This window comes from Citrobacter sp. R56 (assembly GCF_016811995.1).
Taxonomy (GTDB): Bacteria; Pseudomonadota; Gammaproteobacteria; order Enterobacterales; family Enterobacteriaceae; genus Citrobacter_D; species Citrobacter_D enshiensis.
Map to the genome: position 1 here is coordinate 2,009,051 of NZ_CP069159.1, position 115,343 is coordinate 2,124,393.

The 115,343-nt window shown below is 51.0% G+C and carries 101 protein-coding genes, 2 tRNA genes, 2 other RNA genes, 7 pseudogenes and 1 other annotated feature (1 of these 113 cut by a window edge); of the genes and pseudogenes, 65 read left to right on the forward strand and 47 right to left on the reverse strand.

All coding sequences use genetic code 11. From position 1 onward, the window contains the following. Nucleotides 1-67: 67 nt before the first annotated feature. Complete coding sequence (locus JM656_RS09630) at nucleotides 68-694, reverse strand: LexA family transcriptional regulator (protein ID WP_203360953.1); 627 nt, start codon at nucleotides 692-694, stop codon at nucleotides 68-70. Nucleotides 695-794: 100 nt separating this feature from the next. Between JM656_RS09630 and JM656_RS09635 the strand changes: the two genes are divergently transcribed. The 5 genes and pseudogenes from JM656_RS09635 to JM656_RS09655 all read left to right on the forward strand — a co-directional run bounded on the left by JM656_RS09635 (nucleotide 795) and on the right by JM656_RS09655 (nucleotide 3,248). After that, on the forward strand, nucleotides 795-1,004 hold the full coding sequence (locus JM656_RS09635; protein ID WP_203360954.1) for a Cro/CI family transcriptional regulator: 210 nt from the start codon (nucleotides 795-797) through the stop codon (nucleotides 1,002-1,004). 28 nt (nucleotides 1,005-1,032) lie between these two features. Next, a pseudogene (locus tag JM656_RS09640) lies at nucleotides 1,033-1,329 on the forward strand (YmfL family putative regulatory protein); the annotation flags it as partial. Beyond that, on the forward strand, nucleotides 1,310-1,894 hold the full coding sequence (locus JM656_RS09645; protein WP_238929216.1) for a phage antirepressor KilAC domain-containing protein: 585 nt from the start codon (nucleotides 1,310-1,312) through the stop codon (nucleotides 1,892-1,894). The pseudogene JM656_RS09640 and the gene JM656_RS09645, both read left to right, overlap by 20 nt. Then, nucleotides 1,891-2,880 (forward strand): DUF968 domain-containing protein, encoded by a 990-nt coding sequence (locus tag JM656_RS09650; RefSeq protein ID WP_203360955.1) that lies wholly within the window; start codon nucleotides 1,891-1,893, stop codon nucleotides 2,878-2,880. Before JM656_RS09645 ends, JM656_RS09650 begins: the two co-directional genes overlap by 4 nt. 17 nt (nucleotides 2,881-2,897) lie before the next feature. After that, nucleotides 2,898-3,248: an antiterminator Q family protein gene (locus JM656_RS09655; RefSeq protein ID WP_203360956.1), complete on the forward strand. Its 351-nt coding sequence runs from the start codon at nucleotides 2,898-2,900 to the stop codon at nucleotides 3,246-3,248. On the opposite strand, the gene JM656_RS09660 is transcribed toward JM656_RS09655, so the two are convergent. Further along, on the reverse strand, nucleotides 3,243-4,349 hold the full coding sequence (locus JM656_RS09660) for a hypothetical protein (RefSeq protein ID WP_203360957.1): 1,107 nt from the start codon (nucleotides 4,347-4,349) through the stop codon (nucleotides 3,243-3,245). The genes JM656_RS09655 and JM656_RS09660 overlap by 6 nt on opposite strands. 1 nt (nucleotide 4,350) lies before the next feature. Continuing rightward, on the reverse strand, nucleotides 4,351-5,961 hold the full coding sequence (locus tag JM656_RS09665; protein ID WP_203360958.1) for an AAA family ATPase: 1,611 nt from the start codon (nucleotides 5,959-5,961) through the stop codon (nucleotides 4,351-4,353). A 439-nt stretch (nucleotides 5,962-6,400) separates the two neighbouring features. Here JM656_RS09665 and JM656_RS09670 point away from each other — a divergent pair, with 439 nt between their 5' ends. From JM656_RS09670 to JM656_RS09705, 8 genes and pseudogenes are all read left to right on the forward strand, one after another. After that, nucleotides 6,401-6,787: a phage holin family protein gene (locus JM656_RS09670; RefSeq protein WP_203360959.1), complete on the forward strand. Its 387-nt coding sequence runs from the start codon at nucleotides 6,401-6,403 to the stop codon at nucleotides 6,785-6,787. Next, complete coding sequence (locus JM656_RS09675) at nucleotides 6,774-7,055, forward strand: phage holin family protein (RefSeq protein ID WP_203360960.1); 282 nt, start codon at nucleotides 6,774-6,776, stop codon at nucleotides 7,053-7,055. Before JM656_RS09670 ends, JM656_RS09675 begins: the two co-directional genes overlap by 14 nt. Then, nucleotides 7,055-7,486, forward strand: a pseudogene (locus tag JM656_RS09680) (glycoside hydrolase family 19 protein); the annotation flags it as partial. The gene JM656_RS09675 and the pseudogene JM656_RS09680, both read left to right, overlap by 1 nt. Nucleotides 7,487-7,493: 7 nt before the next feature. Continuing rightward, nucleotides 7,494-8,024, forward strand: a complete 531-nt coding sequence (locus tag JM656_RS09685) for a phage baseplate assembly protein V (protein WP_203360961.1) — start codon at nucleotides 7,494-7,496, stop codon at nucleotides 8,022-8,024. Next, nucleotides 8,024-8,332 (forward strand): annotated as a pseudogene (locus tag JM656_RS09690) (phage GP46 family protein); the annotation flags it as partial. The gene JM656_RS09685 and the pseudogene JM656_RS09690, both read left to right, overlap by 1 nt. Beyond that, nucleotides 8,333-8,545: pseudogene (locus JM656_RS09695) on the forward strand (hypothetical protein); the annotation flags it as partial. Nucleotides 8,546-8,548: 3 nt separating this feature from the next. Further along, complete coding sequence (locus JM656_RS22505; protein ID WP_203360962.1) at nucleotides 8,549-9,187, forward strand: hypothetical protein; 639 nt, start codon at nucleotides 8,549-8,551, stop codon at nucleotides 9,185-9,187. A gap of 18 nt (nucleotides 9,188-9,205) precedes the next feature. Continuing rightward, the gene (locus tag JM656_RS09705; RefSeq protein WP_203360963.1) at nucleotides 9,206-9,403 is read left to right on the forward strand and encodes a hypothetical protein; all 198 of its coding nucleotides are present in this window, start codon (nucleotides 9,206-9,208) and stop codon (nucleotides 9,401-9,403) included. On the opposite strand, the gene JM656_RS09710 is transcribed toward JM656_RS09705, so the two are convergent. Continuing rightward, nucleotides 9,372-9,563 carry a tail fiber assembly protein gene (locus JM656_RS09710; protein WP_203360964.1) on the reverse strand — a complete coding sequence of 64 codons (192 nt, stop codon included), beginning with the start codon at nucleotides 9,561-9,563 and terminating at the stop codon, nucleotides 9,372-9,374. The two genes, JM656_RS09705 and JM656_RS09710, sit on opposite strands and share 32 nt — an antisense overlap. A 74-nt stretch (nucleotides 9,564-9,637) precedes the next feature. Between JM656_RS09710 and JM656_RS09715 the strand changes: the two are divergent. The 3 genes and pseudogenes from JM656_RS09715 to JM656_RS09725 form a co-directional block, all read left to right on the forward strand. Then, nucleotides 9,638-10,036 (forward strand): annotated as a pseudogene (locus tag JM656_RS09715) (recombinase family protein); the annotation flags it as partial. Between the two features lie 107 nt (nucleotides 10,037-10,143). After that, complete coding sequence (locus JM656_RS09720) at nucleotides 10,144-10,563, forward strand: translesion error-prone DNA polymerase V autoproteolytic subunit (protein ID WP_203361265.1); 420 nt, start codon at nucleotides 10,144-10,146, stop codon at nucleotides 10,561-10,563. Between the two features lie 2 nt (nucleotides 10,564-10,565). After that, a complete protein-coding gene (locus JM656_RS09725) occupies nucleotides 10,566-11,834 on the forward strand; it encodes a Y-family DNA polymerase (RefSeq protein ID WP_203360965.1) in 1,269 nt (422 codons plus the stop codon). 447 nt (nucleotides 11,835-12,281) lie between these two features. On the opposite strand, the gene JM656_RS09730 is transcribed toward JM656_RS09725, so the two are convergent. From JM656_RS09730 to JM656_RS09740, 3 genes are all read right to left on the reverse strand, one after another. Continuing rightward, complete coding sequence (locus JM656_RS09730; protein WP_203360966.1) at nucleotides 12,282-12,902, reverse strand: hypothetical protein; 621 nt, start codon at nucleotides 12,900-12,902, stop codon at nucleotides 12,282-12,284. A 268-nt stretch (nucleotides 12,903-13,170) separates the two neighbouring features. Next, entirely contained in the window at nucleotides 13,171-13,845 is a 675-nt protein-coding gene (locus JM656_RS09735; RefSeq protein WP_203360967.1) for an SOS response-associated peptidase, read from the reverse strand. Between the two features lie 471 nt (nucleotides 13,846-14,316). Next, on the reverse strand, nucleotides 14,317-15,666 hold the full coding sequence (locus JM656_RS09740) for a protein kinase (protein WP_203360968.1): 1,350 nt from the start codon (nucleotides 15,664-15,666) through the stop codon (nucleotides 14,317-14,319). A gap of 330 nt (nucleotides 15,667-15,996) precedes the next feature. Here JM656_RS09740 and JM656_RS09745 point away from each other — a divergent pair. Continuing rightward, nucleotides 15,997-16,164: pseudogene (locus JM656_RS09745) on the forward strand (NADP-dependent isocitrate dehydrogenase); the annotation flags it as partial. A 237-nt stretch (nucleotides 16,165-16,401) separates the two neighbouring features. Here the strand turns inward: JM656_RS09745 and JM656_RS09750 are convergent. Continuing rightward, entirely contained in the window at nucleotides 16,402-16,680 is a 279-nt protein-coding gene (locus JM656_RS09750; RefSeq protein WP_203360970.1) for a DUF1471 domain-containing protein, read from the reverse strand. A 509-nt stretch (nucleotides 16,681-17,189) separates the two neighbouring features. Between JM656_RS09750 and JM656_RS09755 the strand changes: the two genes are divergently transcribed. The 5 genes and pseudogenes from JM656_RS09755 to JM656_RS22510 form a co-directional block, all read left to right on the forward strand. Then, nucleotides 17,190-18,197: a capsular biosynthesis protein gene (locus tag JM656_RS09755; RefSeq protein ID WP_203360971.1), complete on the forward strand. Its 1,008-nt coding sequence runs from the start codon at nucleotides 17,190-17,192 to the stop codon at nucleotides 18,195-18,197. A 595-nt stretch (nucleotides 18,198-18,792) separates the two neighbouring features. After that, nucleotides 18,793-19,038: a YmjA family protein gene (locus JM656_RS09760; protein ID WP_203360972.1), complete on the forward strand. Its 246-nt coding sequence runs from the start codon at nucleotides 18,793-18,795 to the stop codon at nucleotides 19,036-19,038. Between the two features lie 155 nt (nucleotides 19,039-19,193). Continuing rightward, nucleotides 19,194-19,538 carry a glycine zipper family protein gene (locus tag JM656_RS09765; RefSeq protein WP_203360973.1) on the forward strand — a complete coding sequence of 115 codons (345 nt, stop codon included), beginning with the start codon at nucleotides 19,194-19,196 and terminating at the stop codon, nucleotides 19,536-19,538. A gap of 440 nt (nucleotides 19,539-19,978) precedes the next feature. After that, a complete protein-coding gene (locus JM656_RS09770; protein WP_203361266.1) occupies nucleotides 19,979-21,436 on the forward strand; it encodes a TrkH family potassium uptake protein in 1,458 nt (485 codons plus the stop codon). Nucleotides 21,437-21,474: 38 nt separating this feature from the next. Next, nucleotides 21,475-21,574: pseudogene (locus JM656_RS22510) on the forward strand (toxin SymE, type I toxin-antitoxin system family protein); the annotation flags it as partial. Between the two features lie 119 nt (nucleotides 21,575-21,693). On the opposite strand, the gene JM656_RS09775 reads toward JM656_RS22510, so the two are convergent. From JM656_RS09775 to JM656_RS09785, 3 genes are read right to left on the reverse strand one after another with little or no spacing between them, the layout of a single operon-like run. Beyond that, nucleotides 21,694-22,140 (reverse strand): type IV secretion protein Rhs, encoded by a 447-nt coding sequence (locus JM656_RS09775; RefSeq protein WP_203360974.1) that lies wholly within the window; start codon nucleotides 22,138-22,140, stop codon nucleotides 21,694-21,696. Then, nucleotides 22,137-26,279 carry an RHS repeat-associated core domain-containing protein gene (locus tag JM656_RS09780; protein WP_238929219.1) on the reverse strand — a complete coding sequence of 1,381 codons (4,143 nt, stop codon included), beginning with the start codon at nucleotides 26,277-26,279 and terminating at the stop codon, nucleotides 22,137-22,139. Before JM656_RS09780 ends, JM656_RS09775 begins: the two co-directional genes overlap by 4 nt. Nucleotides 26,280-26,296: 17 nt before the next feature. Further along, a complete protein-coding gene (locus JM656_RS09785; RefSeq protein WP_203360975.1) occupies nucleotides 26,297-26,734 on the reverse strand; it encodes a DcrB-related protein in 438 nt (145 codons plus the stop codon). 739 nt (nucleotides 26,735-27,473) lie between these two features. Here JM656_RS09785 and sinH point away from each other — a divergent pair. From sinH to JM656_RS09800, 3 genes are all read left to right on the forward strand, one after another. After that, nucleotides 27,474-29,684, forward strand: a complete 2,211-nt coding sequence (sinH, locus tag JM656_RS09790) for an intimin-like inverse autotransporter SinH (protein WP_203360976.1) — start codon at nucleotides 27,474-27,476, stop codon at nucleotides 29,682-29,684. 63 nt (nucleotides 29,685-29,747) lie between these two features. Next, nucleotides 29,748-30,725, forward strand: a complete 978-nt coding sequence (locus JM656_RS09795; RefSeq protein ID WP_203360977.1) for a SinI family autotransporter-associated protein — start codon at nucleotides 29,748-29,750, stop codon at nucleotides 30,723-30,725. Between the two features lie 125 nt (nucleotides 30,726-30,850). Then, a complete protein-coding gene (locus JM656_RS09800) occupies nucleotides 30,851-36,397 on the forward strand; it encodes an adhesion domain-containing protein (RefSeq protein ID WP_203360978.1) in 5,547 nt (1,848 codons plus the stop codon). A 613-nt stretch (nucleotides 36,398-37,010) separates the two neighbouring features. Here the strand turns inward: JM656_RS09800 and JM656_RS09805 are convergent. The 3 genes from JM656_RS09805 to pth all read right to left on the reverse strand — a co-directional run bounded on the left by JM656_RS09805 (nucleotide 37,011) and on the right by pth (nucleotide 39,824). Continuing rightward, nucleotides 37,011-37,781 (reverse strand): hypothetical protein, encoded by a 771-nt coding sequence (locus JM656_RS09805; protein ID WP_203360979.1) that lies wholly within the window; start codon nucleotides 37,779-37,781, stop codon nucleotides 37,011-37,013. Between the two features lie 247 nt (nucleotides 37,782-38,028). Beyond that, a complete protein-coding gene (gene ychF, locus JM656_RS09810; RefSeq protein ID WP_203360980.1) occupies nucleotides 38,029-39,123 on the reverse strand; it encodes a redox-regulated ATPase YchF in 1,095 nt (364 codons plus the stop codon). A gap of 116 nt (nucleotides 39,124-39,239) precedes the next feature. Continuing rightward, nucleotides 39,240-39,824, reverse strand: coding sequence for an aminoacyl-tRNA hydrolase (gene pth / locus JM656_RS09815; RefSeq protein WP_192612443.1), 585 nt, complete (start codon nucleotides 39,822-39,824; stop codon nucleotides 39,240-39,242). A 275-nt stretch (nucleotides 39,825-40,099) separates the two neighbouring features. Here pth and ychH point away from each other — a divergent pair, with 275 nt between their 5' ends. Then, nucleotides 40,100-40,378, forward strand: a complete 279-nt coding sequence (ychH, locus tag JM656_RS09820) for a stress-induced protein YchH (protein WP_192612442.1) — start codon at nucleotides 40,100-40,102, stop codon at nucleotides 40,376-40,378. A 65-nt stretch (nucleotides 40,379-40,443) separates the two neighbouring features. Here the strand turns inward: ychH and dauA are convergent, their stop codons facing one another. From dauA to lolB, 4 genes are all read right to left on the reverse strand, one after another. Next, nucleotides 40,444-42,123 (reverse strand): C4-dicarboxylic acid transporter DauA, encoded by a 1,680-nt coding sequence (gene dauA / locus JM656_RS09825; protein ID WP_203360981.1) that lies wholly within the window; start codon nucleotides 42,121-42,123, stop codon nucleotides 40,444-40,446. 124 nt (nucleotides 42,124-42,247) lie between these two features. After that, nucleotides 42,248-43,195, reverse strand: coding sequence for a ribose-phosphate diphosphokinase (gene prs, locus JM656_RS09830; RefSeq protein WP_001298109.1), 948 nt, complete (start codon nucleotides 43,193-43,195; stop codon nucleotides 42,248-42,250). A gap of 266 nt (nucleotides 43,196-43,461) precedes the next feature. Next, the gene (ispE, locus tag JM656_RS09835; protein WP_203360982.1) at nucleotides 43,462-44,313 is read right to left on the reverse strand and encodes a 4-(cytidine 5'-diphospho)-2-C-methyl-D-erythritol kinase; all 852 of its coding nucleotides are present in this window, start codon (nucleotides 44,311-44,313) and stop codon (nucleotides 43,462-43,464) included. Next, nucleotides 44,310-44,933: a lipoprotein insertase outer membrane protein LolB gene (gene lolB / locus JM656_RS09840; RefSeq protein WP_203360983.1), complete on the reverse strand. Its 624-nt coding sequence runs from the start codon at nucleotides 44,931-44,933 to the stop codon at nucleotides 44,310-44,312. The genes ispE and lolB overlap by 4 nt, the downstream gene beginning before the upstream one ends. 306 nt (nucleotides 44,934-45,239) lie before the next feature. Between lolB and hemA the strand changes: the two genes are divergently transcribed. Genes hemA through kdsA form a run of 6 tightly spaced genes read left to right on the forward strand, consistent with a single transcriptional unit; the run spans nucleotide 45,240 to nucleotide 50,545 of the window. After that, a complete protein-coding gene (gene hemA, locus JM656_RS09845) occupies nucleotides 45,240-46,496 on the forward strand; it encodes a glutamyl-tRNA reductase (protein ID WP_203360984.1) in 1,257 nt (418 codons plus the stop codon). Nucleotides 46,497-46,536: 40 nt separating this feature from the next. Next, nucleotides 46,537-47,619: a peptide chain release factor 1 gene (gene prfA / locus JM656_RS09850; RefSeq protein WP_203360985.1), complete on the forward strand. Its 1,083-nt coding sequence runs from the start codon at nucleotides 46,537-46,539 to the stop codon at nucleotides 47,617-47,619. Next, on the forward strand, nucleotides 47,619-48,452 hold the full coding sequence (gene prmC, locus JM656_RS09855) for a peptide chain release factor N(5)-glutamine methyltransferase (protein ID WP_203360986.1): 834 nt from the start codon (nucleotides 47,619-47,621) through the stop codon (nucleotides 48,450-48,452). The genes prfA and prmC overlap by 1 nt, the downstream gene beginning before the upstream one ends. Beyond that, nucleotides 48,449-48,841 carry an invasion regulator SirB2 gene (gene sirB2, locus JM656_RS09860; RefSeq protein WP_203360987.1) on the forward strand — a complete coding sequence of 131 codons (393 nt, stop codon included), beginning with the start codon at nucleotides 48,449-48,451 and terminating at the stop codon, nucleotides 48,839-48,841. The genes prmC and sirB2 overlap by 4 nt, the downstream gene beginning before the upstream one ends. Before the next feature lie 3 nt (nucleotides 48,842-48,844). Further along, the gene (gene sirB1, locus JM656_RS09865) at nucleotides 48,845-49,654 is read left to right on the forward strand and encodes an invasion regulator SirB1 (RefSeq protein WP_203360988.1); all 810 of its coding nucleotides are present in this window, start codon (nucleotides 48,845-48,847) and stop codon (nucleotides 49,652-49,654) included. Between the two features lie 36 nt (nucleotides 49,655-49,690). Further along, nucleotides 49,691-50,545 (forward strand): 3-deoxy-8-phosphooctulonate synthase, encoded by an 855-nt coding sequence (gene kdsA, locus JM656_RS09870; protein ID WP_003020772.1) that lies wholly within the window; start codon nucleotides 49,691-49,693, stop codon nucleotides 50,543-50,545. 91 nt (nucleotides 50,546-50,636) lie between these two features. Here the strand turns inward: kdsA and chaA are convergent, their stop codons facing one another. Continuing rightward, entirely contained in the window at nucleotides 50,637-51,737 is a 1,101-nt protein-coding gene (chaA, locus tag JM656_RS09875) for a sodium-potassium/proton antiporter ChaA (protein ID WP_203360989.1), read from the reverse strand. Nucleotides 51,738-52,268: 531 nt separating this feature from the next. Between chaA and JM656_RS09880 the strand changes: the two genes are divergently transcribed. After that, on the forward strand, nucleotides 52,269-52,964 hold the full coding sequence (locus tag JM656_RS09880) for a gamma-glutamylcyclotransferase (RefSeq protein WP_203360990.1): 696 nt from the start codon (nucleotides 52,269-52,271) through the stop codon (nucleotides 52,962-52,964). Nucleotides 52,965-52,994: 30 nt separating this feature from the next. Here the strand turns inward: JM656_RS09880 and JM656_RS09885 are convergent, their stop codons facing one another. Continuing rightward, a complete protein-coding gene (locus JM656_RS09885) occupies nucleotides 52,995-53,240 on the reverse strand; it encodes a DUF1883 domain-containing protein (RefSeq protein ID WP_203360991.1) in 246 nt (81 codons plus the stop codon). 324 nt (nucleotides 53,241-53,564) lie between these two features. Further along, a complete protein-coding gene (locus JM656_RS09890) occupies nucleotides 53,565-53,918 on the reverse strand; it encodes a DsrE/DsrF/TusD sulfur relay family protein (protein WP_203360992.1) in 354 nt (117 codons plus the stop codon). A 213-nt stretch (nucleotides 53,919-54,131) separates the two neighbouring features. Between JM656_RS09890 and JM656_RS09895 the strand changes: the two genes are divergently transcribed. Next, nucleotides 54,132-55,538: a YchO/YchP family invasin gene (locus JM656_RS09895; protein WP_203360993.1), complete on the forward strand. Its 1,407-nt coding sequence runs from the start codon at nucleotides 54,132-54,134 to the stop codon at nucleotides 55,536-55,538. Here JM656_RS09895 and narL read toward each other — a convergent pair whose 3' ends face one another. Both narL and narX read right to left on the reverse strand, forming a co-directional pair. Then, nucleotides 55,539-56,189, reverse strand: coding sequence for a two-component system response regulator NarL (gene narL, locus JM656_RS09900; RefSeq protein ID WP_203360994.1), 651 nt, complete (start codon nucleotides 56,187-56,189; stop codon nucleotides 55,539-55,541). Continuing rightward, the gene (gene narX / locus JM656_RS09905; protein WP_203360995.1) at nucleotides 56,182-57,978 is read right to left on the reverse strand and encodes a nitrate/nitrite two-component system sensor histidine kinase NarX; all 1,797 of its coding nucleotides are present in this window, start codon (nucleotides 57,976-57,978) and stop codon (nucleotides 56,182-56,184) included. Before narX ends, narL begins: the two co-directional genes overlap by 8 nt. 353 nt (nucleotides 57,979-58,331) lie before the next feature. Between narX and JM656_RS09910 the strand changes: the two genes are divergently transcribed. The 5 genes from JM656_RS09910 to narI all read left to right on the forward strand — a co-directional run bounded on the left by JM656_RS09910 (nucleotide 58,332) and on the right by narI (nucleotide 66,774). Continuing rightward, on the forward strand, nucleotides 58,332-59,723 hold the full coding sequence (locus JM656_RS09910) for a NarK family nitrate/nitrite MFS transporter (RefSeq protein WP_203360996.1): 1,392 nt from the start codon (nucleotides 58,332-58,334) through the stop codon (nucleotides 59,721-59,723). Between the two features lie 391 nt (nucleotides 59,724-60,114). Further along, complete coding sequence (locus tag JM656_RS09915; protein WP_203360997.1) at nucleotides 60,115-63,858, forward strand: nitrate reductase subunit alpha; 3,744 nt, start codon at nucleotides 60,115-60,117, stop codon at nucleotides 63,856-63,858. Next, nucleotides 63,855-65,390 (forward strand): nitrate reductase subunit beta, encoded by a 1,536-nt coding sequence (gene narH, locus JM656_RS09920; RefSeq protein WP_192612424.1) that lies wholly within the window; start codon nucleotides 63,855-63,857, stop codon nucleotides 65,388-65,390. Before JM656_RS09915 ends, narH begins: the two co-directional genes overlap by 4 nt. After that, a complete protein-coding gene (narJ, locus tag JM656_RS09925; RefSeq protein ID WP_203360998.1) occupies nucleotides 65,387-66,097 on the forward strand; it encodes a nitrate reductase molybdenum cofactor assembly chaperone in 711 nt (236 codons plus the stop codon). Before narH ends, narJ begins: the two co-directional genes overlap by 4 nt. Beyond that, the gene (narI, locus tag JM656_RS09930) at nucleotides 66,097-66,774 is read left to right on the forward strand and encodes a respiratory nitrate reductase subunit gamma (RefSeq protein ID WP_203360999.1); all 678 of its coding nucleotides are present in this window, start codon (nucleotides 66,097-66,099) and stop codon (nucleotides 66,772-66,774) included. Before narJ ends, narI begins: the two co-directional genes overlap by 1 nt. A gap of 181 nt (nucleotides 66,775-66,955) precedes the next feature. On the opposite strand, the gene JM656_RS09935 is transcribed toward narI, so the two are convergent. From JM656_RS09935 to JM656_RS09960, 6 genes are all read right to left on the reverse strand, one after another. Continuing rightward, nucleotides 66,956-67,086: non-coding RNA, RtT sRNA (locus JM656_RS09935), on the reverse strand. 41 nt (nucleotides 67,087-67,127) lie between these two features. Continuing rightward, nucleotides 67,128-67,258: non-coding RNA, RtT sRNA (locus JM656_RS09940), on the reverse strand. Nucleotides 67,259-67,299: 41 nt separating this feature from the next. After that, nucleotides 67,300-67,384 (reverse strand) — tRNA-Tyr (locus JM656_RS09945). Between the two features lie 26 nt (nucleotides 67,385-67,410). Next, nucleotides 67,411-67,495: transfer RNA gene (locus tag JM656_RS09950), tRNA-Tyr, on the reverse strand. Nucleotides 67,496-67,652: 157 nt separating this feature from the next. After that, nucleotides 67,653-68,495 carry a formyltetrahydrofolate deformylase gene (gene purU / locus JM656_RS09955; protein ID WP_203361000.1) on the reverse strand — a complete coding sequence of 281 codons (843 nt, stop codon included), beginning with the start codon at nucleotides 68,493-68,495 and terminating at the stop codon, nucleotides 67,653-67,655. 53 nt (nucleotides 68,496-68,548) lie between these two features. Continuing rightward, nucleotides 68,549-69,004, reverse strand: coding sequence for a YchJ family protein (locus tag JM656_RS09960; RefSeq protein ID WP_203361267.1), 456 nt, complete (start codon nucleotides 69,002-69,004; stop codon nucleotides 68,549-68,551). A gap of 112 nt (nucleotides 69,005-69,116) precedes the next feature. Here JM656_RS09960 and rssA point away from each other — a divergent pair, with 112 nt between their 5' ends. From rssA to galU, 3 genes are all read left to right on the forward strand, one after another. After that, nucleotides 69,117-70,022, forward strand: coding sequence for a patatin-like phospholipase RssA (rssA, locus tag JM656_RS09965; protein WP_203361268.1), 906 nt, complete (start codon nucleotides 69,117-69,119; stop codon nucleotides 70,020-70,022). A gap of 90 nt (nucleotides 70,023-70,112) precedes the next feature. Next, nucleotides 70,113-71,126: a two-component system response regulator RssB gene (rssB, locus tag JM656_RS09970; protein WP_203361001.1), complete on the forward strand. Its 1,014-nt coding sequence runs from the start codon at nucleotides 70,113-70,115 to the stop codon at nucleotides 71,124-71,126. 201 nt (nucleotides 71,127-71,327) lie between these two features. Next, nucleotides 71,328-72,236 (forward strand): UTP--glucose-1-phosphate uridylyltransferase GalU, encoded by a 909-nt coding sequence (gene galU, locus JM656_RS09975; RefSeq protein WP_203361002.1) that lies wholly within the window; start codon nucleotides 71,328-71,330, stop codon nucleotides 72,234-72,236. A 136-nt stretch (nucleotides 72,237-72,372) separates the two neighbouring features. On the opposite strand, the gene hns is transcribed toward galU, so the two are convergent. Then, nucleotides 72,373-72,786, reverse strand: a complete 414-nt coding sequence (gene hns, locus JM656_RS09980) for a histone-like nucleoid-structuring protein H-NS (RefSeq protein WP_192612418.1) — start codon at nucleotides 72,784-72,786, stop codon at nucleotides 72,373-72,375. Between the two features lie 860 nt (nucleotides 72,787-73,646). Here hns and tdk point away from each other — a divergent pair. Then, complete coding sequence (tdk, locus tag JM656_RS09985; RefSeq protein ID WP_203361003.1) at nucleotides 73,647-74,264, forward strand: thymidine kinase; 618 nt, start codon at nucleotides 73,647-73,649, stop codon at nucleotides 74,262-74,264. 243 nt (nucleotides 74,265-74,507) lie between these two features. Here tdk and adhE read toward each other — a convergent pair whose 3' ends face one another. Next, on the reverse strand, nucleotides 74,508-77,186 hold the full coding sequence (adhE, locus tag JM656_RS09990) for a bifunctional acetaldehyde-CoA/alcohol dehydrogenase (RefSeq protein WP_203361004.1): 2,679 nt from the start codon (nucleotides 77,184-77,186) through the stop codon (nucleotides 74,508-74,510). 477 nt (nucleotides 77,187-77,663) lie between these two features. Between adhE and JM656_RS09995 the strand changes: the two genes are divergently transcribed. The 7 genes from JM656_RS09995 (at nucleotide 77,664) to JM656_RS10025 (ending at nucleotide 85,580) form a co-directional block, all read left to right on the forward strand. Beyond that, nucleotides 77,664-78,311, forward strand: coding sequence for a YchE family NAAT transporter (locus JM656_RS09995; protein ID WP_203361005.1), 648 nt, complete (start codon nucleotides 77,664-77,666; stop codon nucleotides 78,309-78,311). Nucleotides 78,312-79,074: 763 nt separating this feature from the next. Beyond that, entirely contained in the window at nucleotides 79,075-80,706 is a 1,632-nt protein-coding gene (oppA, locus tag JM656_RS10000) for an oligopeptide ABC transporter substrate-binding protein OppA (protein WP_203361006.1), read from the forward strand. Between the two features lie 121 nt (nucleotides 80,707-80,827). Then, entirely contained in the window at nucleotides 80,828-81,748 is a 921-nt protein-coding gene (gene oppB / locus JM656_RS10005; protein WP_203361007.1) for an oligopeptide ABC transporter permease OppB, read from the forward strand. A 14-nt stretch (nucleotides 81,749-81,762) separates the two neighbouring features. Then, a complete protein-coding gene (oppC, locus tag JM656_RS10010; RefSeq protein WP_203361008.1) occupies nucleotides 81,763-82,671 on the forward strand; it encodes an oligopeptide ABC transporter permease OppC in 909 nt (302 codons plus the stop codon). 11 nt (nucleotides 82,672-82,682) lie between these two features. After that, the gene (gene oppD, locus JM656_RS10015) at nucleotides 82,683-83,696 is read left to right on the forward strand and encodes a murein tripeptide/oligopeptide ABC transporter ATP-binding protein OppD (protein WP_192612412.1); all 1,014 of its coding nucleotides are present in this window, start codon (nucleotides 82,683-82,685) and stop codon (nucleotides 83,694-83,696) included. After that, entirely contained in the window at nucleotides 83,693-84,697 is a 1,005-nt protein-coding gene (oppF, locus tag JM656_RS10020; protein WP_203361009.1) for a murein tripeptide/oligopeptide ABC transporter ATP-binding protein OppF, read from the forward strand. Before oppD ends, oppF begins: the two co-directional genes overlap by 4 nt. Before the next feature lie 46 nt (nucleotides 84,698-84,743). Beyond that, the gene (locus tag JM656_RS10025) at nucleotides 84,744-85,580 is read left to right on the forward strand and encodes an ion transporter (RefSeq protein WP_203361010.1); all 837 of its coding nucleotides are present in this window, start codon (nucleotides 84,744-84,746) and stop codon (nucleotides 85,578-85,580) included. A 32-nt stretch (nucleotides 85,581-85,612) separates the two neighbouring features. Here JM656_RS10025 and JM656_RS10030 read toward each other — a convergent pair whose 3' ends face one another. Both JM656_RS10030 and cls read right to left on the reverse strand, forming a co-directional pair. Further along, entirely contained in the window at nucleotides 85,613-85,942 is a 330-nt protein-coding gene (locus tag JM656_RS10030; protein ID WP_162383145.1) for an HI1450 family dsDNA-mimic protein, read from the reverse strand. Between the two features lie 34 nt (nucleotides 85,943-85,976). Then, nucleotides 85,977-87,437 carry a cardiolipin synthase gene (gene cls, locus JM656_RS10035; protein ID WP_203361011.1) on the reverse strand — a complete coding sequence of 487 codons (1,461 nt, stop codon included), beginning with the start codon at nucleotides 87,435-87,437 and terminating at the stop codon, nucleotides 85,977-85,979. Between the two features lie 143 nt (nucleotides 87,438-87,580). On the opposite strand from cls, the gene JM656_RS10040 reads away from it, so the two are divergent. Further along, nucleotides 87,581-87,754, forward strand: coding sequence for a YciY family protein (locus tag JM656_RS10040; protein WP_192612408.1), 174 nt, complete (start codon nucleotides 87,581-87,583; stop codon nucleotides 87,752-87,754). 56 nt (nucleotides 87,755-87,810) lie between these two features. On the opposite strand, the gene JM656_RS10045 is transcribed toward JM656_RS10040, so the two are convergent. After that, nucleotides 87,811-88,107, reverse strand: a complete 297-nt coding sequence (locus tag JM656_RS10045) for a YciI family protein (protein ID WP_192612407.1) — start codon at nucleotides 88,105-88,107, stop codon at nucleotides 87,811-87,813. A gap of 214 nt (nucleotides 88,108-88,321) precedes the next feature. Between JM656_RS10045 and tonB the strand changes: the two genes are divergently transcribed. Further along, complete coding sequence (tonB, locus tag JM656_RS10050) at nucleotides 88,322-89,041, forward strand: TonB system transport protein TonB (protein WP_203361012.1); 720 nt, start codon at nucleotides 88,322-88,324, stop codon at nucleotides 89,039-89,041. A gap of 44 nt (nucleotides 89,042-89,085) precedes the next feature. Here the strand turns inward: tonB and yciA are convergent, their stop codons facing one another. The 4 genes from yciA to JM656_RS10070 all read right to left on the reverse strand — a co-directional run bounded on the left by yciA (nucleotide 89,086) and on the right by JM656_RS10070 (nucleotide 91,475). Continuing rightward, complete coding sequence (yciA, locus tag JM656_RS10055; RefSeq protein ID WP_203361013.1) at nucleotides 89,086-89,487, reverse strand: acyl-CoA thioester hydrolase YciA; 402 nt, start codon at nucleotides 89,485-89,487, stop codon at nucleotides 89,086-89,088. A gap of 220 nt (nucleotides 89,488-89,707) precedes the next feature. Then, a complete protein-coding gene (locus tag JM656_RS10060) occupies nucleotides 89,708-90,247 on the reverse strand; it encodes a septation protein A (protein ID WP_192612404.1) in 540 nt (179 codons plus the stop codon). A 54-nt stretch (nucleotides 90,248-90,301) separates the two neighbouring features. Beyond that, nucleotides 90,302-91,045, reverse strand: a complete 744-nt coding sequence (locus JM656_RS10065; RefSeq protein ID WP_203361014.1) for a YciC family protein — start codon at nucleotides 91,043-91,045, stop codon at nucleotides 90,302-90,304. Nucleotides 91,046-91,070: 25 nt separating this feature from the next. After that, complete coding sequence (locus tag JM656_RS10070; RefSeq protein WP_203361015.1) at nucleotides 91,071-91,475, reverse strand: YkgJ family cysteine cluster protein; 405 nt, start codon at nucleotides 91,473-91,475, stop codon at nucleotides 91,071-91,073. Between the two features lie 282 nt (nucleotides 91,476-91,757). Here JM656_RS10070 and ompW point away from each other — a divergent pair, with 282 nt between their 5' ends. Then, nucleotides 91,758-92,396, forward strand: coding sequence for an outer membrane protein OmpW (gene ompW, locus JM656_RS10075; RefSeq protein ID WP_192612401.1), 639 nt, complete (start codon nucleotides 91,758-91,760; stop codon nucleotides 92,394-92,396). A 215-nt stretch (nucleotides 92,397-92,611) separates the two neighbouring features. Continuing rightward, the gene (locus tag JM656_RS10080; RefSeq protein WP_203361016.1) at nucleotides 92,612-94,081 is read left to right on the forward strand and encodes a GGDEF domain-containing protein; all 1,470 of its coding nucleotides are present in this window, start codon (nucleotides 92,612-92,614) and stop codon (nucleotides 94,079-94,081) included. Between the two features lie 32 nt (nucleotides 94,082-94,113). Here the strand turns inward: JM656_RS10080 and trpA are convergent, their stop codons facing one another. The 5 genes from trpA to JM656_RS10105 are packed head-to-tail and all read right to left on the reverse strand — an operon-like array spanning nucleotide 94,114 to nucleotide 100,644. Continuing rightward, nucleotides 94,114-94,920 carry a tryptophan synthase subunit alpha gene (gene trpA, locus JM656_RS10085; RefSeq protein WP_203361017.1) on the reverse strand — a complete coding sequence of 269 codons (807 nt, stop codon included), beginning with the start codon at nucleotides 94,918-94,920 and terminating at the stop codon, nucleotides 94,114-94,116. Continuing rightward, nucleotides 94,920-96,113, reverse strand: a complete 1,194-nt coding sequence (gene trpB, locus JM656_RS10090; protein WP_192612398.1) for a tryptophan synthase subunit beta — start codon at nucleotides 96,111-96,113, stop codon at nucleotides 94,920-94,922. The genes trpA and trpB overlap by 1 nt, the downstream gene beginning before the upstream one ends. Nucleotides 96,114-96,124: 11 nt before the next feature. Continuing rightward, nucleotides 96,125-97,483, reverse strand: coding sequence for a bifunctional indole-3-glycerol-phosphate synthase TrpC/phosphoribosylanthranilate isomerase TrpF (gene trpCF, locus JM656_RS10095; RefSeq protein ID WP_203361018.1), 1,359 nt, complete (start codon nucleotides 97,481-97,483; stop codon nucleotides 96,125-96,127). 3 nt (nucleotides 97,484-97,486) lie between these two features. Continuing rightward, nucleotides 97,487-99,082, reverse strand: coding sequence for a bifunctional anthranilate synthase glutamate amidotransferase component TrpG/anthranilate phosphoribosyltransferase TrpD (trpD, locus tag JM656_RS10100; protein WP_203361019.1), 1,596 nt, complete (start codon nucleotides 99,080-99,082; stop codon nucleotides 97,487-97,489). Then, on the reverse strand, nucleotides 99,082-100,644 hold the full coding sequence (locus JM656_RS10105; RefSeq protein WP_203361020.1) for an anthranilate synthase component 1: 1,563 nt from the start codon (nucleotides 100,642-100,644) through the stop codon (nucleotides 99,082-99,084). The genes trpD and JM656_RS10105 overlap by 1 nt, the downstream gene beginning before the upstream one ends. A 23-nt stretch (nucleotides 100,645-100,667) precedes the next feature. Beyond that, nucleotides 100,668-100,761: a sequence feature (Trp leader region), on the reverse strand. A gap of 157 nt (nucleotides 100,762-100,918) precedes the next feature. Between JM656_RS10105 and rnm the strand changes: the two genes are divergently transcribed. The 3 genes from rnm (at nucleotide 100,919) to rluB (ending at nucleotide 103,393) form a co-directional block, all read left to right on the forward strand. Continuing rightward, entirely contained in the window at nucleotides 100,919-101,800 is an 882-nt protein-coding gene (gene rnm, locus JM656_RS10110; protein WP_203361021.1) for an RNase AM, read from the forward strand. After that, complete coding sequence (locus tag JM656_RS10115) at nucleotides 101,797-102,417, forward strand: L-threonylcarbamoyladenylate synthase (RefSeq protein ID WP_203361022.1); 621 nt, start codon at nucleotides 101,797-101,799, stop codon at nucleotides 102,415-102,417. Before rnm ends, JM656_RS10115 begins: the two co-directional genes overlap by 4 nt. 100 nt (nucleotides 102,418-102,517) lie before the next feature. Continuing rightward, nucleotides 102,518-103,393: a 23S rRNA pseudouridine(2605) synthase RluB gene (gene rluB, locus JM656_RS10120; RefSeq protein ID WP_192612393.1), complete on the forward strand. Its 876-nt coding sequence runs from the start codon at nucleotides 102,518-102,520 to the stop codon at nucleotides 103,391-103,393. Nucleotides 103,394-103,478: 85 nt separating this feature from the next. Here rluB and cobO read toward each other — a convergent pair whose 3' ends face one another. Both cobO and JM656_RS10130 read right to left on the reverse strand, forming a co-directional pair. Further along, nucleotides 103,479-104,069 (reverse strand): cob(I)yrinic acid a,c-diamide adenosyltransferase, encoded by a 591-nt coding sequence (gene cobO / locus JM656_RS10125; RefSeq protein ID WP_203361023.1) that lies wholly within the window; start codon nucleotides 104,067-104,069, stop codon nucleotides 103,479-103,481. After that, nucleotides 104,066-104,827 (reverse strand): YciK family oxidoreductase, encoded by a 762-nt coding sequence (locus JM656_RS10130; RefSeq protein WP_203361024.1) that lies wholly within the window; start codon nucleotides 104,825-104,827, stop codon nucleotides 104,066-104,068. The genes cobO and JM656_RS10130 overlap by 4 nt, the downstream gene beginning before the upstream one ends. A gap of 236 nt (nucleotides 104,828-105,063) precedes the next feature. Here JM656_RS10130 and sohB point away from each other — a divergent pair, with 236 nt between their 5' ends. Beyond that, nucleotides 105,064-106,110 (forward strand): protease SohB, encoded by a 1,047-nt coding sequence (sohB, locus tag JM656_RS10135; protein ID WP_203361025.1) that lies wholly within the window; start codon nucleotides 105,064-105,066, stop codon nucleotides 106,108-106,110. A gap of 35 nt (nucleotides 106,111-106,145) precedes the next feature. On the opposite strand, the gene JM656_RS10140 is transcribed toward sohB, so the two are convergent. Beyond that, a complete protein-coding gene (locus tag JM656_RS10140; RefSeq protein ID WP_162383544.1) occupies nucleotides 106,146-106,397 on the reverse strand; it encodes a YciN family protein in 252 nt (83 codons plus the stop codon). Between the two features lie 394 nt (nucleotides 106,398-106,791). Between JM656_RS10140 and topA the strand changes: the two genes are divergently transcribed. From topA to acnA, 6 genes are all read left to right on the forward strand, one after another. Continuing rightward, nucleotides 106,792-109,389, forward strand: a complete 2,598-nt coding sequence (topA, locus tag JM656_RS10145) for a type I DNA topoisomerase (protein WP_203361026.1) — start codon at nucleotides 106,792-106,794, stop codon at nucleotides 109,387-109,389. A gap of 209 nt (nucleotides 109,390-109,598) precedes the next feature. Then, nucleotides 109,599-110,573: an HTH-type transcriptional regulator CysB gene (gene cysB / locus JM656_RS10150; RefSeq protein WP_192612388.1), complete on the forward strand. Its 975-nt coding sequence runs from the start codon at nucleotides 109,599-109,601 to the stop codon at nucleotides 110,571-110,573. A gap of 325 nt (nucleotides 110,574-110,898) precedes the next feature. Beyond that, nucleotides 110,899-111,039 carry a YmiA family putative membrane protein gene (locus JM656_RS10155; protein ID WP_203361027.1) on the forward strand — a complete coding sequence of 47 codons (141 nt, stop codon included), beginning with the start codon at nucleotides 110,899-110,901 and terminating at the stop codon, nucleotides 111,037-111,039. Then, nucleotides 111,040-111,213 carry a hypothetical protein gene (locus JM656_RS10160; protein ID WP_203361358.1) on the forward strand — a complete coding sequence of 58 codons (174 nt, stop codon included), beginning with the start codon at nucleotides 111,040-111,042 and terminating at the stop codon, nucleotides 111,211-111,213. A 255-nt stretch (nucleotides 111,214-111,468) separates the two neighbouring features. Further along, the gene (locus JM656_RS22290; RefSeq protein ID WP_238929220.1) at nucleotides 111,469-111,564 is read left to right on the forward strand and encodes a hypothetical protein; all 96 of its coding nucleotides are present in this window, start codon (nucleotides 111,469-111,471) and stop codon (nucleotides 111,562-111,564) included. A gap of 189 nt (nucleotides 111,565-111,753) precedes the next feature. Then, nucleotides 111,754-114,429 (forward strand): aconitate hydratase AcnA, encoded by a 2,676-nt coding sequence (gene acnA, locus JM656_RS10165; protein ID WP_203361028.1) that lies wholly within the window; start codon nucleotides 111,754-111,756, stop codon nucleotides 114,427-114,429. An 80-nt stretch (nucleotides 114,430-114,509) separates the two neighbouring features. Here the strand turns inward: acnA and ribA are convergent, their stop codons facing one another. Further along, nucleotides 114,510-115,100, reverse strand: coding sequence for a GTP cyclohydrolase II (gene ribA / locus JM656_RS10170; RefSeq protein ID WP_203361029.1), 591 nt, complete (start codon nucleotides 115,098-115,100; stop codon nucleotides 114,510-114,512). A gap of 195 nt (nucleotides 115,101-115,295) precedes the next feature. Between ribA and pgpB the strand changes: the two genes are divergently transcribed. After that, nucleotides 115,296-115,343: the start of a phosphatidylglycerophosphatase B gene (gene pgpB, locus JM656_RS10175; RefSeq protein WP_203361030.1), read on the forward strand. The gene runs 717 nt beyond the window's last position; only the first 48 of its 765 coding nucleotides appear in the window; it begins with the start codon at nucleotides 115,296-115,298; the stop codon falls past the right edge of the window.

Consider the following 115,343-nt stretch of genomic DNA (forward strand, 5'->3'; position numbering starts at 1 on the left):
GTTTTATGGTCAAGTGAAAACACCAAGCTAAACTTAGCTTGGTGTGGGGGAATGGAAGATAGGTTACTTAGAGTTCGTACTGAACGCCTTTAACGACACCGATGATCAGGCAGTTCCCGTTAATAGGGATGTTGGGGTAACGAGGATTTAGAGGGACTAGAAATTTCTGCGGGCCGTCGATAACAAGTTTTTTTACGGTTGCTTCGTTCGTACCATCAATTCTGGCCACGACAATCTTACCGTGCATGGGCTCAGCATCAGGATCAACAATGACTGTGGCCCCTTCTGGAATGGTTGGCAGGCCATTAGGGTTTGTCATGGAGTCGCCTTTAACATCCAGAGCAAACGAACTATCTCCAATTCTAAGCGACGTCTCGACCCACCTTTCTGCATCGGTCAGGATGTCGGCGGGTTTTGATTCAGTAAACAGACCGGCCTGAACCCATGAAAGGACAGGGATTCTGCGCATTTTTGTAATGAGATTTCCTTCGAATTCAGTTCCATAAAGAATGTAATCGATGGAGGTATTGAAGAACCTGGCCAGTTTTGACAACGCTTCTCCACCAGGTACATTCACATCTTTTTCCCAATACCCGACAGCAACATCGCTGACACCACAAAACTTCCCGAGCTCTTTCTGGGAGGTTTTTGTGATTCTTCTGAGGGATTTTATCCGCTGACCAACTGTTTCCATTGCTGCTCCAACGTTAAACAAAGCTAAGTAATCTTAGTTTTTGTTGATCAAAATTAGATTTGAATTTAATATCTAATAAAACTTAGCTTTGGAGCTGGATATGACAACTGAGGAAATAGAGAACTACTTCGGCAGCGCAGAAAAAGTGGCTGCATTTTTTGGCATCACGAGCGAGGCCGTTTATCAGTGGAGAAACCGACCAGGTCGCCTGATTCCAAAAGGTCGAGCAGCAGAAGCTGCATACCGTACCGATGGAAAATTGTCATTCCGACCAGCGCTTTATGAAAAGCCTAGTGAATCATTGAACTAATTCCAACCACAGAGACTAGGGGTTAGCCGTGGGTAAAGAACCTATTTGGAAAGTCGAACGTCAGCCAGCCTGGCTGGTGGCCGCGATTAAAAAGACGATTACCGATCTGCCTGGTGGTTATGCCGAGGCAGCGGAATGGTTAGGAGTAACAGAGAACGCGATGTTTAACCGCCTCCGTGTCGACGGGGATCAGATCTTCCCTATGGGCTGGGCGATGGTTCTACAGCGTGCTGGTGGTTCAACTCATATCGCTGATGCTGTTGCACGTCATTCTCAGGGCGTATTTGTACCACTGGCAGATGTTGATGATTTGGATAACGCCGATAACCGCGCCGTTGGCGCAGTTCGATTTTGAGCATAACGGCAATGTGTATCAGGAGTACCGTTTTAACAAACGCGATTCTCTGGTGATAGTTGCCAGACTGTCGCCCGAATTCACTGCTGCGGTTGTCGACCGCTGGCAGGAACTGGAGGAAGGGCAGAGTGTCAGTGTTCCCCGCTCATTGCCGGAAGCACTGCGCCTGGCTGCTGATTTAGCCGAACAGAAAGAGCAACTGACCATCCAGCTGGCGGCCGCCGCACCAAAGGTTGAGTTTGTTGATCGTTATTGTTCAGCAAAAGGCTCGATGTCATTTCGCCAGGTCGCAAAGTTGCTTAACGCGAAGGAAACCGAATTCCGCCTGTTTCTTATTGAACGCGACATCCTGTACCGCCTCGGCGGCACGCTTACCCCCATGGCACAACACATCTCAGCGGGGCGATTCGAGGTTAAGACGGGAACCTCAATGACATCAAATCACGCATTCAGTCAGACGCGTTTCACTGCCAAAGGCGTGCGCTGGATCGGTGGATTATGGGCGGAACATATCGCTCAGGGGCAGGCAGCGTGAGGGCCTTGTTAACCCCTGAAATCGCCCATCGTATGGGGGTCGTATTATTCCGTCCTGGCGCGAAGCTGATGCCACTCTTCATGCGCGGGCGTGTTTTACTCGAGCCTGAACCTGAAGAAATGGCGTCATTCAATACCGGGGCTGTGCCAGCAGCCATTCAGCCGCTGGCTGATGATCCGGTGATGCGACCGGTGTTTGAACATGAGCGGGTCATTCAGCGCGCCGGTGGGCTTCCTTCCCTCGAACACTGGCTAAGTTCCCGCTTCGAATGTCAGTGGCCACACGCAACGTGGCACGACAAGAACTTCACGACAATGCGGCACCAGCCGGGAAGTATTCGCCTTTGCTGGCATTGTGATCACATTCTGTCTGGTCAGAGTACCGAACAGCTTGCAGGTATAGCGGCAGGAAACCTGGTATCCTGGATTTTATCAGTCATTAGCCGCGATTCTGGTTTTTCAGAGGCGCATGTCCTGACTCTACCGGAACTGTGCTGGTGGATGGTCAGGAACGACCTGGCTGATGTTATCCCGGAAAGCGTTGCGCACAAGGGGCTACGCCTTCCTGATGAGAAAACCCAGTCAGTCATGAGAGAAAGTGACATCGTGCCTTCCGTTTCAGCCACCAGCATTGTGCAGGAAAGGGCGAAGAAGGTTCTCACGCTCAAGGTTGATCCGGAGTCACCTGAATCCTTCATGCTCAGGCCAAAGCGCCGCCGTTGGGTAAATGAGACATACACCCGCTGGGTTAAAACGCAGCCATGTGAATGTTGCCGGCGACCAGCAGATGATCCACACCATATCGTAGGGCACGGTATGGGCGGTACAGCAACAAAAGCCCACGACCTCTTCGTGTTTCCTCTATGCAGAGAGTGCCACGACGAGTTGCACGCCGATGTACCGGCATTCGAACAGAAGCATGGCTCACAACTGGAGCTGCTGTTTCGTTTTATCGATCGCGCGCTAGCAGTTGGTGTTTTGGGTTAAATTTGTGGAGAAAACTGATGAGTGAAATGTATGAAGTTTTAGAACGCTGGGGAGCATGGGCTGCAGCGGAGAATAGCGGCGTGGACTGGCAACCAATTGCAGCTGGTTTTAAAGGACTCTTACCACATGGTAAAAAATCACGCTTCCAGTGTGATGATGATGAAGGTATTATGATCGATGGTTGCGTGGCAAAGCTACGGAAGTATAAACCTGATGAGTATGAACTTTTGATAGCTCACTTTGTGATTGGTTTATCATTACGGAAAATAGCTAAAATAAAAAAGTGCTCAGAGGGGTTTATTAGAACCAAATTAAAAGTAGCAGTAGCGTTTGTTGAGGCTACTGCTTGGTCTTTAGTAAAACTATGATGTTCTAGGACGGTTGGGGGATGAACAACCCCAGCTTGTCAATTTTAAACCTATTTTATTCCACTCAGCTAAAAGTATGGGGGGCATAATTTCTGTTAATTTAATATGACTCATTTTGTCAATAATGTTTGTGCTCGCTTCTAAAATTCCGGTTCCGAACCCAGGGATTGCTATGCATGGTGGGGTGCATTCGCACTGTAATTTTTCTAAACACCCCTTTTTTCTTAGTGTTTGTGCATTTTTGAAGATATCTTGCCAATAATTATCATTATATTTACCATCCATTTCAATAGCCCCTGAAACAGTTAGTCCCTCTTTATGATCAAAGTAAAGCTTGGCATTGGGTTTGTATTTGGTTGCAGCAAATATCTGTTCGTAAGAATGTAAGTATGAGTTTTGAATTGATTTATCTAATAAACCAATTTCTATGACACCAAGAGGAATTAGAGACTCGATCTCATGAGGTTCCATTATATAATGTTTGCAAGTTGCGCTATCGCTTTGAACATTAAATTTTGATGCAGTAGAACCCACTCCTGATTTTGGGTGTTTCTTGTCACTATCTAACAGGCAAAGGCATAATTTACTTGATTGTTTTATCATCTCAAAATTATATTTTGTGTTAGCTCCACCACCATTACAGGTTTCAAACTTTACGTCAATGCCGCGAAAACCATTCCCTAAGCGATAATATTTAGATATTAGATTATATAATTTAGAATCATTCAAATCTTCACAAAGGAGTTTGGGGATCTGTATGTTTGCAGAATCATTGAAATATTTATAGCCCACAGTGAAAAACTTATCCTGTTGGTTATTTTGCGTTGCCTGTGTAGATGCGAAAGACATGTCAACTTTACAATAATAATTTAACTTTTCTTTCAGTTGCATGTACTCAATGATTTTCGAGGAAAGAAATTTTGCTGTATTACAAGTTAAATTGCCCAATTCAGCATGATCGGCAACTTTATTTAAAAAAACCTCGTCTGACAGTAAAAGATGTTTCCCTTCTCTGAATGCACAAAAGAGATTAATTAGCGATGGATGCAAGGTTTCATCATTTAAATTTATTGCATCTGTATTTATAATTTCTATTAACATATTATTCCCCAGAGAAAAATCCCACAGGCCAATTAGTAAAGTATCCCTCATCGTCAAAGTTGGCTGTAAAAGCAGTACTACCTTTCTCTTTGCATTTTTCGAAAATCATTATGTTAACATCTTCTTTGTCAATGATTTTATCTTGAATACAATTACCTATCGCATCAATCATTGATTGACTGTGTGTTTCAAATATAAATTTGACATTTTTGTCGGATTCTTTTGCTGCATTTATGACTTTAGCGAATAAATATGCAACTTTGGACTGATACGCAGGATGAAGGTGCAACTCTGGTTGTTCAATGACAAATATAACCTCATCACTTCTATTATCTTCGCTCATAATTTCAAGCCAGATAGACATTATGATTGGTAATACTTGTGAGTAGCCATAGCCCATATCACTGATATTGTGTTCTTCATTATCATTTTCAGTTTTTATTTTTATGGCATAATGAGAACCATCTGTAGTTACAAATGAAACAAAACCAAAGTTTTCGTTTGTCCATTTTTGGAATTTTGCTGTTTCAGATTCACTGAAAGAATTTAAAATCATTGCTAGATTTGAACCTGTATGGTCCATTTCTTCAACTTGCAAATCTTGAAATCTGTAGAAACGCTCTGTATTAGCTCGGATGGGAGCTAGATATTTTACAGAAAGAAGTGATCTCGTTAAACTGCTATTAATCAAATCAGCAATAGAGTTGTAGTTTTTTAATAAAATTAAAGGGTGAAGTATGTCGAGAAATTCTTGTCGAATTTCTGGGTTTTGCATTTGTTTTGTAAAGTAATTATGTCCCTTAAAAAGAGATAATACTCCGTGTTCAAGCCTGTCTTTGGAGTAAGCTCTAACATCAAATAGTTCATCTGAAATGGTTTCTGGTTTGGTATTATGATGAAAAAACTTTTTTAATTGCTTGGCTGCGAATCTGCAGATTATTTTATTGTGTGCATTCTCTTTTTCACGGAATAGATTGCGAGACATGTAGGCTGTGTATTCTGCACGCAAAGATTTATTAACTTCAGGTATTTCTTTTATGCTGCTTTTCTTTCCTGTGTCAGTGATCCATGAAAGTATAGGCAAAAATTTATAATCTTTTTTAGAAGTAGCTTCTGTTTTGAGGAAACATCCTGAAACTAATCCTCGAGCATGAATAGTTGTTGATTCATTTTCGAAGTCTGGTACGACTTCTATTGTTGAACCATCAATTTCAAATGAAATAGACTTGGCATATGTTTTTTGGTTTTGTTCTGATAGGTGGATTTTTAATCTAAAATCAAGTTGTGGGAACCTATTTGGGTCATTTAATTTGTACCAAACGTTATGTGGTGTTGTGTCTAATGTGAGATCGAATTGAAGTTTAATAATTTCTTCTGATTCGCTACTTTTGTGAATTGCTTCATTAAAATTTCCATAGTCTACATATCTGCCATACCATAAAATTGGTCCAGTAGTGGTTTCTTCTACTGATTGACGCAATAAAGGAAATAATCTTATAAGAGAACTTTTCCCGCTGCTATTGCGGCCCAAATAAACAGTTAATGGCTTAAGTTCACTGTGTGCGTACTGCGAAAAACTTCGCAAATTTTGAATTCCAATACCATTGAGCATAAAAATCCCTTAAATGTCGGTGTATCAGGATGTTGATATCATATTAAAAAGCTAACGCGTACGCAAAAACTATCGTACCCTGTTAAGGGTTGCCACTTGGCCGAACAACTTAATCATTAAAACCTCGCATCGTCGGGGTCTTGTTGTTTTTAGGTAGCAGAACAGATGAGGCTTAACCATACTCAGCAGCATGCTGGGTGCTGGGTGCTGGGTGCTGGGTGCTTAGCCTGAACTCGAGCGATTTATTCTAACGGTCGGCGAAATAGAAAGTCTAAACAATTCTTAACTGACACCATGGCTTCGTAGCTGTGGTGACCATCCAATTCAGGCTCCGGGAATCACTCCTTACTTTCACTTTGACATAAGAGCCCGCGGCCTGATCTCAATTCCCCTCATTTCTATTTCTGAGAGGATTCACAGTAATAAGAGAGGGGGCTAAATGTCCGATCCGATTTCCGGCACTGGGTTAGCTGGTGGAGCCCTGACGGGTGCCAGTGTCTATGGACTGCTGACCGGAACTGATTACGGTGTGGTATTTGGCGCATTTGCGGGGGCTGTGTTCTACATAGCAACAGCCTCAGACATGAGCGCAACCCGCCGGCTGGCGTATTTCGTTGTTTCGTATATCGCCGGGATTATTTGTTCTGGGCTGGTGGGTTCAAAGCTGGCAGCCCTGACTGGTTACAGCGATAAACCTCTGGATGCCATTGGTGCCGTAATCATTTCCGCATTAGCCGTCAAAATCCTGACGTTCCTGAATAACCAGGATATCGGCTCGCTGGTGGCGCTTATAACGCGCCGGGGAGGTTCTGGTGGTGCTAAATGATCCGACAGCGACTGTTAACGCGCTGCTCTGCGTCGGGGTAGTGATAACCCTGATGTTTTACCGCCGGGGAGATTCCCGGCATCGTCCGTGGGTTTCGCGGCTGGCATGGCTAATCACAGTCATCTACAGTGCGGTGCCATTAGCCTATCTTTGTGGAATTTACCCTCATTCATCGTGGGCCACTATCGGGGCCAATATCATCTTTCTTTCTGTGCTGGTGGCCGTCAGAGGCAACGTAGCGCGTCTGGTTGATCAACTGAGGTATTAATGAACCAATCACAATTTCAGCAGGCGGCTGGTATCAGCGCCGGGCTCGCTGCGCGCTGGTTTCAGTATATTGACACGGCGATGAAAGAATTTGGCATTACAGCCACGAACGACCAGGCGATGTTTATCGCGCAGGTGGGCCATGAATCGAATGGCTTCTCATCCCTGAAGGAAAGCTTTAATTACTCCGTTGATGGACTGAAGAAAACGTTCGGCGCACGACTGACGGTGTACCAGTGCGAAATGCTCGGTCGTATTGATGAACGACAGGTTGCGCACCAGCCGCAAATTGCCAACCTAGTATACGGTGGCCGCATGGGAAATAACTCACCGGGCGATGGCTGGAAATATCGCGGACGTGGTCTGATTCAGATTACCGGTCGTGAGAATTACACCCAGTGTGGTACCGCATTAAAGCTAGACCTGGTCAGTACCCGGTTTGCAGCGACAGCTCCTCAGCCTGATTGGTCGGGCAGTCGTGAAAAGCATTAATGCTGCGGCGAAATGTCAGATGGTGGATGTTTCACTGATCGCGGGTGAATCCAAAGGCGGCATCGAGCATCTCGAACCCTATGGATTTACTGCGCGGGCAACACCTGGAGCAGAGGCGATTGTGCTCTTTCCCGATGGCGATCGTTCTCACGGTGTCGCTATCGTGGTTGCCGACCGCCGGTACCGGCTGAAAGGTCTGAAAGGTGGAGAGGCGGCACTGTATGACGATCTCGGACAGAAGGTTCACCTCACCCGAAATGGCATTGTCGTTGATGGTGCGGGAAAGACCATCAGATTCATCAACGCACCAAAGGCCCGTTTTGAAATGGATATTGAGGCAACAGGTCAGATTAAGGATCTCTGTGATTCTTCTGGCCTGACGATGGCCGCCATGCGTGTGGCCTATAACGGCCACCGACACCGGGAAAACGGGCAGGGCAGTAACACCAACACACCGGATAAACCGATGGAGGCGTAATGGAACTCTGGCTGACAGTGAACGGGCTGCGGGTGAGTGCGAATGCGCCTCTGGATCCCCTGACCCGATCGGTGGTGATTTCCCTTTTTACCTGGCGCCGAGCCGACCCGGATGACCAGGCTGATGTGCCGATGGGGTGGTGGGGGGACACCTGGCCTGCGGTACAGAATGATCGTATCGGTTCAAAACTCTGGCTTTACCAGCGCAGCAAGCTGACCAATCAGCTGGTGAATAACATCAGAACCTGTATTCGCGATGCGCTGCAGTGGATGCTGGATGACGGCGTGGTTTCCCGAATCGATCTGGATACCTGTACCTCGGTCTGTACTGATGGCGTGTATTCGCCGGACTGGCGTTATTACTGGCAGGTGAACATGCCATCTTCCACCAGTACCGCCTGGATGACCTGCATTGATCCCTGCAACTCTGCGTTGCGGATCTGGGGGGACACGGTTGTCGAGTGCGTTCTGAACAAACTTTGCCCTTCCCATACTTACGTTATTTTTAAATATCCGGAGTAACTCATGCATCGCATAGATACTGCAACCGCGCAGAAAGATAAATTCGGCGCGGGCAAGAACGGCTTTACCCGTGGAAACCCTCAGACCGGTACACCTGCTACCGATCTGGATGACGATTATTTTGACATGCTGCAGGAAGAGCTGGTGGGGGTGGTTGAGGCATCTGGCGTCACCCCGGACAAGGAAAAACGCGACCAGTTGCTGACGGCATTAAAGAAACTACTTCTGAGCCGTTCAAATCCCTTTGGGGATATTAAAGCTGACGGCGCGGCGGCTATCGCCACTGCTCTCGCAAACCTTGGGTTAGGAGATGCGAAGTATGTAACCAGTCGGGGAAGTAATGTTAATGGCGTATGGACGGTATGGTCTGATGGTGCGATTGAAATGCACGGCCATGCGCCATCTATCGTTGATGGTCTGGCTACAATTGTTTTTCCTATCACCATACCAAAGGTGGTTCGTTATATTTCTATGGCTGAGCGGCTTTCTGGTGATAGCGGTTCTTCGGTTAATCAGGGCCATACTTCAATGATTATTGATAGCACAGTAAACACAAGCGGTTTTAAGGCTCGCTGTCAGATGTATAACGGAAGTCCATCAAGTAATGGATTTTCATGGCGCGTATATTGCCCGCCAAATTAAACTGAAGGTAAATAAACTATGCGATATTTCAACCCTGAAACAATGACTGAGGTACTGCCGGGGATGCACGATATGATCGGCGCGGTGGGGCTACCTGATGACTATTGGTTTTTCACGCAAACTGAAATGCCAGAAGGAAAGATGCTCGCCGTGAATGAGCACGGCGAGCCAATTTTAGTTGAGGTTAGTTTTTCTGAGGGGGAATTGGCAGGTTGAGATTCGGAGCTAAGTTGGTATCTACTGCCTGAAGCTGCTTTAAATAGGTCAGCCAACCGACAAGGCTGGCCTTATCCTCTTCACTGATAATTCCTAATTGCAATTCTGTCTGCCAAAGGCCGATGGTCTTTTGTGCTTCTGACAATAGTTCCGATTTCAACTTCTCTGCCGCTGCGTTTCAGTATCCAACCGTACCATGTACTGTATAGCGTGGCAGGTACCAGCGTGGTGGTGCTATCTGAAGGCGATACACAGGTGGTCTGGAAACTGGATCGCCTCGGGCGCAGCATGCGGCATCTTGTCGTTTCGGTGGAGGAGCTTCGGGAAAAGGGGATTAACTTTCGCAGCCTGACCGACAGCATTGACACGTCTTCGCCTATGGGGCGTTTTTTCTTTCACGTCATGGGCGCACTGGCCGAAATGGAAAGGGAGCTGATAGTCGAACGTACCAGGGCGGGACTGGCTGCGGCTCGTGAAGAAGGGCGAATAGGTGGGCGTCGACCAAAGCTAACTGGTGAACAGTGGGCGCAGGCAGGAAGGTTGATTGCAGCAGGTGAATCACGACAGCGTGTGGCATTAATTTACGATGTTGGGATATCGACGCTATATAAAAAATTTCCGGTAACTAGGTAAATCATTGAGTTATGCGACGATGATGATCGATAGTGGCTAATGGCATTGATCTCCGTTTAAATAAAAACTACTGTATATAATAACAGTATTAATTGACGGTGATTATGATGCAGTTTTTCACTCCCTCCGGGTTGCGTGCAGTGCAACCGCTCCCACTTTATGGCGACCTTGTACCCTGCGGTTTCCCAAGCCCAGCACAGGACTACGTCGAGCAGCGTATTGATCTTAACGAGTTACTGGTACAGCACCCCAGTGCCACGTACTTCGTTAAGGCATCCGGTGACTCGATGATTGATGCCGGGATCGGTGAGGGCGATTTACTGGTAGTGGACAGTTCACGCAAGGTAGAGCACGGCGATATCGTTATTGCTGCGGTGGACGGGGAATTTACAGTCAAGCGCCTGCAGTTACGGCCTACAGTCCAGCTTAACCCTGAAAACCGCGCTTATTCGCCAATCATCATCGGGAGCGAAGAAACGCTCGATGTATTTGGTGTGGTGACGTTCATCGTGAAATCGACGGGCTGATCATGTACGCGCTGTGTGATGTGAACTCGTTCTATGCCTCCTGTGAAACCGTATTTCGCCCGGATCTCAAAGGTCGCCCGGTAGTGGTGCTTTCCAACAATGACGGTTGTGTTATTGCCCGCAGTGCAGAGGCAAAGAAACTGGGTATCAAAATGGGTGAGCCGTACTTCAGGCAGAAGGCGCTTTTCCGCCGCCACGGGGTACTCTGCTTCAGTAGCAACTATGAGCTGTACGCAGATATGTCTAACCGGGTGATGACCACGCTGGAAGAAATGGCACCGCGTTGTGAAATCTACTCGATAGACGAGGCATTCTGTGATCTCACTGGTGTACGGAACTGTCGGGAACTGACCGATTTTGGCCGTGAAATCAGGGCTACCGTTTTGCAGCGCACGCACCTCACAGTGGGAGTTGGCATTGCCCAGACCAAGACGCTGGCCAAGCTGGCAAACCACGCAGCCAAACAATGGCAGCGGCAGACGGGCGGGGTGGTTGATCTGTCCAATGTCGATCGCCAGCGCAAATTGATGGCCGCGCTGCCGGTTGATGAAGTCTGGGGCATCGGTCGGCGTATTTCGAAAAAACTGGAGGCGATGGGGATCAAGACCGTGCTGCAACTCGCTGATACCGACATCCGTTTTATCCGGAAACATTTTAACGTCGTGCTTGAGCGTACAGTGCGTGAGTTACGCGGAGAACCTTGCCTGGCACTGGAAGAATTCGCGCCAGCGAAACAGGAAATTATCTGTTCCCGCTCCTTTAGCGGTCGTATTACGGAGTATGAAGAAATGCGCCAGGCGATCTGTAGCTATGCCTCACGGGCGGCAGAGAAGCTGCGTGGCGAGCACCAGTATTGCCGTTTTATCTCTGCCTTTATGAAGACCAGCCCGTTCGCACTGAACGAGTCCTATTACGGCAATAATGCCTCCATGAAGCTGCTGACGCCCACGCAGGACAGCCGGGACATCATCAGTGCCGCCATCCGTTGTCTGGACGCTATATGGAAAGACGGTTATCGATATCAGAAAGCGGGGGTGATGCTGGGCGATTTTTTCAGCCAGGGCGTTGCCCAGCTTAACCTTTTCGATGATAACGCTCCGCGCCCGGGCAGTGAGAAACTGATGGAGGTGCTGGATCAGCTCAACGCGAAAGATGGCAGAGGAACACTGTACTTTGCCGGGCAGGGCATACAGCCGCAGTGGCAGATGAAGAGGGAAATGCTGTCTCCACGTTATACCACCCGGTACTCGGATTTGCTGGTGGTGAGGTAACCTGCATTAACAGCGATTTGTCTAACGACGTCCTATGTTTGGGGTCGCTCATAACTGAAAGTCGGCTATGAGCGAGAAGCAGACGTTCGGAATGCATACTTACATCGAGGTGTCTTAAGCAATGGGGTGCAGGTCACAAGCGCCATAAACCAGAAGTAGTTCTCCAGTACCTAAAGCGGTTTGCTGTTTGAGCGAAAGCTAGGGCAATCTGCGGGATCTGACCTGATCCATGGAACTATGCCAAATGGATATGATGCTAAAATTCATGCTTTATCAGTAGGCTGAACTGCCTGTACCACAGGACATCCTCCATAGCTGGCCTGAAAAGTGGATTACTGAGCAAGAAAAATACTGTGTGGATAGTACCTTTTCAGCATGTTTTCCGTGGCGATTAAGTCGGGAAGAAACCCATTTGCCCACCCTGGGCATATGAGTTTATTTACACTGTTAGTCTTTTCTCATAGCCATAAATAGGGTCGCCATTGCTCTCGCATCACGACCATTGGAATATTCGTTATTTTTATTGCTAAACATCAGGTCGAATACATCTTTTTTCTGACCTTGAATCACTCTTATGAACCCTTCAGGGCGATGTATGTCAACACCAGATTTACCGTCCTTCCATTTGTATCTATATGCGTAAAGATATGGTCGCGGTTTAGACCCGTTGGGAGGGAGAAAATATAGGTTTAGTTGAATGGAATCAAGATTGGTTATGAGGTTTGTTGTTGCTTTATCTTTTTCTGCTGTAGATTTCTCTGGATTCTTTGCAATATTGTCAAGCATAAGACTTTTGAGTTTTCCCGCATAATCATTAACATTATCAACATCACAAGTTACTCTGACTACGTCTCTCCCCTCATACATTCTTGTGACGTCTTCTTTCATTTTCTCCCATTTCACTGAACCGCAAACACTCCAATTGTCAAAACCCTCCTTGTAAGAGTCACCCATAAAAAATACTGGCTTTGTATCTTGTATCGTCTTTACGTCAGGATCGCTTTCGCCACAAGCGGTCAAAGAAAATACACTTGAAATTAATAGCAGTGCAGTACGAAATTTAGACATGGGTTCCCTTTGAATATTTTGATTTAACTATTGATAGTCGGCAACTACGCCGAAAAGTTTAGGACTGATTGAAACGAATCTGAAGCGACTTGAGGATGTGTTACAAGTTGGTAATGTGTATGGTTAAGTGACTTTGTAAGTATCCCCGCAAAACGAACCATTAATTTTTTAAGAGTCTCTAGGCCGCCAACTTCCGCTCCTGGCACGAAGCTGGCGATCAGAGCCGGTTTACTCAGAACAACCTCAGTTTCAGCACTGATGAACTTACTCAATTATTAACAGAGTCAATCAATTCAGAACCTTGATTTTTTACGTTCCCTACGGCGCGGGATACTGCATGCCAGGTAAAGTGTCCGCCAGATACAGCTCCATCTCCTACAATACGCTCCGCTTCTTTTCCTCCAACATCCTGCTGCATCCACTCACGAGCTGCTTCCGGTGACAGCACCAGCGGCTGGCGATCATGAATATCTACCAGCCCTTTATCCGCTGCAGTAGTGACAATCAGGAACCCCTCAGCCTCATCACCACGTTCAAATGGTGTACTGCCAATGGCGGCCATAAATAGTGGCTGACCGTCGATACGATGAATGAAGTAGGGTTGTTTTTTGCCGCCTTCGGTCTTCCATTCAAACCAGCCATCAGCAAATACAATTGCCCGGCCATGCAGCCACAGCGGCTTAAACATCCGGCTGGTGGCCGCAGTTTCAACACGGGCATTAATCAGCGGTGGTTTATCCCACCATCCTGGCGCATACCCCCAGAACACGGGATCAAGATGCAACTGTTCGTCACGTTCGCTCAGCAACAGGACTTTGGTGCCTGGCGCGACGTTGAATCGTCTAATAGGTTCTGGATCGTATGGGATGTCGCGTTCGGCTTCTTCTGAGAGTAAGGTGAGATAGTCTTCACGCGTCATTGACTGTGAAAAGCGTCCACACATAGAAACCTCCAGCCAGATGTCAGACTGAAAGTATAGGGCAGGGAGAAAAAGTGGTGCGCACCGGTAATGATTTAAAAAGGAGCTTGTAAGGTAAACCGGAATGATGGCTTTGTGAATTGATGAATTCCTAAACTGGGGTTATTCGCAAATCATAGCGTTCGATAACGACTCGGTTGCAAGATTTGACGGCATTATTCCCCAGTAACTCCCCAAAGCTTCCCCGTTCAGAAAACAGGCATAAAAAAACCAGCCGTAAAAGGCTGGTTTTCTTGGGGAATTTTGGTCGGCACGAGAGGATTTGAACCTCCGACCCCCGACACCCCATAACGGCGCACTACTATCTCGAGTATCTCGAGGGCAGATATGTGCCAGAAGCGAACCCTACAAACCTCACTATGTGTTAATAAATAAGATGATAATCATCATATTTCACTAAAGCATTAAGGAAAAATTAATATCAATGGCCCCAAGCTATTGACTAAAAATTTCGTTCAAGCCAGCAACAAATATCTCTCTGATCTTACTGCGGAATACATCGCCAAAATCAGAGTTTGTAACATGAGTGCGCCAGATAATTTGAGCAACGCCTTCCCGGTTTTCTGAAAAAACACTAATGATGAGTTCATCAGCAATGATTTTAAGGTCAAACGTAGGTCGGAAACGAGGATACGAAGTACCCGGGGTATCAAATCCTATATTTAACCAAGAGTGACGGGGTTCAGATTTATAGTATCCAGTTTCAACGCCAGACAGATGGCCTCCAATCTCTTCTGCGATGTTATTCCGAACAATAATTATTTTGCTTACAGCTTCACTTATTTTTCTGATATAAGTCTTATTTATCTCAGCACCTTGCGCCTCCAACCTCTTTTTGATTTCTGAAAGAATCTCACCATCCACCAATGTAGGTTTATTTCCACTCATTCTCTTCAACTCCTGTCTCAACTCTTGTGCCGTCTGAAATCTGCTATTCAATAGCGGTGAGAATCCGCGGTCAAACAATGCAAGCATTGAAAGTGCCCAACCATTAGTAGCGGCATGAATACTTTCAGAAGCTCCATCACGTTGGTGAGGTCGACGTCCAGACTCAGATTCTTCTAAAACGTTCGGATTTTTTCCTGTTAATACGTAAAATAAAATGCCTACTACAAAGGTAATATCGCTTCGAGGATCTCGTTTATTAGGACTGTCTGGCGCAAGCTCATTAAGCCGCAAGAAACGATTACCTAGCTCTTGGCCATCATAAGTAGCATGAGCGTTCTCATCTTGAGGTTGCCAAGCGAGACCGAAATCTACCAATACAGCATCTGCCGGATTACTACAACGCAGTATAATATTATCTGGTTTTATATCTCTGTGGATGCCATCGCGGGAATGATAGTATTCGACTATATCCAACAGGCGATCTATCATATCAACCGCATCTTGAAATGACATAGACCCATTTTCCTCTATGTACTCACGTAATGTTGGACCTTGAACCAATTCTGTAACCAGATAAAGCTTGTAATCCATTTGTTCATAACGATGGCAATTACTTTCTATAAGTGATGGTATTCCTGGGTGTTCATAGGTATAGAGAGCAACTGCTTCCCGATACATACGAGCTCGTCGCTCAGAGTCCTTCTGACTTTTCAATACTTTTAAAAATGCTCTAATGCCAGAACGAACAGCTGGCCACGCCTCGCCTTGGCCACCACTTTTCTTGTCACCATCCGCTACCCAGCCAGCATTTTTCGCATCAAATTTGTCATTCCACACACTTCTAACCATTATTTGCCCCATAGTGTTGTAAATGAAGTTTCTTTCGCTGTGCATCATTATCCCACACATTATCAAATTGTTAGGATACGAATGTATGGCTGATTGAATCGACATTCCTTCGGTAGACATTTTTTAATAGGTTATGTGGAATCAATAACAGCTGCCAACTTCCGCTTCTCGCTCATGGCGGACTTTTACGATTGTAAAAGCTTCACCATGGAAGATTATCAGCTAGCTATAAGCCCTCTATCCAAGTTAGTCTTCCCCAAAACAAAAATTAACTTTATTAAAATCATTGGGTTAAAAAAGGTGGCTTTGGGTTAATAAATTGGTGGGGAAATATAATATTTTCGTGATATATCAATGCTATAGATGAAGTTCAGTTATATACTGTTGCGCCACATGCAGTGGTTCGAAGCTGCAGACCTGATTGTTAAAGGGATGGAAGGCGCGATCGCCGCGAAGACCGTAACCTATGACTTCGAACGTCTGATGGACGGCGCTAAACTGCTGAAATGTTCAGAGTTTGGTGACGCGATCATCGAAAACATGTAATCAGATTATTTGATTGTGTGTCGACGGGAGCCAAGTGCTCCCGTTTTTTTGTTTTTTGTCTCGCGGTTATCAAAATTTTATCAATACAAGATGAGTAGGGGGCAAGATGGTGGCCTTTGAACAGGCCTCGTCGTGAGGACAGGAAATTTCTATGGGGCAGTCCACATCACTCGTTAACGACCCCCCTCAGAGGAAGCCGTTAACGTATAAGGGTTAGTTCTACCTTGTAGATGAATACTATTTGTAGAGGATTGCGGTTCCGTATATCTGATCCCCAAAGGTTTTCTCAGAAATTATTTTATAACTTGTCGCACCTTTATGAGTGGCTTCTTTGCTAATGAAAGCCTCTACATCATTAGAGGAATCTCCCCAGACAGAGATAGTACCTATCTGTTGCTGATGAGTCGTTCCAGGTGCTAATTCTTTGGCTGGCGTAACTGTGGCTGCAGCCATGGTCACTATCGGAAGTGCCATAAGAGCCGCTACTACAGAGAAACACAGTAGTCTTTTCATCATTGCATCCTCGTAAGCCACAAGCTGCTGAGAGCTCGGAATCAATCGGCACTTTAAAGTGTAGTTGCTAAGAGAAGGTAGTGAAGAAACTATGGATTTGTGCTCACTCAATTTGCTGAAATATTTAGAGTTTGGTGACGAGATCATAGAAAACATGTGATCCAGTTTCTGGGTTAAACAAGAACGGGAGTTGATTGGTTCCTATTTTTATTATTAGCCTTCGAATGGTTATCAAAACCACCCGGTAAGGGGTAATAAGAACGAAGTCAGTCCAGGTGGACAGTCAAATACACGCAGGCGATTCACTCAGACTGCATCTGAAACACTCAAATATCGGGTATGTCTTTGGCGTGACTTTTATAATATTTAATTTTTTATAATTATTAAATTTTTTGTGGCTATTGAGTGATTAAATAAAAAGATTAGCGTCGCTAATTTGCCAATATTAGTTCAAAAAAGGGTTCTGCAGTTTGTTATTATCGCGCGAAAAGTAACTATCCAGGGTAGTGCAAATGAGCGATATTGATTTTGTTGTTTTGTGGGTTGATTCCTGTGATCCATCCTGGCAAAAAAATTTTCTTAAATTTAAAGGGAAGGGTAAACATCAAGAGAGCGCTATCAATCCCTCTCGATTCAGAGATATGGGGATTTTCAACTATTGGTTCAGATGTGTGGAAAAATATGCACCATGGGTAAGAAAAGTACATTTGGTTACTTGTGGACAAATTCCGTCATGGATTAATACAAAGCATGAAAAGCTAAACATTGTTTTTCATCATGATTTTATTCCGAATGAATATTTGCCAACATTCAATTCTAATACTATAGAATTAAATATCCATAGAATAAAAGGATTAAGTGATAAGTTTGTATTATTTAATGATGATACGTTTATTACATCACCGTTGGCAGAAAATTTTTACTTTGAAAACGATTATCCTAATGATTTCTTGATTATAAAAAAATACCCACCGAAAAATAAAGGTGAGATCATAATGAGTTCATCCGATTTTCTCAATGTGAGTGTTATAAATAGTCATTTCGATAAAAAAATAAAAATGCGTGAGCATAAAAATAAATACTATAGCCCGAATTATGGGCGATTTATGATGAAGAATTTTCTTAACAGAAAAGAAAGGCTTTTCGAAGGGTTTTATAGCAAGCATGTCCCACAACCATTTTTAAAAAGTACTTTCGATGAAATATGGCAGCATGAAGAAGAATTATTAAATGAATCATCAGGTGAAAAATTCAGAGCTCCGTTACGGTTAACGCAATATTTATTCAGATATTGGCAATTGGCCAATGGTAAATTTAACCCTACGCATCCAAAGGATAGAGGGATATGCTTTACGTTGTCTACCGAAAATATAAATGCTGCCATCAAGACATTGTCAGATGGTACAACACAAGTATGTTTGAATGATACATTAGGGATGAATGATTTCGAAGGGATAACGAATGCACTAAAACACGCCTTTGAAATAAAATTAAATCATAAATCAAGTTTCGAGATTTAGTTTTGCTAGCTGGCTGAGACATCACATGGATACAACTCTTTTGCGTGGTTGCAATTCTGTCAAAAGAGGTATGCAGACTGGCGATTAATCTGCGACCGTTTGGTATGTAGTAATCCAGTGCGAATGAGTTATTACATTGATAAGCATGCTCAGACGAGAGTGTATCGTGCGCCGACGTCCAGGCTTTGCTGATAAAACAAGCGCTACGACGGGTGATAGCAAGATGAGTTGGTATAACGAATACCCTAGGGTGAACAGGTAAAAATCACCGAGTGATACACTGCACATGATGCGCACTCTCAGGAAATCAACCTTTTGGTTCGAGTGCTAATTTTAACATTGGTGTACCAGGGCGGATTTTCAGAATAAGTAGTAGAAAATGACGGTTAAAAGACAGATTATTGACGGGGTGATATTGGATGGCATTTAACCCTGCCATACGCGAGATGTCGATATAACCAACGCTATGGCGCTTGAGCTGTTCACTAGTCCTCACATAAGAAATTGAGGTGTGTCCAGCCCTTGAGCATGACATCATCTAAGTCAGGCAACGTAGACAGCCACTGACATAAACGTAAACCCCCAGGATCAATTTATGAACAATGAAATACCGCTTAAATATTATGACATCGTGGATGAGTATTCGACGGAATGCGCAAAGCCGGTGAGCGAGTCAGAACGTGACGCCCTGGCACGCTATTTCCAGTTGCTGATTACACGTTTAATGAATAATGAAGAAATCAGTGAGGAGGCGCAGCAAGAGATGGCCAGCGAAGCGGGTATCGACGGGCAGCGTATTGATGAGATAGCCACGTTTCTGAACCAATGGGGTAACGAGTAGCCCTGTGGCGACCACCAACCCGGCGGCAATTGATAGTGAATATTCTGATACTGGCGGCACTGTTGTAGGTTGTTAACGCTTTTAACTTGAGGTTTGCTTTCGGGCAAGTAAAATTCACTGGGAAGATTAATTGCTCTAAAAAATGAGATGTACACATGAAAAATTTTGTTAAAGGCACATTGCTGGTTGTTTGTGCTCTATCAATGGTTCCAGTTTTTTCAGCCCAGGCAATGGATAAAACTTCAGGTGGCGCAGTCGCGGGTGCCGCAGTTGGCGCGTTGACAGGCAAAAGTGTTAGCTCCACCGTTAAAGGCGCCGTCGTCGGCGGCGGCGTTGGCGCCATGACTGAACACGGTAAAGAGGGGAAGTCTGCGCGTAAGGGCGGCGCTGTCGGTGCTGCTGTCGGCGCTGGGGCTGCTGCAATGACGGGTCGTAGCATGGTTCAGGGTGCCGCAGTGGGTGCCGGTGCTGGCGCTATGATTGGCAAAGCAACCAACTAATTCACCTTTTACCCTTTTGCGGTGATTCCCCCTGGTGACAGGGGCAAACCAGCAACAAGCATGTAGTCGTCCTGCAAGGCGCTACACTCCTCCTTAAAGTCCCGGTAGTCGCTGGGACTTTTACAATCTTCCTGTTTATACACTATCTCGCCAATATCCAGATATCGGCAGTCAAAATCCTGTTGACCAGAACATTGCCGTTACGGCATTTATGTGCGGTATTGACTCAAAAACGATGAGCCAGTGACAACGACACTTGCCGACTGCAGCGGAATAAAAGCTTGCAACGTCGGGAAGGGAAGCTGGTTGCAAAGTAAGCACAGAGTATGAGTGGGATTGTCGCAGACAGGTGATTCATCGCGAGAAGAGATATACTAACGCGATAAAAATGACGAATTTTCGCTTTAAGCCCGGGGTGTTGTTTGAAAACCTACTATTCCCTGAATACATCTCAGCTTCGAGTTGTTACTCATATGTGCGGTTTTTTGGTATGGCTTTACAGTTTTTCTATGTTGCCGCCGATGATAATCGCAATAGTTAACAAGGAAAGGAGCTTTTTTGTTTTTCTGGAAACGTTCATCGCATGTTTTATCCTCGGTGGTGCTGCGTGGATGGCAACAAAAAGAACAGGTATTCAACTGCGCACGCGCGATGGATTTATCATTATCGTGTTATTTTGGCTCTTGTTTTCGACGATCAGCGCGTTTCCTTTATGGCTGGATGACGTGCTTCATTTAACCTTCGCCGATGCGTTATTCGAAGGTGTTTCTGGCATCACAACCACCGGCGCGACCGTGATCGGTGATGTTAATGCGTTACCACGATCCTACCTTTACTATCGCGCTCAACTTAATTTCATTGGTGGATTAGGGGTTATCGTGCTGGCAGTCGCCGTACTGCCGCTGTTGGGGATTGGTGGTTCAAAACTGTATCAATCAGAAATGCCCGGCCCATTTAAAGAAGAGAAACTGACACCGCGGCTTGCTGATACCTCTCGCACGCTTTGGCTAACCTATCTGTTGCTAGGGGTCGTATGTAGTCTCGCGTACGTCATTGCAGGAATGCCGGTTTTTGATGCCATTTGTCACGGGTTGTCGACGGTATCGTTGGGGGGATTCTCAACGCATACGGAGAGCATAGGGTTCTATGACAGCCACGCTATTGAATTTGTTGCGGGGTTGTTCTCTCTATTATCAGCGTTCAACTTTACGCTGTGGTACGTGGTCATTCTCAGGCGTACCCTCAAACCTCTGCTTCGCAACGCAGAGTTGCATTTCTTTCTGTTGACCGCGTTAATTGTCATCCTGATTACGGCATGGCAGGTTTGGCATGCAGGAATGTACAACATCCCGGAAAGCCTTGTGCATTCGTTCTTTCTGGCAAGTTCAATGATGACGGATAATGGTCTGGCGCCTTTGGATTATGCGGACTGGCCGACGCATACAATCATCTTTTTGCTGTTAGTGAGCTTTTTTGGCGGTTGTGTTGGTTCGACGTGCGGTGGTATTAAGGCGCTCAGATTTCTTATCCTCTTCAAGCAAAGCCGACATGAATTACATCAGTTAGCCCATCCAAGAGCCTTGATAAGTATTAAGATTGGCGGAAGTGTCGTCACTGACCGTGTGATGCGCTCGGTCTGGAGTTTCTTTTTCCTCTATATTCTCTTTACCGTTTTTTTCATCTGGCTGCTTAATATGATGGGTTATGATTTATTAACCTCATTTGCAACCGTTGCGGCCTGTATTAACAATATGGGACTGGGATTTGGTGAAACCGTTTCTACATTCGGCACACTGAACGAGGGAGCAAAGTACCTGATGTGCGTCGCGATGATACTGGGACGCCTTGAAATATATCCTGTGCTCATTCTCTTCTCTCGTTTCTTCTGGCGGGTGTAGGTTGGGGTGATTTTGCAGGAGGCGGGACAATATTCAATTTTGATATTGGGACAGGTTACCGTAAAAATCTCAGAAGGCAGTCTAATCCTGCTCGCAGATTGTAACGAAGTACAGGAGTTGCGAAAAGAACTTTATTAGGTTAAACAGGCTGTTAAGGGAATTCGTGACGGGATGTTTAATGTGCTGAATGAATGTTAAATAATAAAATAGTCGGGAAGAATGTGGGGATCTTTCCGACTATTTTTACGACTAGAATATTAAGTGGAATGTTTTTTAGATAAGCCGAAATCTATATAGCCTTCAGAACTAATTACAAGACACCATCTTTTCATTTCATCAAAAAAATAATGATGTTGCGGTATGTTCTCTATTGCCAATACTATAAAACCTTCAAGCTGTTTCGGCGTTAAATGCACAGCAAAATCCAATGATGAATCATTTATATAAAATATATTAGTGCTGCTATTTATTTCACTAAGAATCGATTTGCTGCCAATAAATTTCCTTATCAAAGGCAGCCATTCAGAATAACTCCCTGACAGTTTTTCACTCTCATGTTTACTTGTCTTTGACCAATCTATTTTAGAACCCTTCCATTCAAAATAGTCAGATAGTTCATCAGCAAGATCCTCCCAATTCTCTACTATTTGAGGAGGGTTAGTGATATTTAATATCAATTCCTTTATTTCATTATCAAGAGTCATGAGCCTCTCCATGGTTTTGATGGGAGATCAAATAGTTTCTGAAGCTTAGTTACTGTGGGTTCTGATACATCAAACAAGAAGTGCTCTCCCTTATCTTTCCCGCTAAACACATTAATATGAGCACCACTTCTCTCATCAAATTCAATTCTAAATCCGGTTTTCCCATCAAGAGTGGTCATACCAACAGGTTGTCCCTTTGTAGAACCAAATTTGCCTGTATTAACTCTTTCTGCCACAAATCCACGTTCTTCAAGCCATTTTAGTGCTCTATTTCTAGCTTGCTCGTATGAATTTATCGTGCCTGTGCTACAGGGGGTGAGGCCAAGCGGATCAATATAAGATAACGGATTCGGCGCATACTGGTAAAGATTCCACCCGCCGTTTAACCCTATCGGATCCTGAACAATAAACCGTCCGACCTGCGGGTCGTAGTAGCGGAACAGATTATAGTGAAGTCCGGTTTCGCTGTCAGCATACTGCCCGGCGTAGCGCAGGGGCTGATGGGAGAGGGCGGTGTGCTGCAACGCGCCGGTGAAGCCTGCCGTCTGATGCCGTACTTCGCCAAAACTGCCGTAATGACCACTCCAGCGCACGTTTCCACGTACGTCGGTGACTTCCAGCGGTGCGCCGTTCAGGTCAGTGCTGAACCAGTAAATCTCCCCACGTCTGTCGTCGCGCAGATGGTCGATTCGGGCCAGCGGGCTCCAGACTTCGTTAGGGTCATAAAGGTATGTACTGCACTGTCCGCCTTCGTGCTGCTCCTGCAACAGGCGGTATCCCTGCCAGAGGAAGCGGGTTTCGGTGGTGCCGTGGGCGGTAGCGACCTGTTTTCGCGTGCGCCTGCCGAGGGCATCATACTGATAATGCGCCTGAAAACGTCCCTCCGGACCGGTTCCCTGCGCCGATATCAGGCGGTTCTCGGCATCCCAGGCATAGTGCTGTTCATACAGACCGCTGCGGCGGCGGACCAGGTTGCCCCAGGCGTCGTACTGCATAAACAGGTTTTGCCAGTGCTGCAGCCGGTTATCGGTGACCGGCGCGTCGTCGTCACTGGCGGCGAGGTTGTCTGCGGCGTCATAACGAAAATGCGCACTGCTGTGCCCCTGTCGGGCCTCGTAGTGTTTCAGCAGGCGACCTTCGGCATCGTAGCCGTAATTCACTTCGCCACGCAGGCTGTCGCTGACGCCAGAAAGCTCGCCACGGGCGGTATAGCGATAAAGACGCCCGAGTACCGCCTGTTCTGGCAGGGTGACATCGGCGTTTATTTCACTGCGCTGCCCGGTACGTCTGCCGAGGCTGTCATACCGGCGGAGCTGATTGCGTGCGCCCTGAGTACGGTGCGTTTCGCGGTGCAGACGGTCACGGGTGAATTCGGTGACCAGTTGCTGGCCAAAACGGATGGCGCTGACGTGGCCGGAGCCATAGTGCAGCCAGGAAATCGGCTGCTCACCGGGCAATGTCAGGGACGTCAGATTATTCAGCGCATCCCACTCGTAGCCAACCTCTCCATTCACCCCGGATTCGCTTAACATGCGTCCGGCAGCATCACGGATCAGGGCAATTTCATCGTTTTCGATACCCAGCGCGACACCTTCGGCCGTGGGGGTGCGCAGGATACGGGTGAGTTGACCGCTCAGATCGCGGAAATAACGGTATTCCGCATGGCGGTGGCTGCGCCCGGTCATCAGACCGCTGTCGTCATAACTGAACTGCTGTAAACGCCGGGCGATGCCCCTGTCGGCGGCAGGTCTGCCGTTTTCCTGGAGGGCGCAGAGAAAACCCCGGGCATCCCATTCCATCTGGCGGGATGTATCATCCGGGCGCGTTTCACTGAGCGGACGACCCACGGCGTCATAGGTAAACCGGTATTCACCGCCGTTGCCATTCTCCAGCCTCAGCAGGTTGCCGCGCGGGTCGTAGCGCCAGCGACGGGTGCGACCGATACGATCGGTGAGGCTGATCGGCAGGCCAAGCACGTCGTACATCCAACTGACTTCGCTTTCCAGCGGGTCACGCCAGGCGGCGAGTTGCCCGCGTTCGTTCCACAGCAGCGATTCACGGCTGCCGTCCGGGTGAATCACTGCGCTGAGTAGCCCGGCGTCGTTCCATTCGCGACGCGTGATATTGCCTGCTGCATCCTCACTGGCAACCAGTTGCCCGAAGCGGTCATAGCTAAAACAGGTGACGCTGCCGGAGCAGTCGGTGCGTTGTGTCAGCAGTCCCTGGTTGTTCCACACCAGTAGCACCACGCCGCCAGCGGCATCCGTGATGCTGTCCGGCAGTATTTCGTCTTCAGCAGGGTAGTGATACGTGGTTTTGTTGCCGGAAACATCGTCTTCCGACAACAGGCGACCCTTCAGGTCATAAATGTTCTGTGATGACGTTCCATCCGGGTAAACCGTGCGGGTGATACGGTCCGTCAGGCGGTACCAGTAATATTCGGTACGACGGCCAGCCGGGTCCGTCTCCTGCGTCATCCGGCCATATTTGTCCCATAAACTACGACGGATGGCACCGCCGGGCAGGACAACATCGCAGAGCTCGCCGTCGCGGTAGATAAACGCCGTCGTGCGGCCGTCAAAATCCGTAAAACGCGCGACATTGTCATCGTCGTCAATCAGCCAGTGCGCCAGTGCGCCGTCATCACGGATGGCACGGCGGGTGCCGTTGTCAAAATCGTATTCGAACGTTAGCCGTTCGCCCCCGTTGTGCCGGAACGCGACCACGCGCGGCAGACCGTCAATTTCCTGCCAGCGGTATTCACTCAGCAGCCCGTTCGCATCCTCGTGGGCGCTCATCAGACCATCCCGCCAGTGGAAACGTCTGCGCACGCTACCGCCCCGGCCCGTTACTGAAACGAGCTGGCGCTGTTCATCATACGCATAGCTGACCAGACAGATTGTATCATCCAGCCAGACACTGGCGAGGCGCTCATTATCATAGCGGCAGACCACTCGCTGTCCGGCGCTGTCGGTCAGCGCATGCAGGGTGTGATTGTCGTTCCATTCAAACAGAATATCATTGCCGCAGGGGTCAGACAGTCGTTGTAACAGGGAAGGCGACGCTTCGCCCAGCGGGGCATAGTGCCAGCGCTCGCCGCTGATGTCATACACCGACCAACTGTTATCAGGGTGATGCTCCAGCCAGCATTTTTCGTCTGCGCAGTATGTCCGCAAGCCTTTCGGCACCCTCGGGAAGGAGACGTAATCCCCGGAAGGCGCGCGCCAGACCAGACCATCCTGATAGCGTTCCAGTCTGGTTTCCCAGAACAGGCTCCACCCCCGGCCAAGAACGCTGTCGCCAGGGTTACCGCTACGCCAGTAACGCTGCCAGCGTACGGGCAAGCGGGAAGGGAGGATGAAATCCAGCTCGTCATCGCCGCTAAGAAACTTCTGCCCGCTGACCATATCCACCGGACGGGCAACGATCCCTGCGGCCGCCACGCCGGTCATCAACGTGCCTGCACGACAGGCAATACGGCTAAGTTTGTTAATACCGGGAATTTTGTCAAGCAGCTTAGCCAGCGCCCCCACTTTACCCGCAGCGCCACCCCAGCCCCCGAACAATCCGGTAAACAGTAGGGTAAGATCTGAGGCTTTATATACCCATTCCGGGACTTCGGACTGGATAGGCAGCGTCTGTTTCGGGCTACCCCCAATGCGGACATTGTCCGAACCGGCCATGATCTTTGCGTCACAGGTGGTGCGATCCCCCAGACGGGACGCAGGCAGACCATTGATAGAGACCCGCGAGGAGCCTTCCGCCATTTGTTGAGAACCGTCGTCAGAGCATGCCACCATGCTGTTGGTGGCAAGTGCGGCGGGTTTACTGTTGATAAAAACGTCAGGCGAACCGGCGGTGATGACGCCTTTTTTCGTCATGCTGGATGCCCCGGCATCCGCAATGCTGTCTCTTGCGGCAGTTGCCAGTTCACTGGTGAGATAACCGACCGCAAGGCTGGCGCCGATGAGCAGCACGCCTACGCCAATACAGGATGCCCCAAGGCCAGCAATAAACATCGCACCCGCCGCGATCCCCCCCACGGCAGCGATCAGGCCGCCAACGACGGTTCCGGCAATCATCCCGGCCAGCGCGCCGGAGTGTCCAATATCATCACCCGCGCGAGCAGCTTCAAACATAACAATAATCCTTATCGTTAAGCGTGGAGGCGAAAACTCCCGAGCAATGAAAGAAACAGATCGCCGTCGCGGTCTGTCAGCGTTGTGGCGGAGGTCATGGTAAAGACCAGAATATGTGCATCATGCGTGTTAAACACCGCCTGCTGTTGCCAGATACGTTTCCCATCGCGCAGGTAACTGGCGTGCACATTTTCGCCCTGTAAAAGGTTATCGCCCAGCACGACAGCATGGCGTTCGCTCTGTTTCCAGCCTTTAAGATGTTTTTCCATCAGTACCAGTTGACGGTTGATGTAAGCCGAAAGATTTTCACCGGCGTTCAGCGTGTCGCGGGAAATATTGAACGCCGGGACGTCAGCGCCAGGCTGAGTGAAAATATTGACTGAGCGGTCCTGATAACCTTCAGGAAGCGTGACCTGTCCTTCATTAAACAGGCTGGATTGCGAATGTTCTGACATCAAGCGGGTCCTACCACATTTTGCAGAATTGTTAATACTGTCACAGGAGTGTGATACAGGCTACTACAACATATAGTAGCTTCCGCCAAAATCAGACACTTCTTAGTGATGTGCGTATCTCTATGTTTAATAAATATTTTATGAAATGCGTCGATACGAAAACTGATGAGAATAAGCGCTGCCGGTAGACTCACCGGTGTTTCCCTCATTCATTGGCTTAAGTGAACGGTGTTAACGCAATAGCGTGGGTTTTATGATGTTTTCTGGTCTTCATGAGATGCAATAAAACCTCACAAGGCAGCAAGAACTCTTTAAACGTTGAATGATGAGTTATCATTTAAATTGCTTATTTAATATAACGAATTCTTACTCACTCTCACAAAATGATAACCTGGGAACCAGGGGATTCACCATATTGATCGAAAGCGGGTTATGAAATCCGACCATCGCTAATTACACTCTACCCATCGCACAAATTAAAATCTGTAGAGACTATCGTTACCAAACCAAAATGGTTTACACCATGCTGATACTGAAAAGTTGCAAGAACGTTGTATTTAAGATTTTAGTAGTCCAAAAATAGACAAATTAATACTGAAACATGTAACGGCTATCAGATATAATCGTCTTAAAGTATATAATATTAAAAATAGCCATATTAAATTTTATTTTGTCATGTGGGTATAGTTTTATCTGAGTGGGGATTCTTTATAAAAATAATGTCATGGTAGGTTCTGGAATGTATCGTATTATGTTGTTCCTTTTCTTCATGGTTATAATACCCAGAACATTATTAGCCGCGAATCAATCTATTGAAAATCCACTTCCTTCTAAAGGAAAGAACGGTTCTACCGCAACAGCGGACCTGCCAGATTTAGGCAGTGATGCGGCACAGAAAGCAGAAAAAGAAAAGAACGGTGACTCTTTTACAGAGCAATCAGAAAGTTATGTGACGAATTCGGCCGCTCAGGGGTTTGAAAACCTGACGCCGGAGGCGCTGGAATCACAGGCTAAAAGTTATTTACAAAATAAAATTACCTCCTCAACACAATCCTATATCGAAGGGCTGATGTCGCCTTACGGCACTGTGCGCACTAATTTGTCTGTTGATCAGGAGGGTTCTCTGGAAGGCAGTTCTCTGGACTACTTCATTCCCTGGTTTGACGATCAGCAGACGGTCCTGTTCAGCCAGTTTTCTACCCAGCGTAAAGAAGATCGTACTATCAGTAATGCGGGATTAGGTATCCGCCATAATATTGGGCGCTGGATGCTCGGCGGCAATACTTTTTATGATTACGATTTTACCCGCAATCATCGTCGCCTGGGACTTGGCGTCGAATCCTGGACCGATTTCCTGCGATTCTCTGGCAACTATTATCATCCGCTCTCCGGCTGGAAAAATTCGCAGGATTTAGATTTTTATGAAGAGCGCCCGGCCCGTGGCTGGGATGTACGCATGGAGACATGGCTGCCGTTTTACCCACAGGTCGGCGGTAAGCTGGTCTATGAACACTATTACGGTGATGAGGTGGCGCTGTTTGGTGAAGATAACCTGGAGCGTAACCCGCAGGCCGTCACGCTCGGGCTGAATTATACCCCTGTACCGTTGCTCACGTTCAGTACGGATTATAAAGCCGGGACGGGCGATAACACGGATGTGAACGTGACAGCCACGCTAAATTATCAGTTTGGCACACCGCTTAAGGCACAGCTCGATCCGGAAAATGTCAAAATCCAGCATTCACTGGAAGGCAGTCGCCATGATTTTGTCGACCGCAATAACTTTATCGTTCTCGAATATCGCGAAAAAGATCCGCTGGACGTTTCGCTGTTTCTGAAAGCCGACACAACCAATGAACATCCGGAATGCGTGATCAGCGATACGCCGGAAGCGGGCGTGGGCCTGGAAAAATGTAAGTGGACGATCAATGCACTGGTGAGTCATCACTACAAAATAGCGACGGCCTCATGGCAGGCAAAGAATAATGCGAACCGTACGCTGGTCATGCCCGTAGTTAAAGCGAACACGCTGACGGAGGGTAATAACAACAGCTGGAATCTGGTATTGCCCACATGGGAAGACGCGGCAACGGATGCTGAACGTCTTGCGTTGAATACATGGAAAGTCAGGATCACGCTGGTGGATGAAGAAGGTAATCAGCAGAACTCAGGCATCGTGGAGTTGACGGTACAGCAGCACCGCAAAATTGAACTGGTTGTCGATAACCTCGCGGGTGCCGATCTCAGCCAGCATCAACACGAGGCCAGTGCGCAGGCGGACGGCGTCGACGGCGTCGTGATGGCACTGCTGCTGACAGATGCTTATGGCGATGATAGCGACAGCAAAGGTGACAAACTGGTGGATGACACCATGGTGCCTGAGCTGTACGACAGCAATGACAAAAAGGTCACGCTCTCGACCAAACCCTGCACGAACGTAACACCCTGTGTGTTTATCGCCAACCGCGATAAACAGGCCGGGACCCTCACGCTCTCCAGTACGCAGCCGGGCACTTTTCGCTGGAAGGCGAAAACGGATGCCTACGATGACAGTAATTATGTGGACATCACTTTCCTGGGCCAAAACATCAACGGTGTTAATGCCGCTATTTACCAGACTCATGTCGGTAACCCGGTGAATTTAATTGGAAATAAGAATGGGAACCTGCCGTTGAACAGCGCATACCGATTTATGTTATGGCGCGATAAAAACAGGGATGGGGTGTTCCAGATGTCGGAGCAGCTCAGCGCTGAGGAGATGGCGCAGTACGACTACAAATGGGAATTTACGGGTAAAAGCATCAGCGGGGATTCGGGGGCGCAGACCAATACCGAAAACCAGGATTTGGTGCTTCCGGTGACGAACCGTGAAGCGAAGCAAAAATTTGGCGCCAGCGAAAAAAGCGGCGTTCAGGGGTATGGGATACGTGTCACGTATCACAAAAAGTAAAGGACTATTGGCGTGATGGTTAACAAGGGCCAGTCGCTGATATTCGAAACAAGAGGAATATTAATGAAACAAGTCACAACACAGCGTCTGACCAAAATGGCTTTAGCGTTAACCATCGCCGGATATTGCTCCGTACCTGCCGCTCTGGCAGCGGATAAAGTAAGTAAAGTGGGCACTCTAAAAGAGGGTTCTGGCTGGTTGACGAGTGGCAACACGGGCAGCATTGTCGGTACGGCACCTAAAATTAAACTGCCGAGCGCGGCAGAGACCGATGACGGCCTGCACGTTAAAGTGGAAATTGATCGCTCGGGTCGTACGGGCGGTACAACGGCGACGACGGATGGCGAGAAGCAGCTTCATGTCGGCGATAAGTTAACCGTCTCCTGGGAGATTAACGATACCGAAGGCGATACGGATGCTACGGGGTTAACTAAAAAGAGCATCAAGTGGATGTGTTATAAAGATCAGAGCAAAAAGGATGGCCGGACCCTTCAGGGCAACGGCACGAATGGCTCAGACTCGTATACCATCGTCGCCGCAGACGAGAACTGCTATATCGGGTTGCAGATTACCCCGGCAACGGAGACCGGCGATCCCCGCACGGGCGTGCTGGTGGATATGGCCGATTTGTCCACCGCAGCTGGCGGCGGTAGCGACAGTGATGATATTCCGGAAGGGCCGGTAGTGGATGATGATCTGCAGGTGACGATTTATGACGCCGCCGATACCACGGTTAACCTGCTCAAGAACACCACCGTTCCACTGCATACCGGTCATACCTATAAGGTCAAACTGTGGCGTGATACCAACGGCAACGGCACCTACGATTCCGGTACGGATACCGATGTCACCAGCTACTATGACTATATGTGGGTGTTTACCGGTACGAGCGCAACGGCAAATACGTCCGGTGATTCCAGCGTACAGAACCAGGATCTGGTGCTCCCGGCAACCAATACTGCCGCAACCGGTGTTCTCTCCGGCGCGGGCGTGGATGGCGTTCAGGGCAATACGCTGGCCATCAAATACAAACGTAAATAGTATTTTATCTCTGATGCCATTCTCCACGGGGAATGGCATTTTTGCAGATGCATTTTTTGTTGAGTACACCACTGAACAAACAGAACGAAGCCAGTCAGGACTGATTTATGCGCGGATATCGAAAAATGAAGAAGATATTGAGTATCTTATTGCTGCTGGCGATGTCGTTCGGGATACCCGCATTTTCAGCCCAGGCAGCGCTTAAAGGCGGAACCTGGCAGACAACGCCCACCTCTACAGGTGAAATTAAGGGGACCAGCCCACAGGCCGACAGCGCGGCGATCGCGGTTTATCAGGGCAGTATACAGCTGGATCCCTCAAAAACGTACGCCGTACCGTTCAGCGCAACGCCCGGCGATTTCAGTGCTGATACTGCCGCCAGTCATCTTATCCTGACGAATCCCCGCGATACCGAAGGCGACCTGTTCGCCGCACCGCCAGCGCTACAGTGGGAGAACCAGCAGCCGCCCGGCGCGGACCTGGTCTGGGCCGATGCCGCCACCCCGGATACGCTGCTTGATCCACAGCCGGTGGACGACGAAAGCTTTTGTGCACAAAATCTGGCCGGGCGTCATCTGGTGACGTGGCCGCAGGTGGATTCAACCACGCCGCTACCGCTGCTGTATCTCTCCACGCTCACCGGCTCGCCCACCACCGGTACCGTGGCGCTGCAGGATAAGCGGGTGGCAATTGATATCGCACCGTCGCCGAATGCGCCGCTGACGGTCAGCGCCAGCCACTATGACGATACGCTGAAAGCCGCGAAGGTGAAGGCCGGTGAGAGTATCGTACTGACCATTACCACCCATGACTGCGCGGGAAATGTGCTGAATAACGTACCCTTTGTCATTACCCGCAGCGATGCGCTTGGCCGACGGGGCGATGTTAAAAACGACGCACCGGTGCATATCGGCAATACCGAACTGACCACCGTCGACACCGAATATTATGGTGTCACGGATGCTAACGGTACGGCGACCGTGACGGTGACTCAGGATGGCGGACCGGGGGTAAAAACCACGCTGAAGGTGAAGCCGTCACAAAGCAGCGTGGTGGAAGAGGATGTGGATGTGATATTCACCACGCTGACCAGCCCGAACAGCGATAAAGCCGTGATGTGGGGCCATATGGCGGAGAGTACCACGGTAGGCGATTTTACTTTTAGCCGCCCTAAACTGGCGGGGGAGGCCACTGGAACGAATGGCGCAGTGACCGACCATAACGAAGTCTGGGCGTTGTTTGACTGGAACAACGCTAACAGCCATTGCAATTCCCTGTTGCCGGATCTCCGACGGTTAGTCGCGCTGGACGTTGCCCAGGGCACGCAAACTGTTCAGGGCACGCTGGGCTGGCCGATACAGGGTAATGATTACTGGTCGGCTTCACCCGGTGAATCTGGGCGGCACTTCGCGGTGGATATGAATGGTCAGGAGAGCGCATCCCGCAATGACAGTGAGCACTACCTTGTCAGTTGCGTGGATCACGCTATGCCGGTGGTTACACCCAAAATAACGCTGACGCCTGATCATTACGACACCACGCTAACTGCGGCGAAAGCGATGACCGGGGAATCCATCACCATGACGGTCACGATCACCGACAGCGTGACCGGGGAGCCGCTTCCTCACACCTATTACTCCCTGACGCTGGGCGAGGTACATAACCGCGCCAATGAAACCAGTTCCGAGTGGGAAACGTCTCCCGTGGTGATCACAGGTGAGCAGATTCAGGCCAGCGACCCACACCTCTATGAGGGTGTTACCGATGCCAACGGCGCCGCAACCGTGGTTTTGACCCAGCCCCAGGGCGCTGGCGTGCGTACTACCATCACGGCCGAAATGCGCGAAGGGTATACCGCCACTGACAGTAAAGACGTGATTTTTACCGTCATTACCAGTCCGGACAGCGACAAAGCCCGCATGTGGGGCCATATGAAGGATGCGGCAACGGCAGACGGCAGTCTGTTCGTACGCCCGCTGCTGGCGGCTGAATCTGGCTATGAAACGGGTAATTATCGGGAAAACAACGAGGACTGGGCGACATTTGCTCAGCTCAGCAAGGCGGAAAGTCAGTGTGGTGACGGACAGGTACCGTTGGCAAGTTCACTGGAAAAACTGTATGCCGGGCACAGCGCAAACCAGATAGTTAAGGATCTGGGCTGGCCGACGGACGGCTACAGCTATCTGTCGGCAGACACGGATGGTACCACTTACCACAACGTCAGCCTGAAAAACGGCGACCAGGGCAGCTTTACCGGTAGCGCGCAGAACTATCTCTCCTGCGGCGCCACGGAGCTGGTGTCGCAGCTTCAGGTCATTACCAACGGGGACGCGAGCCTGCGGCTTGCAAAAGCGAAAGCGGGAGAACCCATCACGCTGACGGTGCAGACAACCAACGCGGTAAACGGTTTGCCTGCGCCGAACGTGGCGTTCACGGTGACGTCCGAAGCGTCGACTAACCGGCAGGGGAGTGCCACCGGGTTTACATCCGGCGGCGCGTTGATAGTGAACGGACAGTCGTTTGGCACCAACAGCGGCATGACTGGCTCTTACCTGGGGACAACGGATGCGCAGGGGCAGGCGCAACTGGTCATTGAGCAACCGAAAGGGCCTGGCGTAAAAACGCCGCTGATCATCAAACTGAATGACTCGCGGGTTGCCGATACGATTAACTATGAGGTGATTTTTACCGCCGTCACCAGCCCGGATACGGACAAAGCGCAGATGTGGGGGCACATGGATGACAGCGTGACGGTGGGTGATGATACATTTTATCGCCCCAAACTGGCGAGTGAGTTTACTGCCACCCCAGGTGGCTCAACGCGTGCACTGGATAACGAGGTGTGGGGACTGCTGACGAACGCTGGTGTACAGAGCAGCGCGGCGGGAGGATGTGAAACCGGCCACCTCCCCAGTACTAACCAGATGAAGGCGCTGTATAACGAGAACAAAGACAACAAACTGAATACTGAACACGGCTGGCAGACTACCTACAGCTACTGGACGTCGACGCTGTCTTCAGGAGGCCCCAGCGCCGGTTGGGATGTTATCAGTATGGCGTCCGGCTCCACGGGCTCCAGCGGCGCTGGCATATTCGTGGTCTCCTGCCTGAAAGACGCCAACCCGGTAGCGGCACAGATAACCCTGGAGACGGTGGATAAATCTCAGTGGTCAGAGACGCTGAACGCTGCCAGGGTGAAAAAAGACGATACGCTGCGATTAAAACTGACGACAAAGGACAGTGCGGGCAATCCGGTACCGGATACGTCGGTCGTAATCTCGCGCGGAGACGATTATTCTCGCCAGGAAGTCAAAGAGAGTGCCCCCGCATCCATGGTGATTAACGGGCAGGCATTAGCTAATACATCCTCTTTGCTGTATGCGTCAACCGGCGCTGACGGTAGTCTGATACTGGAGATCACGCGGGCAAACACCAAAGGCACAAAAGCGGCGCTTATTGCAAAGCTGTCTGATAACACCAGCGTCACCGCTGACATGGGTACGATTTTTACCGTTATCACCAGCCCGGACTCGGCGAAAGCGACTTACTGGGGGCATATGCCCGAAACGCTGACGGCAACGGAGGGTACCGTTTTTAAACGCCCGAAACTCTTTAATGAACTGGCTCAGACGAGCGGGTATAAATCTGCTTCGGAAAATTATGAGTCGTGGGCTGTCTTAACGTATCCGCAGGCGCAGGATAACGCTTCCTCTGGATGCGATGAGGCACATATCCCGACCAGAGATTCGCTCAATTCGCTCTACAGCGCCTATCCGGGCGGCAAAATGGAATCTGAACAAGGATGGCCCACCTACACCTACTACTGGAGTAATACGGCTGATAATTCTGTTACCGCCAGTCGCAATTATTATACCGTCAGCCTGTATTCGGACAGCAGTTCGGGGATGGCACAAAATCAAACAAAGTATCTGACTTGTCTTGATAAAGCGCGACCAAAGGGGAATGTCGCTCAAATTGAACTGACGTCTGCGCAATATGTACCCGAACTGCATGCCGCCAAAGTGAAAAAAGGTGAGAAAATTACGTGGCAGATAAAATTCAAAGACGCGCAGGGGAATGCATTACCAGATGTCGCTTTTTCTATTCTCGGTGCCCAGGGTACAAAACGTAATGGCGAGCCGTACTCCGCTTACCTGTACGCCGGATATCCCGGAGGGTCTACGACATATTTATCAGGGAGTACCCGTTTCTACGGTGTCACGGACAGTAATGGGCAGGTGTTGGTGGAGGTTTCCGGCGGCGCAGGGTTTGAGGGATTACTCTCTGTTTCACCCGATGAAAACAGCGCATTAGCTGAAAGTATGCCCTCTATTTTTACGATAGTAACCAGTCCGGACAGTGATAAAGCCGCGATGTGGGGACATATGCCAGATACCATCACGGTAGATGATATCGTTTTTGAGCGGCCAAAACTGGCGGCGGAGGCCCCATCAGCAAGTGGTCACTCGACGATAAACAACGAATCCTGGGCAACCGTGAGGGATCATAACGTAGCCTTCAACAAACCAGAGGCCGGAGGATGTGCGACAAACCATTTACCGCAAATCGCTCAAATGAGTGCGTTATATGCTGCGCACAGCGGCAACAAGATCAGTACCGAATTCGGTTGGCCGGTCACCTCAAGTTATAATTACTGGACCTCCACGTATTATTATCCAGACAGACTTTCGGCCTGGTATTCAATCGAATTAAAAAGCGGATATACGTATTCTGCGAGTGGATCATCGTGGATGATGATTACGTGCCTGAAAGACGCCAACCCAGCGCCATCGAAGATCGTTATCAAACCCGTCGATAGCGCGCAATGGGATGCCTCACTGAATGTTGCGAAGGCAAAAAGCGGTGAGACGCTTCATCTCAACGTGACCGTCGAAGATGCCAGCGGTAAGCCAATACCCGCAACAATGCTGACCATTTCCCGCGGCAATGATTATAACCGTCAGGCAGTCCAGGAATCGGCACAAGCGATGACGGTTAACGGCTCCACATTGCCTTCACCAGGATCAACAAGCAATTTGTCTACTGATGACGCCGGTAACCTGCTTCTGGACGTGACGCGTCCATCCACCGTCAAAGGTACAAAAGCACCGATTAATATCGCGATCACTGACATTCCCGACGTAACGTCCAGTCTGGACACTGTTTTTACCGTGCTGACGAGCCCTGACTCTAGTAAAGCCCAGTACTGGGGTCATATGCCAGAGACAGTAACCAGCAGTGATGGCGTTGTTTTTCGTCGACCAATGCTTCAGGCAGAGATCGGTGTGGGTTCCTACAGTTCGGCTAATAACGAAAAATGGTCTGCGATAACTTACCCACAGGCTTCTTCGGTGAATATCGAGGGATGTTCCGTCGATAAAATACCGCTGCTCAGTGAGTGGCAAACACTCTACGGTGATCATCCAGGTGGTGCGGTGGCAACGCTTTATGGATGGCCGACCAATTATGTCTATTGGGGTGCCGATCTGACGGCAGACAATAAGGCGCAATCTATCAATCTGGCTTCAGGAAGCACGCAAGCGACAATGTCAACGTCTACGATAGATTATGCCCTGCTGGTCTGCCTGGCGCAGTCACACACCAGGTCCGGGTCTGCCAGCACTGCGCTGAATTCTCCCGGATACCCATTGGGGACTGCGTATATCAGGTGATAAATTGAGATAGTGTAAAAAGAAAAATCCACGCAATTGCGTGGATTTTATCGGCTTTGCTGGTTGCCATGAGATTCAATAAAACCTCATGAGACAACAAAAATGATTTAGACGTTGTGTAAATAGACCCGCTTTAGTTCCACGCACTTTTTGAGATCCCGGCCAAGTTGACCCTGACCCAAAATCAGTGCAGTGCTAAAGCGAAAGGAGATCAGGTAAAAATATACGGCAGATTCCAGTTAATGGTGGGTGTTTACCTCGGCGCTATTGTCTGAAGCATGACTCTCTACGTGATTTTGTAAGCTGATTTTTTAATCAAAAGTAAGGATGCCAAAACGTGATGTAATCTGACAGGTATCACTATAAATAGCTGGTATCTGTCAGTTCTGATTAGATTTAATAAAATTGAATAAGTCACATTCTGATATAGCACAGTTGTAACGGGTTGAATGCGTACTTTACTCGAGAGATTTTAATTAAGGTTTCTGTGTGACTGCCTGTTAATAACATGCTCATTTCGACAGCAGAAACAGGCAGTTTATGGATGAAAAAACTAAAAACACTGGCAACTGATCTGACTAAAGGTCTTAAAATAGAAACAAAATAATTATTTTCATGAGCCATTGTTCTTTGATAAAAAAATCTTGCCGTCATTTTCAATACTAAATCCCTTATTGCTTCTGGTAATATAAACTTCACCATGTGACCCATTATTCATATCTAAATCCTCTGATATTGAAGGAAACGATTTTTTTACATCAATAGTATCTAGCCAACTTGGGGTGTTTACTACATCCGCATTAAATTTTACCCGAAATCGACCACTTGTTATGGCTTCTTTGTCATTATATATAGTCACATCTTTAACTTTCATTTTCCCGATGCAAACTAAAATGGCGTTGTATCTTTTTTTATCGACAGAGATATATTCTTCGCCTTTTTTGGTTATTTTAAACTGGAGTCCAGGGATGTTTGTCGTTGTCTCTGTATAATTTTCATTTTTATAATTTACGGGGTCTGTAAAGTACCCATTAAGATTTAACCCTCCAGAAATAACCTTGTCGTTAGTTTTTTCAAAAAGGCCTATGTTAGCTAATACATTAATTTGCTTTAGGGCTTTATTGTGTATTCCGTTAGTTTCTATACTAATGGTATCCCTTTTTTCATCTGTTCTCATTTCGTTAAAATAATTATCGTAATATCTTCTCTGTGTATTAAATTCAATATCCTTGATTCCATGGGAAAGGTTTGAGTAAACACAATCTGAAGATATTTTCTCATTTATCAATGAGCTAGCAACATCAGAGCTTAATATCTTATCATCCTTATTGTTATCACAAGCGCATACTAAAAATAAAGATAATAGAGCAATTTTCCTGATCATAATAAACCACCATATTAAACGTATGGAAATATTAACGTATAATACATCTTTTGGGGGGAGGATAGAAAGTCTGAAAATACACAATTAGAAGGCACTTGTAGAGTAAACTGAATTTTTGGCGAGGAGGGGTCAGGTCAGTCCAAATTGAGACTTTATGAAAAGAAAAATCCACGCAATTGCGTGGATTTTATCGGGTTTGTTGGTTGCCACGAGATTCAATAAAACCTCATGAGACAACAAATTTTATTTAGACGTTGAACAGGAAATTCATTACGTCGCCGTCTTTAACGATATAGTCCTTACCTTCGGCGCGCATCTTACCGGCTTCTTTCGCACCTTGTTCACCTTTGTAGGTGATGAAATCTTCGAATGCGATGGTCTGGGCGCGGATAAACCCTTTTTCGAAGTCGGTATGGATTTTACCTGCCGCTTGCGGTGCAGTGGCACCGACCGGGATGGTCCATGCGCGAACTTCTTTCACGCCTGCGGTGAAGTACGTCTGCAGGTTCAGCAGTTCGTAACCGGCACGAATAACGCGGTTCAGGCCCGGCTCTTCGATTCCCAGTTCTGCCATAAACTCTTCGCGATCGGCATCGTCGAGTTCAGCGATATCGGATTCAACGGCGGCACACACGGCAACCACGACAGAACCTTCCGCAGCCGCGATTTCACGCACTTTATCGAGGTACGGGTTATTTTCAAAACCGTCTTCGTTCACGTTGGCGATATACATGGTTGGCTTCAGGGTCAGGAAGCTCAGGTATTTGATTGCCGCTTTGTCTTCGTCGGTCAGATTTTTAAGCGCACGCAGCATACCGGCGTTTTCCAGTTGCGGCAGACATTTTTCCAGCGCGGCCTGTTCGGCTTTGGCGTCTTTATCGCCACCTTTGGCTTTCTTCTGCACGCGGTGCAGGGCACGTTCGCAGGTGTCGAGATCTGACAGCGCCAGTTCGGTATTGATAACGTCAATATCGTCAGCCGGATCGACTTTGTTATTCACGTGGATGATGTTGTCGTTTTCAAAGCAGCGAACAACGTGGCCGATGGCTTCGGTTTCACGAATGTTGGTCAGGAACTGGTTACCCAGACCTTCACCTTTGGACGCCCCTTTGACCAGACCAGCGATGTCGACGAATTCCATAGTGGTGGGGAGAATGCGCTGCGGCTTAACGATCTCTGCCAGTTGGTCCAGACGAGGATCGGGCATTGGTACGACACCGGTATTCGGCTCGATAGTGCAGAACGGGAAGTTTGCCGCTTCAATACCGGCTTTGGTCAGCGCATTGAACAGGGTAGATTTCCCGACGTTGGGCAAACCGACGATACCGCATTTGAATCCCATGATTTAAATCACCTTAATATCTTGATAATCAACCTGTTATAGAAAACAGATTGTAGAAAAGTAAATAACTTTGCCTATTATACACAGCGTAAGGCAAAAATGCCGCATATCCCTGCTTATTGCGCTTTAAAGGTATGCAGCCGGCTCGTTGCTTTAGTCAGGCCATCTTTGAACCAAATCTCCGTGCAACGGGCCGCTTCGTCAATGGCTTCATCAATTAACTTCTGTTCAGAAACAGGCGGTTTGCCTAACACGAAGCCCACAACTTTGTTTTTATCGCCGGGATGCCCGATTCCGACACGTAAGCGATGAAAGTTAGGGTTATTGCCCAACTTGCTAATGATATCTTTCAGCCCGTTATGTCCGCCGTGTCCGCCGCCCAGTTTAAACTTCGCCACGCCGGGGGGGAGATCCAGTTCGTCGTGAGCGACCAGAATTTCATCGGGATTAATACGGTAAAAGCTGGCCATTGCACCAACCGCTTTGCCACTCAGATTCATAAATGTGGTCGGTACTAAAAGGCGAACATCTTCGCCCTCCAGCGTCACTCGGGAGGTATAACCAAAGAATTTAGGCTCATCGCGCAGAGGGGCGCGCAATCGCTCTGCCAGTAAATCAACGAACCATGCGCCTGCATTGTGTCGGGTTGCTGCGTATTCAGCGCCGGGGTTTGCCAGGCCGACAATCAATTTAATCGTCACGCTATTTGTCCTGAGTATGTCTATCACTGGCGCGTAGTGTACTGTCTGCGGCGTCGCTTGACAAAAAACAGCGTGTGTTAAGAGAGGAACTGAATAATTTCCCTTGTGGACTATTGAAATGTCAAGGTGTTCAGAGGGTTATTTGTAAAGTTTTGTTGAACAGATGTTTGTAATTGTGATCGTTCCCGCACATGCAAAGATAACTGTTGTCTATACTTTACACATAAGGATTAGGGGTATTCCCTGCAGCAACCCAAAAGTTCCGGAGGTGACACATGAAACGCAAAAACGCTTCGCTACTCGGCAATGTGCTCATGGGGTTGGGTTTAGTGGTAATGGTTGTTGGTGTTGGTTATTCCATTCTAAATCAGCTTCCGCAGTTTAACCTGCCGCAGTTTTTCGCACACGGCGCGGTGCTCAGTATCTTTGTCGGCGCTATCCTCTGGCTGGCAGGAGCGCGTGTTGGCGGGCATGAGCAGGTAAGTGACAGATACTGGTGGGTTCGCCACTACGATAAACGTTGTCGTCGCAGCGATAATCGTCGTCACAGCTAAGTTTATCTTGCCTGTCACTTTTTAATTACCGGTCCGCAAAGGCGCAGACCGGTAATTGATAGTGATTACAAATCAGCCAGTGCGGCTTCGCGATTAGGGAAGAACGCCAGGCGACCAGGAATCGGTTGGATGCCTGCGCGCGCCATGGTGCGTAATGGCTGGAACTCCAGATTACTGATTCGCAGCTCACAGCCTTCGGGTAAACGCTTCACAAAGCGCTGGAAGGCATCCAGACCCCCTGCATCCAGCAACGGTACCGCATCCCACTTCAGAACAACGATACGTTTGCCTTCAATACGTGATTCCAGATCGGTAAAGAGTCCTTCAGCCGCCGCAAAGAACAGTGGCCCAATCACGCGCAGCACCAGCACATCATCCGGAACGTCGACGTTCACTGCCGCCAGACGCGTCATACGCGCGATGCGACGCATGAAGAGCAGGGAAGCGAGAACAATCCCCACGCTAATGGCAATTACCATATCAAACAGTACCGTCAGTGACATACACATCAGCATGACGATGATGTCGTCCTTCGGCGCATGGCGCAACAGGTCTACGACTTTATGGGCTTCGCTCATATTCCAGGCGACCATCAGCAGCAGGGCCGCCATCGCGGAAAGCGGCAGCCAGGAAAGCAGCGGTGCCAGTACCAGAAGGGCAAGGATGACCAGGATGGCGTGGATCACCGCAGAGACTGGTGAGGTCGCTCCGGCGCGGACGTTAGCCGCAGAGCGGGCAATCGCCGCCGTCGCGGTAATGCCGCCAAAGAACGGTGCGACGATGTTACCCAGCCCCTGACCGATCAGTTCGCTATTGGCCTTATGCTTGGTGCCGGTCATACCGTCAAGCACCACGGCGCACAGCAGGGATTCAATCGCCCCAAGCATCGCCATTGAGAACGCCGCTGGAAGCAGGGCACGCAGAGAGGCCCAACTGAGTGTGAAATCGGAATCAGGCAGATTCCACGGCAGCACTAACTGCGGCAACAGTTGCGGAATGCCGTTGCCCTGTGAACCATCGGCGAGAATATAGTGGAACTGGGAACCGATGGTGGCGACGTGCCCTCCCGTCAGATTGACGATCCCCATGACTGCACAGCCTGCCAACAGCGCCGGAAGGTGTCCTGGCAGACGGATACCCAAACGGGGCCACAAAATCAGGGTTCCCAGGGTGACGACGCCAATAGCGGCATCGCCCAGGTTAATTGTCGGCAGTGCCATAAACAAGGCGCCGACTTTCTGCAAATAGTGTTCCGGAACATGGGCCAGTTGCAGACCAAGAAAATCTTTAATTTGCATGGTCCCAATGGTGATACCAATACCGGACGTAAAGCCCAGGGTCACGGAGACAGGAATGTATTCGATCAGGCGACCAAAACGGGCCAGGCCAAAAAGGATCAGAAAAATACCGGACATCAGGGTTGCGACCAGCAGACCAGCAAGCCCGAACTGCTGCGACACCGGGTAGAGGATCACCACAAATGCGGCGGTGGGGCCGGAGACGCTAAAGCGCGAACCGCCGGTCAGAGCAATGACAATCCCGGCCACCGCAGAGGTGTAAAGACCGTACTGCGGCGCGACGCCACTGCCAATGGCCAGGGCCATGGCCAATGGAATGGCAATGATCCCAACGGTTATCCCGGCGATCAGATCTCGAGTAAATCGAGAAGCGGTGTATTTTTCTTTCCAACAAGCGTCGATGAGGGCGCGGAAAGGCATCACATGTGAGGAAAATAATCTGTTCACAATAATGTTTCATCCATGAGCGCATCATCTGTCAACTAAATGGCAGGTGAAGGAGGCATAAGTCATACAAATAAGGACTACAGACAAAAAAACCCGCCGCAGCGGGTCTTTGAGCCGGGTTCGATTAATGTTCGAACATAGCAGAGATTGATTCTTCGTTGCTGATACGACGAATCGCTTCGGCCAGCATACCCGACAGGGTCAACGTACGCACGTTCGGCAGTGATTTGATTTCATCGCTCAGTGGAATGGTGTCACAGACAACGACTTCATCAATCACAGAATTGCGCAGGTTGTTTGCCGCATTACCAGAGAAGATCGGGTGAGTTGCGTAGGCGAATACACGCTTGGCACCACGTTCTTTCAGAGCTTCTGCAGCTTTGCACAGCGTACCACCGGTATCGATCATATCATCAACCAGTACGCAGTCACGACCTGCGACGTCACCGATGATGTGCATCACCTGAGAAACGTTAGCACGCGGACGGCGTTTGTCGATGATAGCCATATCGGTATCATTCAGCAGCTTAGCGATAGCGCGGGCACGCACGACGCCACCAATATCCGGAGAAACCACAATCGGGTTGTCCAGGTTCAGCTGCAGCATGTCTTCTAACAGAATTGGGCTACCGAATACGTTATCAACCGGTACGTCAAAGAAGCCCTGGATCTGTTCAGCATGCAGGTCAACGGTCAGTACACGGTCAACGCCGACGCTGGACAGGAAGTCCGCGACGACTTTTGCCGTAATCGGCACACGAGCGGAACGTACACGACGATCCTGACGCGCATAGCCAAAGTAAGGGATAACGGCGGTGATACGGCCTGCGGAAGCACGGCGCAGAGCATCGACCATAACGACCAATTCCATCAGGTTGTCGTTCGTTGGGGCACAAGTGGACTGGATGATGAAAATATCACCACCGCGTACATTTTCATTAATTTGTACGCTGACTTCGCCGTCGCTAAAGCGACCTACAGCGGCGTCGCCGAGAGAAGTGTACAGGCGGTTGGCAATACGTTGTGCTAGTTCCGGGGTGGCGTTACCAGCAAAAAGCTTCATATCAGGCACGAGAAGAACCTCAGGCATGCGTCCATTGGTGGATAGAATCTGCCAAAAACTGTGCGGGCCAGGCAATATCCTATCCAGGCGGTGTATTAAAGAGCGCGATGCAACGTCTGGAACAAGGTGACGTTGTCACCGAAACTCAGCTTGCCCGGCTTACTCCTCATCATTCACGTTTCGTGTGTGCTGGCATCGAGTACTCGCACCAGGCACATACTGCTGTATACGCCTGGCGATGGGTAAACTCGCCAACTTACTGAAACGCGGACAATTTAGAGTAACGTTTTATGCAATGGGGAGAGGTTGACACCCTTCGCCACAAAGCCGTTAAACCATTCCGGGGCTTGCTCAAGCACCTGGCGTGCATGGGACTCTGTATCGAATTCAGCAAAGACACAGGCCCCTGTACCAGTCAGGCGCGACGGCGCGTATTCTAACAGCCAGGAAAGCGCCGCATCAACCTCGCGAAAACGTTTTCTTGCGATAACCTCGCAATCGTTGCTGAATTCACATTTTAATAACGTTTCTATTGACCTTTTTGGCGTGTTACGTGGAAGTTGCGGATCTTTGAAAATAGTGGGAGTAGGGATGCTTACGCCAGGATGCACCACCAGATACCATTTCTCAGATGGCGTGACCGGCGTCAGGATTTCTCCCACGCCTTCAGCAAACGCCGCATGCCCACGAACAAAGACTGGCACGTCCGCGCCCAGCGTTAAGCCAATTTCTGCCAGTTCATCGACCGAGAGCGCGCACTGCCACAGATGATTCAGCGCCACCAGGACGGTGGCTGCATTGGAAGAGCCGCCTCCCAGACCGCCGCCCATTGGCAAACGTTTCTCAATGCGAATATCGGCACCGCTTCCCGCAGGCAGTTGTCCACGCGCAGAGGCGGTTTTCATCAGCAAACGCGCGGCGTGAACGATCAGGTTATCGTCGTTCTCAACGCCGTCGACAGGCGTTAGCAGATGGAGTTCGCCATCGTCGCGTGTTTCAATGCTGATGGTGTCGCCATAGTCCAGAAATTGGAACAGCGTTTGCAGCGTGTGATAACCGTCCGCACGCTGTCCGGTGATGTATAAAAAGAGATTCAGTTTTGCAGGGGATGGCCAGTGGGTCATCATTTCACAATCCAGTTATCCATTTTCAGCTTGATGCGCTGACTTCCGTCAGACAGTTCCATATTTGCAGGCATCGCAGGCTGCGTTTTGCTGTCATAGCCGCCGTAGACCACCTTCCAGTTTTTCCCGTCCTGGCGGTATTTCAGTTCGCTCAGACGGTACTTGTCGTCCAGCGTGTAATCAGTGGCATCGCCCGGCAGACCCAGAATCCACTGGCGCAGGCTATTGAGCGGAATAGGCATCCCGGTCAGCTTGCCAATCATCTCTTCTGCGTCGTCGGCGGTATAGTGCTTACCTTTGTTGTCGACAAGCTCCACATTGCCAGGTTGAACATTCAGCTCCAGCTCCGTACTGCCCAGCGGGTTCGTTAATAGCAGGCGATAGCGGTCCTGTCCCGTTTGTTGCCAGAAGAAGCGGGCGTAAACCTTCTGTTGGTCAGAAATATAGGCAAATGCGCCGCGCGTCTGATATTGGTGCAGGTTGCGCACTTCCTGCTGATGCTGACGCCATTGCGGGGAATCCGGGCTTTGACCGGGGCCTTTCGGGGCGTTGATGGTACAGGCAGTGAGGACCAGGCTCGCCAGCGGCAGCAGGCGGATCAGGCGAAAATCAGGCAGGGTCATAGTGATGACAAATCCTTGTAGTACGGTGCAAAAATTGCCTGACGGCGCTACGCTTAAATCAGGCCTACAAACTCAACCCGTAGGCCGGAGCAGGCGAATGCGTCGCCATCCGGCAACATCTTGCCATCGGTTGCAGTTATAACCCTTAATGCTAGCGCCGCCACAGGGTATCGTCTATGGTCAAGTTATCTTAATTTGTGCGGTAAGCTATTACTCCAAAAGGGGGGACTCTCTTTTATTGACCTCGCGCATCCTGTATGATGCACCCAGTCTAACCTTATCAACGCTGGTACTATTCCCGCACACATGACCCTTTTAGCGCTTGGTATTAACCATAAAACAGCACCTGTATCGCTGCGAGAACGTGTCACGTTTTCGCCGGATACGCTCGATCAGGCGCTGGAAAGCCTGCAGGCGCTGCCCATGGTGCGAGGCGGAGTGGTGTTGTCCACGTGTAACCGTACCGAGCTGTACCTTAGCGTTGAAGAACAAGAAAACCTGCAAGAAGCGCTGATTCGTTGGTTATGCAATTACCATAACCTGAACGAAGAAGACCTGCGCAACAGCCTTTACTGGCATCAGGATAACGACGCCGTCAGCCATCTGATGCGCGTTGCCAGCGGTCTGGATTCACTGGTGCTGGGCGAGCCGCAAATCCTGGGGCAGGTGAAAAAAGCGTTTGCTGATTCCAGCCGGGGCCACCTGAACGCCAGCGATCTGGAGCGCATGTTCCAGAAATCATTTTCTGTGGCGAAACGCGTTCGTACGGAAACCGAAATCGGCGCCAGCGCTGTCTCTGTGGCATTTGCCGCCTGTACGCTGGCGCGGCAAATCTTTGAATCGCTGTCCACCGTGACCGTGTTGCTGGTCGGGGCGGGGGAGACCATCGAACTGGTTGCGCGCCATCTGCGCGAACACAAAGTGAAGAAAATGATCATCGCCAACCGTACCCGCGAACGTGCGCAGGTATTGGCAGATGAAGTAGGCGCTGATGTTATCTCGCTCAGCGAGATCGACGAACGTTTGCAGGATGCGGATATTATTATCAGTTCGACGGCCAGTCCGTTGCCGATAATCGGTAAAGGGATGGTCGAACGGGCGTTGAAAAACCGCCGCAATCAACCGATATTGCTGGTTGATATCGCCGTTCCGCGCGATGTTGAACCGGAAGTCGGGAAGCTGGCGAACGCGTATCTTTACAGTGTTGATGACCTGCAAAGCATTATTTCGCACAACCTGGCGCAGCGGAAAGCGGCGGCCGTGGAAGCGGAAACCATAGTTGAACAGGAAACCAGCGAGTTCATGGCCTGGCTGCGCGCTCAAAGCGCCAGTGAGACTATTCGTGAATATCGCAGCCAGTCAGAACATGTTCGTGATGAATTAACCGCAAAAGCGTTAGCCTCCCTTGAACAGGGCGGAGACCCGCAGGCTATTATGCAGGATCTGGCGTGGAAACTGACCAACCGCCTGATTCATGCGCCAACCAAATCTCTTCAGCAGGCCGCCCGTGACGGGGATGACGAACGCCTGAATATTCTGCGCGACAGCCTCGGGCTGGAGTAGCAGCACACCAATCTATTTTTTACAGGGTGCATTTACGCCTATGAAGCCTTCTATCGTTGCCAAACTGGAAGCCCTGCATGAACGCCATGAAGAAGTTCAGGCATTGTTGGGTGATGCGGGAACCATCGCAGACCAGGAACGCTTTCGCGCATTGTCGCGTGAGTATGCGCAATTAAGCGATGTTTCTCGCTGTTTTACGGACTGGCAACAGATTCAGGACGATATTGAAACAGCACAGATGATGCTCGACGATCCTGAAATGCGTGAAATGGCGCAGGATGAACTGCGCGAAGCAAAAGAAAAATGTGAACAACTGGAGCAACAGCTGCAAGTTCTGCTGTTGCCACAAGATCCGGACGACGAACGTAACGCATTCCTCGAAGTGCGTGCCGGGACCGGTGGTGATGAGGCGGCGTTGTTTGCCGGCGATCTGTTCCGTATGTACAGCCGCTATGCCGAAGCTCGCCGTTGGCGGGTGGAGATCATGAGCGCTAACGAAGGCGAGCATGGCGGTTATAAAGAGATCATTGCCAAAGTGAGCGGCGACGGCGTTTACGGCAGACTGAAATTCGAATCTGGCGGCCATCGTGTGCAGCGCGTCCCGGCGACGGAGTCACAGGGGCGTATCCATACTTCCGCCTGTACCGTAGCGGTGATGCCGGAAGTACCCGAAGCGGAACTGCCGGATATCAACCCGGCTGACCTGCGTATTGATACCTTCCGTTCATCAGGGGCGGGTGGTCAGCACGTTAACACCACCGATTCTGCAATCCGTATCACCCACTTGCCGACCGGCATTGTCGTCGAGTGTCAGGACGAACGTTCACAGCATAAGAACAAAGCCAAAGCGATGTCGGTGCTGGGGTCGCGCATTCGCGCTGCCGAAGTGGCAAGACGTCAGCAGGCGGAAGCGTCTGAGCGTCGTAACCTGTTGGGCAGCGGCGATCGCAGCGATCGTAACCGCACCTATAACTTCCCGCAGGGGCGCGTCACCGATCATCGCATTAACCTGACGCTTTACCGTCTGGATGAAACAATGGAAGGTAAACTGGATATGCTCATTGAGCCGATTGTCCAGGAATACCAGGCTGACCAACTGGCAGCGTTGTCTGAGCAGGAATAATGGATTACCAGCACTGGCTGCGTGACGCAATAAGCCAATTAGCGCAGAGCGAAAGCCCGCGTCGCGATGCCGAGATCCTTCTGGAGCATGTGACCGGCAAAACGCGTACCTTTATCCTGGCGTTTGGCGAGACGGCGTTAACCGATGCGCAGTGCGATCAACTGGCTGAGTTACTTGCTCGCCGCCAGCGGGGAGAACCCATTGCCCATTTGATTGGGGTGCGTGAATTCTGGTCGCTGCCGCTGTTTGTCTCTCCCGCGACGCTGATCCCGCGACCTGATACCGAGTGTCTGGTCGAGCAGGCGCTGGCGCGTTTGCCTGCCACCGCATGTCGCATTCTTGATTTGGGAACCGGTACTGGCGCCATTGCGCTGGCGCTGGCGAGCGAACGCCCGGACTGCGATGTGGTTGCGGTCGATCGCATGGCCGACGCGGTCACGCTGGCATTGCGTAATAAAGCGCATCTGGCGATCCCCAATGTGCGAATCCTGCAGAGCGACTGGTTCTGCGCATTGCAGGGGCAGTCGTTTGAGATGATTGTCAGCAATCCGCCGTATATCGACGCGCAGGACCCGCATCTTTCTGAGGGCGATGTACGATTCGAACCGCTGTCGGCGCTGGTTGCTGGCGATCAAGGGATGGCGGATATTGCGCACATTATTGCGCAGTCGCGTCATGCGCTGACACCCGGCGGTTTTCTGCTGCTGGAGCACGGCTGGCAGCAGGGGGCGTTGGTCAGAGACGCGTTCAGTCAGGCGGGGTATACGCAGATTGAGACCTGTCGTGATTATGGCGATAACGAGCGTATTACGCTTGGGCGCATCGCGTTATGACGACGTTTAACCTGCTTCTTGGTGTTCATCTCATCAGTATTGCGCTTTCAGCCAGTCTGCTGACGCTGCGTTACTGGTGGCGTTACAGCGGTAATCCGCGGGCAACGGCCCGCTGGACACGGATTGTGCCGCCGGTCATTGATACCGTATTGCTGCTGAGCGGCGTGGCGTTAATCCTTAAAACGCACGTCCTGCCATTCACCGAACAAGGTACATGGCTGACTGAGAAGTTGTTTGGAGTTATCATTTACATCGTTTTGGGTTTTATTGCGCTTGATTACCGTCAGGCGCGCAGCCAGCAGGTGCGTGTGATCGCTTTCCCGCTGGCGCTGGTGGTGCTGTACATCATCATTAAACTCGCCACCACAAAAATACCGTTACTGGGGTAAGTCATGAAGTCGTTAGCTGATTTCGAATTTAATAACGCGCCATTGTGCGATGGGATGATCCTGGCATCGGAGTCGATCCGTCTGGATTTCCCGACGCAATCTGTCTACGACGAGCTGGAACGACTGGTCGGTCTGGCGCACGAAGAAATTAGCCAGCTCCTGTCTCAGGATGAGCAGCTGGAAAAACTGCTGGCACTGTTTTATGGCGAATGGGGATTTACGGATACCCAGGGCGTCTACCGTCTTTCTGATGCATTATGGCTCGATGAGGTTCTGAAGAACCGGCAGGGCAGCGCAGTCTCGCTGGGGGCTATCTTACTGTGGGTGGCTAACCGCCTGGATCTCCCTCTGGTTCCGGTGATTTTTCCGACGCAGCTGATTCTGCGAATTGAATCACTGGAAGGGGAAATGTGGCTGATTAACCCGTTCAACGGTGAAACGCTTGATGAACATACGCTGGAAGTCTGGCTGAAGGGCAATATCAGTCCGGTGGCGGAACTGTTCAACGAGGATTTAGATGAAGCTGATAACGCTGAAGTAATCCGTAAATTGTTGGACACTCTGAAGTCATCATTAATGGAAGAGCGGCAGATGGAGCTGGCATTGCGTGCCAGTGAAGCGTTACTGCAATTTAATCCAGAAGATCCGTATGAGATACGTGACCGTGGATTGATTTACGCGCAGCTGGAATGCGAACATGTTGCGCTGACCGATTTAAGCTATTTCGTTGAACAGTGTCCGGAAGACCCGATCAGCGAAATGATTCGTGCGCAGATTAATACTATTTCGCACAAGCAAATTGTACTGCATTAATTTATCGACATTCTTACTCATCACTAAGGCGATCCTATGAAACAAAAAGTGGTTAGCATTGGCGACATCAACGTGGCAAATGACCTGCCGTTCGTGCTGTTTGGCGGTATGAACGTGCTGGAATCCCGCGATCTTGCGATGCGCATTTGTGAGCACTATGTGACTGTTACTCAGAAACTGGGTATTCCTTATGTGTTCAAGGCCTCTTTTGATAAAGCCAACCGTTCCTCGATTCACTCTTACCGTGGCCCAGGCCTGGAAGAAGGGATGAAAATCTTCCAGGAACTGAAGCAGACGTTTGGCGTGAAAGTGATCACCGACGTTCATGAAGCCAGCCAGGCGCAGCCTGTTGCGGATGTCGTTGACGTGATTCAGCTGCCCGCGTTCCTCGCGCGTCAAACCGACCTGGTTGAAGCGATGGCGAAAACCGGTGCCGTTATCAACGTGAAAAAACCCCAGTTCGTAAGCCCAGGTCAGATGGGTAACATCGTCGACAAATTCCACGAAGGCGGTAACGACAAGGTTATTCTGTGCGACCGCGGCGCTAACTTTGGTTACGACAACCTGGTTGTCGATATGCTGGGTTTTAGCGTGATGAAGAAAGTCTCCGGTAACTCTCCGGTTATTTTCGACGTCACCCACGCACTGCAGTGCCGCGATCCGTTTGGCGCAGCCTCTGGCGGTCGTCGTGCTCAGGTTACCGAACTGGCGCGTGCCGGTATGGCGGTGGGTCTGGCGGGGCTGTTTATTGAAGCACATCCGGATCCAGCCAACGCAAAATGTGACGGTCCGTCTGCGCTGCCGCTGGCTAAACTGGAGCAATTCCTGACCCAGATTAAAGCGATTGACGATCTGGTGAAAAGCTTTGACGAGCTCGACACCGAGAACTAAGTTGTCCCGTTACTACGTCGACTGGCGTTTAAGCGCCCGATGTAACGACATAAAAAAAACCCGCAGCGCGGGTTTTTTTTACATTTGTGGGTCAGGCAAATATTGTCATCAAATAGGCGACAAACAATGCCAGATGCGCAGCGCCGTTCAAAACGTTAGTGCGTCCCGTTGAGAATGAGATATGGCAGAGGACTAACGACGCCACCATTACCACCATTTCGGGTGCGCCTAACCCAAAGACCAGATCGTTGCCGGTTGCCCATGCAATCAGCGTAACGACCGGTACGGTCAGGGAAATGGTCGCCAGCACGGAACCAAAGAACAGGTTCATGGCGCGCTGTACCTGGTTACTCAATACCGCTTTCAGTGCGCCTAATCCCTCAGGGGAGAGAATCAACAGCGCCACCAGGAAACCGGTAAATGCCACGGGCGCATTCATTTCGGTCAATAACATTTCCAGCGGGTTGGCGTTCATTTTTGTCACGGCAATCACGGCAATCAGATGTACGATCAACCATATCGCATGCCACATATTGCTGTGTGCTGAAGGTTTGCCGTGATGCGGGTCATCGTCGTCACCCTCATCTTCATGCTCGTAGATAAAAAGGTTTTGGTGCGTTCTGGTTTGAATCAGTAAAAATACGCCATACATTGCTGCGGAAATCGCGGCAACCAACAGTGCCTGACCGGTGGAGAAATCCGCACCCGGCAGCGCCATTGGAAAGACCAGAACGATAATCGCCAGCGGAAACAGGGCAATAAGATATTGCTTAATACCAAACAAATTCACATATTGCGTGGCAAATTTACGGCCGCCCAGCAGTAAAGAAAAACCGACCAGGCCACCCGTCACGATCATAATGATCGAATAGAGCGTGTCACGCATCAGGGTTGGCGCAGCATCGCCGGTTGCCATCAGGGCAGAAATTAAACTCACTTCGAGAATAACCACCGAAAGGCTTAAAATCAGTGAGCCATAGGGTTCGCCGAGGCGATGGGCTAATACATCCGCGTGACGGACAACGCTGAACGCGCTGCTTAAAATACCAATAAGGGCAAGAATATTAATTCCGATGACCGCTGGTAGTGACTGACTGCCTCCCCACAGGAACAGTACCACCAGGGCTACAACCGGGAAAATAAGCGAAGACTCCTTGTGGCGGGTTTTTACCGCCTCATGCGCATGCGTCATTATGATTCTCCATCTGTGCAGGTGCTTTTAATTATAAATGTAACAAAGATTGTGAAAAGTAACAGAAAATGGAGTCTGACCAGAGTGGTTTTACGAAATTTTACCGCATTGCCGCCTGGTGCAGGCAAAGTGAATAAAAGCATCTATCTTGTTTATAGAGTATTTAAATAACAGCAGATTAGTATTTAGATAAAACAAAAAATAAGCGCAGCAAATTAATATGTGCGATGCGCTGTACATCATTTCACTCCCGGAAAAGACGTTGTGTGCAGACGAAAGGGGCGTGAGAAAAGAGTACGAAAATGTAACGATGCCAGATGAGGAGAAAAACCGAATAGTATCGTTTCCAGAGAGTTAGTGATTCCTGTGATACGCACGATGAGCAATTGGTGCGCCGCAGCAGGGCAGTTGTCTTGCATGCGGCCGGTGAATTGCATATTGTCCTGTTATTGGTTTCAGAATGAACAGCAAAAATGCCCGGAAGGCGTCAAAAAAGTGTCACAGGGAAGTATGCAGTGGCGGAGGTGTAAGGTGTTAACGCGTGATTTTTTATTAAATGCCGACTGTAAGACGGCATTTGGTGCTATTGAAGAATCACTACTCTGGTCAGCAGAACAACGGGCAACCTCACTGGCGGCCACGCTTGCAGGTAGACCAGATGATGGACCGGTGTGGATCTTTGGTTATGGATCGTTGATTTGGAATCCGGCGTTAGAGTTTGATGAGTCCTGTACCGGCACCTTAGTCGGCTGGCATCGGGCATTTTGTCTTCGTCTGACGGCGGGGCGCGGTACGGCGTGTCGGCCTGGCCGCATGCTGGCGCTGAAAGAGGGCGGGCGCACCACTGGCGTTGCTTACCGGCTACCCGACGACACGCTTGAACAGGAGCTCACGCTCTTGTGGAAGCGAGAGATGATCACCGGGTGCTATCTACCGACATGGTGTCAGTTAGCGCTTGATGATGGCCGGACGGTGAATGCGCTGGTCTTTATTATGGACCCCCGTCATCCGTTGTTTGAATCCGATACCCGGGCGCAAATCATTGCGCCATTGATTGCCCGCGCCAGCGGCCCCTTAGGCAGCAACGCGCAATACCTGTTCTCCCTTGAACAGGCGCTGGTTAAGTTGGGTATGCAGGATGATTGCCTGAACGAGCTGGTGGCGAATGTCAAAGCGCTGCTGGGGGATACGCCATCAGAAGGCGTTCTCAGACCCGGATTTGCCTAAACCTGGCCCCTGCAATCAGGGGCCAGATTATCAGGCTGCAATATAACTGATCGAGTGCTCCAGCGATTGACTGTGGGCGTCGATCAGCACATTCCATACACCGGTGTACGGTACGGTCAGCCAGGCGTTGTCACGATCCTGCACGCTTAAAAAATCGGTCTGCGTGTCTTTGGCGTGTGCGCTGTCACTCATTAAATGGATGTGGCAGCGCCCGGAACAGCGCACCACCACGGTATCCACGCCAAACAATTTCAAACTTGTTTTCACTAATGCCATTATTCACCCCGTCCTGAAATCAACTGACTTCCTTGCGGAAGAACTGCGTGATGTTGTTCACATTTCGCTCATTGCATAACACCAAAGGGGAGGGTTGCGGATGCTGATTTTGATCAAAAAATGGCATGACGATTCAACAAAACTGATAAAATTTCTCAGAAACGTTTCAGAGGCGTGATAACTTTTGGGGAATAGATGTCTGTATAAGATTAAATTCGAAAATGCCGTACATTTTCAGCGAGCTTGCCTGTCGACGACCACTGGCAGGCAAGTTCGGGCAATGAAAAGTTCGCTGAAATAAGCAGGTCATTCCAGCGATTAACCTCAGAAAGTGAGCACTTTATCGGCTGCCAGCGTCCACTGCGCCAGTTCGACAAGCGTGCCGACTTCCACGCCATCAATGAGTGGCAGGGCGGTGATCCCGCGGCCGTCGGTGCAGGTCTTACATAATTTCACCGGTACGTTCTGGGCGGTCAGGATCTCCAGCATTTGCTGAATGTTGTAGCCTTCGGCAGGTTTTTGCCCACGCAGGCCCGCCGTCACCGCATCAGACATCAGAAACAGACGCAGATCCAGGTCGCCGGCCTGTTCGCGCAGTGCGATGGCCAGACGCAAACTGTTGAATAACGACTCACTGCCGTAAGCCGCGCCGTTGGCGACGATCACTATCTTTTGCATTTTGACTCCTGTTTTCCGGGATGAGCTAATCTTCCTTTAGGTATGTTACCGCGCAAGCGGAGCATTACCAATGAAAGTCTGGGAGAATTACCACCCCGGTAAAGCGTAAGGATATTCCTGAAAGCGTGAGAAAAAGCTGCAAAATGGACGTTGAGCAGGTATCTTTTAACGTTGTAACGTCTGAATTCACTGATGTAAGAAGCCGCTGACGATTTGAGCCGTATTGTTTTTCGTTTACTCCCCCTCCCGTTACTCTTGCTGCTGGCAGGCGGTATTGCCAGCGCCCAGTCTTCGTATATCCAGCAGGCGGAAAACCCCTTTGACAACAATCATGATGGCCTGCCTGATTTAGGCATGGCGGCAGAATCCGGTGACGGAGAAAAGCATTTCGCCGAGGTGGTCAAAGCGTTTGGCGAAGCCAGCATGACGGATAACGGTCTGGACACGGGCGAACAGGCACGTCAGTTCGCGCTCGGACAGGTACGCGATGTGGTCAGCGAAGAGGTGAATCATCAGCTGGAAACCTGGCTTTCGCCGTGGGGTAATGCCAGTGTGGATATGCAAATAGACAACGAGGGGAAATTCAACGGTAGCCGCGGCAGCTGGTTTATCCCCTGGCAGGATAACGCGCGTTATCTCACCTGGAGCCAACTGGGATTCACCCAACAGGATGATGGGCTGGTCAGCAATGTCGGTATCGGACAGCGCTGGGCGCACGATGGCTGGTTACTGGGGTATAACACGTTTTACGACAATCTGTTGGATGAGAATTTGCAGCGTGCCGGCGTCGGGGCAGAAGCATGGGGAGAAAATCTGCGGCTTTCTGCCAACTACTATCAACCCTTTGCCTCCTGGCGCGAGGATACACCGACCGTCGAACAGCGTATGGCACCGGGATACGATATTACGGCGCAAATGCGCATGCCGTTTTATCAGTATCTCAACACCAGCGTTAGCGTCGAACAATACTTTGGCGACAGTGTGGATCTCTTCGATTCCGGTACGGGTTTTCATAATCCGGTGGCGGTAAAACTGGGATTAAATTACACACCTGTGCCGTTGGTGACCGTGACGGCACAGCATAAACAGGGTGAAAGTGGGGTGAGTCAAAATAATCTTGGACTGAACCTCAACTATCGCTTTGGCGTACCGCTCAAAAAACAACTGGCGGCCAGCGAAGTGGCAGAGAGTAAATCTCTGCGTGGAAGCCGTTATGATACGCCGCAGCGTAATAATCTGCCGACGATGGAGTACCGGCAGCGCAAAACGTTGACCGTGTTCCTGGCGACGCCGCCCTGGGATCTTCAGTCGGGCGAAACGGTGCCGCTCAAACTGCAGGTGCGCAGCCTGCACGGGATTCGGCATGTGACGTGGCAGGGAGACACGCATGCGCTGAGCCTGACGGCGGGCGCCAGTGCCGACAGCACAGAGGGCTGGACCATCATTATGCCTGCCTGGGACAGTCGCGAAGGGGCGACAAACCGCTGGCGGTTGTCGGTGGTCATCGAGGACGAGCAGGGCCAGCGCGTCTCTTCCAATGAGGTCACGCTATCACTGACCGAGCCGTTTATGGCAATGCCGGAGAATGACCCTCGCTGGCAACTGCTCCCGGAGGAGTAATCAGAAAATACGTTCCTGATGCACCCATACGGCGGCTTCAACGCGAGATTTCAGTTTCATCTTCTTCAACATATGCTTCACATGCACTTTTACCGTACTTTCGGTAATGTCGAGGCGACGGGCAATCATCTTGTTTGGCAAACCCTGGGCGATCAGTTTCAGAATATCGCGTTCACGTGGCGTCAGTTGGGATACGTCACGGTCGGACGTTGCGCGATTGGCGCGCAGGCTGGCCGCCAGCACGGGGGTCAGGGCTTCGCTTAGCACCATTTCGCCTGCCGCCGCTTGTTGCAGGGCTTTTAACAGATCTTCCGGCTCCATGTCTTTCAGCAGATAACCGTCCGCACCGCGTTTCAGCGCCGTCACGACATCTTCTTCATGGTTGGAAACGCTAAACACCACGATCCGCCCGGAAAGCGCTTTTTCACGCAGTTTGTCGAGTGTCTCCAGCCCGTTCATCCCCGGCATATTCAGGTCAAGCAGGATCAGATCGGGGTCGAGTGATTCCGCCAGTTCGATACCCTGTTCGCCATTGCTGGCTTCGCCCACCACGCTAATATCGGGCGCCATACTGACAAGCTGCTTTACACCAGTACGCAGCATCGGATGATCGTCGATCAACAGAATGGTTGCAGGTTCCTGATTATTCATGGGTATCTCCTTGAACTTCTTTGAAGTGTGTTTCGGGAATAAAGATGACAGAAACTTCTGTACCGCCAGTCTCACGGCGGCGTACACGACAATCGCCGCGCAAACTTTGGGCGCGATCGCGCATAATAATCATGCCATAGTGATTACTGCGTTCTGCATTTTCCGGTACGCCGCAGCCGTTATCCCGGACGGTCAGTTTAACCTGATTGCCATTTTGCTCCACCGTCACCACCACCTCGTCCGCCTGTGAATGTTTGAGGGCGTTGCTGAGCGCTTCGCGGGCAATTTGCAACAGGTGAATGGCCTGATGTGAAGGCACCAGCCGGGGCGGCAACTGGTAATCAAGCTTGACCGTAAAGCCAAACCGGGCGCTGTACTCCTGGCAGCTGGACTCCAGTGCGGGCCGAAGCCCGGCTTCCGTCAGCTGTAAACGGAAGGTGGTTAACAGCTCACGTAACTGCGCCCACGAGGCATTCAGCTCGTTGCGGATCTGGCTGAGCAGCTCACGACTGCTCTCTGGCAATGTTTCCCCCTGCATCTGCAGACAACTGACCTGCATTTTCATGCAGGAGAGCGATTGTGCAATCGAATCATGCAATTCGCGGGCAATGGTGGCACGCTCTTCCATCACAATCAATTGCTGCTGGCGCTCCTGGTGTCTGTCCAGCGCCAGCGTGGCGGTGAGTTGCTCGACCAGCGTATCGACCAGTTGCTGTTGATCGTGACTCAGATGGCGACCCTGCGGCAACGTGGCCAGCAGAATTCCGTACTGGGTATGGGCGTCGGTCAGTCGCCATTTCAGGGGGGTACCCCCTTCAATGCCCGGAAGGACGCCGCGAGGGCAGAGATGACAGCCCTTATCGTCACAACTGATGTCAGACTGACAGGTGAATTCCTGATGATTGTCTTCATCTTCGAAGTCATAAACGCGCAGCTCAATATCGTGCAGCAGCGTTAAATTTTGCAAACCATTGAGGACAGGCGACAGCCGCTCGCACAGCGGCGCCTGTGAATGCAGACGGCGGTTAGCCTGCCACAAGAAGGAGAGGATCTGGTTTTTATGCTCCAGACCGGCTGTTTTCTCTTGGACTCTCTGCTCCAGCACCGCATAACTTTCGGCCAGCTCTTCCGACATATTGTTAAGGGCGGTTCCCAGCGCGGCCATCTCATTGCGACCGCTAATGTGGGCGCGTTGGGTAAAATCGCGCTGACTGACGGCGCGGGCCATCGACAGTAACTGTTTCCACGGCTGGAGCAGACGGGCGCGCAGCCAGAGAATCGTGAAGACCAGCAGCAGCGCCATAAACACAGCCATCACCCGGTGCACCATGACCACGCGTTCAATACGCATTTCCGTGGTATGGTCGAAGGCCGTCACCAGCTGATCCAGCCCGGTGACGAAGCGGCTGACATCCTCCGCGACGGCATGCGCGCTCTGCGCTTTTTGTAATCCTGGCGACAGCTCGTTGTGCCAGTAATTCTGTAGTGCTTGAAGGCGCTCCTGTTGTCCGTCACGTTCTGCCGCGCGGGTTAACTCGGGGCTGAATGCCGTTTTGTCCATCTCATCGAGCCATTTTTGATCGCTGGCATCCAGCGGCACCGCCGCCAGCAGGCGATAACTCTGCATGCGTAGCGACCCGGCTTTGTTGATGGCGTGAGCACTGCCTTGTACCCCCTGAACCAGCCAGCCAGAGACCGCCATACCGGCGAGGCCAATAGCGGTGGAGAGCATGACGATGAGCGCTACCTGGTTAACCAGCGTGAGCGGGGAGAGACAACGTTTAAACATGGTGACTGCGTCCTTCGGGCCTTCGCTTCCTGTCTGTGGAAAGCCTTAATGAATGATGATGTTGCCGGGATACAGCGGCAGTGGCGTTATTCTCGGCTATCCCCTGGAGTATACCCATACCCACAACGAGTTACCTCTTAATTGCCGTAGATGGTGGGGGGATTTGCGGGTGAGAACCAGGATCCGACAGTGCCGTGAAAAACCACATCTTTTTTGTCGAAAAAGCCTACTCACTTCGGGTAATGATGATTTTTGGGCGGCGATAATGACGCATTTTCCTTTGATTTATATCAACTTACCCTCGGCTGTAAACCCTAATGTGGCAGACATCGAATCGAGTATCAGAGGTGTCTATGAGTCACTCATCCGCCCCGGAAGGGGCATCAGGCGCAGTCATTACCGAATGGCGACCGGAAGATCCGGCATTCTGGGAACAGCGTGGTCAGGGGATCGCCAGTCGAAACCTGTGGATTTCCGTTCCCTGCTTGCTGCTGGCGTTTTGTGTATGGATGTTGTTCAGTGCTGTTGCGGTAAATTTGCCGAAGGTGGGCTTTAACTTCACCACCGATCAGCTCTTTATGTTAACGGCATTACCCTCCGTTTCGGGTGCGTTATTGCGCGTGCCATACTCCTTTATGGTTCCGTTATTTGGCGGTCGCCGTTGGACGGCGTTCAGCACCGGGATCCTAATTATCCCGTGTGTGTGGTTAGGTTTTGCGGTACAGGATACCGCCACGCCGTTCAGTACGTTCATTGTGATTTCGCTGCTGTGCGGTTTTGCCGGGGCAAACTTCGCGTCCAGTATGGCCAACATCAGCTTCTTTTTTCCGAAGCAAAAGCAGGGTGGCGCGCTGGGTTTGAACGGCGGGCTGGGTAATATGGGCGTCAGTGTGATGCAACTGGTTGCACCGCTGGTGGTTTCCTTGTCTATCTTTGCCGTGTTTGGCAGCCACGGCGTGGAACAGCCGGACGGCTCTCAGCTGTATCTGGCGAATGCGGCGTGGATTTGGGTGCCGTTCCTCGCCATTTTCACCCTTGCTGCCTGGTTCGGCATGAATGAACTGGCGACCTCAAAAGCCTCTCTCAAGGCGCAGTTGCCGGTACTCAAACGGGGTCATCTGTGGATTATGAGTCTGCTGTATCTGGCGACTTTTGGTTCCTTTATCGGTTTTTCCGCCGGGTTTGCCATGCTGTCGAAAACGCAATTCCCGGACGTGCAGATCCTGCATTATGCCTTCTTCGGTCCGTTTATTGGCGCTCTGGCGCGTTCTGCAGGGGGCGCTATTTCCGATCGTTTAGGCGGGACGCGCGTTACGCTGGTTAACTTTGTATTGATGGCCCTCTTTAGCGCGCTGCTGTTCCTGACCCTGCCGACGAACGGCACCGGGGGCAGTTTTATCGCCTTCTTCGTTGTGTTCCTGGCGTTGTTCATGACGGCCGGGCTCGGGAGTGGGTCAACTTTCCAGATGATCTCCGTTATTTTCCGTAAGCTGACGATGGATCGTGTCAAAGCCGAAGGGGGAACGGAAGAGAAAGCGATGCGTGAAGCGGCGACCGATACTGCGGCAGCGCTCGGCTTTATCTCGGCGATTGGCGCCATTGGCGGCTTCTTTATCCCGAAAGCATTTGGCACTTCGCTGGCGCTAACCGGCACACCCGTCGGTGCGATGAAAGTGTTCCTCATCTTCTATATCGCCTGCGTGGTCATCACCTGGGTGGTATACGGACGTCATTCTAAAAAATAAAAAACTCGCAGTTGATTATCCTTTGCGCGGCGTTAGACCGCGCTTTTTTTTGCCCTTAATTAGTTACAACATACTTATGTGTTTGAACAATGGGAGCAGAGAAGCGGCATGATCATACGTTGTGTCTGGCAGGGGCATACCCCTTAATACCCACCTGTAAAGAAACTTGCCTGCAATAATCTTTAGCGTTCAATAATTTTCTTTAATTTCAATTGGTTGCTCTTTATTTTGTTATCCCACTTTGGGGGTGGTCATTGATTTCACTCTGATTTTCAACCCCGCCCGCCTTGATCGTTATCAATTCTGACGCCCTTTCAGAGCGTTACCTTCGCTGTTAATCAAGCAATGTCGATTTATCAGAGAGCCGTCAGGCTCCCACAGGAGAGAACCGATGAGTAAATTCCTGGACCGGTTTCGCTACTTCAAACAGAAGGGCGAAACCTTTGCCGATGGGCACGGCCAGCTTCTCGAAACCAACCGGGACTGGGAGGATGGATACCGCCAACGTTGGCAGCACGACAAAGTAGTGCGTTCAACCCACGGGGTAAACTGCACCGGCTCATGCAGCTGGAAAATTTATGTGAAAAACGGTCTGGTGACCTGGGAAACCCAGCAAACCGACTACCCGCGCACCCGTCCCGATATGCCAAACCACGAACCGCGCGGCTGTCCTCGCGGCGCGAGCTACTCCTGGTATCTCTACAGCGCTAACCGCCTTAAATATCCGCTGATGCGTAAACGCCTGATGAAGATGTGGCGTGAAGCGAAAAAACTGCACAGCGATCCGGTTGACGCATGGGCATCTATCATTGAAGACGCCGATAAAGCCAAAAGTTTCAAACAAGCGCGTGGTCGCGGTGGATTTGTTCGCTCCTCCTGGCAGGAAGTGAATGAGCTGATTGCGGCATCCAACGTCTATACCGTGAAAACCTACGGTCCGGATCGCGTGGCAGGCTTCTCGCCCATCCCGGCGATGTCGATGGTCTCTTACGCGTCTGGCGCACGTTACCTCTCTCTGATTGGTGGTACCTGCCTGAGTTTCTACGACTGGTACTGCGATCTGCCGCCCGCCTCTCCGCAGACCTGGGGCGAACAGACCGACGTACCGGAATCGGCGGACTGGTACAACTCCAGCTATATCATCGCCTGGGGTTCTAACGTTCCTCAGACCCGTACCCCGGACGCCCACTTCTTCACCGAAGTTCGTTACAAAGGGACGAAAACCGTTGCGGTAACGCCGGATTACGCCGAAATCGCCAAACTGTGCGATCTGTGGCTGGCACCGAAGCAGGGGACCGATGCGGCAATGGCGCTGGCAATGGGCCACGTGATGCTGCGCGAATTCCATCTCGACAACCCCAGCCAGTACTTCACGGATTACGTCCGTCGCTACACCGATATGCCAATGCTGGTGATGCTGGAACAGCGTGACGGTTATTACGCGGCGGGTCGTATGCTGCGTGCCGCCGATCTGGTGGATTCGCTCGGTCAGGAAAATAACCCGGAATGGAAAACCGTCGCCATCAATAACAATGGCGACATGGTGGCACCGAACGGCTCTATCGGTTTCCGCTGGGGCGAAAAAGGCAAATGGAACCTCGAACAACGCGACGGGACGACGGGCCAGGAAACGGAACTGCAGCTCAGCCTGTTGGGTAGCCAGGACGAGATCGCCGACGTCGGCTTCCCGTACTTTGGCGGCGAGGGTACCGAGCACTTCAATAAAGTGGAACTGGAAAATGTTCTGCTGCACAAACTGCCGGTAAAACGCCTGCAACTGGCGGACGGCACCAGCGCGCTGGTCACCACCGTTTATGACCTGACGATGGCCAACTACGGTCTGGAACGCGGCCTGAACGACGAAAACTGCGCGACCAGCTACGACGATATCAAAGCGTACACCCCGGCGTGGGCAGAACAGATCACCGGCGTACCGCGTGCGCAGATCACCCGTATCGCCCGTGAGTTCGCCGACAACGCAGACAAAACGCACGGCCGCTCGATGATTATCGTCGGTGCCGGTCTGAACCACTGGTATCACCTCGATATGAACTATCGCGGGCTGATTAACATGCTGGTGTTCTGCGGCTGTATCGGCCAGAGCGGCGGTGGTTGGGCGCACTATGTCGGTCAGGAAAAACTGCGTCCGCAGACCGGCTGGCAGCCGCTGGCATTTGCTCTCGACTGGCAGCGTCCGGCGCGTCACATGAACAGTACGTCTTACTTCTATAACCACTCCAGCCAGTGGCGCTATGAGACGGTCACCGCGCAGGAGCTGTTGTCGCCGATGGCGGATAAATCCCGCTACAGCGGTCATCTGATCGACTTTAACGTTCGCGCTGAACGGATGGGCTGGTTACCGTCCGCACCACAGTTAGGTACTAACCCGCTGACTATCGCTGAAGAAGCGAAGAAAGCCGGGATGACGCCGGTGGATTACACCGTTAAATCCCTGAAAGAAGGTTCGATTCGTTTTGCCGCCGAACAGCCGGAAAACGGCAAAAACCATCCGCGTAACCTGTTCATCTGGCGCTCTAACCTGCTCGGGTCTTCCGGTAAGGGCCACGAGTACATGCTCAAATATCTGCTGGGTACCGAGCACGGTATTCAGGGGAAAGATCTCGGTCAGCAGGGGGGGGTAAAACCCGAAGAGGTGGAATGGCAGGATAACGGTCTCGACGGCAAACTGGATTTGGTGGTGACGCTGGACTTCCGTCTGTCGAGCACCTGTCTCTATTCCGACATCGTGCTGCCGACCGCCACCTGGTATGAAAAAGACGACATGAATACCTCGGATATGCATCCGTTTATTCATCCGCTCTCCGCCGCTGTTGACCCGGCCTGGGAGTCAAAAAGCGACTGGGACATCTACAAAGCCATCGCGAAGAAATTCTCGGAAGTGTGCGTAGGCCATTTAGGTAAAGAAACCGACGTCGTGACGCTGCCAATTCAGCACGACTCGGCCGCCGAACTCGCGCAGCCGCTGGACGTGAAGGACTGGAAAAAAGGCGAATGCGACCTGATTCCGGGTAAAACCGCGCCGCACATCATGACCGTTGAACGTGACTATCCGGCCACCTACGAACGTTTCACTTCTATCGGCCCGCTGATGGAGAAAATCGGTAACGGCGGTAAAGGGATTGCCTGGAACACCCAGAGCGAAATGGATCTGTTGCGTAAGCTCAATTACACCAAGGCAGACGGCCCGGCGAAAGGCCAGCCGATGCTCAACACGGCGATTGATGCGGCAGAGATGATCCTGACGCTGGCACCGGAAACCAACGGTCATGTGGCCGTGAAAGCCTGGGCGGCGCTCAGCGAGTTTACCGGTCGCGACCACACGCACCTGGCGACCAATAAAGAAGAGGAAAAAATCCGCTTCCGCGATATTCAGGCCCAGCCGCGTAAGATCATCTCCAGCCCGACGTGGTCTGGTCTGGAAGACGAACACGTCTCTTATAACGCTGGCTACACCAACGTTCATGAGCTGATCCCGTGGCGTACGCTGTCTGGTCGCCAGCAGCTGTATCAGGATCACCAGTGGATGCGCGACTTCGGTGAAAGTTTGCTGGTCTATCGTCCACCAATCGACACCCGTTCGGTGAAAGCCGTGATGGGCGAGAAATCCAACGGCAACCCGGAGAAAGCGCTTAACTTCCTGACGCCGCACCAGAAGTGGGGGATCCACTCCACCTACAGCGACAACCTGCTGATGCTGACGCTCTCGCGTGGTGGTCCGATTGTGTGGATGAGCGAAACCGATGCCAAAGATTTGGGCATTGAAGATAACGACTGGATCGAAGTCTTCAACAGCAATGGCGCATTGACCGCGCGTGCGGTGGTAAGTCAGCGCGTACCGGCCGGGATGACAATGATGTACCACGCGCAGGAACGTATCGTGAACCTGCCGGGTTCAGAAATCACTCAGCAGCGCGGCGGCATCCATAACTCGGTCACCCGTATTACGCCGAAGCCAACCCATATGATAGGCGGCTATGCGCAACTGGCCTACGGCTTTAACTACTACGGCACCGTCGGTTCAAACCGCGATGAATTTGTGGTGGTCCGTAAGATGAAGAACATTAACTGGTTGGATGGCGAAGGCAATGACCAGGTACAGGAGAGCGTAAAATGAAAATTCGTTCACAAGTCGGCATGGTGCTGAATCTCGATAAGTGCATCGGCTGCCACACCTGTTCAGTCACCTGTAAAAACGTCTGGACCAGCCGTGAGGGCATGGAGTACGCCTGGTTCAACAACGTGGAAAGCAAACCCGGCGTCGGCTTCCCTAATGACTGGGAAAACCAGGAAAAATGGAAGGGCGGCTGGATCCGTAAAATCAACGGCAAGCTGCAGCCGCGCATGGGTAACCGTGCGATGTTGCTTGGTAAAATCTTTGCGAACCCGCATCTGCCGGGCATCGATGATTACTACGAGCCGTTTGACTACGACTACCAGAACCTGCATACCGCGCCGGAAAGCAAACACCAGCCGATCGCGCGTCCACGCTCACTGATTACCGGTAAGCGGATGGACAAAATCACCAGCGGGCCAAACTGGGAAGAGATTCTGGGGGGCGAGTTTGAAAAACGCGCCAAAGACCAGAACTTCGAAAATATGCAGAAGGCGATGTACGGTCAGTTCGAAAACACCTTCATGATGTACCTGCCGCGTCTGTGTGAGCACTGCCTTAACCCGGCGTGCGTGGCGACCTGCCCGAGCGGCGCTATTTATAAGCGTGAAGAAGATGGCATTGTGCTGATCGATCAGGACAAATGCCGCGGCTGGCGCATGTGCATCACCGGTTGCCCGTACAAGAAGATCTACTTCAACTGGAAGAGCGGTAAGTCCGAGAAGTGCATTTTCTGCTATCCGCGTATCGAGGCCGGTCAGCCGACCGTGTGCTCGGAAACCTGCGTCGGCCGTATCCGCTACCTCGGCGTACTGCTGTATGACGCCGATGCCATCGAAAGCGCCGCCAGCACCGAGAACGAAAAAGATCTGTATCAGCGTCAACTGGACGTGTTCCTCGATCCGAACGATCCGGCGGTCATTGAACAGGCGCTGAAAGACGGTATTCCGCTGAGCGTGATTGACGCGGCGCAGCAGTCGCCGGTCTACAAAATGGCAATGGACTGGAAGCTGGCGCTGCCGCTGCATCCGGAATACCGCACGCTGCCCATGGTCTGGTACGTGCCGCCTCTGTCACCGATTCAGTCTGCGGCGGATGCCGGTGAACTGGGCAGTAACGGTATTCTGCCGGACGTGGACAGTCTGCGTATTCCAGTTCAGTACCTGGCGAATCTGCTGACCGCAGGTGATACCCAACCGGTGCTGTTGGCGCTGAAACGGATGCTGGCGATGCGTCACTATAAACGTGCGGAAACCGTTGACGGCAAAGTGGACACCCGTGCGCTGGAAGAGGTGGGCTTAAGCGAAGCGCAAGCCCAGGAGATGTACCGTTACCTGGCGATTGCCAACTACGAAGATCGTTTTGTGGTGCCGAGCAGTCATCGTGAGCTGGCGCGTGATGCGTTCCCGGAGAAAAGCGGTTGTGGCTTTACCTTCGGCGACGGTTGCCACGGTTCCGACACCAAACTTAACTTGTTCAACAGCCGCCGCATCGATGCTGTCGATGTGACCCGCAAAACGGAGCCGCACTCATGATTGAACTCGTCATTGTTTCGCGTCTGCTCGAGTACCCGGATGCTGCCCTCTGGCAGCATCAGCAGGAACTTTTCGATGCACTCGCGTCATCTGAAAACCTGGATAAAGAGGATGCCCAGGCCCTGGGCGTCTTCCTGCGAGACATCACCGCACAGGATATGCTGGATGTCCAGGCAAACTACAGCGAGCTGTTCGACCGTGGTCGTGCCACGTCTCTGTTGCTGTTTGAACATGTGCATGGGGAATCTCGCGATCGTGGCCAGGCAATGGTTGATCTGCTGAATCAGTACGAGCAGCACGGCCTGGTACTCGACAGTCGCGAGTTGCCGGACCATCTGCCGCTGTATCTGGAGTATCTGGCACAGCTGCCGAAGCACGACGCGCTGGGCGGGTTGCAGGATATCGCGCCGATTCTGGCACTACTGAGCGCACGCCTGCAACAGCGTGAAAGTCGTTATGCGGTGCTGTTCGATCTGCTGCTGAAACTGGCAAATACGACTATCGACAGCGACAAAGTGGCCGAAAAAATTGCTGATGAAGTTCGCGACGATACGCCGCAGGCGCTGGATGCGGTCTGGGAAGAAGAACAGGTGAAATTCTTTGCCGATAAGGGCTGTGGCGAATCTGAAATCTCCGCTCACCAGCGTCGTTTTGCCGGTGCCGTTGCGCCGCAATATCTGAATATCACCACCGGAGGACAGCACTAATGCACTTCCTTAATATGTTCTTCTTTGACATCTATCCGTACATTGCAGGGTCGGTGTTCCTGGTTGGCAGTTGGTTGCGGTATGACTACGGTCAGTACACCTGGCGTGCAGCGTCCAGCCAGATGCTGGATCGCAAAGGCATGAACATGGCCTCCAACCTGTTCCACTTCGGGATCCTGGGCATTTTTGCCGGTCACTTCCTCGGCATGCTGACGCCGCACTGGATGTATGAAGCCTGGCTGCCCATTGAAGTGAAACAGAAGATGGCGATGATTGGCGGCGGTGCGGCGGGGCTGATGACGCTGGTTGGCGGTGTGCTGCTGCTCAAACGCCGTCTGTTCAGCCCACGCGTGCGGGCGACCACCACCGGTGCCGATATCTTGATTCTCTCCCTGCTGGTGATTCAGTGTGCGTTGGGCCTGTTGACCATCCCGTTCTCCGCTCAACATATGGACGGTAGCGAGATGATGAAACTGGTCGGCTGGGCGCAGTCTGTGGTGACCTTCCACGGCGGGGCGTCAGCGCATCTGGACGGCGTGGCGTTTATTTTCCGCCTGCACCTGGTGCTGGGGATGACGCTGTTCCTGCTGTTCCCGTTCTCACGTCTGGTACACATCTGGAGTGCGCCAGTTGAGTATCTGACGCGTAAATATCAGATTGTTCGCGCGCGTCGCTGATCGGTGAGTGATGTAAGGCTAAACCCTGCTTCGGCGGGGTTTTTTTATGGGGTGGTGCTACCTGAATTGTCGGATGGCGCTACGCTTATCCGACCTACGTGATGGAGATCTTGTAGGCCCGGTAAACGAAGTGCCACCGGGCAAAGGCGATGTTGCCTGCCTGGGTTCGATATGGAAGTGATGGTTGCGGGGGAAGGATTACTCAGCGCTACGCGCTTCGCCCTTCGGGTCGTTGCCTGCGGCAACGCTTTCTCGCTGCGCTCGAATCGAACCTTAGTCGAAGCTTCTCATCCTTCCCCTGTGGGAATATGAAATATTGCGTAAGTATGGATATCTGGACTTTGTCTGAAAGATGGTGGCGGGGGAAGGATTACTCAGCGCTGCGCGCTTCGCCCTTCGGGTCGTTGCCTGCGGCAACGCTTTCTCGCTACGCTCGAATCGAACCTTAGTCGAAGCTTCTCATCCTTCCCCATTGGGAATATGAAATATTGAGTAAGTATGGATGTCTGGATTTTTTCTGGAAGATGGTGGCGGGGGAAGGATTCGAACCTTCGAAGTCGATGACGGCAGATTTACAGTCTGCTCCCTTTGGCCGCTCGGGAACCCCGCCAGGGGTATGATACTTGAGCGTTGAGATGGTGGTGGGGGAAGGATTCGAACCTTCGAAGTCGATGACGGCAGATTTACAGTCTGCTCCCTTTGGCCGCTCGGGAACCCCACCACGGGGTAATGCTGGTTACTGGCCTGCTTCCTTGGGGAAGCGGGGCGCATCATATCAAATGACGCGCCACTGTAAAGCATTCCGTTGATAAAAATAAACCGGTTGCCTGATTTTTACGCGTTAAGCCGTAAAGGTAACCAATTAATTTATCTGTCGATTAAAGAATAATCGTCCGGTTACCGTAAACAAACACGCGCTGAGCCAGCACCTGATACAGTGCGCGGCTTAATACGTTCTTCTCAACGTCGCGGCCAGCGCGCATCATGTCTTCTGCCGTGTAGGTGTGATCCACATGAATCACGTCCTGCATGATGATGGGACCTTCGTCCAGGTTGTCATTCACATAATGCGCGGTTGCACCGATGATTTTGACGCCACGCTCATAGGCCTGGTGATAAGGACGCGCGCCAATAAAGGCAGGCAGGAACGAATGATGAATATTGATGATCTTATTCGGGAAACGTGAAACAAACTCAGGAGTTAAAACGCGCATATACTTCGCCAGCACCACATAGTCAGGTTGATGCGCGTCAATGGCATCCGCCATCTTCTGATCGTGCTCTTCGCGAGTTAATCCCTCATGGCTCACCAGCTCAAACGGGATCTCAAAACGTTCAACCAGTGAGCGTAACGTTTCGTGGTTGCCAATGACGGCGGCGATCTCAACATCCAGCCCACCATAGTTGGCTTTCATTAACAGATCGCCCAGACAATGTGCTTCCTTAGTGACCAGAATAACAACGCGGCGACGTCCGGCCAGATTCAGTTCGCGAACGGAACCTTCCGGCAAGGCGCCGTCCAAATCGGCGAGCAGCGTGGAGTCATTAAAAATGCCTTCCAGTTCGGTGCGCATGAAAAAGCGACCGGTACGGTGATCAACAAACTCATTGTTTTGCACAATGTTTAATTCGTGCTTGTAACAAATGTTGGTGATACGCGCGATAAGGCCCTTCTGATCGGGGCAGATAGTACGCAAAACTTTTCGTTGTAGTGAATGCATTGCCGGGAAAATCCTGTTGAGAGTGTTTGCTGTTTCGTTGCTGTCGGATGTGTTTAACCACAGCACTTTTTGAATTTTTTACCTGACCCGCAAGGGCAGGGATCATTTCGACCAAACTGAGGACGCGTACCATCAATATAATACCATTGGCCGTTTTCTTTTAAGAAACGAGAACGCTCAATGATGGCACCTGTTTTTCCTTGCTCGGAAAAGCGGGCGACAAAGCTGACATAGCCGGTATTGTCCGTTTCAGAGTAACTGTGTTCAAAAACGGTCAGACCCAGCCACTCTGTGTGGGCAAATCCGGCGCTGATATCGTCGCGAAACGCTGCCGCGCCACATGAGGGATGCCAGGTTCTGATTAAATAATCTGCGCCTTTCATCACAAAAGCGCAGTAGCGAGAACGCATGAGTTGTGACGGATCGAGTGCAACTTGCTCGCCAGACACAACAGGGCGGCAACATAGGCTATACTCGACATCGCTGCCGCAGGGACAAAGCTGAGACACAATCATCTCCCTGGAATAAAAAAAACGGCGTACAAACGCCTGGGTAGCACTATGTTAACTGAGCCGTGGCGATGTTGCCACGTCTTGAAGCCATGGGAAGTCTTTCGTGACAATGAGAAAAATTAAAATAGGGTTGGCGCTAGGTTCCGGCGCAGCACGAGGGTGGTCCCATATCGGTGTTATCAAGGCGCTAAAGCACATGGGCATTGATATCGATATTGTGGCGGGATGCTCCATTGGGTCGCTTGTTGGCGCCGCTTATGCCTGTAATAAATTGACCGCGCTTGAGCAGTGGGTTTGCTCATTCGGCTACTGGGATGTGCTACGCCTGATGGATCTCTCCTGGCGCAGAGGCGGACTTTTGCGGGGTGAACGCGTATTCAATCAATACCGCGAGATCATGCCCGCCGACGATTTCGAGCACTGTACTCGCCGTTTTGGCACCGTCGCAACCAATCTCAGCACCGGGCGGGAGTTGTGGTTTACCGAGGGCGATTTGCACCTGGCTGTGCGCGCCTCCTGCAGTATGCCTGGCCTGATGGCCCCGGTGGCCCATAATGGTTACTGGCTGGTCGATGGCGCGGTGGTTAACCCTGTTCCTGTTTCTCTGACCCGCGCGATGGGGGCCGACATTGTTATTGCCGTCGACCTTCAGCACGATGCGCACCTCATGCAGCAAGACCTTCTCTCTTTTAATGTCAGCAATGACGCTGATGACAGCGAGGATACGCTTTCCTGGCATGCACGTTTGAAAGAGCGCCTGAGCAACATGACCTCCCGACGCGTCGAAAGCGCGCCAACGGCTATGGAGATCATGACAACCTCTATTCAGGTGCTGGAAAACAGACTTAAGCGCAACCGAATGGCGGGCGACCCGCCGGATATTCTGATCCAGCCGTTTTGTCCGCAGATCTCCACACTGGACTTCCACCGTGCCAGTGCCGCCATTGCGGCAGGGCAGTTGGCGGTCGAGAAAAAGATGGATGAGCTTTTACCCTTGGTGCGTACAGACGTTTGACACACCTTTTACGAACACTTAAGCAAAATCTGACAGGCACGAGTGGCAATAGCATGCCACTATTGATTAAAGCCAGTCAGGGGAGAGAACATGACGCAGCCATTGGTCGGAAAACAGATTCTTATTGTTGAAGACGAGCCTGTTTTTCGCTCGCTTCTCGATTCCTGGTTTTCCTCATTGGGAGCGACGACAGCGGTAGCCGCAGACGGTCTGGATGCACTTGAGTTACTCAGTACGTTCACCCCCGACCTGATGATTTGCGACATCGCCATGCCGAGAATGAATGGGCTCAAACTGGTTGAGCATATGCGTAACCGTGGCGACCAGACGCCGATTCTGGTTATTTCCGCGACCGAAAATATGGCTGACATTGCTAAAGCGCTACGTCTGGGGGTTGAGGACGTGTTGCTTAAGCCAGTGAAAGATCTTAACCGTCTCAAGCAAGCCGTTTTCGCCTGCCTTTATCCCAATATGTTTAATTCCAGGGTTGAAGAAGAGGAGCGGCTGTTTCGCGACTGGGATGCTCTGGTCGATAATCCACCGGCGGCGGCAAAATTACTGCAGGAACTACAGCCGCCGGTTCAGCAGGTTATTTCTCATTGTCGGGTAAATTATCGCCAACTCGTTGCCGCCGACCAACCTGGTCTGGTGCTCGATATTGCGCCGTTATCTGACAGTGACCTTGCCTTTTATTGTCTTGATGTTACTCGTGCGGGCGATAATGGCGTTTTGGCGGCATTACTGCTGCGGGCGTTATTTAATGGTCTGTTACAAGAACAGCTGGCGCATCAGGATCATCGCTTACCCGAATTAGGTACACTGCTGAAACAAGTTAATCATCTGCTGCGGCAAGCCAATTTACCGGGACAGTTTCCGCTATTAGTCGGTTATTACCATTGTGGGCTTAAAAATCTGACACTGGTTTCTGCAGGGCTGAACGCAACGTTAAATACACCAACGCATCAGATACAGATCAGTAATGGCGTTCCGCTAGGGACGTTAGGTAATACTTATCTAAACCAATTAAGCCAGCGCTGTGAATCCTGGCAGTGTCAAATTTGGGGGGCAGGAGGACGGCTTCGCCTTATGTTGTCTGCGGAATGAGCAAACGAGAAGGCGGGCTGAAATTGACATACCTGCTTTACTCTTCGGGTGCTACTATCAGCGCCAGATTTTTGCGAATTTATCTTAATTATACGAACGCGCGTCCTTTTCGGAGTTGGGGTTTGTTCCACGACTGATATACTCGGATGCGATACAGATTGATGAACACGTTCAATACATGAACAGTCCAGGAGAATTTAAATGGCTGCCCTTAATACGAAAGTCAGAAAAGCCGTTATCCCGGTTGCGGGTTTAGGAACCAGGATGTTGCCGGCGACGAAAGCCATCCCGAAAGAGATGTTGCCGCTGGTTGATAAGCCATTAATTCAGTATGTCGTAAACGAATGTATTGCCGCTGGCATCACTGAAATTGTGCTGGTAACCCACTCTTCCAAAAATTCAATTGAAAACCATTTCGATACCAGTTTTGAGCTGGAAGCGATGCTGGAAAAACGCGTTAAGCGTCAGTTGCTGGAAGAAGTGCAATCTATTTGCCCGCCGCATGTGACCATTATGCAGGTCCGTCAGGGGCTGGCGAAAGGTTTGGGTCATGCCGTATTGTGCGCGCATCCGGTCGTTGGCGATGAACCTGTCGCGGTCATTCTGCCGGACGTGATTCTCGATGAGTTTGAATCTGATTTGTCCCAGGATAACCTGGCTGAAATGATTCGTCGCTATGACGAAACCGGTAGCAGCCAGATCATGGTAGAACCCGTTGCTGACGTTACCGCATACGGCGTGGTCGATTGCAAGGGCGTAGAGTTAGCGCCGGGCGAGAGCGTGCCAATGGTCGGTGTCGTTGAAAAACCGAAAGCGGACGTTGCGCCGTCCAATCTGGCCGTTGTGGGACGTTATGTCCTGAGCGCTGATATTTGGCCACTGCTGGCGAAAACGCCTCCAGGTGCCGGGGATGAAATTCAGCTGACCGACGCGATTGATATGCTGATCGAAAAAGAGACGGTTGAAGCTTACCATTTGAAAGGCAAAAGCCATGACTGCGGTAATAAATTAGGTTACATGCAGGCGTTCGTTGAATATGGCATTCGCCATAATACTCTTGGTGCTGAATTTAAAGCATGGCTTGAAGAAGAAATGGGTATTAAGAAGTAAGCCAGACGGTATAAATCCTGACAAAACGGCGCTGAACACTCAGCGCCGTTTTTTTTCGCCAGTAAGATGACGACGGGTAAAGTACCCCTAAAAAAAATCCCGCCATTGGCGGGATTTTAAGCAAACAGGTGATGAATTATTCCTGAATCAGGAAATCGTCCAGTTGTTTACCTTGTTCTTCCATTGCTTTTTTGATCACTGCCGGTGTACGACCCTGGCCAGTCCAGGTTTTAGTTTCACCGTTCTCGTCAACATAGCTATATTTAGCAGGACGAGCAGCACGCTTAGCTTTGGTGCCAGTTTTAACAGCAGCCATGCTATTCAGCAGTTCGTTCGGGTCAATACCGTCAGCGATCAGCATTTCACGATACTGTTGCAGTTTACGGGTACGCTCTTCAACTTCAGCAGCGGCAGCGCTTTCTTCTTCACGGCGCTCGTTAACAACAACTTCTAATTTCTCCAGCATTTCTTCAAGCGTCTCAAGGGTACATTCTCTTGCCTGCGCACGAAGAGTACGGATGTTGTTCAGAATTTTAAGTGCTTCGCTCATTTTTGTAATCTCAAACTTATATTGGGGTGGTTTGTTGAGCTAATAATAGAGCGATAAATTCAGATGTGCAATAGCCAGTAATGTAAGGAATTCAAAATTGCTCTTTATTTACGACAGTCTTTAAATATCCGAACTTAAATTTTTCTTGAAGGGACGCACAAAAAAGAGCTTATTGGTTGCGATGTTACTCCGGGCAGGGTGCTAAACTTCAGCGATTAGAGTCACATTTTATCGTGTTGGAATAGTATCGCATTGCAGTAATTTCAACCTTTTGTATTAGTTTTGCTTACCGAATTCACCTATTACTTTGGGGTAGATATGAGGAACAGTAACAATAAGTACAGGGTTTAGATAATGAAGCGGATGTTAAGTAAAGTTGATGAATGTCTAAAGCACAAATTGCGAAGATGGCGTACAACCTAAATAATTCGGGGTACAGGAAGTCAGCGATGTGCGTCAAATTCGGCAGAATGAATCTTAACAATCAGAGGTTGGCCCGGATGCGCGGCGTCTTGTTACTCATTCATCCCTGGAGATACTGGCATCGTCAAGTTGAGCAGCGAGAAGGGAACCCGGCTGTGAGGTATTGCTGACAAACAGGCAACCTTAAGTATGGCGGGTATATCATCGGGTGGTGTTTGTTAGCGCTTATATATACTTCAATTTATTCACAAACAACATGTCAGAAACACGGAAAGTCGCTTGAGAACAATATCTGTGCGTGCCTGTAATGAATGTGGGCAGTCATCCGAACAAGACTGTGACGTCAGGCGTGTATACAATTCCTGAAGCCGACAGGCGCGAAAATTATGATAGAATCCCCCGGATTTTTATTTCTCTCAGGTGAGGGCCTGCGGCTAATGGCACAGCTATATTTCTACTATTCGGCAATGAATGCGGGTAAGTCGACTGCATTGCTGCAATCTTCATACAATTATCAGGAACGAGGGATGCGCACCGTCGTGTATACGGCGGAAATTGATGACCGCTATGGTGCCGGAAAAGTCAGCTCACGTATTGGGCTGTCCTCACCCGCTAAGTTGTTTAACCAGAATTCATCATTGTTTGAAGAGATTCGTGCGGATAACGCACAACAGCCAATACACTGCGTACTGGTTGATGAGTGTCAGTTTCTGACCCGCCAGCAGGTCTACGAATTATCAGAGGTCGTTGACCAACTTGATATTCCTGTTCTGTGTTATGGATTACGTACTGATTTTCGTGGTGAGCTGTTCGGCGGTAGCCAATACCTGCTTGCCTGGTCGGACAAACTGGTGGAATTAAAAACCATCTGTTTTTGTGGCCGTAAAGCGAGCATGGTTTTACGCCTTGATCAGGCTGGCAGACCTTATAATGAAGGTGAACAGGTTGTTATCGGCGGCAATGAACGCTACGTTTCCGTGTGTCGTAAGCATTACAAAGAAGCGCTTGAGGTAGGGTCTTTGACGTCTATTCAGGAAAAGCATCGATACGACTAATACAGGCTCCCTGTACGCGATGAAACAAACAGGGTAGGTTGTTGGCTATCACAAACCACTTCTGCCCTGAAACCTCTTCTCTCGTTGTTCCCTGACGTTCCCCTGTAAGATCCCGCGCAATGCTCGTATATGAGGGTATCTGCCTTCATACCCATTGTGCATCGGGCTAACAGTAAAAAACGAAATAAAAAAACGGCCCCAGAGGGACCGTTTAATGTATTTGCTGATATTTACGTGAGTAAATTAAGCAGATTTTTTCGCTTTTTTGTCAGCTTTTGGTGCGGCAGCAACGTCTTTCTTCGCTGCAGTTTCACCTTCGCTGAATTCACGACCGTAGAAGGTATCCATCAGAATCTGTTTCAGTTCAGAGATCAGCGGGTAACGCGGGTTAGCGCCAGTACACTGGTCATCGAACGCATCTTCAGACAGTTTGTCTACGTTTGCCAGGAAGTCAGCTTCCTGTACGCCCGCTTCACGGATGGACTTAGGAATACCCAGTTCCGCTTTCAGGCTTTCCAGCCATGCCAGCAGTTTTTCAATTTTCGCTGCGGTACGGTCGCCTGGAGCACTCAGACCCAGGTGATCGGCGATTTCAGCATAACGACGACGAGCTTGCGGACGGTCGTACTGGCTGAATGCCGTCTGTTTGGTCGGGTTGTCGTTTGCGTTGTAACGAATAACGTTACAGATCAGCAGGGCGTTCGCCAGACCGTGAGGAATGTGGAACTGAGAACCCAGTTTATGCGCCATGGAGTGACATACGCCCAGGAAGGCGTTAGCAAACGCGATACCGGCGATAGTCGCTGCACTGTGTACACGCTCACGTGCTACCGGGTTTTTAGACCCTTCATTGTAGGACGCCGGCAGGTTATCTTTCAGCAGTTTCAGCGCTTGCAGAGCCTGACCGTCAGAGAACTCAGATGCCAGTACAGAAACGTAAGCTTCCAGTGCGTGAGTTACCGCATCCAGACCACCGAAGGCACACAGAGACTTAGGCATCTCCATAACCAGGTTGGCGTCAACAATCGCCATGTCCGGCGTCAGCGCATAGTCAGCCAGCGGATATTTCTGACCAGTAGCGTCGTCGGTTACAACCGCAAACGGGGTAACTTCAGAACCGGTACCGGACGTGGTGGTGACCGCAACCATCTTCGCTTTCACGCCCATTTTCGGGAACTTGTAGATACGTTTACGGATATCCATAAAGCGCAGCGCCAGTTCTTCGAAGTGAGTTTCCGGATGCTCGTACATGACCCACATGATTTTCGCGGCGTCCATCGGGGAACCGCCACCCAGCGCGATGATCACGTCTGGTTTGAAGGAGTTAGCCAGCTCTGCGCCTTTACGAACTACGCTCAGCGTCGGGTCAGCTTCAACTTCAAAGAACACTTCAGTTTCAACGCCAGCGGCTTTCAGAACAGAGGTGATCTGGTCAGCGTAACCGTTGTTGAACAGGAAGCGGTCAGTTACGATCAGCGCGCGTTTGTGACCATCGGTAATCACTTCATCCAGTGCGATTGGCAGTGAGCCACGACGGAAGTAGATAGATTTCGGAAGTTTGTGCCACAACATGTTTTCAGCTCGCTTAGCAACGGTTTTCTTGTTGATCAGGTGCTTCGGACCAACGTTTTCAGAGATGGAGTTACCACCCCAGGAACCACAACCCAGAGTCAGGGAAGGTGCGAGTTTGAAGTTGTACAGGTCACCGATACCACCCTGAGAAGCCGGGGTGTTGATCAGGATACGTGCAGTTTTCATCATCTGACCGAAGTGGTTGACGCGATCCTGCTGGTTGTCCTGGTCGGTGTACAGGCAAGAGGTGTGACCGATACCGCCCATGGCGACCAGCTTCTCTGCCTTAAGCACGGCGTCTTCAAAATCTTTAGCGCGGTACATCGCAAGCGTAGGTGACAGTTTCTCGTGAGCAAACGGCTCGCTTTCGTCAACCACTTTCACTTCGCCGATCAGAATCTTGGTGGTTTCTGGTACGGTGAAGCCAGCCAGTTCAGCGATTTTGTACGCCGGCTGACCAACAATCGCTGCGTTCAGCGCGCCATTTTTCAGGATGATGTCCTGAACGGCTTTCAGCTCTTTGCCCTGCAGCATGTAGCCGCCGTGGCTGGCGAAACGTTCACGAACGGCATCGTATACGGAATCAACAACAACAACAGACTGTTCAGAAGCACAAATTACGCCGTTATCGAAGGTTTTAGACATCAGCACGGAAGCTACCGCACGTTTGATATCCGCCGTTTCGTCAATAACAACTGGCGTGTTGCCTGCGCCTACACCGATAGCCGGTTTACCAGAGCTGTACGCAGCCTTAACCATGCCCGGACCACCGGTAGCAAGGATCAGGTTGATGTCCGGGTGGTGCATCAACGCGTTTGACAGTTCTACGGAAGGTTGATCGATCCAGCCGATCAGATCTTTCGGTGCCCCGGCAGCGATAGCAGCCTGCAGAACGATGTCGGCAGCTTTGTTCGTTGCATCTTTAGCACGCGGGTGCGGAGAGAAGATGATGGCGTTACGGGTCTTCAGGCTGATCAGAGATTTGAAGATCGCGGTAGACGTCGGGTTAGTGGTCGGAACGATACCACAGATGATACCAATCGGTTCAGCAATGGTGATTGTCCCGAAGGTGTGGTCTTCATCCAGCACACCACAGGTCTTTTCATCTTTGTAGGCGTTATAGATGTATTCAGAAGCGAAGTGGTTTTTAATCACTTTATCTTCGATGATACCCATGCCGGATTCGGCAACGGCCATTTTAGCGAGGGGGATTCGAGCATCTGCAGCGGCCAGAGCGGCGGCGCGGAAGATTTTGTCAACCTGTTCTTGAGTGAAACTGGCATATTCACGCTGGGCTTTTTTTACGCGCTCTACGAGTGCGTTAAGTTCAGCGACATTAGTAACAGCCATAAATGCTCTCCTGATAATGTTAAACTTTTTTAGTAAATCATCTGCTCGATACGAGAGTATAGACAGATCGACGAAAGTTTGTATAAAAGTCTGAAAATCAAACGGTTACTTAACGTCCATTTTGCTCTGATTTACTAAAAGAGCTTATGCGTTAGCGTTAACTGATTCTAGCGCATTACTTCCAGGTGGCGGAAGCCAGATTACTCACTTCTGAGTAGTTATTACGTGATCTGGGTCAAATTTATGCAAAGCTGACACCTTTCAGCATGCCCTTTTAGCAGTTCGCATTACCTGTTGGTGAATTGTTGTGGTGAATGAAGGTTACATTAGCATAATCCATACATATTAATAACAGTGGAGAATATAGAGGGATAACGCAGATTTGAGGTGAAGTATGCTGCTAAAAGGCGTATCTTCAGCGCGGTTTTTACCATTATTGACGACTAACTTCATACGGCTAACGCTTCGGAGCTAACCGTGATCCAAACGTTATTTGACTTTCCTGTTTACTTTAAATTTTTCATCGGGTTATTTGCGCTGGTTAACCCGATTGGGATTATTCCTGTCTTTATCAGTATGACCAGCTACCAAACGGCGGCGGCGCGCAACAAGACAAACCTGACCGCCAACTTGTCGGTCGCCATTATTTTGTGGACTTCACTCTTTCTGGGTGACGGCATTTTGCAACTCTTCGGGATTTCGATTGACTCGTTCAGGATCGCGGGTGGGATTCTGGTTGTCACGATTGCAATGTCGATGATCAGCGGGAAACTGGGTGAAGATAAGCAGAACACGCAGGAAAAATCAGAAACCGCGATACGTGAAAATATCGGTGTTGTGCCGCTGGCGCTGCCCTTAATGGCAGGGCCGGGTGCTATCAGTTCGACGATAGTCTGGGGTACGCGATATAACAGCATTATGCACCTGGTGGGTTTTTTCATTGCTATCGCTGTTTTTGCGCTGTGTTGCTGGGGCTTATTCCGTATGGCGCCGTGGCTGGTGCGGTTGCTTGGGCAAACCGGCATTAACGTCATTACCCGTATCATGGGCCTGTTGCTGATGGCGTTGGGCATTGAGTTCATCGTGACAGGGCTTAAAGCCATTTTCCCTGGCCTCCTCAGCTAACCCTCCTTTCATATAGACGGAGTCAATATTGGCTCCGTTTTTTTTCGTCATCAGTAAAAGCGCTCACTCACGTTAAAAATTAATGCGAAAAAGGAATCAACACAACGGTCTTTTTAATTTGGTTCCCTGTTGATTTAGCAGGATTTTATTCAATCTTTATGTCTTAACGTCTCGCGTCTCGCTGTTATTTTATTAACATCATACTAAGGGGCTTGATGAAGGATTATTGAAATGTTATTAGTTATTTCAGCGCCACATCAGATGAATGTGCTAAAGAATGACCAATTGTTAAATTTATGTGTATCTTAACATCTGCCCGATGCCTGGGATGGTCGAAGGTGGTGTGTTTACAATAACCTATTGATGAGAGTGATTTTTTATGGAAGTTATTCTCTCAAATGATGTCTTCAGGCTGGCATGTTTTTTCTACAAAAGAGAAATAGTTAACAAATCTGTAAATTATATTGGCGGTTAAGAAACGCATTTGGTACTTTCCGGCCAGATATTTTCAGAAGATCTCACGTTGTTGAGAACTATTGTCAATAAAATGATTTACAGAATAAAAGCGCGTCTCTGACAGGGGAGGCGTAGACGGAATCGACGTAAGGCGATCATTCGAATCGTCAAAATAAATAAAGTCGGTGATAGCAACGTAGTAAACGAACTGACAGCAGCAAAATCTCCGGTGCTGTACAGAAACCCAAACGGGATTAAACAGGCTGGTTAAAAAGCCAGTAATTATAATGAGTGGAGTACAAACACAATGTCTAACATCACAAAAAAAAGTTTAGTAGCTGCGGGGATTTTAACTGCGCTAGTCGCCGGAAACGTTGCAATGGCTGCGGACGTACCGGCCGGCGTTCAACTCTCCGATAAGCAAACTCTGGTGCGTAATAATGGTTCCGAAGTTCAGTCTCTCGACCCGCACAAAATTGAAGGTGTGCCGGAGTCAAACATTAGCCGCGATCTGTTTGAAGGTTTATTGGTAAGCGATGTCGAAGGACATCCGTCAGCAGGTGTTGCGGAAAAATGGGAAAACAAAGATTTTAAAGTCTGGACGTTCCATCTGCGTAAAAATGCAAAATGGTCAGACGGCACGCCGGTTACTGCACATGACTTTGTTTATAGCTGGCAGCGTCTCGCTAACCCGAATACCGCGTCACCTTATGCCAGTTATCTCCAGTATGGCCATATCGCCAATATCGACGACATTATCTCAGGTAAAAAGCCATCAACCGATCTCGGCGTAAAAGCGATTGATGATAATACATTCGAAGTCACCCTGAGCGAGCCGGTTCCCTATTTCTATAAACTGCTGGTTCACCCGTCCGTTTCTCCAGTACCTAAAGCTGCCGTCGAAAAATTCGGTGAGAAGTGGACTCAGCCCGCCAATATTGTCACCAATGGTGCGTACAAACTGAAAAACTGGGTGGTGAACGAGCGTATTGAGCTTGAGCGCAATACCAACTATTGGGATAACGACAAGACCGTCATTAATCAGGTCACTTATCTGCCGATCTCTTCCGAAGTTACTGATGTTAACCGCTATCGCAGCGGCGAAATCGACATGACCTATAACAACATGCCGATTGAATTATTCCAGAAGCTGAAAAAAGAGATCCCGGATGAAGTCCGCGTCGATCCTTATCTGTGTACTTACTACTACGAAATCAATAACCAGAAAGCACCGTTTAATGATGTTCGCGTTCGTACCGCGCTGAAAATGGCGCTGGATCGCGATATCATTGTCAACAAAGTGAAAAATCAGGGCGATCTGCCAGCCTATAGCTACACCCCTCCGTACACCGATGGCGCGAAACTGGTTGAGCCGGAGTGGTTTAAGTGGTCACAAGAAAAACGTAACGAAGAAGCGAAAAAGTTGCTGGCCGAAGCGGGCTTCACCGCAGACAAGCCGTTGACGTTTGACCTGCTTTACAACACCTCCGACCTGCATAAAAAGCTGGCGATCGCAGTGGCTTCCATCTGGAAGAAAAATCTGGGCGCTAACGTGAAGCTGGAAAACCAGGAATGGAAAACGTTCCTCGACACGCGTCATCAGGGCACCTTTGATGTGGCACGTGCCGGCTGGTGTGCGGATTATAATGAACCGACATCCTTCCTGAATACCATGCTGTCAGACAGTTCAAACAACACGGCTCACTATAAGAGCCCTGCGTTCGACAAACTGATTGGCGACACGCTGAAAGTCACTGACGAAGCGCAGCGTACCGAGCTGTACACGAAAGCAGAGCAGCAACTTGATAAAGACTCTGCAATTGTACCGGTATATTATTACGTTAACGCGCGCCTGGTGAAACCTTGGGTAGGCGGTTACACCGGTAAAGACCCGATGGATAATATCTACGTTAAAAACTTGTATATTATCAAGCATTAATGGCAAGACGTGGGGCAAGCGATTTTTGCCCCACAGTGTCTTTTTTTCATCGCACTATAAACACCTCACCTGAGTTCGTTTGACACAGAGGTGTAAAGGCACACGCCAGAAGGTACGGGCAATGTTGAAATTTATTTTACGTCGCTGTCTGGAAGCGATTCCAACACTCTTCATTCTTATCACGATTTCATTCTTTATGATGCGCCTTGCGCCGGGAAGTCCTTTCACCGGTGAACGCGCGCTGCCGCCAGAGGTACTGGCGAATATTGAAGCGAAATATCATCTGAATGACCCCATCAGTACGCAATACTTCAGCTATCTGAAGCAGTTGGCGCACGGTGATTTTGGGCCTTCTTTTAAATACAAAGATTACACGGTCAACGACCTGGTCGCTTCAAGCTTCCCGGTATCCGCAAAACTGGGGGCGGCCGCCTTTCTCCTTGCGGTGATTCTCGGCGTAAGCGCAGGGGTCATTGCAGCACTTAACCAGAACACGCGCTGGGATTACACGGTGATGGGGGTGGCTATGACCGGGGTAGTTATCCCCAGCTTCGTTGTGGCACCCTTATTGGTCATGATATTTGCTATCACGCTCAAATGGCTGCCTGGCGGAGGCTGGAACGGCGGGGCGCTGAAATTTATGATTTTGCCGATGGTGGCGCTGTCACTTGCCTATATCGCCAGTATCGCCCGTATTACTCGCGGCTCGATGATTGAAGTGCTGCACTCCAACTTTATTCGTACCGCCCGGGCGAAAGGGTTGCCGATGCGACGGATTATTTTCCGTCACGCGTTAAAACCCGCGTTGTTGCCTGTTCTGTCTTATATGGGCCCGGCATTTGTCGGCATTATCACGGGCTCGATGGTCATTGAGACAATCTATGGTTTGCCGGGGATCGGCCAGCTATTCGTTAACGGGGCATTGAACCGTGACTATTCGCTGGTGCTGAGTCTCACCATTCTGGTGGGGGCGCTGACCATTGTGTTTAACGCCATCGTCGATGTGCTATACGCCGTCATCGATCCGAAGATTCGTTACTGATACTGGAGCTCGCTATGATGTTAAGTAAGAAAAACAGCGAGACGCTGGAAAATTTCAGTGAAAAGCTGGAGGTCGAGGGCCGCAGTCTTTGGCAGGACGCCCGTCGCCGTTTTATGCACAACCGTGCGGCGGTGGCCAGTCTCGTGGTTCTGGTGATCATCGCGCTGTTTGTCGCGCTGGCGCCGATGCTGTCGCAGTTTACCTATTTCGATACCGACTGGGGCATGATGTCGAGTGCGCCAGATAGGGAATCGGGGCACTATTTCGGAACGGACTCTTCCGGACGCGATCTGCTGGTGCGCGTGGCAATTGGTGGGCGAATTTCGCTGATGGTTGGGATTGCAGCTGCGCTGGTGGCGGTGATCGTGGGGACGCTATACGGCTCGTTATCGGGCTATCTTGGCGGCAAAATTGACTCAGTCATGATGCGCTTGCTTGAGATCCTCAACTCCTTTCCGTTCATGTTCTTCGTTATTTTGCTGGTGACCTTCTTTGGACAAAATATCCTGCTGATTTTTGTGGCGATCGGGATGGTCTCCTGGCTGGATATGGCGCGTATTGTTCGGGGCCAGACATTAAGCCTGAAACGTAAAGAGTTTATTGAAGCGGCTCAGGTTGGCGGTGTTTCCACGGGCAGTATCGTGATTCGTCATATCGTCCCTAACGTGCTGGGTGTGGTGGTGGTGTATGCCTCACTGTTGGTGCCGAGCATGATCCTGTTCGAATCCTTCCTGAGTTTCCTCGGGTTAGGTACCCAGGAGCCGTTGAGCAGTTGGGGAGCCTTGTTGAGCGATGGCGCCAACTCAATGGAAGTTTCACCGTGGCTGCTACTCTTCCCGGCGGGTTTCCTCGTGGTGACGTTATTCTGTTTTAACTTTATTGGCGATGGCCTGCGTGATGCCCTCGACCCGAAAGACCGTTAAGGAGTGCAGCCATGAGTGTAATTGAAACCTCAACCGCGCCGCTCGCGCAGCAACAGGCTAACGCACTGCTGAACGTGACAGATCTTCGCGTGACATTCAGTACGCCAGACGGTGATGTCACCGCGGTTAACGATTTAAACTTTTCGCTTCGCGCAGGGGAAACGTTAGGGATTGTTGGTGAGTCAGGTTCTGGCAAATCACAGACCGCGTTTGCGTTGATGGGGCTGCTGGCGGCAAATGGACACATTGGCGGTTCTGCAAAGTTTAATGGGCGCGAAATACTGAACTTACCCGAGCGCGAGCTTAACAAGCTGCGCGCTGAACAAATTTCAATGATTTTTCAGGATCCTATGACCTCACTGAACCCGTACATGCGGGTCGGGGAGCAGTTAATGGAAGTTCTGATGCTGCATAAAGGGATGGGTAAAGCCGAGGCATTTGAAGAGTCAGTGAAAATGCTGGATGCGGTAAAAATGCCGGAAGCGCGTAAGCGCATGAAAATGTTCCCGCATGAGTTTTCTGGGGGGATGCGCCAGCGCGTTATGATCGCGATGGCGTTGCTTTGCCGTCCTAAATTACTGATTGCCGATGAACCAACCACGGCGCTTGACGTCACCGTGCAGGCGCAGATTATGACGCTGTTGAATGAACTTAAACGTGAATTTAACACTGCCATTATCATGATCACGCATGACCTCGGCGTGGTGGCAGGTATTTGCGACAAAGTTCTGGTGATGTACGCAGGTCGTACGATGGAATATGGAAATGCGCGCGACGTGTTTTATCAACCCGTTCATCCGTATTCTATTGGCTTGCTCAACGCCGTACCGCGTCTGGATGCGGAAGGGGAATCTATGTTGACGATTCCAGGCAACCCGCCGAACCTGCTGCGTTTACCAAAAGGCTGCCCATTCCAGCCTCGCTGCCCTCATGCGATGGAAATATGCAGCAGTGCGCCTCCACTTGAGGAATTTAGCCCTGGCCGTCTGCGCGCCTGCTTCAAAGCGGTGGAGGATCTGGTATGAACGCGGTGACTGAACAACGAAAAGTGCTTCTCGAAATTGCCGATCTGAAAGTGCATTTTGACATCAAAGACGGCAAGCAATGGTTCTGGCAACCCGCTAAAACCCTGAAGGCGGTCGATGGCGTGACGCTGCGACTGTATGAAGGGGAAACGCTGGGCGTTGTGGGCGAATCTGGCTGCGGAAAATCGACCTTCGCCAGGGCGATTATTGGGCTGGTGAAAGCCACTGACGGTAGAGTGGCCTGGTTGGGTAAAGATCTGCTGGGAATGAAACCGGAAGAATGGCGCGCGGTGCGTAGCGATATTCAGATGATTTTCCAGGACCCGCTGGCCTCGCTGAATCCGCGTATGACGATTGGGGAAATTATTGCCGAACCTCTGCGGACTTATCACCCCAAACTGTCGCGTCAGGAAGTCCGCGACCGCGTGAAGGCGATGATGATGAAAGTTGGGCTTCTGCCCAACCTGATCAACCGCTATCCACACGAGTTTTCAGGCGGACAATGTCAGCGTATCGGTATTGCACGCGCGCTGATCCTTGAGCCTAAGCTGATCATTTGTGATGAGCCGGTTTCCGCGCTGGATGTCTCCATTCAGGCTCAGGTGGTTAACCTTCTGCAGCAATTACAGCGCGAAATGGGGCTGTCGCTGATTTTCATCGCGCACGATTTGGCGGTAGTGAAACATATCTCCGACCGCGTTCTGGTGATGTATCTGGGTCATGCTGTGGAACTGGGCACCTATGACGAGGTGTACCACAATCCTCTGCATCCCTATACCAAAGCGTTAATGTCGGCAGTGCCGATCCCGGATCCGGATCTGGAAAAGAACAAAACCATTCAACTGCTGGAAGGGGAGTTGCCGTCGCCAATCAATCCTCCATCAGGCTGTGTATTTCGCACCCGGTGCCCGATTGCCGGGCCTGAATGTGCTAAAACGCGGCCCGTGCTGGAGGGCAGTTTCCGACATGCAGTTTCCTGCCTGAAAGTAGACCCGTTATAATCGCGAGGGCTGACATGATGTCAGCCCTTATCATTTCGAGGTCACTGTGTCGCTCAACATCTCTTCCGTTCGTGGACGTCTTTACCATCTCTTATTCGATCTGAATACACGTTCTGGCCGCCGCTTTGAAGGGATATGCGGTCTGTTCGCGCTGATTAGCGTCTTAATCATCTTTGTTGAATCGGGTCTGGGGACGCAATATCACCTGACCTATAGCGAATGGCATACCTTTGTCTGGCTGGAGTTATTCGTGACGCTGGTATTCACCTGCGAATATCTCCTGCGATTATTGACCTGGCCGAATCCGGCGAAATATGTCTTCAGCTTCTGGGGATTCATTGATTTAGCCACCATCCTGCCCCTGTATGTCATGTGGCTATGGCCGGAGATCAGTCTCAATTATGTTTTTGCCTGGCGGGCGATGCGGGCAATTCGTGTTCTGCGGATCCTGAAACTATTGCGTTTCATGCCCTCGCTGCGGGTGTTCTGGGGGGCGATCATTAGCGCGCGTCATCAGTTGATTCTATTTTATTCGTTTATTGCCATTGTGATGATTATTTTTGGCGCGCTGATGTATTTGATTGAAGGGCCGCAATATGGGTTTACGACGCTGAATGCGTCGGTTTATTGGGCGATTGTGACGGTAACAACGGTAGGCTATGGCGATATTACGCCGCATACCCCATTGGGGCGTATCGTGGCATCGGTGCTGATTTTAATTGGTTACTCTGTTATTGCGATTCCAACCGGTTTAATTACCACGCATATGAGCACGGCGTTTCTGAAACGTAATCAGCAGCGGAAATGCCCGACGTGTCAGCAGGGGCAGCACGAATACAGCGCGCAGTATTGTAACCGCTGCGGGAGTAAGCTCCCGGAGTAGATGAAAAAAAAGCCGCGTTAGCGGCTTTTCACTTACTCACGCCAGAGAATGTGGCAGAGCTTGTGATCTTTCTCGCGACACAGCAGCACGCGGGCAAAGATGTCGTTAATTTCACCGTCTTCGCTGTCTGCCAGACCAATCACCACTTCGGCAAAAAAGTCAGGATTCAGGTCAAAATCAACGTGCTCCTGCCAGTCTTCTGCCGGGTCAAACAGTTCTGCGCCGCCGCGTTCTTCGAACTGCAGGTTGAACAGAATAATGTCTGCCGGGTCGAGGTTATCCGCAGCCAGCTCGAGAAAAATATCGTAAGCCTGCTCAAGGGTTTCATCCTCAGTCAGGCGATTGTTCAGATCCATATCCATAATGACTACCTGTTTATCGTCGCTTGCGCACGTTTTACAGCAACGGGCTGAAGAAGTAAAACAGTCGCTCGGTGATTCGTTGCCACAGCGGGCGTTTTACCCACAACCGCGCATCAAGCAGGCGTGAACGCGAGATGTAATCATCCTGAACGGCCGCGAGATCGCCGCCAAATCCCGCATCGTCAATGACCAGCGTTATCTCAAAGTTGAGCCATAAACTGCGCATATCCAGATTCACGGTGCCGACCAGACTCAGTTCGCCGTCAACCAGTACGCTCTTGGTGTGTAACAGTCCCCCTTCAAACTGGTAAATTTTGACCCCGGCTGCCAGCAGTTCGCTGAAAAAGGCGCGGCTCGCCCAGCCGACCAGCACGGAATCATTTTTACGCGGAAGAATAATACTGACATCCACTCCGCGTTGCGCCGCGGTGCAAATCGCGTGCAGCAGATCGTCGCTGGGGACGAAGTACGGGGTGGTCATAATCAAATATTCGCGTGCAGAGTAGGCGGCGGTCAGCAGTGCCTGGTGGATCAGGTCTTCGGGGAAGCCTGGCCCGGACGCGATAGTATGAATGGTATGCCCGCTGGCCTCTTCAAACGGCATAATATTCTGATCCGGCGGGGGAGGCAGGATGCGTTTACCGGTCTCGATTTCCCAGTCGCAGGAGTAGACGATACCCATTGCCGTCGCGACGGGACCTTCCATCCTTGCCATCAAATCGACCCATTGCCCGACGCCCGCATCCTGTTTGAAAAAACGCGGGTCGACCATATTCATGCTGCCGGTATACGCAATGTAGTTGTCGATCATCACCATTTTGCGATGCTGGCGTAAATCCATACGGCGTAAAAAAACACGCATCAGATTGACTTTGAGCGCTTCGACGACCTCGATGCCTGCATTACGCATCATGGCTGCCCACGGACTGCGAAAGAAGGCGACGCTGCCAGCGGAATCCAGCATCAAACGGCAGTGAATACCGCGGCGGGCAGCGGCCATCAAAGACTCCGCAACCTGATCGGCCATTCCACCTGGCTGCCAGATGTAGAACACCATCTCAATATTATGGCGCGCGAGTTGGATATCGCGGATCAGCGCCTGCATCACATCATCGGAATCGGTCAGTAGCTGAAGTTGGTTTCCTTTAACGCCCGCAATTCCCTGACGACGCTCACAAAGTTTAAACAATGATGAAGCAACGCTACTGTTTTCCTGCGCGAAAATATGTTTGCAGGCCTTGAGATCGTTCAGCCATTTGGCGGTCGACGGCCACATGGCTCTGGCGCGTTCGGCCCGACGTTTCCCCAGGTGCAGTTCACCAAACGAGAGATAAGCAATAATCCCTACCAGCGGCAGAATATAGATAATCAGCAGCCATGCCATCGCGGAAGGCACTGCACGTCGTTTCATCAAAATGCGCAATGTCACGCCGGCAATCAGAAGCCAGTATCCGAGAATGACCAGCCAACTCACCACTGTGTAGAAGGTTGTCATAACATTAAAAATCCTTTTGAAAGCGTATTGTTATGAGTTTACGCATCAGGATTCATCTGGCAAATAAAAACACAGGAAAAGCGCTGGTCTGAGTTTGGTGAGGGCGTATAATGCTCGCCTCCAGCACTGTAAGAGTCGTTAACATGAAACGTAGTAGAACGGAAGTGGGACGCTGGCGTATGTTACGTCAGGCTAGCCGCCGTAAAGCGCGTTGGCTTGAAGGGCAGTCGCGTCGCAATATGCGTATCCACTCAATCAGAAAGTGTGTTCTCAATCATCAACGTAACTCGTTGCTGTTTGCGATCCACAGCATCTGATTAAAATAAGGGCACCGCATTCGGTGCCCAACGACTTCAGTGGCGTCCAGTCGGACTTAAAAGACTTTTTTGAAGGGCTTAACGGAAACCTGCGCGTAGACACCCGCGGCAACATACGGGTCCGCTTCTGCCCACGATTGTGCAGCTTCCAGAGATTCAAATTCAGCAATGACCGTTGAGCCGGTAAAACCTGCTGCACCGGGATCGTTGCTGTCAACGGCAGGCATTGGACCCGCCGTGAGCAGGCGGCCTTCATCGTGCAGAAGTTGCAGACGCGCCAGATGTGCGGGGCGAACCGAAAGGCGCTTTTCGAGAGAGTCGGCGATATCCTGAGCGTAGATGACATACAGCACGGGTAGAGCTCCTTAATAGGTAAAAGTCGTTAATTACGTTATTGGAAAGGACTCTCAACTGCAACGCAAAGATGACGGCTTTGTTAAGGCGTACACTTTGCAGGGCTTTTTTAGGATAATATTGCGTTTTAAATGCACCTCATTGTGATGTCTTATTGAATATGATTGCTATTTGCATTTAAAATCAGGGCCTGGTTTTTTAACTGAAACGATTATGACTTCAATGACCCTTGATCTACCTCGTCGCTTTCCCTGGCCGACATTACTTTCCGTTGGCGTTCATGGTGCTGTAGTGGCGGGACTGCTGTATACCTCGGTACATCAGGTTATTGAACTGCCTGCGCCTGCGCAGCCGATCTCCGTCACCATGGTCGCGCCTGCCGATCTTGAGCCTCCACAGGCTGTTCAGCCGCCGCCGCAACCTGTCGTCGAACCCGAACCTGAGCCGATCCCGGAACCGCCAAAAGAAGCGCCGGTAGTGATTGAGAAACCGAAGCCAAAACCGAAACCCAAGCCTAAGCCTGTGAAGAAGGTTCAGGAGCAGCCGAAGCGTGATGTGAAGCCGGTTGAGTCGCGTCCGTTGACGCCGTCTGAAAACACCGCGCCTGCGCGTCCGACGACCAGTACCGCACCTGCGACCAGCAAACCTGCGGTCAGTGCGCCTGCGGGCCCTCGTGCCCTGAGCCGTAATCAACCGCAGTATCCGCCGCGTGCGCAAGCGTTGCGTATCGAAGGGCGGGTCAAGGTGAAATTCAACGTGACGTCCGACGGACGTGTTGATGATGTTGAAATACTCTCAGCACAACCGGCGAACATGTTTGAGCGGGAAGTGAAAAACGCGATGCGCAAATGGCGCTATGAAGCCGGGAAACCGGGTACCGGGTTGGTGGTGAATATTGTTTTCCGCCTCAATGGTACAACGCAGATTGAATAAGCGTGATGATGATTAAAAAAGCCTCCACATCCGGAGGCTTTTTTTTACTTCTGAACTGGCAGGGCGCGGGGCTTGCCGTCTTTGTCTACCGCAACATAAATAAACAGCGCTTCAGTCGCTTTATAACGCTGCCCAATAGGCTCAGAGGCCACCTTTTTAACCCACACTTCGATGTTGATGCTGACAGAGGTTGTGCCGCGTCTTATACAGCGTGCGTAACAGCACACCACATCTCCCACCGCGACAGGGCGTAAAAACGTCATTCCCTCGACGCGCACGGTCACCACGCGGCCATGGGCAATTTCTTTGGCCTGAATGGCACCGCCAATATCCATTTGCGACATCAGCCAGCCGCCAAAAATATCGCCATTGGCATTCGTATCAGCAGGCATGGCCAGCGTGCGTAAAACAAGTTCGCCCTGGGGGACATTATTCGTTGTTGTCATTGTAGAACCGACTATAGAAAAAAATTACAGGCGCGATGCTACTATGATTTGCAGATTGAGAACAGAGGAGATACGCCGCGCACCGCGGGTGTCCCGGTAGCTCAGAAGGAAAGGGGACCATTTCCACCCTATCTTTATGATTCATGCAATCTGTGCGGTGAAATACGGGGAGTCATGCAGAAAAGAGCAGCGCCAGAGGAAGGGGCTGGCGCTGGAGAGATTACGATTTGTCTTCCTGGGGGAGATGGCGGTAAATATAAACGCCGCTCAACAGGGTGAAAATCAACGTCAATGCGGTCAGGCCAAAGACTTTAAAATTGACCCAAATATTTTGCGGCAGCCAGAACGCGATGTAGATATTCGCAAGGCCGCACAGGATGAAAAAGACCGCCCACGCCAGATTTAACTTCGACCAGACCGGTTGAGGGAGCGTAAGTTCTTTCCCAAGCATGCGCTGAATTAATGGCTTTTTCATAATCCACTGGCTTACCAGCAAGGCGCCCGCAAACAAGCCGTAAATCACCGTCACCTTCCATTTAATAAATTCATCGTTATGGAAGAAAATGGTCAGGCCGCCAAACACTGCAACCAGAATAAAGGTGATCAACGCCATCTTCTCAACCTTGCGATAGCGTACCCAACTGTAAATCAGGACAATTGCGGTGGCGACGATCAGGGCTGAGGTTGCCGCATAGATGTCATAAAGCTTGTAAAAGGCAAAAAAGACAACCAGCGGTAAAAAATCAAGAAACTGCTTCATTCTTCGATTCCGTAATTAACATGCATCGGCCGGAAAGCGCCGACGCACACAGGGTTATTGGCGAATCAACATATACAGGCGGAATAAATAGATGAGCAAAACGGCAGAGATCAAATTGCTCAGCGTATTCGCCACCACCGCGCCCACGTTCGGGGTCAGTACAGCAAAGTTAGGTGCAAAGAGCAGAAGCAACGTTTTTGCCAGCAACCAACTGATCACCGCGGGCGCGACCAATCGCATATTAGACCACGCAAGACGCATGCTGTTGCGCATTGCAGCAAAAACACCCATTTTGTCCTGAACCAGCATGACTGGCGCAAGTGCGAGGAGGATGGCCATGAGAATACCAGGAACCACCACCAGCATAATGCCAATCTGCACCAGCAGCGTCGTCAGGAAAATCAGAATAAACAGCTTAGGCAAAACAGGGGCGCTGGCGCCAATGGCGCGTAATGCACTTACCCGATGACCGGCCGAAATCAATTGAATCATCAGCATGACGCCGCCTGCCAGAATGGCATTGCCAATGAGACCTGAAAACGTCGAGGCTGCAGAAGCACGTAACAAGATTTGCTGCTGTTCCGGCGTCATGTTTTGCACCAGGTCGAACAATCCAACGCTACCCGCCAGATGGTCGCCTTCGCTGAGTTGTGCAATTTGCGCGTCGCTGGGGGAAAAGGCATGACCTAAAACCACCGTGATAAACGCGCACAGCAACGATACCAGTAAGATGGTAACAAATTGATTACGGAAAAAATTCCCCGTGTCACGGTATACGGACTTCGCCGTGATAGACATGCACTCTCCTTGAGTTCTGCAGGTGTTAATTAGCGGGCAATTGTACCCTGGATAACCCGTGAGTGGCAGCATCAAGGCTTGTATGGAAAAGCATATCTTTGTAAAGCGGAGGTAATCCGTACTGGGCGCGAGCGCGGTTACAGGCTTCGTTGACCTCGCCATCTTCTCCTGACATGGCAAATTCCCGGCAGGCGGAGGGGCGGTTTTCATAGATAGTACAGCTGACATTTGCGCCGGGAGAACCGGACAGCGCCCCGCAGCGGGACTGTTTTTGGTTGGTGCCCGCCATACAACGTAGAAAGGGACTCACCGGTTCCGTCAGATGAACCGGGACAGGGCCGCCAGCATCACTGGCTTCCGCCCAATAAAAAGAGACACGAAAAAACGCACAACAGGCACCGCACGTCATGCACGGGTTGAGATCGCTCATGATTTCACCTGCAACAAGATAACGCATCAATTCAATTGTGAGAAAGCTAAATTAGCGCCCTGTTTCGGGAAGGGCAAGAGGGAAGCATCTGAATATTTTCAGTGCGAAAATATATCGAATTTGATCTGTATCAGTTTAACCAGGATTTTGAATGCAAGTTCTAAATTAATCCAGATCAATAAATGTTAAATTACAAGATGTAATGTGATCTGTGTTAGATCACTTTTTACTCCATTGTGGGTATATTCGTCACGCTTTTATAACCATAACGATGGAGCGGACATGAAAAAATTAACAGTGGCGGCGTTGGCAGTAAGTACTCTTCTCTCTGGCGGGGTTTATGCGCATGAAGCGGGCGAGTTCTTCATTCGTGCAGGTTCGGCGACGGTTCGACCGACCGAAGGGGCGGGTGGTACGTTAGGTAGCCTGGGCGGATTTGATGTTAGCAACAATACGCAACTTGGCCTGACATTCACCTATATGGCAACGGACAATATCGGTATCGAACTGCTGGGCGCGACGCCGTTCCGTCATAAGATTGGAACCTCATCAACCGGTGATATCGCCACCGTTCACCATTTGCCGCCGACATTAATGGCTCAGTGGTACTTTGGTGATTCCAGCAGCAAACTGCGTCCGTACGTTGGAGCCGGTATTAACTACACCACCTTCTTTGACACGGGCTTTAACGACAAAGGAAAAGAGACTGGATTGTCTGACCTGAGCCTGAAAGACTCCTGGGGCGCAGCAGGGCAAGTGGGTATGGATTACCTGATCGACCGTGACTGGCTGATCAACATGTCGGTTTGGTACATGGATATCGACACGACCGCGAACTATAAACTTGGCGGCGCTCAGCAGCATGACAGCGTTCGCCTCGATCCGTGGGTGTTTATGTTCTCTGCGGGCTATCGCTTCTAAAATCCTCATCGCTATCGAAAAAGCTGGTTGCATTGCTACCGGCTTTTTTTTCGTCCCTTGCAACGGCTATTTTTATTTTTCCCCTCGCTTAACTCTCTGAAATGCTAACATTAGTAAAATTATCGCCGTCTCTGGCAAGCAGATTTCAGGGATGCTATGCAACAACATAAACGGGCGACCGGTTTTGCAGTACTGTTAATGATCTGGGTGGACGCGTGAAGATTGTGCAGGACGGGCTGAGAAACCGGCAGGCATTGTTCATATCAGGGCTTATCACCTTGCTTTTTACCTCACTGTTCATTTTTGTGATTTATGAACAGCGACTGGCGGCGGCCAGTGATGGCATGAATCGTCTGCAGACGCGGATGGTAGACATTTTTAATGACAACGAACTGATCGCAGATGCGACGGGTGAACGTTATCACCAGATTAAAAATGCCGGCATGTGTGGCGATACTTCGCTCTTTATTCCCAGAGATAAAGACGCCTGGGGAATCAATGCCGACAGAAAACGGATCCATTCGGCGACAGGCGCGATGGTGGCAAAACACACCGGTACTGACGCGCTATGTATGTTTACCGCAGCAGAATTTATCCGCGACAGGGTCAATGCCCTCAATCCCGGAAATTATGACGCGCACCGGTATATCATCGCCAAAGATGCCGATTACTTTTATTGGTTTACGCCCGCAGATTCCCGGATGTTTCATTTTTCTGACTCGGAAATGGCGAGAGATATTCGCAGCTTTTTTTACCCGCCCGTTGATTTTTATACCCGACTGTTGGAAAAAAACGTCAAAACCAAGGCGCTGAGTTCCACCAATTTCTATACCGATAAAATCACCGGCGAAAAAGCCTTTAGCGTGGTGAGTTATATTTACGACCTTTCCGGAAAAGAGATCTCCGACCATATTGTGGCCTATCTTGTCTACGACCACGCCAGGCCAGAGTTGCAGGAAGCCCTGGCTAAAGCTTTTGATAACCAGATACCCCATGGACTAAATGTGGCGCTGGTGAATGTCACCAACAAAGAGTCGTTGTGCCTAACCGGGAACTGCTCGTCGATGGGGAAAAGCATCGTCAAAATAGTGTCTGAAAAGTATGTGTTCAAATACACCATTTCACTCGGGCGTTTTGTCACGCATGACATCCAGGCAGGTATTGCGATTCTGTTGGCGCCGTTCTTTTTTATTATGATCAGTCTGGGGCTGAAGGCATGGCTCAACGAAAGTGACCTCAAGATTTATATCGACTCTTTGACCGGGTGCTTTAACCGCAAGATCCTCGATATTATTAAACGCCGCGATCTCTCGCGTTGCGCGGTGATCCTGCTGGATTGCAATAAATTCAAAGCGATCAACGATACCTGGGGACATGTGGCAGGCGACAGGGCGCTCCAGGTTATCGCGAACCGTATGCTTTCCAATACCCGAACCAGCAATGACATGGTGATACGTACGGGCGGCGATGAGTTTGTGATCCTGCTTTACCGGGCAAACGCCAGTGATGCTGTTGCGGTTGCAGAACGCATTGCCAGCCAGGTGCAGGGATATACGTTTTGGGTTGGCGGTAATCAGGTGCCGTTGTCGGTGTCATGGGGAATTGCGGAAGTGAACGGCGCCCTGGATGCGGCGATCCAGGTTGCGGATAATGAAATGTACAAAATGAAACAGGCGAAAGGGTAAACCGCCAGATGTGTTCTGGCGGTTGCCGGACATTACGCGCGCGTTGCCGCTTTCATGGCCGTGACGAACGTTTTTAGCTCGGCCAGCATCTGTTCAGGTTTATCGACGTTTTTCTCAATGATTTTCACAATTGCCGAGCCGGAAATCGCCCCCGCTGCTCCGGCCTCAATTGCCCCGGTGACCTGTTCCGGAGAAGAGATACCGAAACCCTGCAACGGTGGGGCTGCGTTGTACTCTTTCAGTTTTTCGACCAGATGGTGCAACGGTAGCGCGGCACGATTTTCCGCACCCGTCACCCCCGCCCGGGAGAGCAAATAGGTGTAGCCGCGGCCCCGGGAGGCAATCTGGCGCAGAAGCTCATCATCGGCATTCGGCGGGCAGATGAAAATCGGCGCGACATTGTGGCGCAGTGCCGCCTGATGGAAAGGCGCAGACTCTTCCACCGGTACGTCAGCAATCAGCACGGAGTCGACGCCGACCTTTTCGCACTGGGCGTAAAATTCGTCGATCCCTTTGCTAAAGACCAGGTTGGCGTACATCAGCAGGCCCACAGGAATGTCAGGGTGCTTCTGGCGAATTAACGCCAGCATTTCAAAACATTGCGTTGGGGTAACGCCCGAGGCAAACGCGCGCAGCGTGGCCTCCTGAATCGTCGGGCCGTCAGCCAGCGGGTCGGAGAACGGTATCCCGAGTTCAAGGGCATCGGCACCGGCCGCGATCAGCGTATCAATAATCTTCAGCGATTGCTCAACCGAAGGGTCGCCCAGCGTGACAAAGGGAACAAATGCGCCTTCTTTACGATCCTTCAACTGTGCAAATAAATTGTCGTAGCGTTCCATCAGATTTCCCCTCGCGCTTTCAGAATGTCGTGTACGGTGAAAATGTCTTTGTCGCCGCGACCGGAAAGGTTAACCACCAGCAGTTGCTCTTTTTCCGGGTTGTCGCGCATCATTTTTAACGCATGCGCCAGGGCGTGGGAGGACTCCAGCGCCGGGATAATACCTTCATGCAGGCACAGGGTTTTGAACGCTTCGAGCGCCTCGTCATCGGTGATCGACACGTAATCGGCACGACCGATACTGTTCAGGTACGCGTGTTGCGGTCCGACAGACGGGAAATCCAGCCCGGCAGAAATCGAGTAAGACTCTTCAATCTGGCCTTCTTCCGTCTGCATCATCGGCGCTTTCATGCCGAAGTAGATCCCTACGCGACCGTGTTTGAGCGGCGCGCCATGCTCACCGGTTTCGATCCCGTGACCGCCAGGTTCTACGCCAATCAGTCCGACGCTGGTTTCGTCAATAAAATCAGCAAACATACCGATCGCATTTGAACCGCCGCCGACACAGGCGATAACCGCATCTGGCAAACGACCTTCTTTTTCCAGGATCTGGGCTTTGGTTTCTTCCCCAATCATGCGCTGAAACTCACGCACAATGGTCGGGAACGGATGCGGGCCAGCGGCAGTACCGAGCATATAGTGCGCGGTGTCATAGCTACCAGACCAGTCGCGCAGCGCCTCGTTACAGGCATCTTTCAGGGTTGCGGAACCGCTGTGAACCGGGATCACTTCAGCCCCCATCAAACGCATACGGAACACGTTAGGTGACTGGCGTTCAACATCTTTCGCACCCATATAAATGCGGCATTTCAGACCCAGCAGCGCACTGGCAAGCGCGGAGGCTACGCCGTGTTGACCTGCCCCGGTTTCGGCAATGATTTCAGTTTTGCCCATCCGCTTGGCCAGCAGCGCCTGACCCAGCACCTGGTTGGTTTTGTGCGCGCCGCCGTGCAGCAGATCTTCACGCTTCAGATAAAGGGTGGTTTTGGTACCCGCCGTGATGTTCTGGCATTTGGTTAACGCGGTCGGGCGACCGGCGTAGTTTTTGAGCAGATCGGTAAACTGCGCCTGAAACTCTGGATCTTTCTGCGCGCTGACGAACGCTTCTTCCAGTTGACGCAGGGCTGGCATCAGGATCTGTGGCACATACATGCCGCCAAATTCACCAAAGTACGGATTCAGTAATGTTGTCATGTGTTTCTTCCTTAATAAGCGCGCAGTGTCTGAAAGACCGAGGCCAGAAGACGCGCATCTTTGATGCCCGGCTGCGACTCTACACCAGAATTAAAATCGAGGCCGGCACAGCCGGTTTTAGCCGCGTCTACGCAGTTGTCTGCGCTTAATCCGCCAGCCAGAAAAACATTGTCGAGCGTCTGACCCTGCAATAAGGACCAGTCAAAACGTTGCCCTGTACCGCCCTGGCCGTTATCCAGAAGGTACTTATCGACCTGTTGATAATCGCGGGCAGGGAGCGTGTCGCTGACGCTCAACGCTTTCCAGATTTGCACCTGTTCAGGCAGTGCAGCGCGCAGCGCATTCACATAAGCCTGATCTTCGTGACCGTGCAGTTGCACTGCGGTGAGCGACAGGGTGGAGGCTTTCTCGCAAACCTCCGCAATGTCCGCATCACGAAAGACGCCAACATATCGTAGCGGCGCTGCTGCCATTACGTCCCGTGCCTGCTCAGTGCTCACGGCACGAGGAGAGGTAGCCGCAAAAATCAAACCGCCATAAATAGCGCCAGCGTCATACGCAGCCTTTGCATCCTGGGGACGCGTCAGGCCGCACACTTTATTCTCACCCAGCAACACCCGGCGCACGGCGGCGTGGAGATTGTCTTCGGACATCAGCGCAGAGCCGATAAGGAAACCGTTGGCGAAGTGGCTCAGTTCGCGCACCTGACCGTAGGTGTTGATCCCGGATTCGCTGATCACGGTCACGCCATGACCCAAACGCGGCGCAAGCTGTCGGGTGCGATTCAAATCAATCGACAGGTCGCGCAGGTCGCGGTTATTGATACCGACCACTTTTGCGCCCAGCGCAATGGCGCGCTCCAGCTCTTCTTCATTACTGACCTCGGTCAACACGCCCATTTTTAAGCTGTGCGCCACGGTGACAAGCTGGCGATACTGCTCGTCATCCAGCACCGAAAGCATTAGCAGGCAGGCATCCGCCTGATAATGGCGCGCCAGGTAGATTTGGTAAGGATCAATAATGAAATCCTTACACAGAATCGGCTGCGGCGCGATGGCGCTGACCACCGGCAGAAAGTCAAAACTGCCCTGAAAATATTTCTCGTCGGTCAGTACGGAAATCGCCGACGCATAGTGCTTGTAGACGCCCGCAATCTGCGCAGGGTCGAAATTCTCCCGGATCACGCCTTTCGAGGGGGAGGCCTTTTTACACTCCAGGATAAACGCGGTACGCGCGCCCTGCAGGGCATCATAAAAATGTCGTGAACTCGGCTGGATGTCGTTCTGAAAACTGGCCAGCGGTTGCTGCTGCTTACGGGCTTCTACCCAAATCGCCTTATCTGCGACGATTTTCGCTAAAACGGTTTGCATTAATTACCCTCTTGCCGCCAGTGCGGTGACCCGGTCATACGCTGCGCCGCTGCGCAGAACGGTGATCACGGTTTGCACATTGGCTTTCAAATCTTCCTCGCCATGCAGGCGCATTAACATAGCGACATTCGCAGCGACAGCAGCCTCGTGGGCGGCTTCACCTTTACCTTGTAGTAAGCGTGTCAGAATGTCACGGTTTTCTTCTGGCGTACCGCCTGCCAGCTGTTCCTGATGATAAGGGGTGAGGCCAAAGTCATCCGCCGTCAACGTATAGCTTTTGATTTCACCCTCGTTTAACTCGGCAACGATAGTCGGCGCATGCAAGGAAACTTCATCCATTCCGCCGCTGTGGACAACTGCGGCGCGTTGGTATCCCAGGACGCGCAATGTCTCGGCAATCGGCAGCACCAGTTCAGCGCTGTAGACGCCAATCAGGGCCAGCGGCGGGTGCGCCGGGTTAATCAACGGTCCCAGCACGTTGAACAGCGTGCGCGTTTTTAACTGCTGGCGCACCGGCATCGCATGGCGAAAACCGGTATGGTACTTCGGTGCAAACAGGAAGCAGACACCGAGGTCGTCCAGCGCCTGGCGCGACTTGTCGGCATTCATATCCAGATTAATACCGAAAGCCGCCAGCAAATCGGAAGAGCCGGATTTACTGGAAACACTGCGGTTGCCGTGTTTCGCCACCTTCATGCCGCACGCCGCCGCAACGAAGGCGCTGGCGGTGGAAATATTGATGCTGTTGCTGCCGTCACCGCCAGTACCGACGATATCGGCGAAGAGATAGTCAGGGCGTGGAAACGGTGCCGCGTTTTCCAGCAATGCGGTTGCCGCCCCGGCAATTTCGTTAGGATGCTCGCCACGAATTTTCATGCTGACCAGCGCCGCCGCCAGTTGCTCCGGCTTCAGTTCGCCGCGCACCACGGCAGAGAACAACTGATGGCTCTCTTGCTGAGAAAGCGTTTGTGCCTGGTATAGTTTTTCCAGAATGGGCTGCAGCGTGTTGGTCTGCTCCAGCTTCTGTTGCGCCCACGCCAGCGTTTGTTCCAGTAAGCGGGCGCCCTGCGTGGTCAGAATGGATTCCGGATGAAACTGGAAGCCGCAGACGCGATCCGCATCGTGACGTACTGCCATCACCATCCCGTTAAAATGGGCGTTGATGGTCAGTCCGGCAGGCACATTGCTGCCCACCAGAGAGTGATAACGCGCGACGGGCAGCGGATTTGCCAGACCGGCAAACATCGCCTGGCCGTCATGCTCAATGCTTGACGCTTTGCCATGCAGAATTTCGCCCGCCTGACCGACGTAGCCACCGTAGGCTTCAACAATCGCCTGATGACCGAGGCAGATACCGATAATCGGCAGCTTTCCGCGCAGACGGGTCAACAGCTCCGGCATGCAACCGGCTTCGCTTGGCGCGCCTGGGCCCGGAGAGAGCATCAGCACCGGGTTTTTCATCGTCGCAAGACGGTCGATCAGCGTCTGGGCAGGGATGTGGTTACGGTAAATCACCACATGATGACCGTTGGTCCGTAGCTGATCTGCCAGGTTGTACGTAAAAGAGTCGATGTTATCGAGCAGCAGAATGTCAGCCATTAGAAAGTCTCCTGTGCATGATGCGCGGTGGCGATAGCGCGCAACACGGCGCGCGCTTTGTTACGGGTTTCATCGGCTTCAGACTGCGGAACAGAATCGAGAACAACCCCGGCGCCAGCTTGCACGGTGGCAATGCCGTCTTCGACAAGGGCGGAGCGAATCACAATGCAGGTATCCAGATCGCCGTGGGCGGTGAAATAGCCGACGGCGCCGCCATAGCTGCCGCGACGACGCCCTTCGGCATTCGCGATGAGCTGCATGGCGCGGACTTTTGGCGCACCGCTAAGGGTGCCCATATTCATGCAGGCGCGGTAGGCGTGCAGAACATCCAGATCGCTGCGCAGTTCTCCTACCACGCGGGAAACCAGGTGCATCACAAAGGAGTAACGGTCAACTTTCGTCAGGTCGGCGACGTAGCGACTACCTGGCGTACAGATCCGCGCCAAATCATTGCGGGCAAGATCAACCAGCATCAGATGTTCGGACATCTCTTTGTGATCGGTACGCATCTCCAGTTCAATACGGCTGTCCAGATCCCGATCCAGAGAACCATCCGCGCGACGACCGCGTGGGCGCGTTCCGGCGATGGGGTAGATCTCAATTTGACGGCTGGTGGCATCGTATTTCAGCGAGCTTTCTGGCGATGCGCCAAACAGCGTGAATTCGTTGTCCTGCATAAAGAACATATACGGGCTGGGGTTGCTCTTTTTCAGCACATCATAGGCCGCGAGCGGCGACGGGCAGGGAAGTGAGAACCGGCGGGACGGGACCACCTGAAAAATCTCACCCGCGCGAATAGCTTTTTGCATGCTGCGTACAACGGCGCCGAACTCTTCATCATTCTGATTGCATTCGCAACGCATATGCGGAACGGCGGTGACAGGCAACGGCGGCGCGGTCTCGGTCAGTTGCTGGGTTAATTGTGCAAGACGCTGCGCCAGACGCTGGCGTTCAGCCGCATCAGCGGTAAAGATGCTGGCCTGAATGCGGGTGCTTTTCTTTTGATGGTCAATCACCATCAGCGTTTCTGCCAGATAGAAGCAGTAGTCCGGGCAACGATTACCGGCTTCAAGCTGCGGTAAGTCTTCAAAACCGGCCACCAGGTCATAGGCAAACAGACCGCCGAAGAACATCGCTTCCCGCTCCTGTGAGGGCACATTCACCAGATTTTGCAGCAGACGGAACGCATCAAACACGGAGAGTGAACACAGGCGGGCGTCTTCATCCAGCAGCGGGCTAACCGGCGGAAAATGGAGAATGCGGCTCGATGCAAGTTGCTCGTTGTCGATCCCGGCAGGCAGTGCGGCATCCAGCAGTGGCAGTAAGGAAGCGCCGTTATCTGATAACGCCTGAATGGTGACAGTGTCACCTAATGCGGTAATGCGCAACGCGCTATCGACCAGCAGCAGACTTTTGAGGTCATCTTTACTGTCGATGTCGGCGGATTCCAGTAACAGTGTGGCAGGGCGATCGCCGCAGACTTGATGGAACAGTACCGTCGGATTTTCGCGGTAAGCGGCATCACAGGAGAGCAGTTCGAGTGTCGGTTTTTGTATTTGCATCGTTATTCTCATTCATTCTGTTCAAAAAAAAGCCCGCTCATATTGGCGGGCCGGGTATCTGGTTGCATATAGCTGCGAAGACACTGCCCGAAATCAGGAAGTGCGCCACCAACTTTGCAGTACGAATTGAGCTTTCATTTCAGATACCTTCTTCATGTGAACTTTCGTACTAGTTAACTAGTTCAATGGATTTTTGTCAACACCTGATTTCAGTATATTTGCCGGAAACGCTATGATGTCTGTGAAAGAGCCATTATTAAGACGGGAGCTCGCCTTGAGCGACACGAATTACGCAGTGATTTATGACCTGCACAGTCATACAACGGCGTCCGATGGACGGTTGACGCCAGAAGCGTTGGTACACCGTGCAGTTGAGATGCGAGTCGGCACGCTGGCGATCACCGATCATGACACCACTGCCGCTATTCCGGCGGCAAGAGAAGAAATTTCACGTTCCGGGTTAGCCCTGAATTTGATTGCCGGCGTCGAAATCTCGACGGTCTGGGAAAATCACGAAATCCATATAGTGGGGCTGAATATCGATATTGCCGATCCGGCGATGTGCGATTTCCTGGCCGAACAAACGGAGCGTCGCCAGCAGCGTGCGCGTTTGATTGCCGAGCGGCTGGACAAGGCCCATATTCCCGGCGCGTGGGAAGGGGCGTTACGCCTTGCGGATGGCGGGGCGGTAACACGCGGGCATTTTGCCCGCTTTTTGGTGGAATGCGGTAAAGCAACCACCATGGCGGATGTGTTCAAAAAGTATCTTGCGCGTGGGAAAACCGGATACGTTCCCCCACAGTGGTGTACAATAGAACAAGCTATTGATGTGATTCATCATTCTGGCGGTAAGGCGGTGCTGGCCCATCCTGGGCGATACGACCTTAGCGCTAAGTGGCTGAAAAGATTGGTTGCGCATTTTGCTGAACATCACGGTGACGCGATGGAAGTCGCGCAATGCCAGCAATCTCCCAATGAACGTACTCAACTGGCGACATTGGCGCGCCAGAATCAATTATGGGCATCGCAAGGGTCTGATTTTCATCAACCCTGCCCGTGGATTGAGTTGGGTCGTAAGCTCTGGCTGCCAGCAGGCGTCGAAGGCGTATGGCAGTTATGGGAGCAGCCCGAAGACACCACAGTGAGGGAAGTATGAGCCAGTTTTTTTATATTCATCCGGAAAACCCGCAGCCGCGCCTGATTAACCAGGCTGTCGAGATCGTGCGTAAAGGCGGGGTGATCGTTTATCCAACCGATTCCGGTTATGCGCTTGGCTGCAAAATCGAAGATAAAGGCGCCATGGAGCGCATTTGCCGTATTCGTCATCTGCCAGACGGGCATAACTTTACGCTGATGTGTAGGGATCTGTCGGAACTGTCGACCTATTCCTTCGTGGATAACGTCGCGTTTCGTTTAATTAAAAACAACACGCCGGGCAACTACACTTTCATTCTGAAAGGAACCAAAGAAGTGCCGCGTCGCCTGTTGCAGGAAAAACGCAAAACCATCGGTCTGCGCGTGCCATCAAACCCGATTGCGCTGGCGTTGCTGGCCGCACTGGGTGAACCGATGCTGTCGACATCGTTGATGTTACCGGGCAGTGATTTTACCGAGTCAGATCCGGAAGAGATCAAAGACAGGCTTGAGAAGCTGGTTGATTTGATTATCCACGGGGGCTATCTCGGTCAACAACCCACAACGGTCATTGATTTAACCGATGATTCTCCGGTGGTCTTGCGCGAAGGCGTCGGCGACGTTAAACCTTTCTTATAAGGGCGCAACTCTGTATACTACGCGGCCTTAAAATGGCGCTGTACAGCGCCGTTGATTCTCCTGTTCGACGCCTGTGAAGGCGACACCTAAAGGAAGCTCTATGAGCGAAAAGTTACAGAAAGTGCTGGCTCGCGCTGGCCACGGCTCTCGCCGTGAAATCGAATCGATTATTGAAGCAGGTCGTGTGAGCGTAGACGGCAAAATTGCCACGCTTGGCGATCGCGTTGAAGTGACTCCGGGTCTGAAAATTCGTATCGACGGTCATCTGATCTCGGTGAAAGAGTCTGCGGAACAAATTTGTCGTGTTCTGGCCTATTACAAGCCTGAAGGCGAACTGTGTACCCGTAACGACCCGGAAGGTCGTCCTACGGTTTTTGATCGTTTACCAAAACTGCGTGGCGCACGCTGGATTGCGGTAGGGCGTCTGGACGTCAACACCTGCGGTTTGCTGCTGTTTACGACGGATGGCGAACTGGCAAACCGTCTGATGCACCCGAGCCGTGAAGTTGAGCGCGAATACGCTGTGCGTGTCTTTGGTCAGGTCGATGAGACCAAACTGCGCGATCTGAGCCGTGGCGTGCAACTGGAAGATGGCCCTGCGGCCTTTAAAACCATTAAGTTCAGCGGCGGTGAAGGGATTAACCAGTGGTACAACGTGACGTTGACCGAAGGGCGTAACCGTGAAGTACGCCGCCTGTGGGAAGCCGTAGGCGTGCAGGTGAGTCGTTTGATTCGCGTACGTTACGGTGACATTCCGCTGCCAAAAGGTCTTCCGCGTGGCGGCTGGACTGAGCTGGATCTCGCGCAGACTAACTATTTGCGTGAACTGGTGGAGTTGCAGCCAGAAACCGAGTCAAAAGTGGCTGTTGAGAAAGACAGACGTCGCATGAAAGCGAATCAGATTCGCCGTGCGGTGAAACGTCACAGCCAGGTTGGCAGCGGTCGTCGTTCCGGCGGTCGTAACAACAACGGTTAACGCTTTTGTAGGCCTGATAAGCGTGGCGCCATCAGGCAATTGCGCGGTGCCGGATGGCGCCGCAAGCGCCTTATCCGGCCTACAGTCAGTAATCGATACCCATTTGGGCTTTCACGCCCGCTTCAAAAGCGTGTTTGACCGGACGCAGTTCGCTTACGGTATCCGCCAGCTCCAGAATATCCCGATGACAACCCCGTCCCGTGATGATCACCGTTTGATGCGCCGGGCGCGCCTTTAAGGCGTCCAGAACCTCTTCAAGCGGCAGATAGTCGTACGCCACCATATAGGTCAACTCATCCAGCACCACCATATCCAGCGTTGCATCGGCCAGCATACGTTTACCATGCTCCCAGACGGCCAGACACGCCGCAGTATCCGCTTCACGGTTTTGCGTCTCCCAGGTAAAACCTGTCGCCATCACCTGAAACTCAACGCCATGGGGTTCAAGCAAATTCCTCTCCCCGTTTGGCCAGGTTCCTTTGATAAACTGCACCACGCCGACATGCTTTCCATGGCCGACTGCACGCGTTGCGGTACCAAATGCAGCGGTTGTCTTACCTTTGCCGTTGCCGGTAAACACAATCACAATCCCACGTTCGTCCTGTGCCGCTGCAACGCGGGCGTCAACCTTGTCTTTTACGCGCTGCTGGCGCTGTTGGTAGCGTTCTTCACTCATTGGGCGATTCCTGGTTTACGGCCCGGTTGGGCATCAAAAGTCATACCGGTTTTACGACGGCTGTCATCGCCCATCAGCCACAGATAAAGCGGCATAATATCGGCGGGTGTTTTCAGTTTTAACGGATCTTCTGACGGGAAAGCGCTGGCGCGCATACCGGTGCGTGTGCCGCCAGGATTGATGCAATTGACCCGCAATTGACGATTTTGATACTCATCTGCCAGCACCTGCATCATGCCTTCCGTTGCAAATTTTGAGGTCGCATAAGCGCCCCAGTTAGCGCGGCCCTGTCGCCCGACGCTTGACGAGGTAAACACCAGTGAACCGGCATCCGATTTGAGTAATAAAGGAAGCAGCGCCTGCGTCAGCATAAATGTCGCGTTGACGTTAACCTGCATCACCTCCTGCCAGACCTGCGGATTCTGTTCGCTCATCGGGCAAATATCGCCGAGCAGTCCGGCGTTGTGTAATACACCGTCAAGGCGCGGGTAGTGCGCTTCAATGCGCTGGGCCAGCTGATAGCAATTCTCTGAGGTACAGGTCAGCAAATCCAGCGTAAACCACTGCGGCATGGAACCTGTTGTCCCGGCGATGGTTTGCGCCACCTGACGCAGTTTTTCTTCATTACGGCCGAGCAAAATGACGCTGGCGCCGTAGCGGGCATAGGTGAGTGCTGCCTCGCGGCCAATGCCATCGCTGGCGCCAGTGACCAGAATAATACGGTCCTGCAGTAAATCGTGTTTTGGTTGGTAATGCACGGCTACTCCTCGGCGACGCGTTGGGTCACCCTGCCAGTTGTCTTATCTTTTCATTAACTTTTGGGTTTTATGCCTGAAACCCTCCGGTTTTTCAATCAGCCAACGGTGATAACGCCGTAAAATGAACGCTTTGTCATGTTTTTCACTGAGTAACATCCCGATGGATGAAGCGAGACGGGGTCACAGGCCTGTTGTACACTGAGGCAAAGTTGGAATGTTTAACCAAGGTGGGACTCGTGGAATTGTTGTCTGAATATGGGTTGTTTTTGGCAAAAATCGTCACCGTGGTGGTGGCGATTGGCGTGATTGCCATGATTGTTGTGAATGCTACCCAGCGTAAACGTCAACGCGGTGAATTACGGGTGACGAATCTCAGTGAGCAGTATAAAGAGATGAAAGAAGAGCTGGCGATGAGCCTGCTGGATGGCGCACAGCAAAAACTTTGGCATAAGGCGCAGAAAAAGAAACACAAGCTGGAGGCGAAGGCCGCGAAAGCCAAAGCGAAGTTGGGCGAGAGCGATGCTAGCGGGAAACCCCGTGTCTGGGTGCTTGATTTTAAAGGCAGCATGGATGCGCACGAAGTGAGCGCATTACGTGAAGAAGTGACCGCGGTGCTGGCGGTGTTTAAACCTCAGGATCAGGTGGTGGTTCGTCTGGAAAGCCCCGGGGGCGTTGTCCACGGCTATGGTCTGGCGGCGTCGCAATTACAGCGCCTGCGCGATAAGCAGGTTCCCTTAACCGTCACGGTCGATAAAGTGGCGGCCAGCGGTGGTTATATGATGGCCTGCGTGGCCGATAAAATTGTCTCAGCGCCGTTCGCCATTGTGGGATCGATTGGGGTCGTCGCACAAATACCGAACTTTAACCGCTTCCTGAAAGGTAAAGAGATCGATATTGAGTTGCATACTGCCGGACAGTACAAACGTACGCTGACGCTGTTAGGGGAGAATACGGAAGAAGGGCGACAGAAATTCCGTGAAGATCTGAATGAAACCCATCATCTGTTCAAAGATTTTGTACAGCGGATGCGCCCGAGTCTGGACATCGAAAAGGTGGCGACTGGCGAACACTGGTACGGTCAACAGGCACTGGAAAAAGGGCTGGTGGACGAAGTGAATACCAGTGATGACGTCATCCTTGATCTGATGGATGGTCGCGAAGTGCTGAGCGTTCGGTTTATGCAGCGTAAAAAACTGATCGATCGTTTTACGGGCAGTGCAGCAGAAAGCGCGGACAAACTGTTGCTTCGCTGGTGGCAGCGCGGGCAAAAGCCGCTGATGTAAACGAAAACGCGAGGCACTGGCCTCGCGTTTTGCTTTCAATCGATCAGGTGATACTTCTCAGAGAGCACATGGGCTAAATGTTTAAACATGTTAAACACCGCGGTGCTTTTTGGCGTCGGCAATCCTTGCTCGTCTAAAAAGTAATCGCCACTGAAGACCAGCACGCCGTTTCGCTGTGTCACACCGGTGGCTACAATCCCCGCCAGCGTGTCCTCATGCTCACGAATGATTTTGTTGGCTTCTTTCAGCAGTGTTTCGCGATCGATGGGTTGAGTGTCTTTGTGCATTTTTTACTCCTTAAACAAGGACATTAGTCTACGCCGAGCGCCGCTTATGGGCAAATATTCCATGAGGAAACCGAGGGCTTTATGATATGGGCGTCACTGGCGAGATTTGTTTTTGCATGCTAATAAAGTTGCGTAACGGATTTTATCAGGTACAGTGTGACGCTTTCGTCAATCTGGCAACAGAATTGCTTGACATTCAACCACAATTCCGTCGTGCTATAACGCTTGTGTGCTAAAAAGCCTGTTAACTCAGTCACCTGACTATTTCGTGCACACAGTCAGTATAAGGGGTTGATATCCGTCGTCGCAGAGACCATATCGGTGTCTCGTCGCCAGCGGAAGGTGAATCAACGTGCGACGCATTCTGGAAGAATCAAATTAGGTAAAGGTGAATATGGGTAAAGCTCTTGTCATCGTTGAGTCCCCGGCAAAAGCCAAAACGATCAACAAGTATCTGGGTAATGACTACGTGGTGAAATCCAGCGTGGGTCATATCCGTGATTTGCCGACCAGTGGCTCAGCAGCTAAAAAGAGCGCCGACTCTACCTCCACCAAAACGGCCAAAAAGCCCAAAAAGGATGAACGTGGCGCGCTCGTCAATCGTATGGGGGTTGACCCGTGGCATGACTGGGATGCGCACTACGAAGTGCTGCCCGGCAAAGAGAAGGTTGTCTCTGAACTAAAACAGTTGGCTGAAAAAGCTGACCACATCTATCTCGCAACCGACCTTGACCGCGAAGGGGAAGCCATTGCCTGGCACCTGCGGGAAGTGATCGGGGGTGATGACACACGCTACAGTCGTGTGGTGTTTAACGAAATTACCAAGAACGCTATTCGTCAGGCATTTGAAAAGCCCGGCGAACTGAACATTGACCGTGTTAATGCACAACAGGCGCGTCGTTTTATGGACCGCGTTGTGGGTTATATGGTCTCTCCGCTGTTATGGAAAAAGATTGCGCGTGGTCTCTCTGCCGGTCGTGTTCAGTCCGTTGCGGTACGCCTGGTCGTTGAGCGCGAGCGCGAGATCAAAGCGTTTGTTCCTGAAGAGTTCTGGGAAATTGATGCCAGCACGACCACGCCGTCCGGCGATGCGTTACCGCTGGAGGTCACGCACCAGAATGATAAGCCGTTCCGTCCGGTTAACCGCGAGCAAACGCTGGCGGCGGTGAGTCTGCTGGAGAAAGCGCGCTATAGCGTGCTGGAACGTGAAGATAAACCGACCAGCAGCAAGCCGGGCGCGCCGTTTATCACCTCCACGCTACAGCAGGCGGCCAGTACGCGTCTGGGCTTTGGTGTTAAGAAAACCATGATGATGGCGCAACGCTTGTATGAAGCGGGTTACATCACTTACATGCGTACTGACTCAACAAACCTGAGTCAGGATGCAGTATCCATGGTGCGTGATTACATCGGCGACAACTTCGGTAAGAAATATCTCCCGGAGAACGCCAATCAGTACGCGAGCAAAGAAAACTCGCAGGAAGCGCACGAAGCGATTCGTCCCTCTGATGTTTCCGTCCTGGCGGAAGTCCTGAAGGATATGGAAGCCGATGCGCAGAAACTGTATCAACTGATCTGGCGTCAGTTTGTCGCCTGTCAGATGACCCCGGCACAGTACGATTCCACCACGCTGACCGTTGGCGCAGGGGATTTCCGTCTGAAAGCGCGTGGCCGTATCCTGCGTTTTGACGGCTGGACAAAAGTGATGCCCGCGCTGCGTAAGGGTGATGAAGACCGCACGTTGCCAGCTGTGAATAAAGGCGATGCGCTGACGCTGGTCGAACTGACCCCGGCGCAGCACTTCACCAAACCACCGGCACGCTTTAGTGAAGCGTCACTGGTGAAAGAGCTTGAAAAACGCGGTATCGGTCGTCCGTCAACCTATGCGTCGATCATCTCTACGATCCAGGATCGCGGTTATGTGCGCGTTGAGAACCGTCGTTTCTACGCAGAAAAAATGGGCGAAATCGTCACCGACCGTCTGGAAGAAAACTTCCGCGAGCTGATGAACTACGATTTTACCGCACAAATGGAAAACAGCCTTGACCAGGTGGCGAATCACGAAGCCGAATGGAAAGGTGTGCTCGACAACTTCTTCAGTGATTTTACTCAGCAACTGGATAAAGCCGAGAAAGATCCTGAAGAGGGCGGTATGCGTCCGAATCAGATGGTGCTGACCAGTATCGACTGCCCAACCTGTAGTCGTCAGATGGGGATCCGTACCGCCAGCACAGGTGTATTCCTCGGTTGCTCCGGTTATGCCCTGTCGCCGAAAGAGCGCTGCAAAACCACCATCAACCTGGTGCCGGAAAACGAAGTCCTGAACGTGCTCGAAGGCGATGATGCAGAAACCAACGCCTTGCGTGCTAAACGTCGCTGCCAGAAATGTGGCACGGCGATGGACAGCTATCTGATCGATCCAAAACGTAAGCTGCACGTGTGTGGTAACAACCCGACGTGTGACGGTTACGAAATCGAAGAGGGCGAGTTCCGCATCAAGGGGTATGACGGCCCGATCGTTGAGTGTGAGAAATGCGGTTCTGAAATGCACCTGAAAATGGGGCGTTTTGGTAAATACATGGCCTGCACCAACGACGAGTGCAAAAACACCCGTAAGATTTTGCGTAACGGCGAAGTGGCTCCACCGAAGGAAGATCCGGTGCCGCTGCCTGAACTGCCGTGTGAAAAATCCGATGCTTACTTCGTCCTGCGTGACGGGGCGGCGGGTATCTTCCTGGCGGCGAATACGTTCCCGAAATCACGTGAAACACGTGCACCGTTAGTGGAAGAACTATACCGCTTCCGCGATCGTCTGCCGGAAAAACTGCGTTATCTGGCCGACGCGCCACAACAGGACGCTGACGGTAACAAGACCCTGGTGCGCTTCAGTCGTAAAACGAAACAGCAATATGTTGCTGCGGAAAAAGACGGAAAAGCCACCGGTTGGTCAGCCTTCTTTGTGGACGGCAAGTGGGTGGAAGGTAAGAAATAACCGTTAACTGACAGTTATTTGGTGTAAAAAGGTCGCGAAAGCGGCCTTTTTTATGGGCGACTTATTATTTTTTCGCCACGTCTATACACTACAAATATAAATGATATAGTGGTTATAGTTATCGACTTTCTTATTATTAAATCGTATTAGCAACTCGGCGGAGTTTGCTCTCAAACGATGATCTGATGGCACAAATCTGGATGGCTAACATGAAATTACAGCAGCTTCGCTATATTGTTGAGGTGGTTAATCACAACCTTAATGTCTCCTCAACAGCAGAAGGACTTTACACCTCCCAGCCGGGCATCAGTAAACAAGTTCGTATGCTGGAAGATGAGCTTGGTATCCAGATTTTTGCCCGCAGCGGGAAACATCTTACGCAAGTCACCCCGGCGGGGCAGGAAATTATTCGCATCGCGCGTGAGGTGTTGTCAAAGGTTGATGCGATTAAGTCGGTCGCCGGGGAGCATACATGGCCCGATAAAGGTTCGCTGTATATTGCGACCACGCATACTCAGGCACGCTACGCACTGCCAAATGTCATCAAAGGATTTATCGAGCGCTATCCACGCGTGTCGTTGCATATGCATCAGGGGTCACCAACCCAAATTGCGGAAGCGGTTTCCAAAGGCAATGCGGATTTCGCCATCGCCACCGAGGCGCTGCATCTGTACGACGATCTGGTCATGCTGCCGTGCTATCACTGGAACCGGTCTATTGTCGTGACTCCGGAGCATCCGCTGGCAGCGAAATCATCGGTCTCGATTGAAGAGCTGGCGCAATATCCGCTGGTGACTTACACCTTCGGTTTTACCGGGCGTTCTGAGCTGGACACCGCGTTTACTCGTGCCGGCTTAACCCCGCGTATTGTCTTTACTGCAACGGATGCGGACGTTATCAAGACCTACGTCAGGCTGGGGCTGGGGGTTGGGGTGATTGCCAGTATGGCGGTGGACCCTATTGCCGATCCTGACCTTGTTCGTGTTGATGCGCATGATATTTTCAGCCACAGCACCACCAAGATCGGTTTTCGCCGTAGCACATTCTTACGCAGTTATATGTATGATTTTATTCAGCGTTTCGCACCGCATTTGACGCGTGATGTGGTAGATACCGCAGTGGCATTACGTTCTAATGAAGAAATCGAAGCCATGTTTAACGATATTAAACTGCCTGAGAAGTAATCGCGAAGGTGCTGTTTTTGGTATCTCCTGTTAGTGGGGGATACCAAAATAATGTCGGATATATCGACCTGGAAATTGAATCAACGATCCTGAAAATAGTAACCGCATAATATTCAAGGTAATGAGGTCGTAAAGTAGTTATAAATTCCCCGCCTCGCAAATTTCACCCTTCAAATATTTATTTCGTGTCAAAAGATTGATTTATTCACTGGAAACGATGCGTAAATTCGCTGGATTTCTGACTAAAGTTTCTTTAGGATTTGTCTCATCTGATGATTAGTTGCATCAATCGTTTGGTGCTAAAACAATAAGTGATGTCGATTGTATGAGGTTAGCAATGCCGTCTGGAAACCAGGAACCACGCCGAGACCCTGAGCTGAAACGCAAAGCCTGGCTCGTGGTTTTTGTTGGCTCCGCACTGTTCTGGGTTGCGGTTGCGCTGTTGATCTGGCAAGTGTGGGGATAAATGATGGTCACACAAGAGCAGCAGTCCGCTTTGTCAAAACAACCTCCGCATTGTGATGACGAGAAAAAAACGGCAACCGGATGCGTGACGCATATTCCAGAGTCATGGAAACTGACGCAACAGCAGCAGGCATTTATTGATTCATTTGCGGATGATGAGCAACAGAAAAAATAATCGATAAAATTCTTATTCTCACTTTTTAGTTCAGATTATTAATAGCTTGAGCTGTCATTATTCCTACACCACAGCAATATCGCGCTGAGAAAATCTCAGTTAATTTTACCGGGTTCGAATTACCGTATCGCGCCAGATGAGAGAAGCCCTGGGGTTCACTACCGTCGGTGTCTGAGGTGGGTAAACGCGGTCGCAGCGCAGGTCGCTTGAAGTACGACGAGCATATTATTCTCTGAACAAATGCAGGTGTCGCTTATGCAAACAGGCAGTGTTAAATATTGGTCATGGCTAAGCACGTTCTTCGTCTCACTATTATTCTGGGCCTCATTGTTGGGGTTCGTGATCCGTTAATTTCCTTCTTCTCAATGCCCGATAGCGCCATGCCGTCGGGCATTGTCTTGTGTTGATTCCCTCCTGCACGTTTCCTCCTCTTTTATCAATTCGGGTTGTTATCAAAACGTTACATTTTGTTTGTGTTATCTTTAATACTAACCCTGAGGAGAATCAGGGTATCGCAAACCCTGTTATTAAGGAGGAGCTATGTCGTCAACCCTACGAGAGGCCAGTAAGGAGACGTTGCAGGTCAAAGACAAAACGTTGCATTACTACAGCCTGCCGCTGGCCGCCAAATCTTTGGGTGATATCACCCGCTTACCCAAATCATTAAAAGTTCTGCTCGAAAACCTCCTGCGCTGGCAGGATGGAGACTCGGTCACGGAAGAGGATATCCGGGCGCTGGCGGGCTGGTTGAAAAACGCCCATGCTGACCGTGAAATTGCCTATCGCCCGGCCCGTGTTCTGATGCAGGATTTTACCGGTGTGCCGGCGGTGGTCGATCTCGCCGCGATGCGCGAGGCGGTCAAGCGCCTGGGAGGCGATACGGCCAAAGTAAACCCGCTGTCTCCCGTTGATCTGGTGATTGACCATTCGGTCACGGTCGATCATTTTGGCGATGAGGGCGCGTTTGAGGAAAACGTCCGACTGGAGATGGAGCGTAACCACGAACGCTATGTCTTCTTACGTTGGGGGCAGCAGGCATTTAGCCGCTTCAGTGTAGTCCCTCCGGGAACCGGAATTTGCCACCAGGTGAACCTGGAATATCTGGGTAAAGCGGTCTGGAGTGAGCTACAGGATGGCGAGTGGGTGGCGTATCCGGATACGCTGGTGGGAACGGATTCACATACCACCATGATTAATGGACTGGGGGTATTAGGTTGGGGTGTCGGAGGGATCGAAGCGGAAGCGGCGATGCTGGGCCAACCCGTCTCGATGCTGATCCCTGATGTGGTGGGATTCAAACTGACCGGTAAATTGCAGGAAGGCATTACCGCCACTGACCTGGTGCTGACGGTCACGCAAATGTTGCGTAAGCATGGTGTGGTGGGCAAATTCGTCGAATTCTACGGCGATGGGCTGGATTCGCTGCCGCTGGCCGATCGGGCAACTATCGCCAATATGTCGCCTGAATATGGGGCAACGTGTGGCTTCTTCCCGATTGATGCCGTCACCCTGGATTACATGAAATTAAGCGGACGTAGCGACGAACAGGTTGCGCTGGTGGAAGCCTATGCGAAAGCGCAAGGCATGTGGCGTAACACGGGCGATGAGCCGGTGTTCACCAGTTCGCTGGAATTAGACATGGGCGAGGTTGAAGCGAGCCTGGCGGGACCGAAACGTCCGCAGGACCGGGTCGCGTTGGGCGATGTACCGAAAGCCTTTGCCGCCAGTAGCGCACTGGAACTGAACACGGCGCAGAAAGACCGGCAGCCTGTTGATTATGTTCTGAACGGTCATCAATACCAGTTGCCGGATGGCGCGGTCGTGATTGCGGCCATCACCTCCTGTACCAATACCTCAAACCCCAGCGTATTGATGGCCGCAGGGTTACTGGCGAAAAAAGCGGTGACGCTGGGACTGAAACGCCAACCCTGGGTTAAAGCCTCGCTGGCGCCCGGTTCAAAAGTGGTCTCCGACTATCTGGCAAAGGCGAAGCTTACGCCGTATCTCGACGAGCTTGGATTCAACCTCGTGGGCTATGGCTGCACCACCTGTATCGGTAACTCCGGCCCGTTGCCCGATCCTATCGAAACCGCCATTAAAAAAGGGGATTTGACCGTGGGGGCGGTGCTTTCAGGCAACCGCAACTTTGAAGGCCGAATCCATCCGCTGGTGAAAACCAACTGGCTGGCGTCGCCGCCGCTGGTGGTGGCCTATGCGCTGGCCGGGAATATGAACCTTAATCTGGCGAAGGACCCGCTGGGTCATGACAAAAAAGGCGATCCGGTCTATCTGAAAGATATCTGGCCGTCGGCACAAGAAATTGCCCGCGCCGTTGCGCAGGTTTCAACGGAGATGTTCCGCAAAGAGTACGCGGAAGTCTTTGAAGGCACACCGGAATGGAAAGCGATTGAGGTTGAGCGCTCAGACACCTATGGCTGGCAGGAGGATTCGACGTATATTCGCCTGTCGCCCTTCTTTGACGAGATGCAGGCTCAACCTGATCCGGTTGAAGATATTCATGGGGCGCGTATTCTCGCCATGCTGAGCGATTCGGTCACCACCGACCACATTTCGCCCGCCGGGAGCATCAAACCGGATAGCCCGGCAGGGCGCTATCTGCAAGGGCGTGGCGTAGAGCGTAAAGACTTTAACTCCTACGGTTCGCGACGCGGCAACCATGAAGTGATGATGCGAGGCACATTTGCCAATATTCGTATTCGTAACGAAATGGTACCCGGTGTTGAAGGCGGAATGACGCGTCATTTGCCGGGCTCCGATGTCGTGGCGATCTACGATGCGGCAATGCAGTATCAACAGGAGAAAACCCCGCTGGCGATTATCGCCGGGAAGGAGTACGGCTCAGGATCTAGTCGTGACTGGGCGGCAAAAGGGCCACGGTTACTGGGGATCCGCGTGGTGATTGCGGAGTCCTTCGAGCGTATCCATCGTTCGAACCTGATTGGGATGGGGATTTTGCCTCTGGAGTTCCCGCAAGGCGTGAGCCGTAAAACGCTTGGGCTAACCGGTGAGGAAATCATCGATATTGCGGATCTGCAAAAGCTGAAACCAGGCGCGACGATTCCGGTCACCCTGACCCGGACGGATGGCAGCACAGAGGTGGTTGCTTGTCGATGCCGCATTGATACGGCAACCGAGTTAACGTATTACCAGAATGACGGCATTCTGCACTACGTGATTCGTAATATGCTGCACTAAACGATCAAAAAAGCCTGCGTGAGCAGGCTTTTTCCCCGGTAAGAGGGCGTCTTACTTACCGGACCGCGCAAGACGGGCATTTACTCATCCAGCAAATGGCCCATTTTGGCGGCTTTGGTATCCAGATAGTGCGCATTTTTCGGGTTACGCCCGACAATCAACGGCACACGCTCAACGATATTGATGCCGGCTTCTGTCAGGATTTCGACTTTCTTCGGATTGTTGGTGAGCAGGCGAACTTCATCCACCCCCAGCAGCTTGAACATATCCGCACAGAGGGTAAAGTCACGCTCATCTGCAGCAAAACCTAACTGGTGGTTGGCTTCAACCGTGTCATAGCCTTGATCCTGCAACGCATACGCGCGAATCTTATTGAGCAGGCCGATATTACGTCCTTCCTGGCGGTGATACATCAGGATACCGCGACCTTCTTCCGCAATGTGCGAAAGTGCGGCTTCGAGCTGAAATCCGCAATCACAGCGCAGGCTAAACAGCGCGTCGCCCGTTAAACATTCAGAATGGACACGTGCCAGGACCGGTGTTTTCCCTGAAGTATCGCCATAGATCAGCGCGACGTGATCGTGTCCGGTTGCCAGTTCTTCAAATCCCACCATCAGGAAATCGCCCCATGGGGTTGGCAGTTTGGCTTCTGCCACACGTTTAAGCTGCATGTATTTCTCCAGATTATGCTGGCACCTGACGTGCCGTCGCCTGTTGGCTTCTGTATCGGTCTATTTTGCCATAAGCTGACGGACTTCACCTAATCACTGTCGTGCGTTCGAATTTGGAATGGCACAAATATGTCAATTTTCCCGACCTACGTCATTTTCGGTTATCATTGCGTGAATTATCAAAGGGGAGAGTTCATGCTTTCAATCGCCAAACGTACCGCTGTCGGTGCCGCGTTGTTACTT

What these genes read in the sequence shown, in the direction of transcription:
- JM656_RS10115 (WP_203361022.1), top strand. Translation starts at nt 101,797, where the DNA reads ATGAGCCAGTTTTTTTATATTCATCCGGAAAACCCGCAGCCGCGCCTG.
- narI (WP_203360999.1), top strand. Translation starts at nt 66,097, where the DNA reads ATGCACTTCCTTAATATGTTCTTCTTTGACATCTATCCGTACATTGCA.
- lolB (WP_203360983.1), bottom strand. Translation starts at nt 44,933, where the DNA reads ATGACCCTGCCTGATTTTCGCCTGATCCGCCTGCTGCCGCTGGCGAGC.
- JM656_RS10160 (WP_203361358.1), top strand. Translation starts at nt 111,040, where the DNA reads ATGATGGTCACACAAGAGCAGCAGTCCGCTTTGTCAAAACAACCTCCG.
- ychF (WP_203360980.1), bottom strand. Translation starts at nt 39,123, where the DNA reads ATGGGATTCAAATGCGGTATCGTCGGTTTGCCCAACGTCGGGAAATCT.
- adhE (WP_203361004.1), bottom strand. Translation starts at nt 77,186, where the DNA reads ATGGCTGTTACTAATGTCGCTGAACTTAACGCACTCGTAGAGCGCGTA.
- ompW (WP_192612401.1), top strand. Translation starts at nt 91,758, where the DNA reads ATGAAAAAATTAACAGTGGCGGCGTTGGCAGTAAGTACTCTTCTCTCT.
- ispE (WP_203360982.1), bottom strand. Translation starts at nt 44,313, where the DNA reads ATGATGACCCACTGGCCATCCCCTGCAAAACTGAATCTCTTTTTATAC.
- JM656_RS09885 (WP_203360991.1), bottom strand. Translation starts at nt 53,240, where the DNA reads ATGGCATTAGTGAAAACAAGTTTGAAATTGTTTGGCGTGGATACCGTG.
- acnA (WP_203361028.1), top strand. Translation starts at nt 111,754, where the DNA reads ATGTCGTCAACCCTACGAGAGGCCAGTAAGGAGACGTTGCAGGTCAAA.
- narJ (WP_203360998.1), top strand. Translation starts at nt 65,387, where the DNA reads ATGATTGAACTCGTCATTGTTTCGCGTCTGCTCGAGTACCCGGATGCT.
- JM656_RS10060 (WP_192612404.1), bottom strand. Translation starts at nt 90,247, where the DNA reads ATGAAGCAGTTTCTTGATTTTTTACCGCTGGTTGTCTTTTTTGCCTTT.
- JM656_RS09730 (WP_203360966.1), bottom strand. Translation starts at nt 12,902, where the DNA reads ATGTCTAAATTTCGTACTGCACTGCTATTAATTTCAAGTGTATTTTCT.
- hns (WP_192612418.1), bottom strand. Translation starts at nt 72,786, where the DNA reads ATGAGCGAAGCACTTAAAATTCTGAACAACATCCGTACTCTTCGTGCG.
- sinH (WP_203360976.1), top strand. Translation starts at nt 27,474, where the DNA reads ATGTATCGTATTATGTTGTTCCTTTTCTTCATGGTTATAATACCCAGA.
- JM656_RS09760 (WP_203360972.1), top strand. Translation starts at nt 18,793, where the DNA reads ATGAACAATGAAATACCGCTTAAATATTATGACATCGTGGATGAGTAT.
- rssA (WP_203361268.1), top strand. Translation starts at nt 69,117, where the DNA reads ATGAGAAAAATTAAAATAGGGTTGGCGCTAGGTTCCGGCGCAGCACGA.
- oppD (WP_192612412.1), top strand. Translation starts at nt 82,683, where the DNA reads ATGAGTGTAATTGAAACCTCAACCGCGCCGCTCGCGCAGCAACAGGCT.
- narX (WP_203360995.1), bottom strand. Translation starts at nt 57,978, where the DNA reads ATGTTTAAACGTTGTCTCTCCCCGCTCACGCTGGTTAACCAGGTAGCG.
- galU (WP_203361002.1), top strand. Translation starts at nt 71,328, where the DNA reads ATGGCTGCCCTTAATACGAAAGTCAGAAAAGCCGTTATCCCGGTTGCG.
- JM656_RS09785 (WP_203360975.1), bottom strand. Translation starts at nt 26,734, where the DNA reads ATGTCAGAACATTCGCAATCCAGCCTGTTTAATGAAGGACAGGTCACG.
- chaA (WP_203360989.1), bottom strand. Translation starts at nt 51,737, where the DNA reads ATGACGCATGCGCATGAGGCGGTAAAAACCCGCCACAAGGAGTCTTCG.
- JM656_RS10040 (WP_192612408.1), top strand. Translation starts at nt 87,581, where the DNA reads ATGAAACGTAGTAGAACGGAAGTGGGACGCTGGCGTATGTTACGTCAG.
- cls (WP_203361011.1), bottom strand. Translation starts at nt 87,437, where the DNA reads ATGACAACCTTCTACACAGTGGTGAGTTGGCTGGTCATTCTCGGATAC.
- JM656_RS09705 (WP_203360963.1), top strand. Translation starts at nt 9,206, where the DNA reads ATGCGATATTTCAACCCTGAAACAATGACTGAGGTACTGCCGGGGATG.
- purU (WP_203361000.1), bottom strand. Translation starts at nt 68,495, where the DNA reads ATGCATTCACTACAACGAAAAGTTTTGCGTACTATCTGCCCCGATCAG.
- JM656_RS09755 (WP_203360971.1), top strand. Translation starts at nt 17,190, where the DNA reads ATGAGCGATATTGATTTTGTTGTTTTGTGGGTTGATTCCTGTGATCCA.
- JM656_RS09795 (WP_203360977.1), top strand. Translation starts at nt 29,748, where the DNA reads ATGAAACAAGTCACAACACAGCGTCTGACCAAAATGGCTTTAGCGTTA.
- narL (WP_203360994.1), bottom strand. Translation starts at nt 56,189, where the DNA reads ATGAATAATCAGGAACCTGCAACCATTCTGTTGATCGACGATCATCCG.
- trpA (WP_203361017.1), bottom strand. Translation starts at nt 94,920, where the DNA reads ATGGAACGCTACGACAATTTATTTGCACAGTTGAAGGATCGTAAAGAA.
- JM656_RS10030 (WP_162383145.1), bottom strand. Translation starts at nt 85,942, where the DNA reads ATGGATATGGATCTGAACAATCGCCTGACTGAGGATGAAACCCTTGAG.
- JM656_RS09800 (WP_203360978.1), top strand. Translation starts at nt 30,851, where the DNA reads ATGAAGAAGATATTGAGTATCTTATTGCTGCTGGCGATGTCGTTCGGG.
- ychH (WP_192612442.1), top strand. Translation starts at nt 40,100, where the DNA reads ATGAAACGCAAAAACGCTTCGCTACTCGGCAATGTGCTCATGGGGTTG.
- oppA (WP_203361006.1), top strand. Translation starts at nt 79,075, where the DNA reads ATGTCTAACATCACAAAAAAAAGTTTAGTAGCTGCGGGGATTTTAACT.
- cobO (WP_203361023.1), bottom strand. Translation starts at nt 104,069, where the DNA reads ATGAGTGAAGAACGCTACCAACAGCGCCAGCAGCGCGTAAAAGACAAG.
- hemA (WP_203360984.1), top strand. Translation starts at nt 45,240, where the DNA reads ATGACCCTTTTAGCGCTTGGTATTAACCATAAAACAGCACCTGTATCG.
- prfA (WP_203360985.1), top strand. Translation starts at nt 46,537, where the DNA reads ATGAAGCCTTCTATCGTTGCCAAACTGGAAGCCCTGCATGAACGCCAT.
- tdk (WP_203361003.1), top strand. Translation starts at nt 73,647, where the DNA reads ATGGCACAGCTATATTTCTACTATTCGGCAATGAATGCGGGTAAGTCG.
- ribA (WP_203361029.1), bottom strand. Translation starts at nt 115,100, where the DNA reads ATGCAGCTTAAACGTGTGGCAGAAGCCAAACTGCCAACCCCATGGGGC.
- JM656_RS10105 (WP_203361020.1), bottom strand. Translation starts at nt 100,644, where the DNA reads ATGCAAATACAAAAACCGACACTCGAACTGCTCTCCTGTGATGCCGCT.
- JM656_RS09805 (WP_203360979.1), bottom strand. Translation starts at nt 37,781, where the DNA reads ATGATCAGGAAAATTGCTCTATTATCTTTATTTTTAGTATGCGCTTGT.
- cysB (WP_192612388.1), top strand. Translation starts at nt 109,599, where the DNA reads ATGAAATTACAGCAGCTTCGCTATATTGTTGAGGTGGTTAATCACAAC.
- JM656_RS09645 (WP_238929216.1), top strand. Translation starts at nt 1,310, where the DNA reads ATGATTTGGATAACGCCGATAACCGCGCCGTTGGCGCAGTTCGATTTT.
- trpCF (WP_203361018.1), bottom strand. Translation starts at nt 97,483, where the DNA reads ATGCAAACCGTTTTAGCGAAAATCGTCGCAGATAAGGCGATTTGGGTA.
- JM656_RS09765 (WP_203360973.1), top strand. Translation starts at nt 19,194, where the DNA reads ATGAAAAATTTTGTTAAAGGCACATTGCTGGTTGTTTGTGCTCTATCA.
- oppF (WP_203361009.1), top strand. Translation starts at nt 83,693, where the DNA reads ATGAACGCGGTGACTGAACAACGAAAAGTGCTTCTCGAAATTGCCGAT.
- yciA (WP_203361013.1), bottom strand. Translation starts at nt 89,487, where the DNA reads ATGACAACAACGAATAATGTCCCCCAGGGCGAACTTGTTTTACGCACG.
- kdsA (WP_003020772.1), top strand. Translation starts at nt 49,691, where the DNA reads ATGAAACAAAAAGTGGTTAGCATTGGCGACATCAACGTGGCAAATGAC.
- sirB1 (WP_203360988.1), top strand. Translation starts at nt 48,845, where the DNA reads ATGAAGTCGTTAGCTGATTTCGAATTTAATAACGCGCCATTGTGCGAT.
- JM656_RS09780 (WP_238929219.1), bottom strand. Translation starts at nt 26,279, where the DNA reads ATGTTTGAAGCTGCTCGCGCGGGTGATGATATTGGACACTCCGGCGCG.
- JM656_RS09735 (WP_203360967.1), bottom strand. Translation starts at nt 13,845, where the DNA reads ATGTGTGGACGCTTTTCACAGTCAATGACGCGTGAAGACTATCTCACC.
- JM656_RS09775 (WP_203360974.1), bottom strand. Translation starts at nt 22,140, where the DNA reads ATGACTCTTGATAATGAAATAAAGGAATTGATATTAAATATCACTAAC.
- JM656_RS09910 (WP_203360996.1), top strand. Translation starts at nt 58,332, where the DNA reads ATGAGTCACTCATCCGCCCCGGAAGGGGCATCAGGCGCAGTCATTACC.
- oppC (WP_203361008.1), top strand. Translation starts at nt 81,763, where the DNA reads ATGATGTTAAGTAAGAAAAACAGCGAGACGCTGGAAAATTTCAGTGAA.
- JM656_RS10065 (WP_203361014.1), bottom strand. Translation starts at nt 91,045, where the DNA reads ATGTCTATCACGGCGAAGTCCGTATACCGTGACACGGGGAATTTTTTC.
- JM656_RS09635 (WP_203360954.1), top strand. Translation starts at nt 795, where the DNA reads ATGACAACTGAGGAAATAGAGAACTACTTCGGCAGCGCAGAAAAAGTG.
- JM656_RS22505 (WP_203360962.1), top strand. Translation starts at nt 8,549, where the DNA reads ATGCATCGCATAGATACTGCAACCGCGCAGAAAGATAAATTCGGCGCG.
- trpB (WP_192612398.1), bottom strand. Translation starts at nt 96,113, where the DNA reads ATGACAACATTACTGAATCCGTACTTTGGTGAATTTGGCGGCATGTAT.
- rssB (WP_203361001.1), top strand. Translation starts at nt 70,113, where the DNA reads ATGACGCAGCCATTGGTCGGAAAACAGATTCTTATTGTTGAAGACGAG.
- JM656_RS09750 (WP_203360970.1), bottom strand. Translation starts at nt 16,680, where the DNA reads ATGATGAAAAGACTACTGTGTTTCTCTGTAGTAGCGGCTCTTATGGCA.
- JM656_RS10070 (WP_203361015.1), bottom strand. Translation starts at nt 91,475, where the DNA reads ATGAGCGATCTCAACCCGTGCATGACGTGCGGTGCCTGTTGTGCGTTT.
- JM656_RS09740 (WP_203360968.1), bottom strand. Translation starts at nt 15,666, where the DNA reads ATGATGCACAGCGAAAGAAACTTCATTTACAACACTATGGGGCAAATA.
- JM656_RS10155 (WP_203361027.1), top strand. Translation starts at nt 110,899, where the DNA reads ATGAGGTTAGCAATGCCGTCTGGAAACCAGGAACCACGCCGAGACCCT.
- JM656_RS09890 (WP_203360992.1), bottom strand. Translation starts at nt 53,918, where the DNA reads ATGCAAAAGATAGTGATCGTCGCCAACGGCGCGGCTTACGGCAGTGAG.
- JM656_RS22290 (WP_238929220.1), top strand. Translation starts at nt 111,469, where the DNA reads ATGCAAACAGGCAGTGTTAAATATTGGTCATGGCTAAGCACGTTCTTC.
- oppB (WP_203361007.1), top strand. Translation starts at nt 80,828, where the DNA reads ATGTTGAAATTTATTTTACGTCGCTGTCTGGAAGCGATTCCAACACTC.
- JM656_RS09630 (WP_203360953.1), bottom strand. Translation starts at nt 694, where the DNA reads ATGGAAACAGTTGGTCAGCGGATAAAATCCCTCAGAAGAATCACAAAA.
- JM656_RS09670 (WP_203360959.1), top strand. Translation starts at nt 6,401, where the DNA reads ATGTCCGATCCGATTTCCGGCACTGGGTTAGCTGGTGGAGCCCTGACG.
- prmC (WP_203360986.1), top strand. Translation starts at nt 47,619, where the DNA reads ATGGATTACCAGCACTGGCTGCGTGACGCAATAAGCCAATTAGCGCAG.
- JM656_RS09665 (WP_203360958.1), bottom strand. Translation starts at nt 5,961, where the DNA reads ATGCTCAATGGTATTGGAATTCAAAATTTGCGAAGTTTTTCGCAGTAC.
- rluB (WP_192612393.1), top strand. Translation starts at nt 102,518, where the DNA reads ATGAGCGAAAAGTTACAGAAAGTGCTGGCTCGCGCTGGCCACGGCTCT.
- JM656_RS10140 (WP_162383544.1), bottom strand. Translation starts at nt 106,397, where the DNA reads ATGCACAAAGACACTCAACCCATCGATCGCGAAACACTGCTGAAAGAA.
- trpD (WP_203361019.1), bottom strand. Translation starts at nt 99,082, where the DNA reads ATGGCTGACATTCTGCTGCTCGATAACATCGACTCTTTTACGTACAAC.
- JM656_RS09915 (WP_203360997.1), top strand. Translation starts at nt 60,115, where the DNA reads ATGAGTAAATTCCTGGACCGGTTTCGCTACTTCAAACAGAAGGGCGAA.
- sirB2 (WP_203360987.1), top strand. Translation starts at nt 48,449, where the DNA reads ATGACGACGTTTAACCTGCTTCTTGGTGTTCATCTCATCAGTATTGCG.
- narH (WP_192612424.1), top strand. Translation starts at nt 63,855, where the DNA reads ATGAAAATTCGTTCACAAGTCGGCATGGTGCTGAATCTCGATAAGTGC.
- JM656_RS09655 (WP_203360956.1), top strand. Translation starts at nt 2,898, where the DNA reads ATGAGTGAAATGTATGAAGTTTTAGAACGCTGGGGAGCATGGGCTGCA.
- JM656_RS09725 (WP_203360965.1), top strand. Translation starts at nt 10,566, where the DNA reads ATGTACGCGCTGTGTGATGTGAACTCGTTCTATGCCTCCTGTGAAACC.
- topA (WP_203361026.1), top strand. Translation starts at nt 106,792, where the DNA reads ATGGGTAAAGCTCTTGTCATCGTTGAGTCCCCGGCAAAAGCCAAAACG.
- JM656_RS09720 (WP_203361265.1), top strand. Translation starts at nt 10,144, where the DNA reads ATGCAGTTTTTCACTCCCTCCGGGTTGCGTGCAGTGCAACCGCTCCCA.
- tonB (WP_203361012.1), top strand. Translation starts at nt 88,322, where the DNA reads ATGACTTCAATGACCCTTGATCTACCTCGTCGCTTTCCCTGGCCGACA.
- JM656_RS09660 (WP_203360957.1), bottom strand. Translation starts at nt 4,349, where the DNA reads ATGTTAATAGAAATTATAAATACAGATGCAATAAATTTAAATGATGAA.